The sequence below is a fragment of the Variovorax sp. OAS795 genome, from assembly GCF_040546685.1.
Taxonomy (GTDB): domain Bacteria; phylum Pseudomonadota; class Gammaproteobacteria; order Burkholderiales; family Burkholderiaceae_C; genus Variovorax.
This window is the reverse complement of sequence record NZ_JBEPOH010000001.1, coordinates 3401961-3514667: the sequence shown is the minus strand read 5'-3', so window position 1 is coordinate 3514667 and position 112707 is coordinate 3401961. Positions and strand designations below refer to the sequence as shown.

Sequence of the window (112707 nt, the reverse complement as noted above, 5' to 3'; positions counted from 1 at the left end):
GCCGTGATCACGCTGGGACGAAAGCGGGGCTCTTCGTAGTACTGGCGGTAGATCGATTCCATCACCGGGTGCGACACGTCGAGCGCCGTCAGGTCCAGCAGTTCGAACGGGCCGAGCCGAAAGCCGGCCTGCTCCTTGAGGATGCGGTCGACGGTGGCGAAGTCGGCCACGCCTTCGCCCACGATGCGCAGTGCCTCGGTGCCATAGCCGCGCCCGGCGTGGTTGACGATGAAGCCCGGCGTGTCCTGTGCCTGCACCGCGCTGTGGCCCATCTGCACCGCGTAGCCGGCCAGCTGCTTGCAGACATCGGCCGAGGTCTTGAAGCCGGCCACCACCTCGACCACCTTCATCAGCGGCACGGGGTTGAAGAAGTGAAAGCCCGCGACCCGCTCCGGCCGCTCGAGCACGGCGGCAATGGCCGTGACCGACAGCGACGAGGTGTTGGTGACGAGCGTGGCCGTGGGCGCGACCACTGCTTCGAGTTCGCGGAACAGCGAGCGCTTGACTTCGAGGTCTTCGACCACCGCTTCGATCACGAGGTCGCAGGGGGCGAGGTCGGCCACCGAACCGACCGCCTTGACGCGGGCGATCTGCGCATCGCGCGCCGCGGCGTCGATCTTCCCCTTCTCGTGGAGCTTGTTCCATTGGGCCGCCAGGGCTTCGCGCCCACGCTCGGCGGCGCCTGCAAAACTGTCGAGCAGCAGCACGTCGCTGCCCGCCTGGGCGGCGATCTGTGCGATGCCTCGGCCCATGGCGCCGGCGCCGACGACGCCGATCCGTTTGTAGTTCACTGTCATTGGAAAAAGATTCTCGCTGGTTGATGGATCCGGTCCCGCCGGCAGCCGCTGGCCCGGAGTTTGCGCAGCCTTCGATTTTGCAGCCATGCGCCGCCGGGGCGTGCCGGGTTTTACGCGGGTCCCTGCCGGTCAGGCCGCGCGGCGGCTGCGATCGATGGCCACGCTCAGGCCGATGGCCAGCAGCAGCAAGGCGAAACCGACCCAGTTCATCCATGCGACCGCGTCGTTGGCGAGCAGCCATCCGCCGAGCCCGGCACCGACGGCCTGGCCGATGTAGATGCCCGAGCTGTTCAAGGCCACGGAGCCCGGCGCGAGCGCCGGGGCGAGGCCCACCAGGCGCGCCTGCTGCGCCGAATTGGTCGCGAAGCAGCCCAGGCCCCAGGGCACGAGCACCGCCGCAAGCCATGGGAGCGTGGCGGCCCAAGGCCACAGGAAGAGGCTGAGCGCAATCAGCGAACTGGTCACGAGCACCATGCGGCCGCCGCCCACGCGGTCGATGAACCGGCTCACCAGCATGTTGCCCACGAGGCCGCAGGTGCCGAACAGGGCCCACATCAAGCTCAGCGTGGTGGGGTCGGCGCCGAAGTTGCGCTTCAGCAAGGGCCCGAAATAGCTGAACAGGACGAACTGGCCGGCACCCTGGAGCGCCGTGACGGACACGATGCCCATCAGCACCGGGCTGCGCAGCACGCGCGACCATGCGGCGGCCGTCAGCGCCGCAGGCCGGATATCGCGCGGCAGTGTCAGCCAGATGGAGGCTGCGCTTGCCACGCTGAGCAGTGCAACCGCGGTGAAGGCCATGCGCCATCCCAGGTGCCCGCCGATCAGTGCCCCGATCGGCAGGCCCAGCACCGAGGCCATCGACCAGCCGAGAAAGACGAAGGTCACCGCGCGACCACGTTGCTCCGGCGGCACCAGCATGCCGGCGCAGGCTGCCGCCTGGGGCGTGAAGATGGCCGGCGCCACCACCGTGAGCATGCGCACCGGCAGCAGCGCGCCGAAGCTCGGCATCAGGGCCGCAACCACATGCCCGAGGGCATACCAGACGAGCGTGAGGGCGAGCAACTGGCGGCGGTCCCAGCCCGCGACCACCGCCGCCAGCAGTGGGGCGCCGAGGCACATCACGACCGCGGCGACCGTGATCAGCTGGCCCGCGGTGGCGACGCTCACCGCGAGCGAGGTGCTGATTTCGTTCAAGGTGCCGGGCACCACCATCACGCCGGTGCCGATCACGAAATTGCCGGCCAGCAGCGCCCAGAGCGCGCCCCGGTGAGCGGCCCGGGTCACTGGAGGACCTTCGCCTTCGGTTGTGCGATCGGCCCTGGGGCGACCCGGCGGCTCATGCGATCACCGGCGAACCTGCAGGGCGCCGGGATTCACGATGTTGGTGGGATTGCCCTTGATGAAGCTCACGACGTTGTCGAAAGCCTGGCCGAAGTAGCTCTCGTAGCTGTCCTGTTCGACATAGCCGATGTGCGGCGTGCAGATGCAGTTCTCCAGGCGCAGCAGCGCATGGCCCTGAAGCGGCGGTTCGCTCTCGAACACGTCGACGGCAGCCAGCCCCGGACGGCCGCGATTGAGCGCGGCCAGCAGCGCGTCGGCCTCCACCAGCTCGGCGCGCGAGGTGTTGACGAAGAGTGCGGTCGGCTTCATGCGCGAAAGGTCTTCGAGCTTGACCAGGCCGGTGGTCTCCTCGTTGAGCCGCAGGTGAACGGACAGCACGTCGGCGGCGGCAAAGAATTCCTGGCGGTTCTGTGCCACCTGGAAGCCGTCCGACCGGGCCTTGGCACAACTGGCTTCGCGGCCCCAGATGACCACCTGCATGCCGAAGGCCTGCCCGTAGCGCGCCACCAGCTGGCCGATGCGCCCGTAGCCCCAGATGCACAGCGTCTTGCCCTTGAGCACCGAGCCGAGCCCAAAATTGGGCGGCATCGAGGCCGACTTGAGCCCCGACTGCTGCCACGCGCCGTGCTTGAGGTTGCTGATGTACTGCGGCAGGCGGCGCATGGCCGCCATGATCAGCGCCCATGTCAGCTCCGCGGGCGCCTGGGGAGAGCCGGTGCCCTCGGCCACTGCTACGCCGCGCTCGGTGCAGGCCGTGACGTCGATGTGGCCGCCCACGCGCCCGGTCTGCGAGATGAGCTTGAGCTTGGGGAGTTTTTCGATCAGCTGGCGCGAGATGTGGGTGCGTTCGCGGATCAGCACGATGACGTCGGCATCCTTCAGGCGAACCGAAAGCTGGCCGATGCCCTTGACCGTGTTGGTGTAGACCTTGGCCGCGTACGCGTCCAGCTTGGCGGCGCAGCGCAGCTTGCGCACGGCGTCCTGGTAATCGTCGAGGATCACAATGTTCATGGCGTGCCATTGTGCCTCGCAGCATTGGCATGGCGCGCGCGTGAACGTTTGGATACCCGCGCCCGGCCAGGGTCACCGGGGTGTGCGGGGGTCAGTGCAGGTGCGTGGGGCGGGGCGCGGTGCGCAGCGCCTCCATGGCTTCGAGCGCGGCGAGCCGGTCGAGTTCGGCGCAGACGTCTGCCATGCGGCCGGAGATCACCACGCGGTTGGTGCTGCGTTTTTCACCCTGGGGCCCGTCGACCACCCGGATGACGCGAAGCGGCCGGCTCGGCGCCGGCGCCGTCTTGGGAGCCGGCGCACCTTGGGGCCGGGCCGTGCAGGCCGGTCGTACCGCGGCATGGCGCAGGGCCGTGGATGCAGTGCCGCCATCGCGGTGACGCGGACGGCGCGCCGGCAGCAGGCGGTTTGCGAGCGATTGCAGAGGCATCCACAAATCGACGATGGTGAGGAGGGCGATTCCCATGTGAACTCCAAGAAAGTCTGAGGTTGAACACAGGCAGGATTTCTTTGAAGGGACGCAAACAGGGTGATGGCGACCTTGCGCCATACGCCCGCCACCTGTTGCGGCCGGATGGGGTGCTGCCTGTGCAGGCCCGAGGGGCCTACATCAGCATCGTGTTGCGGATGAGGCCGACCGCCAGGCCTTCGATCTCGAAAGGTTCACCGGGCTGGACCACGATGGTCGGGTAGTCGGGGTTCTCGGCATGCAGCTCGATGACCTGCTTGTTGCGCTTGAGGCGCTTGACCGTGACTTCGTCGCCGAGGCGGGCGACCACGATCTGTCCGTTGCGCGCTTCCTTGGTGGCCTGCACCGCGAGCAGGTCGCCGTCCATGATGCCGGCGTCGCGCATGGACATGCCGCGCACCTTCAGCAGATAGTCGGGCTGGCGCTGGAACAGCGTGTTCTCGACGTAGTAGGTCTGGTCGACGTGCTCCTGCGCCAGGATGGGCGAGCCCGCCGCAACGCGGCCGATGAGCGGCAGCGCCAGCTGCGCCATGCCGGGCAGCGAAAGGGAGAACTGGTTGTTGCGCGACTCGTTGAGCGAGCGCAGCGCATCGCCCTTGAGGCGGATGCCGCGCGAAGTGCCGCTCACGAGTTCGATCACACCCTTGCGGGCCAGCGCCTGCAGGTGTTCTTCGGCCGCGTTGGCGGACTTGAAGCCGAGTTCATTGGCGATCTCGGCCCGCGTGGGCGGCGCGCCGGTACGCGCAATGGCGCTTTGGATCAAGTCCAGGATTTGCTGCTGGCGGGCGGTAAGCTTCACGGCGAACTGCATAGATGGTTCCTTGCGGCACTGGCTGAATATCCAGTAGCTGTATTTTTAACCAGTTTTTAAAAGTTGGCAAGCATGGTCAATTCCAATTCACCGAACGTGCGCCGCGTCGTGGTGCTGGGCACGGGCGGCACCATCGCGGGCCGCGCTGCCAGTGAAGGCGACAACATCGGCTACACCGCGGGCGAGGTCGGCGTCGCGGACCTGCTCGGCGGCATCGACGCCCCCGAAGGCCTGTCGCTCGAAGCGGAGCAGGTGGCGCAGCTCGACAGCAAGGACATGGAATTCGATGTCCTGCTGCAACTTGCCCGTCGCTGCGCCGCGTGGCTCTCGGAGGCCGACGTGGTTGGCGTGGTGATCACGCACGGAACAGACACCATCGAAGAGACCGCTTTCTTTCTCCACTCGGTGCTCGCCGCCGGCAAGCCGGTGGTGCTGACCTGCGCCATGCGTCCCGCAAGCTCGCTGTCGCCCGACGGTCCCCAGAATGTGCGCGATGCCATTGCGGTGGCGGCCACGCCGGGTGCAGAGGGCGTGACGGTGGTTTGCGCCGGCACGGTCCACGGCGCACCGGACGTGCAGAAGGTGCACACCTACCGTCCCGATGCGTTCTCATCGGGCGATGCGGGCCCGGTGGGCTACGTGGAAGAGGGCGTGGTGCGGCGTCTTCGGGACTGGCCGCGATCGACGGGGAACGCCCACTCGAAAATGCTGGCAGCGAACGTAGGCGCGGCGCTGCGCTGGGCCAGGGTCGAGATCGTGACGAGCCATGCCGGTGCGAGCGGCGCGGTCATCGACATGCTGCTGCAGGAGCGCGCGGCGGGCGTGGCCGAGCCGATGCACGGACTCGTCATTGCGGCGACCGGCAACGGCACGGTGCACCACGCGCTGGAAGCCGCTGCGCTGCGTGCGCAGGACGCTGGCGTGGCGGTGCTCCGTGCCACACGCTGCACGAGCGGACGCATCCTGCCAAGGGCGGACGATCGCTTGCGCGATGCCGGCGCACTCACGCCGGTCAAGGCGCGCATCGCCCTGATGCTGGAACTGAGCGAGGAGCCGGCGGCCGCTTGATGCGGCTCGCGTTCAGCTGCCGAGGGCAGCCAGGGCGCGCTGGGTGATCTCGTCGACGGTACCCACGCCCTTGATGGCGCGGTACTTCGGCGCCGCGGCCGGGTCTTCCTTGGCCCAGGCCGAGTAATAGTCCACCAGCGGACGCGTCTGCTGGCTGTAGACCTCCAGGCGCTTGCGCACGGTTTCTTCCTCGTCGTCCTTGCGCTGGATCAGGTCCTCGCCCGTCACGTCGTCCTTGCCTTCGACCTTGGGCGGGTTGAACTTCACGTGGTAGGTGCGGCCCGATGCCGGATGCGAACGCCGGCCGCTCATGCGTTCGATGATGTCGCTGAAGGGCACATCGATTTCGAGCACGTAGTCGAGCTTGACGCCCGCCGCCTTCATGGCGTCGGCTTGCGGAATGGTGCGCGGGAATCCGTCGAACAGGAAGCCATCGGCGCAATCGGGCTGCGCGATGCGTTCCTTCACGAGGTTGATGATCAGGTCGTCGCTCACGAGGCCACCGGATTCCATGATGGCCTTGGCCTGTTGTCCGAGCGGCGTGCCGGCCTTGACGGCCGCGCGCAGCATGTCGCCGGTGGAAATTTGAGGAATGCCGTATTTCTGGCAGATGAAGGCCGCTTGCGTGCCTTTGCCCGCCCCGGGCGCGCCCAGCAAAATTAGTCTCATGGTGTCCTCGGACGGTTCTTAGATCTTGTGTCGCGCCCAGCGCCGGCCCCAGGGCCGTGCAAGGCGGAATTGCGTCGAGGATAGCATGCGTCAGCGTGAAGAATTCCCGGTTACGCCGCTGGAGCGGATGGGTTTCAGGGCGCCTGGCGGGCCGCGAAGACCGCCCGCACCCGGGCAAGGTCTTCGGGCGTGTCGATGCCCGGTCCGGGCGCGGTCTGGCTCACATGCACGGCGATGCGATGGCCGTGCCACAGCGCGCGCAACTGCTCGAGCGCTTCGGTGGACTCGATGGGCGCGGACGCCAGTGAAGGAAACATGCGCACGAAAGCGGCGCGGTAGCCGTAGATGCCGATATGGCGCAGCGGCGCAGGCGAGGGCAGCACGCGCGGCGGTGCGCCCCCGGTGGCGCCGTCGCGCCACCAGGGGATGGGCGCGCGGCTGAAGTAGAGCGCGTTGCCGCCGGCGTCGAGTACGGCCTTCACCACGTTCGGGTTCAGGAAGTCGTCCAGCGAATCGATCTCGTGCACCGCCGTGCTCATGGCGGCTTCCGGATGCGCCGCCAGCGTCGAGGCCACCGCGTCGATCAGCGCCGGGTCGATCAGCGGTTCGTCGCCCTGCACGTTGACGACGATGTCGTTGCCGTCCAGGCCCAGCTGTTCGCAGGCTTCGGCCAGCCGGTCGGTGCCGCTGGCGTGATCCTGGCGCGTCAGGATGGCTTCGACGCCGTGTGCCCTGCAGGCCGAGATGATCGACGGATCGTCGCCCGCCACGACCACGCGCGCGGCGCCCGAGTGGCTCGCGCGGCGGGCGACACGCACCACCATCGGTAGGCCGGCAATATCCGCCAGCGGCTTGTCGGGAAGCCGCGTCGAAGCGAGCCGTGCGGGCACCAGGACGGTGAAGCTCACAGCCCCAGCTCTTCGTCGGACAGCGTGCGCGCCTCGTTCTCGAGCAGCACGGGAATGCCATCGCGCACCGGATAGGCCAGGCGCGCGCTGCGCGAACAGAGCTCCTGTTTCTCCGGGTTCCAGGTCAGCGGGCCCTTGGTGACAGGGCAGACGAGCAGTTCAAGCAGCTTGGGATCCATCGAGCGATGATAGCTTTGCATCGAGCGCTGCGAAGAAACCAGGCTCGGGTGCGAAGCGCAGCGGCACGGCCAGCGCATCCGGCGCCTGTCGCCACAATTTGACGGCGTCTTTCTCGGTACAGACCAGAGGATATCCAGGCGCGGCAGGGCGTTGCCATCCGGCAAAGTCGAAGTGGTCGGGCAGCGCGATCGTCTGGGCCAGCACGAAGCCGCGGGCACGCAGCATGTCGAAGAAGGCTTGCGGCCGTGCGATGGCGGCGAGCGCGATCACCGGCTTCGCGGCCAGGACGTCCAGCGGCACGCGCTGGCCATCGCTTGCAACCGCGTCGTCCGCCAGGCCGCGGGTGGCGGTGTAGCCGCCCTCGAATGCGGGATGCGCGCCGCTGTGGAGCACCAGGTCGCATCGGCGCGGCCAGCGCTCGCGCAAGGGTCCCGCGGGCAGCCGCCAGCCGTTGCCGACGCCGCGGTCGTCGAACACGCAGACCTCGATGTCGCGCCCGAGCGCCAGGTGCTGCAGCCCGTCGTCGCTCACGATGACCTGCACGGCCGGGTGCCGGGCCAGCAGCGCGCGTGCGGCGTCGATGCGGCGCCTCGCCACGAACACCGGCGCGCCCGTGGCCCGGTGGATCAGCGCCGGCTCATCGCCCACGTCTTGCGGGTCGCTCTCGCCCAGCACTTCGCGGCAGTCGTCCGTGCGGCGGCCGTAGCCGCGCGACACCACGCCGGCGCGCAAGCCGCGGGCCTGCAGATGCCGAACCACGGCCATCACGACCGGCGTCTTGCCGGCGCCGCCGGCAATGACGTTGCCGATGACGATCACCGGCACCGGCACATGCCCGGTCTGGAGCCACCCCCGGCGATAAAGCCAACGCCGCAGCGCGAACAGCGCTGCATAGAGCATCGACAGCGGCCACAGCAGGCACGCCAGGGCACCGCGATGCAACCAGGCTCGCTGCAACGGCACTCAGTGCCCTGCTTGCGCCGTCGACTGGGCTGCGAACGTGATCTGCACCAGGCCGGCGCGGCGTGCGGCCTCCATCACCGTGATCACGGACTGGTGCGGGCTGCTGGCGTCGGCACTGATGATGACCACGCTGTCCTTGCCGCCCGTGGCGGCCGCACCCAGCGCCGCGGCCACGGTGGCCACGTTGCGGTCCGGCAGCGGCGTCTTGTTGATCGAATAGCGGCCGTCGGCGGACACCGCGACGATCACTTCCTTGGGGTAGTCGCGCTGCGAATCGACGTCGGCCGTCGGCAGGCGCAGCTGCATTTCGGTGAACTTGCTGTAGGTCGTCGAGAGCATCAGGAAGATGAGAACGACCAGCAGCACGTCGATGAACGGGATCAGGTTGATCTCGGGTTCGTCGCGCGCGCCGTGGCGAAACTGCATGCGGCCGCGGCTCATCGCGGGCCTCCGGCCGGCAGCGCAGCACGCGCGGTGGCAAGCGAAGGATCCATCATTTCCGCAGTGCGTTCAGGTGGCGCGCGAAGCGCTCGCCGGAGAGCTCGAGGTTCAGCAGGTATTCGTCCACCCGGCTGCGGAAATAGCGCCAGAAGATCAGCGTCGGAATGGCCACGATCAGGCCAAACGCCGTGTTGTACAAGGCAATCGAGATGCCGTGCGCCAACTGCGCCGGATTGCCCGAACCCACCGCGCCGCTACCGGGCGACTGCGAGCCGAAGATCTCGATCATGCCGATCACCGTGCCCAGCAGGCCCAGCAGCGGTGCCGCCGATGCGATGGTGGCCAGAGCGGGCAGGTAGCGCTCCAGCTTGTGCGCCACCGTGCGGCCCGAGGCTTCCATGGCCGCGCGCAGGTCGTCCTCGGTGCAGCGCGGATTGGCGTTGAGCGCGCGGAGACCGGCGGCCAGCACCTGCCCGAGCATCGAATTGTGTTCGAGCTTGGTGACCACGTCGGGCCCCGGCACGGACCCGTGCGAGACGGTGATGGCTTCGTCGAGCAGCTTGGGTGGCAGGACCTTCACGGTCTTGAGGCTGGTGAAACGCTCGATCACCAGCGCGAGCGCGATGATCGAACAGGCGAGCAATGGCCAGATGGGCCAGCCCGCGGCAACTATGATGGAAAACAAGAAAATCCTCCCGCCCGTAGACTGCAAATGCGCGGCGATTATCCACCGAGCCCACCATCGCCATGCGGCTTGTTTGCTTGTAAGCGAAGACGCACAGATTCTGTGGATAACTTTGTGATTAACCCGCTGTGCAACGTGCCGCGACCCGCATGGCTTGGGCGTTCCATTAGATCGACTGAATTTTGAGCAGCACTTTCGTCAATGAAATCAATAGCTTGCACGACAAACCGTGCACCTGTCCCGGCATGGGGTCCGCGTGCTGTGGCATGTCGTACGACTGTGGAAGAGTGGTCACCCGCTGTCCGGGCGCTTTGTGACAATCCGTGACTCCCACACAACGCCGGGCCCTCGCGTCTGGCCCGTCGGCGCCTTGTGCCGCGCGGTTGCCGGTGCGCTCGACGCCCGCTTCAACCCGGTCGCGGTGCGAGGTGAAATCTCCGGTTTTTCGCGCGCATCGAGCGGGCATTGTTACTTTGCGCTCAAGGATGATTCAGGCCAGCTACGCTGCGCAATGTTCCGGCGCGCGGCCGGCCTGCTCGATTTTTCACCGCGCGACGGCGACCAGGTCGAGGTGCGTGGCCGGCTGGCGGTCTACGAGCCGCGAGGCGACCTGCAGCTGGTGGTCGAAAGCCTGCAGCGCGCCGGCCAGGGCGCGCTGTTCGACCAGTTCCTGCAACGCAAGGCACGGCTCGAAGCCGAAGGGCTTTTCGATCCCGCGCGCAAGCGGCCATTGCCCGCCATGCCTCGCGCGGTGGGACTCGTGACCTCGCTGGGCGCCGCGGCGTTGCACGACGTGGTGACCGCATTGCGGCGCCGGGTGCCGCACATTCCCGTCATCCTGGCGCCGGCGGCGGTGCAGGGCGCCGGTGCACCGGCGGAGATCGTGCGCGCGCTCCAGTCCCTTTACGCCCTGGAACCTGCAGTGGACGTGATCCTGCTGGTACGGGGCGGCGGCTCCATCGAAGATCTCTGGGCGTTCAACGACGAAACGCTGGCCCGCACCATCGTCCAAAGCCCGGTGCCGCTGATCTGCGGCGTGGGGCATGAAACCGACTTCACCATCGCCGATTTTTGCGCCGACCTGCGCGCACCCACGCCAACGGCTGCCGCGGAACTCGTCAGCGCCCCGCAGGCGATGTGGCTCGGCGCGATCGATCTCCTGGCCGATCGGCTGGAAGGCGCGCTGGGCACGCGGCTCGACGCGCTGGGCCAGCGGCTGGACCAGGCGGCGGCCCGGCTCGGGCGGCCCTCGGCATTGGTGGCACGGCAGCAGCTTCGGCTTGCGCACCAAACGCAGCGCCTGCGCTATGCCGTGCTCTCGAGAACCCAGCACCTCGCGCATGTTCCACGATCCATCTCGGCCGACTTTCCCCGCAAGCTCGAACGCGCATTGACCGGTCGGCGCGAACGGCTCGAACGCGTGGCACTGCGGCTCAAGCTGCTCGATCCGGCGCTGGTGCTCCAGCGCGGCTATGCCTTGCTCACCGATGCCGACGGCCACGCGGTCGTCAGCGCGCAGAAATTGAATCCGGGCGACGCCGTGGTTGCACGCCTTGCCGATGGCTCGGTCGATCTGACCGTGATGCCCGGCAAATCGGGAACGCGTCCGACGCCGGGCCCGTGATTCCTTTCTAGAATCCTTCATTCCCCACAACCAACCCACGAGAAAAACCATGGAACATGTGCTCCCACCCCTGCCGTACGCGCTCGACGCGCTGGCACCCGAGTACTCGAAGGAAACCCTCGAGTACCACTACGGCAAGCACCACAACGCCTACGTGGTGAACCTCAACAACCTGCAAAAGGGCACCGAGTTCGAGTCGATGCCCCTGGAAGACATCGTCAGGAAGTCCAGCGGCGGCATCTACAACAACGCCGCCCAGATCTGGAACCACACCTTCTTCTGGAACTGCATGAAGCCCCAGGGCGGCGGCGCTCCCACGGGCGCGCTGGCCAAGGCCATCGAAGCCAAGTGGGGCAGCTACGACGCCTTCAAGGAAGCGTTCGTGAAGTCGGCCGTGGGCAACTTCGGCTCGGGCTGGACCTGGCTGGTGAAGAAGGCCGACGGTTCGGTGGACATCGTGAACATGGGCGCGGCCGGCACGCCTCTCACCACCGGCGACACGCCGGTGCTGACGGTGGACGTCTGGGAGCACGCCTACTACATCGACTACCGCAACCTGCGCCCCAAGTTCGTCGAGACCTTCCTGGCCAAGCTGGTCAACTGGGACTTCGCCGCCAAGAACTTCGGCTGAACCGGGGTTTTCCAATGAAAAAGCCGACCCGCGAGGGTCGGCTTTTTTCATGGGCGAAGGCGGGGCTGCGCGTGCTCAGCGCCTTGCCGCGGCAAACAGCTCGCCGCCGAGCTTGGCGCCCTTCTTGATGTTCTTCTTGGCGAACCAGCCCTGGTTCATCTCGAGCACGAAACGAACCGGCTCTTCGGAGCAGTGCGAGTTCTCGGTCATGGGCTGCATGTCGGCCAGGTTGACGATGCGCCCGTCGTCCGCCACGAAGGCGGCCGTGAGCGGCAGCAGCGTGTTGCGCATCCAGAAGCACTGGGTGGCCGGCTGGTCGAACACGAAGATCATGCCTTCGGCCTGCGGCATCTCCTTGCGGAACATGAGGCCGATTTCCCGTTGCAGGGGGGTCTGCGCGACCTGCGCGTCGATCTTGTACAAGCCGACGGAGAGCTTTGTGCGCTGCAGGTCGGTCTGGGGTTGCTGCTGGGCCTCTGCCGTGCCCATGAGGGACGCGGCAAGCAGGAGCAGGGCGGCAAAACGCTGAAACATCGGGAGCTTCTTTCAGGGCGGGTTCAAGGGCCCGAGGCCAATAAAAATGCCCGCTGATGCGGGCATTTGCCGGTGAGCGCGGGAGCTTACACCTTCTTGGCGACATGCGCCTTGGCGACGTGGTGGCGTGCCTTGTGCTTCTTGACCACGTGCTTCGTCGGGTGCACGGTCTTCTTCACCATCGCGGGGGCGGCGGGAGCGGCGGGTGCCGGCGCGGGGCTTTGAGCAAATGCACCGGCAGCGAAGAGACCGGCAACCAGGGCTGCGAGCAGCTTGTTCATGAAAGACATCCTTTGAGATTGTTGATATGGACCACCTCCCTGTGGAGGTGAACATTCAACGCGCAAGCCGCGCGCCCCGGTTGACAGCAATTGCGCGAGGCCAGGCGAAAAAAAAGCGCTCCGAAGAGCGCTTTCCTTTGCGGCGTGAGCCGACTTACTGGGGCGTGCCGCCTTGGGTCGACTTGCGCTTGACGCTGCCGTCCTTGTTGCGACGACGCTGGTCGCGCGTTTCGGCGCGCTTTTCGCCGGAGGCTGCAGCCTTGTCGGTACCGATGGCACCGCCTTCGGGGGTCTTGGCGATGTCGCCGGCGGGAGCAGCCACCTTGCCAGCGGGCTTGGCTTCCTTCTTGGCTTCAGCGCGCGCTTGGGGCTTGCTGTTGGTGGCGTTCCCTTGCTCTGGCGTGGTGCCGGTGGGGTTCTGGGCGTAAGCGCCAGCGGCGAACAGGCCAGCGATCATGACTGCGAGAATTTTGCTCATTGATTGATTCCTCTATCGAGAATTGGTTGGAAACGCCTCCCGGCGAGCAGAAGGTCAGCCACTAACGAGGTCCTAGCCTCGCAGGTTGACAAACGCCAGCTGATGGGTTGCGTCTAAAATGTACAGCGATTTGTTCGCGGGCTGTACAGCGATTCCCCATCGCTGTCTGAATTCGCAGACAGTCGTCCGAATTACGTCACTCCCGGAGTCATTTCCCCTCATGTCCAGCTACCAGCACATCAAAGTCCCGGCCGAAGGCCAGAAGATCACTGTCAACGCCGACAACTCGCTCAATGTGCCTGATCAGCCGATCATTCCCTTCATCGAAGGCGACGGCACGGGTCTGGACATCACCCCCGTGATGCTCAAGGTGGTGGACGCAGCGGTGGCCAAGGCCTACGGCGGCAAGAAGAAAATCCACTGGATGGAAGTCTATGCCGGCGAGAAGTCGACCAAGGTCTACGGCCCCGACGTCTGGCTGCCCGAAGAAACGCTGCACGCCGTGCGCGACTACGTGGTGTCCATCAAGGGCCCGCTGACCACGCCCGTGGGCGGCGGCATCCGCTCGCTGAACGTGGCGCTGCGCCAGGAACTCGACCTGTACGTCTGCCTGCGCCCGATCCAGTATTTCGAAGGCGTGCCCAGCCCGGTGCGCGAGCCGCACAAGACCAACATGGTCATCTTCCGCGAGAACTCGGAAGACATCTATGCCGGCATCGAGTTCGAAGCCGAGAGCGACAAGGCCAAGAAGCTCATCAAGTTCCTGCAGGATGAGCTGGGCGTCAAGAAGATCCGCTTCCCCAACACCTCCGGCATCGGCGTCAAGCCCGTGTCGAAGGAAGGCACCGAGCGCCTCGTGCGCAAGGCGCTGCAATACGCCGTCGACAACGACAAGCCCAGCGTCACCATCGTGCACAAGGGCAACATCATGAAGTTCACCGAAGGTGGCTTCCGCGACTGGGCCTATGCCCTGGCTGCGAAGGAATTCGGCGCCGAGCTGATCGACGGCGGCCCCTGGATGAAGTTCAAGAATCCCCGGACCGGCAAGGAAATCACCGTCAAGGACAGCATCGCCGATGCGTTCCTGCAACAGATTCTCCTGCGTCCCGCCGAATACAGCGTCATTGCCACGCTCAACCTCAACGGCGACTACGTGTCCGACGCGCTGGCGGCCCAGGTCGGCGGTATCGGCATTGCCCCGGGTGCGAATCTCAGCGACACCGTCGCCATGTTCGAAGCCACCCACGGCACGGCCCCCAAGTACGCCGGCAAGGACTACGTGAACCCCGGTTCCGAAATCCTCTCGGCTGAAATGATGCTGCGCCACATGGGCTGGACCGAAGCGGCGGACCTCATCATCAGCTCGATGGAGAAGTCGATCGCCAGCAAGAAGGTCACCTATGACTTCGCGCGCCTGATGGACGGTGCCACCCAGGTGAGCTGCTCGGGCTTCGGCCAGGTCATGATCGACCACATGTAATTGCGCAAGCAAGCGCGTCCTGGCGCTGCGGCGCCGAGAAGCCAATGCCCTCGAGATCGCACCGGTCTCGGGGGCTTTTTCTTGGTTGTGCCGGCGGCAATATTTGAAAAGCGGCCACCCGGCTGCTGAATTTTTTGGGCTTGCCTGCTGTCGCAAGCGGCGCAAGCCCCTTGATTTGTCGAATACGCGCCACCAAGTCTTCTTGCGCCGGCACGTTGCTTGCACGCTCTATAGAATCTTTTTTATGGCAACGAGAATTCCCAAGACTCCCAGCACTCCGCCGGCCCAGAAACCGGCAGGGGATGACGGAGATTCGGTCGTTCTGGAGCGGCGGCCGCAAAAAACGGCGCCTCCCCAGATGTACCAGGTCGTCATGCTGAACGACGACTACACGCCCATGGAGTTCGTGATCGTCGTGCTGCAGGAATATTTCAACAAGGATCGCGAAACCGCGACCCAGATCATGTTAAAGATTCATCTCGATGGGCGCGGCGTATGCGGGGTTTATTCCCGCGACCTCGCGGCCACCAAAGTCAATCAGGTGATGGAGGCGGCGCACCAGGCCGGGCATCCGCTGCAGTGCGTGAGCGAGCCTGTTGCGTGAACCAGTTGAATTGCGCAAGCTCCAACCCATCTGAGAAATTATTTACAGCAAGGCAAAAGGAAATCACATGATTGCCCAGGAACTGGAAGTCAGCTTGCACATGGCCTTCGTCGAGGCCAGGCAGCAGCGCCACGAGTTCATCACCGTGGAGCATCTGTTGCTCGCTTTGCTGGACAACCCGAGCGCCGCAGAGGTCCTGCGCGCCTGCTCGGCCAACGTCGACGACCTGCGGGCGTCGCTCACCAACTTCATCAAGGACAACACGCCCCAGGTGGCGGGTACCGACGATGTCGACACCCAGCCCACGCTGGGTTTCCAGCGCGTGATCCAGCGCGCCATCATGCATGTGCAGTCCACCGGCAACGGCAAGAAGGAAGTCACCGGCGCCAACGTGCTGGTCGCGATCTTCGGCGAGAAGGACTCGCACGCGGTGTACTACCTCCACCAGCAAGGCGTGACCCGCCTCGATGTCGTGAACTTCATTGCCCACGGCATCAAGAAGAGCGATCCGCCTGAAGCCGTCAAGGGCAGCAGCGAATCGTCATCGGGCGAGGGCGAAGAGGGTGGCGGCGAAAAGAACGAGAAGGCTTCGCCTCTCGAGCAGTTCACGCAGAACCTCAACCAGCTCGCCAAGGACGGCAAGATCGATCCGCTGATCGGCCGCGAATACGAGGTCGAGCGCGTCATCCAGATCCTGTGCCGCCGGCGCAAGAACAACCCGCTGCTGGTGGGCGAGGCCGGCGTGGGCAAGACCGCCATCGCCGAAGGCCTGGCATGGCGCATCACCCAGGCCGACGTGCCTGAGATCCTCGCCGAGGCGCAGGTCTACTCGCTCGACATGGGCGCACTTTTGGCCGGCACCAAGTACCGCGGTGATTTCGAGCAGCGCCTGAAGGGCGTGCTCAAGTCGCTCAAGGACAAGCCGAACGCCATCCTGTTCATCGACGAAATCCACACCCTGATCGGTGCGGGCGCGGCGTCTGGCGGCACGCTCGATGCGTCGAACCTGCTCAAGCCGGCGCTCTCCAGCGGCCAGCTCAAGTGCATCGGCGCCACGACGTTCAGCGAGTACCGCGGCATCTTCGAGAAGGATGCAGCCTTGTCGCGCCGCTTCCAGAAGGTCGACGTGGTCGAGCCGACGGTGCAGGAGACCGTGGACATCCTCAAGGGCCTGAAGTCGCGCTTCGAAGAGCACCATGGCGTCAAGTACGCGGTGGCGGCCCTGCAGGCCGCGGCCGAGCTGAGCGCCAAGTACATCAACGACCGCCACCTGCCCGACAAGGCCATCGACGTGATCGACGAGGCCGGTGCCGCGCAGCGCATCCTGCCCGCGAACAAGCGCAAGAAGACCATCAGCAAGACCGAGGTCGAGGACATCGTCGCGAAGATCGCGCGCATTCCCCCGGCCAACGTCAGCAACGACGACCGCGGCAAGCTGCAGACCATCGAACGCGACCTGAAGAGCGTGGTGTTCGGCCAGGACAAGGCACTCGAAGTGCTGGCGTCCGCGGTCAAGATGGCGCGCTCGGGCCTCGGCCGCGAGGACAAGCCGATCGGCTCGTTCCTGTTCAGCGGCCCCACCGGCGTCGGCAAGACCGAAGCGGCCAAGCAGCTGGCCTACATCATGGGCATCGAGCTGATTCGCTTCGACATGTCGGAGTACATGGAGCGCCACGCTGTGAGCAGGCTGATCGGCGCGCCTCCGGGCTACGTCGGTTTCGACCAGGGCGGGCTCTTGACCGAAGCCATCACGAAGAAGCCGCACGCGGTGCTGCTGCTCGACGAGATCGAGAAGGCGCACCCGGACATCTTCAACGTGCTGCTGCAGGTCATGGACCACGGCACCCTGACGGACAACAACGGACGCAAGGCCGACTTCCGCAACGTGATCATCGTGATGACCACCAATGCGGGGGCCGAGACCATGAACAAGGCGACCATCGGCTTCACCAACCCGCGCCAGGCGGGCGACGAAATGGCCGATATCAAGCGCTTGTTCACGCCGGAGTTCCGCAATCGACTGGACGCGACCGTGAGCTTCAAGGCGCTCGACGAGCAGATCATCCTGCGCGTGGTCGACAAGTTCCTGCTCCAGCTCGAAACCCAGCTGGCCGAGAAGAAGGTCGACGTCACGTTCAGCGACGGGCTGCGCAAGCACCTGGCGAAGAAGGGCTTCGACCCGCTGATGGGCGCCCGCCCGATGCAGCGCCTGATCCAGGACACGATCCGCCGTGCGCTGGCCGACGAGCTGCTGTTCGGACGCCTGATCGATGGCGGCCGCCTGTCGGTGGACATCGACGACAAGGGCGAGGTGCAGCTGGACATCCAGCCGCTGCCGAAGAAGGAAGGCAAGTCCAAGCCCGAAGCCGAAGAGGCTGCCGCCGGATAAAGCGGGCCGGCGCAGCCGGTGCCGCAGCATTCCTGGCATCACGAAAAAGGCCGGTAGCATTCGCTGCCGGCTTTTTTTTGGCCGGAACCTACCTGTACCTCACACTTTGATTCTTCCCGAGCTCAGCCAGGAATGGAAAACCGGCCTCTCCCTGGCCTGGAGCGGCTATATCGCCGTGCTATCGGTCTGGATCGTAATGCAGAAGCGCGCGCCGGTGTCCACCATGAGCTGGATCCTCTCGCTCGCGCTGCTGCCGTTCGCGGGTTTCGTCGTCTATTACTTTCTCGGGCCGCAGCGCTTGCGCAAGCAGAGGGTCAAGCGCCTGCGCAGCCGCGCCAAGGCGCACACCCAGGCCGACCTGGCTTTTTTGCGCGACGCGGCCCAGAACGCGCCGCCGGCGCTGCAGCAGATGGCACGGCTGGGCACCGCGTCCTGCGGGCTGCCGGTTTCCAGCGCCACCGGCGTGCAGCTGCTTTCGGGCGGCGCGCGCACCTTCGACGCCATTTTTGACGCGGTGCGCGCGGCGCGCGACCACATCCATCTCGAGTACTACATCTTCGAGCCCGACAAGATCGGCACCGCCTTGCGCGACCTGCTGGTGGAGCGCGCGGGGCAGGGCGTGGCCGTGCGGCTGCTGCTCGATGCACTGGGCTCCAAGCGCATCGGCCGCAAGTTCATGGCGCCTCTTCATGCCGCGGGCGTGAAGATCGCGCTTTTCCACGACACGCGCGTCGGCCGCCGCCTGCGGCCGGTGACCAACTATCGCACCCACCGGAAGATCGTGGTGTGCGACGGCCGGGTGGGCTTCACCGGCGGCGTCAACATCACCGACGAGGAAGACAAGCGCACGCGGCCCGATGCCTACCATGACGTGCACCTGCGCATCGAAGGCAGCGCGGTGCGCTGGCTGCAGACCACCTTTCTCGAGGACTGGGCCTACGCCACCGGCGAAGACCTGCGCGAGATGGACCACCTGATGGGCGCCATGCTGCCGCAGGTCGAGGCCGGCAATATTCCGGTGCAGATCGTGACCAGCGGCCCCGACAACATGCTGGAGCCGATCCACCGCATGCACGTGGAGGCCATACATTCGGCCAGCGAACGCGCCTGGCTCACCACGCCGTACTTCGTGCCCGGCGAGCCCGCCCTCATGGCGCTCACCAGCGCCGCCTTGCGCGGCGTGGATGTGCGCCTGCTGGTGCCGCGCCGCAGCGATTCCGCGATCGTGAGCGCGGCCGCCCGCTCCTACTTCGACGAGCTGATCGCAGCGGGCGTCAAGGTGTGGGAGTACAAGGCGCGCATGCTGCACTCCAAGACCTTGGTGGTCGACGACCATTGCGCGATGATCGGCACCGCGAATTTCGACAACCGCAGCTTCCGGCTCAATTTCGAGGTGAGCGCGGTGGTCTACGGCCCCGAGCTCGCGCGCCCGCTGGCCGCGCAGTTCGAGACCGATCTCCACAGCTCCGGCGCGGTGCGCGCCCACCGTCCGCAGAGTTTCTGGCGCCGCCTCGGCGACGCGCTTGCACGATTGTTTTCTCCCTTGCTCTGAATGAACCACACCTTTCTCTGGCACGACTACGAAACCTTCGGTGCCGTGCCGCGCCGCGACCGGCCATCGCAGTTTGCCGCGATCCGCACCGACGCAGGTCTGAACGAAATCGGCGAGCCGCTGATGATCTATTGCAAGCCGGCGCCCGACTACCTGCCCAGCCCCGAGGCCTGCCTGATCACCGGCATCACGCCGCAGGTCTGCCTCGAGCGCGGCATTCCCGAGCACGCTTTCGCTGCGCAGATCGAGAAGGCCTTCTCGCAGCCGGGCACCATCGGCGTGGGCTACAACACCATCCGCTTCGACGACGAGGTCACGCGCTTCCTGTTCTGGCGCAACCTCATCGATCCCTACGCGCGCGAGTGGCAGAACGATTGCGGCCGCTGGGACCTGCTCGACGTGGTGCGCCTCACTTATGCGCTGCGTCCCGACGGCATCGAGTGGCCGAAGAAGGAAGACGGCAAGCCCAGCTTCAGGCTCGAAGACCTCGCGCGCGCCAACGGACTGCTGCACGAATCTGCGCACGATGCGCTGTCCGACGTGCGCGCCACCATCGCGCTGGCGCGGCTGATCCGCGATCGCCAGCCCAAGCTGTTCGAGTTCGCGTTCGGCCTGCACAAGAAGGACCGCGTCGCGAGCGAGCTCGGGCTGCCGGCCATGCGCGAGACAGCCAGGCCTTTCCTCCACGTCTCTGGCATGTTCCCGGCCGAGCGTGGTTGCCTCGGTGTGATGTGGCCGCTCGCGAGCCATCCCACCAACAAGAACGAGCTGATCGCCTGGGACCTGGCCCACGACCCGAGCGAGCTGCGCGACATCGACGTCGAGACCCTGCGGCTGCGCCTGTTCACGCGCAGCGCCGACCTGCCCGAGGGCGTGGTCCGCCTGCCGGTCAAGGGCATTCACCTCAACAAGTCGCCGATGGTGGTCGGCAACCTGCGCACGCTCGCGCCGGCCATGGCCGAGCGATGGAATGTCGACCTCGAGGCCGCCATGCGCCATGCGGCCATTGCGCGCGACCTTCCCGACATGAGCGCCATCTGGTCGCAGGTGTATGCCCGTCCCCAGGAGGCCGCGCCCGATGTCGATGAAGACCTGTACGGCGGCTTTGTAGGCAATGGCGACCGGCGGCGGCTGAACCAGCTGCGCGCGCTGTCGCCTGAAGAGCTCGCCAGGGATCGCACCGGCTTCGATGACGGGCGCCTGGAGGAGCTGCTGTTTCGCTACCGCGCGCGCAACTGGCCCGAACTGCTCAGCCCTGAGGAATCAGAACGCTGGGAGGCGCTGCGCGCGGCACGGCTCTTCAAGGGCGAGGGCGGGGCGCGCACCATCGAGATGCTGTTCTCGGAGGTCGATGCCTTGTCCGAAACAGCCGACGAGCGCGGCGAGGAAATCCTCGGTGCGCTCTACGAGTACGCCGAGGCCATCGCGCCCGAGGCCTGAATTCGGCGTCGGCTAGGGCTTCGGGATCGTCCAGCTGGTGGCTTGCGCGCGGCCGGGCAGATGCAGTGCGGCCGTGGCAGGCGGCGTCTCCGCCAGCAATCGTCCCTTGCGGAACACCTTGAGCCGCGTGGCGCGCAGGCGGATCGCCTCGATCAGATCGCGCGCCTGCAGCAGCACGAAGCTCGCGTCGCAGCCCGCCTCGAGCCCGTAGCCTTCCAGGTGCATCACGCGGGCGGCATTCGTGGTCACGGCCTCGAAGCACTGGCGGATGCCGGCCTGGCTCGTCATCTGCGCCACGTGCAGGCCCATGTGGGCCACTTCGAGCATGTCGCCCGAGCCCATGCCGTACCAGGGGTCCATCACGCAATCGTGGCCGAAGGCAACGTTCACGCCGGCGGCCATCAGCTCGGGGACGCGGGTCATGCCGCGTCGCTTGGGATAGGTGTCGTGGCGGCCCTGCAGCGTGATGTTGATGAGCGGGTTCGACACCACGCCGACGCCGCTATCGGCAACGAGCGGCAGCAGCTTGCTCACGTAGTAGTTGTCCATCGAATGCATCGACGTGCAGTGCGAGCCTGTCACCCGGCCCTGCATGCCGAGGCGCTGCGCCTCGAAAGCCAGCGTCTCGATGTGCCGCGAGAGCGGGTCGTCGGACTCGTCGCAGTGCATGTCGACCAGCTTGCCGCGCTCGGCCGCAAGCGCCATCAGCAGTTTCACGCTGGCCGCGCCGTCGGCCATGGTGCGTTCGAAATGCGGGATGCCGCCCACCACGTCCACGCCCTTGTCGAGCGCGCGGGTCAGGTTGTCGACGCCGCCGGGCGAGCGCAGCACGCCGTCCTGCGGAAAGGCGACCAGCTGCAGCTCGAGGTAGGGCGCCACCTGCCGCTTGACTTCGAGCAGCGCATCGACCGCGAGCAGGCTCGGGTCGCTGGTGTCCACATGGGAACGAACGGCCAGCAGCCCCTTCGCCACGGCCCAATCGCAGTAGGCCAGCGCCCGCTCGATCAGCGCATCGGCCGTGAGCAGCGGCTTGAGTTCGCCCCATAGCGCAATGCCTTCGAGCAGCGTGCCGCTCTGGTTGACGCGCGGCAGGCCGTAGCTCAGCGTGGCGTCCATGTGGAAGTGCGGGTCGACGAAGTGCGGAGTCACGAGCAGGCCTTGTGCGTCGAGCGTCTCGTGGGCAGGGGCGACGAGGCCTTGGGTGACTTCGGCGATTCGGCCTTGCTCGACGGCAATCGACATCCCGGTGCGGCCGTCAGGGAGGGTGGCATTGGTGACGAGAAGATTCAGCATGGGATGACCTGCATGGCTGTGTTTGGAGCGGCCTTGAAGTAGCGCCTCATTTTCGTGTCAGAAAACTTTGCGCGGCAGAGACAAAGCGCAAGAAGCTGCTGCATATCCTCTCATGCTCCGATGTTCCAGGCTCCAGCTTTCATGTGGACAGTTGACCCGAATTCTCCGCGGCGCCATGTCGCTTGCCCTGTATCTCGCACGGGCATCTCGTCCCGGGGCACAAGATCATGAGGATCGATCATGACCCGGGGTCGGCCCAACGGCCGTGGAGCGGCGGACCGTGCGTCGTCTGGTTGACCGGCCTTTCCGGCGCCGGCAAATCGACGATCGCCAGGAGCCTGCGCCAGCGTGCGATGGCCGACGGTGTTCCGGCCGCCATCCTCGACGGGGACGATGTTCGCCGCGGGCTGAGCCAGGGCTTGGGCTTCGGCCATGCGGACCGCCGCGAAAACATCCGGAGAATGGCCGAAGTCGCCCGCTTGCTCAGTGACCAGGGTCTCATGGTCATTGTGGCTGCCGTATCCCCGATGCGTGAACTCCGCGCCGTGGCGCGACACATCATCGGCGCGGCGTTTCGCGAGGTCTATGTCAGTGCCCCGCTCGCGACCTGCGAACGGCGTGACGTCAAGGGCCTGTACGCGCGAGCGCGCCGGGGCGAGGTCACGAAATTCACCGGCATCTCGGATGCCTACGAGCCGCCGCTTCAGCCCGACCTGGTCATCGATACCTCGGCCTGCGAAGTGGCGCATGCAACGAGCGCCCTGATGACGGCTATTCGCGATTGGCGCATGCGGGGCAGCAAGAAATGACAAACCATCTACTCATCGCGGGCACGGGTCGTGCCGGCACGACCTTCCTGGTGCAATACCTTGCCGAGTGCGGCCTGGACACCCACCTTGCCCGCCATCCACATCCTGGCTACGACGAGGATGCGAACGCGGGACTCGAAGACCTGCTCCCGGGCAATCCCGACGCGCCCTACGTCGTCAAGTCGCCCTGGTTGTACGAGTACGTGGAGCGCCTGCTGGCCGACCCGGCGATCGTGGTGGATGCGGTCATCGTTCCGATGCGCAGCATCGTCGAAGCGGCCACCAGCCGTTCCATCAACGAGTTGCGCGCACGCTATGGCAGTGCGACCTTGCCCGACGATTGCAAGCAATGGGAGTCGTGGGGAACGACGCCGGGCGGCACCGTCTATTCACTCAATCCGATCGACCAGGCGCGTCTTCTTGCGCTGGGCTTCCATGAACTGCTGCATGCGCTGGTGAAGCGAAACATCCCGGTCGTGCTGCTCGATTTTCCACGCTTCGTCGACGATCCGAACTATCTGCACGAGGCGTTGCAACCCGTGCTCGGGAGCAAGGTCGATCGTGCATCGGCCCTGCGTGCGCATGAACGCATCGCGGTGCCTTCGAAGGTTCGCATCGGCAAGGAACTGGCTTCAGGCGACGTTGCGGAATACCCGCCGGATGGCGGCGCAAAGGCGCCGGGCATCGCATTCCCCAGCCATGCGGTGCTCGACCGAACCGCATTGAAGCGCCAGCTGGACAAGACGATCATCCATGCCGAGCAACTGATCCTGCAGAAGGCGGCGTCGGAACGCGAACTTGAAAAGACGCGGGTCCATGTCCAGCAGTTGACCGCGAGCAGCGCCGCAATGCAAAGGGAGCGGGACGAAGCAACAACCCGCACGGCGCAACTGACGCTGGAAAAAACCGAACTGAACCAGAGACTGAAGGAGTCGGCAATCTGCATGGCGCAGTTGGAGCGGCGCGTGGTCTCCTTGCAGGCATCGCACTCGTGGCGTGTCACGGCGCCGATGCGCGCAGTCTCTGGCCTGATGAAGAGTTTCTGGCACGTGGCGTTTTCTTCCCGTCCATGAAACGCAGGCGGCCTCGACCCGAGACCTCGCCTAGCGCGTGCGTTGCGCCCGATACCGGTACTGCCCCGGCGCGGGTCCGACTTCGATCATCACGCGGCGCAGCTTGCCGTCGTGGCCCGAATCGGCCTTGGCAGACACCACGATACCTCGGGGCGTGGCTCGGCAGGTCAGGTCGCTGAGCGCAATCTCGGCGTGGTCGTTGTCGAGCTCGGCAATGGCCACCGTGTGCTCGGCATGCAGGCCGCCATTGGCGTCCCGGCTCATCCACTGCACATACAGGAAAGACTGCGCGTCCTGTTCGGCATGGATCACACGGTAAGTGCCCTTGTGGTCCTTGCCCCAGGCCCCGCACAGCTGCACCCAGTCGACCGCGTCGGGCGTCTTGAAGCGCTCGTAGGGCTGGTCGATGCCCAGCGCGTGCGCGCCCGCGCCGCACAAGGCCACGAGCAGCGCGGCGCAGATCGAGGCCGGCTTGGGCATCAGCGTTCCCCCTTGCGATAGGGCTTCATCAGCGCCTGCGGATAGCTGGCCTTGCGTGCCACCAGCACCAGCGCGAGGATCGACAGCAGGTAGGGCAGCATCAGGTAGATCTGGTAGGGCAGCACCGCATCGCCCGATTGTTGCAGCCGCAGCTGCAGCGCATCGAAGAAAGCGAACAGCAGCGCGCCGAGCAGGGCCTTGCCGGGCCGCCACGAAGCGAACACCACCAGCGCCACGCAGATCCAGCCGCGGCCGTTCACCATGTTGAAGAAGAAGGCGTTGAAGGCGGAGAGCGTGAGGAACGAGCCCGCAACGCCCATCAGCGCCGAGCCCGCCACGATGGCGCCGGTGCGCGTGGCCGCCACCGAGACGCCCTGGCTCTCGGCCGCTTGCGGGTTCTCGCCCACCATGCGCAGCGCGAGTCCGAGCGGCGTGCGGTAGAGCACCCAGGCGATGGCCGGCACCAGCAGCAGCGCGAAGAGCGTGAGCGAGGTCTGTGCGTTCAGTATCGGCACCGGCAGCCACTCCATGGGCGCAAAGGGCACGATGGTCGGCGGCGTGTTCACCTTCGGAAAGCTCACGCGGTAGCCGAAATAGCTGAGCGCGGTGGCCAGCAATGTGATGCCCAGTCCCGAGACATGCTGCGACAGCGCAAGGCCCACGGTGAGGAAGGCATGCAGCAGGCCGAACATCATGCCCGTGAGCGCGGCCACGCCCACGCCTGCCCACAGCGGTGCGCCGGCGTACACCGCGAGCCAGCCGGTGAACGCACCCGCGACCATGATCCCTTCGATGCCCAGGTTCAGAACGCCCGTGCGCTCGCACAGCAGGACGCCCAGCGTGCCCAGGATGAGCGGCGTGGCGATGCGCAGCACCGCGACCCAGAAGGCGGGGTTGGCGAGGATGTCGAGCAGGTCGGTCATTTCATCCGCACCCGGTACTGCGTCAGCAAGGTCGCCACCAGCACCGCGATCAGCGATGCCGCCACGATCACGTCGGCGATGTAGGTCGGTACGCCCACGGCGCGGCTCATGGTGTCGGCGCCGACCAGCACGCCCGCCACGAACACGCCCGCCGCAATCACGCCCAGCGGATGCAGGCCCGCGAGCATTGCGATCACGATGCCGGTGTAGCCGTAGCCCGGCGACATGTCGAGCGTGACGTAGCTCGTGCGGCCCGCCACCTCGATGGCACCCGCGAGCCCGGCCAGTGCGCCCGACAACAGCGCCACCCACACGACAGTGCGCGTCACCGGCACGCCGGCGAAGGCCGCGGCGCGCGCATTGGCGCCGACCGCGCGGATGTCGAACCCCGGCACCGTGTACTTGAAGATCGCCCACACGATCACCGCCAGCGACACGGCCCAGACCAGCCCGGTGTGAACCCGTGTCTGCGCGATGAGCTTGCCGAGCTCCAGGCCGGGCTGCAGCGCCACGCTCTGCGGCCAGCCCATCGCCGCCGGGTCTTTCATCGGCCCGTCGAGCAGGGCCGAGACGCCGAGCAGCACGATGAAATTGATCAGGAGCGTGGTCACCACCTCGTCGACGCCGAGCCGGTTCTTCATCAGCGCCGGGCCCAGCAGCAGCAGGGCGCCCGCCACGGCGGCGGCCAGCATCATCAGCGGGAACAGCACCCAGGGCGCGAGCTCGAAGCCGGTGCCGCCGTGCATGCCGCCCACGGCCACGGCGGCCAGGGCACCGGCAAACAGCTGGCCTTCGGCCCCGATGTTGAAGAGCCGCGCCTTGAAGGCAACGGTCGCGGCCAGCCCGGTGAGGATCAGCGGGATCGCGCGCGTGAGCGTTTCGCTCCATGCGAACACCGAACCGAAGCCGCCCTGCAACAGCAGTGCGTAGGTTCGCCCGACCGGCGCGCCGGCCCAGAGTACGAGCAGCGCGCTCACCGCCATCGTGAATGCGACCGCGCCGACGGGCGCGAGCACCAGGGCGGCGCGCGAGCTTTGGTGTCGTCGTTCGAGCCGCATCATGGCGAAGCTCCTGCGCCCGGCTGCGTTGCGCCGGCCATCGCCAGCCCGATGGCTTCGCGCGTCCAGGCCGCGACCGGCCGTGCCTCGCCCAGGTGCCCGCCGTGCATCACCGCGACGCGATCGCCCAGCGCGAGCACCTCGTCGAGGTCGTCCGAGATCAACAGCACGGCCGCGCCCGCATCGCGCGCGGCAATGAGCTGCTGCTGCACATAGGCGACCGCGCCGATGTCCAGGCCCCAGGTCGGCTGGTGCGCGACGATCAGGCGGGGTGCGCGGGTCGGATACTTCCGGTTGTCGGCATCTTCGGCCTGCACGGGTGTCAGCAGGGCGCGGCCGAGAATCAGTTTCTGCATGTTGCCGCCGGAGAGCGAGCGAGCGGGTGCCATCAGCCCGGCACCGCGCACGTCGAACGCCTCTTCGATGCGGTGGGCGTGAAGCCGCGCGGCCGCGCGCCGCACGAACCACGACAGGCGCGAGAACACCGGGCTGCGCAGCCGTTCCGAGACCGCGTTCTCCCACACCGGCAGGTCGCCGATCACGCCCACCGCGTGGCGGTCCTCGGGGATGCGTGCCACGCCGCGCTGCACCAGGCGTGCAGGCGAGGGCGGCAGCGCGCGGCCCATCAGCTGGGCCGTGCCCGCGCTGGCGCGCCGCGTGCCGCAGAGCAGCTCGGCCAACGCCCCCTGGCCGTTGCCCGAGACGCCCGCGATGGCCGTGATCTCGCCGCCGCGCAGCGTCAGCGACACCTCGCGCAGCGCGCTTGAATGGTCCTGCCCGTCGTCCTTGGCCGGCGCGGTGCTCACATGGTCGAGCATGCAGACCGCATCGCCCACCGAGCGGGCCGGCCGGCGCCGCGGCGCCTCGACGGCATGGCCGACCATCCACAGCGCCAGCTGCGCCTCGGTGGTCTCTGCCGTGGGCGCTTCGGCCACCAGCTTGCCGCCGCGCAGCACGGCAATGCGGTGCGAGACGCGCAACACTTCGCTGAGCTTGTGGCTGATGAAGATCACCGACAGGCCCTCGGCCACCATCTGTGCCAGCGTGGCGAACAGCGCTTCGCTTTCCTGCGGCGTCAGCACCGCGGTGGGTTCGTCGAGGATCAGCACCCGCGCGCCGCGGTACAGCGCCTTCAGTATCTCGACGCGCTGCCGCTCGCCGACCGAGAGGCTGCCGATCCTTGCCTCCGGTTGCACCGGCAGGCCGAAGCGCCGCGCCACGTCGAGCAGCCGGGCACGCGCGGCCGCGCGGCGAGAGAACACGCGCCACATCGGTTCGGTGCCCATCATCACGTTGTCGAGCACGCTGAGGTTGTCGGCCAGCGTGAAGTGCTGGTGCACCATGCCCACGCCCGCGGCCAGCGCAGCCGCGGGGTTGCCGGGCGGCAGCGGGGCGCCGAACACCTCGATGCTTCCTTCGTCGGCAACATAGTGCCCGAACAGGATCGACATCAGGGTCGACTTGCCCGCACCGTTCTCGCCCAGCAGCGCGAGCACCTCTCCGGCCTGCAGTTCGAGCGAGATGGCTTCGTTGGCAACGAGCGAGCCGAAGCGCTTGGTGATGCCGCGGAGGCGCAGCACGGTCGACCTGTTCATGAAGGTCTTGCTCCTTCCCCTTCCGGGGGAAGGCTGGGATGGGGGCAAGCAGCGCCTGCAATGCCACGGTGTTCGATCGAAGGCCGCCTGCCCCTCCCCCAACCCTCCCCCGAGAGGGAAGGGAGCGAAAGCGGGGTCACTTCCATGCAGCCAGGAACGCCAGCATGACCTTGGCCGAGTTGTCGGCCGCGATGCCCATGAAGGTGCCCATCTCGTTCTCGCCGTCGCCGCCGCCCGCCAGGTCGCTGAGCGACCTGAAGGCGATGTAGGGCACGCCGTTGCTGTAGGCCACCATGCCCACGGCCGCGGTTTCCATGTCGAGCACATTGGCCTGGAAGGTCTTGAAGGTGTACTCGCGGTACGCCTTGTTGTCCATGAAGGCCTGGCCCGAGACGCCGTTGCCGCCGACCACCAGCTGGGGCTTGCGCGGGAGGCACTTGCCCCCGCTGCAGTTCGCGAGGTCGACGTTGCGGATGCTGCGCGCCACCTCCAGCATCTTCGGGTCGGCCTCGAACCAGAACTTGCGCTCGATGCCCGGTTTCGCAGCCGAACGGACCTCGACGGGCCGCGGATGCATCATGCCGAAGCTGGGCAGCGTGGCGTCCTTGATGAACGGCGGCGCGGTGAACTGGCCCGGTGCCGTTTCGCGCGCCATCAGCACTTCGAGGTACTGGCCCCATTGCGCCGGCACCGTGACGTCGCCGACATGCAGCGACGGGTTCACGCCGCCCGCGATGCCGCTGAACACGATGCCGGTGACGCGAAAGCGGTCGAGCACCCGCTGCGTGTTCATGGTCGCGTTGGTCATGCTGATGCCCGAGAGGAACAGCACCACCGGCTTGCCTTCGAGCGTGCCGGTGGTGAACTCGACGCCGTTCACATGGTGCTTCACCGGTTCCTGGAGGCGGTTCAGCAGCAGCGTGAGTTCGGGCTGGAACGCCGAGATCACCGCGATGCGCGGCGTGGCGTCCAGGCGGGCGCCATCACTTCCGGCCTGGTGGACGCCGGCACACCCCGAAAGGCCGAAAGCCAGCACGCCTGCGGCGACCAGGGAGCGCCAGCGCATCGTCGTCGCTTCCTTCACTTTGCCGTGGATTTGGGTTGGGAGTCGTCGACCTTCACGGTGAACTTGCCGGCCAGGATGTCGGCCTGCCTGGCCTTTACCTTGGCGACGATGTCGGCCGGCACCTTCTTTTCGAATGTACCGAGCGGCGCGAGCTCCGAGCCCTTGTGCTTCATGGTGGCGTAGACGCCGTAGTCCTCGGCCGTGAACTTGCCTTCCTTCACGAGCTTGATCGCGCGGTCGGCCGAAGGTTCGAAATTCCACAGCGCCGAGGCCACCACCGTGTCGGGGTACTGCGCCTGTGTGTCGATCACATTGCCGATCGCGAGCTTGCCTTTTTCCTTGGCCGCGTCGGAGACACCGAAGCGCTCGGCGTACATCACGTCGGCACCCTTGTCGATCATCGCGAAGGCTGCTTCCTTGGCCTTGGGCGGATCGAACCAGCTGTTGATGAAGCTCACGCTGAACTCGACCTTGGGGTTGGTCTCCTTCGCTCCCGCCATGAAGGCGTTCATGAGCCGGTTCACCTCGGGGATCGGGAAGCCGCCGACCATGCCGATGCGGTTGCTCCTGGTCATGCCGCCGGCCACCATGCCGGAGAGATAGGCCGGCTCCTGGATGTAGTTGTCGAACACGCTGAAGTTGGGCGCCTGCGGCTTGAGCGAAGAGCCCATGAGGAAGGCAACCTTCGGGAAGTCTTTTGCGACCTTGCGCGCTGCCGCTTCCACGCCGAACACCTCGCCGAGGATCAGCTGGTTGCCGCCGGTCGCGTACTCACGCATCACGCGCTCGTAGTCCGCATTGCTGACGTTCTCGGTCGCCTTGTATTCGATCTCGCCGCGCGCCTCGGCGGCCTTCAGTGCCTTGTGGATGCGGCCCACCCATTGCTGCTCGAAGGGCACGGTGTACACCGCCGCCACCCTGAGCTTGGCCTGCGCGAGCGCGAAGCCGGGCGCGCCCGCAGCAAGCGCGGCGGCGGCAATGGCGGCCGAACGGATGATCAACTGACGGCGTGCTGTCATGGGTGCTTCTCCTCGAGGTATGGAAATCTTCTTGGCGCTGCCGCGTCGAAAGCGGCCGCCGCCAGAGGCGTCGGCCTTACTTGGTGCCAAAGATGCGGTCGCCCGCGTCGCCCAACCCGGGCAGGATGTACCCGTGGCTGTTCAGCTCGCGGTCGATCGCGGCGGTATAGATCGGCACGTCCGGGTGCGCTTTCTGCAGCGTCGCGATGCCCTCGGGGCAGGTGAGCAGGCAGACGAACTTGATCGACTTGGGGTTGAGCTCCTTCAGGCGCTCGACCGCGGCCACGGCCGAGTTGCCGGTGGCCAGCATCGGGTCGACCACGATGACGTCGCGGTTCTCCATTTCGCCGGGCATCTTGAAGTAGTACTCGACCGCCGTGAGCGTCTTGGGATCGCGGTACAGGCCGATGTGGCCCACGCGGGCGCCCGGCACCACGGTCAGCATGCCGTCCAGGATGCCGGTACCCGCGCGCAGGATGGACACCAGCACGAGCTTCTTGCCGTCGATGACCTTGGCCTTCATGGTTTCGAGCGGGGTCTCGACCTCGATGTCCTGCATCGGCATGTCGCGCGTGACCTCGTAGGCCATGAGCATGCTGATTTCGTTCAGGAGCCTGCGGAAGCTGTTGGTGGAAGCGTCCTTGCGGCGCATCAGCGTGAGCTTGTGCTGGACGAGGGGGTGGTCGACGAGGTGGACGTTGCTCATTGGATTTTTCTGCCGTTGCTGGAGCGGGGAGTCTAAAAGACGGTGCCGTCGCTTTCGATCAGGAGCGGTGGCGCTCCGTCACGCAAGCGCTGTGCCAGCACCCGTCCGGCGGCCCAGGTGCCGCCCTCGAGCACGCAGGCCAGCGGCAGCTCGTCCTCGGTGCGGTCGAGCATCTTGCGCACGTGCGGCGCGAGCTCGTCGAGCAGCGCCACGGTGAGCGCACGCCATTCGACGATGAACTCGTCGCCGGCCTTCCAGGTGCGCGAAAGAAAGGCCGGATCCTTCGGCACGATGACGCCGGCATCGAGCAGGAGTCCGCCGTTGCGGTACTCGGGCAGGGCGGTGAGCGCGCCGAGCTGGCGCACCTTCACGCCCGCCCATTCGAAGGGTTCGAGCAGCGAATAGGTGAGCCACTGCGACAGCTTGTGGAACGGCATCCAGCCGTTGGTGAGCCCGGAGCCGCGCACCGCGCTGTGGCGCCAGCAGTCGCCCAGTGCCAGGGCCGGGTCGCTCCAGCCGATGCCGCCCGCCGCATCGCTGCCATCGGCGGCAATGCTGTCGATGGCATTGGCGGACGGCCAGATGCCCGACAGCGTCTCGAGCAGCAGCGACAGGATCTGGTGCGCGGTGATCTCGGCCGTGGGCGGCGCGGCGGCGCCGAAGGGGGCGACCAGCGCGTCGAACATGCCGGCGGGACGGCCGTCGTTGCCGAAGGTCTCTGGTTGTTCGCTCATCGCTTCGCCGAGCCGGCGCAGCAGCACGGTGCGGCCAGCCAGTCCCACCAGCGGGTTGACGTCGCTGACCTGGAATGCGTCCCCGAGCCGGTCGGTCACGAGGCCGCGCAAGCCGGCCGCGTCCACCTGCAGCGGATGGTCCGGGTCGGACGAGAACAGGCCGCTGGTGAAGGCGTGGAAGCTCGCGACCGCCAGCCCCTCGGAGCGCGTGAAGCGTTCGCCCGAAGCAGGCTCGGTGTAGTGCCAGCCGGGCCCCGCACCGGCATCGAGCAGCACGCTCACCAGCACCAGGTCGATGTGCGCGCGGGCGCGCTGCCGCGCGTCGACGCGTGGGCCGAGCAATTGGTCGAGTTGCTTCAGCCGATCGACGCCGCCGGCCTCGAAGTGGCGCCAGCGGCTGTGGTACGGAATGGTGTCCCAGGGATAGCGCTCGCGCGTGACCTCGGCGACGGTGCGCGCGGCATCGTCCAATGCATTGGCCTCGCCGATGCGGAACCACTGCGACTCGCCCCGGCGCGCGCGCGCCAGCAGCGCGGCCGCGCGCTCGCGGATCGCAGCCGTGGTGCGCAGCACGCTGGCAGCGCCCGCGGGATGGCTGGTGTCGGGAGCGAACTCGGTGGCGGGATCGATCTTGCCCGCGCTGCCCGGCGGCAGCTTGCCCGAGCCATCGGCCGGCCGCTGGCCGCTGCTGTTGTCCCTGGTGTCTGCGCTCATTCGCTCAATCCCCGGCCCTTGGCCTTCTTGAGTTCCTCTGCGTCCGGCACCGGGCCTGGCGTGAAGTAGCCGGCGGCCATCTTGGCATCCATCTCGACGCGGGCGTCGGCCGGGATCAATTCGTCCGGGATGTTCACGCGCTCGCCGATCTCGATGCCCGACCCGGTGATGGCGTCGAACTTCATGTTGCTCATCGACACGAGCCGATGAATCTTCTTGATGCCGAGCCAATGGAAGACGTCGGGCATCAGCTCCTGGAAGCGCATGTCCTGCACGCCGGCCACGCACTCGGTGCGTGCGAAATACTGGTCGGCCGTGTCGCCGCCCACCTGGCGCTTGCGCGCGTTGTAGACCAGGAACTTGGTCACTTCGCCGAGCGCGCGGCCCTCCTTGCGCGAGTAGGCGATGAGGCCGACGCCCCCGCGCTGCGCGCCCTGGATGCACTCCTCGATGGCGTGCGTGAGGTAGGGGCGGCAGGTGCAGATGTCGGAGCCGAACACGTCGGAGCCGTTGCACTCGTCGTGGATGCGCGCGGTGAGCTCCACGTCGGGGTTGGCCAGGTCGCGCGGGTTGCCGAAGATGTAGAGCGTCTGCCCGCCGATGGGCGGCAGGAACACCTCCAGGTCGGAGCGCGTGACCAGTTCGGGGTACATGCCGCCGGTCTCTTCGAAGAGCGTGCGGCGCAGGTCGGTCTCGGAGCAGCCGAAGCGCCGCGCCACCTCGGGCAGGTACCACACGGGTTCGATGGCGGCCTTGGTCACCATGGCGGCGCCGCCCGTGGTGAGAAAGTGGCCGTCGGCCTTGAGGCGGCCGCTCTGCAGCGCCTCGATCACCTCGGGCAGGATCACGTGCGCCTTGGTGATCGCGATGGTCGGGCGGATGTCGTAGCCCGCGGCCAGCTCGGTGGAGAAGACGTCGGCCACCAGCGCCCCCCAAGGGTCGAGCGAGACGATGCGTCCCGGCTCGCTCCATTGCGGGTACGGCCCGATCACGTCGGTGGGGGAGGTGTTGGTCAGGTCGGCCTTGTGCTCGCGCTTCAGCGCCCCGGCCGCCACGGCGAGCGCACGGTAGACGCTGTACGAACCGCTGTGCGTGCCGATCACGTTGCGATGCGCCCGCTTGGTGGTGGTGCCCACGACCGGACCGCGCTCGGTGGCGGTGGCGGCGCCCCAGCGGATCGGCAGCGCACCGAAGCCGCCCGCATGGGAGGTCAGCCGGATATGGCCGGTCGACGACGAAGGGTGAAGCGTGGGAAGGGGAGAGACGACAGGGATGGCGGAAATCGCGGGGTCAGCGGGAATCGCCGGGTTCGCCGAAGGAATCGCGGTGCTGTCTGCGGACATTGGAGGCCCTCAAAAAATGCAATGTACCGATCACTCGCGCGGCTGGCAAGCAGGGCGCGAAGGTGGTCGGTGCCGCAGGGGGCCGCCGCAATTTGCCGCGGCCGGCGAGCCGCTCAGGCGGGCGAGGAGCGCAGGCCGTAGGCCTTGCCGCCGACGAACAGGTATTCGGCGCGCAGCACCGGATCGCCTTTCTCGCCGGTGAAGGTGAAGCCCACGACGGAAACCTGGGTCCCGGGCTTGATCTCGTCCAGGCCCCAGGCCTGCAGCCGAGTGAGCGGCGCCAGCTCGATGGTCCATTTGCGGTCGGGCCGCGTGGGAAGCTGCGCCTTGGCCAGCAGGCCGGGACCATCGACCGTCGCGCTTTGCCGGGGCAGCGCACGCTGTTTCAGGTCAACCGGCAGCGTCGGTTTTTCGGGCAGCTCGAGTTCCAGCTCGCCATGCGGGTTGCGCCACATGACCTTGGTCGCGCGTCCTTCCAGATAGAGGGGCCGGTCCTGGTCGAAGCTGCTCCACCCATGGTGCGCCCAGGCCGGCAGCGCCAGGCCCAGCGAACCGGCAACGAACAAGCGTCGTCTCTGAATCATCTCGGTCTCCTTGGCTTTCAGATGTAGGCGATCCACCGCCCGCAGATGATGACAGCGAGCCAAAACCCCAACGACAAGAGGCATTGGACCTTGGCTGCCGCGCCGGTGGCAGTGGGGCCGCCGCGAAGGTGGAACCAGATGGCGTTGGCGCCCGCCAGCACGATCAGCAGCAGCTTGATGCGGAACGCGTTGTTGGCCAGCAATTCGCCCGGCTGGGTGGAAAACATCGTGAGGCCGGTCGCTGCGCACAGGCCGAAGCCGACCAGGGCCGGCACCAGGGTCAGGCGGGCCAGCTGCGGCGCCGAAAGCTCCCGGCCGAGGCCGAGCACGCGCAGCTCGAACACCAGCAGGCCGCCGAACAGCAGGGCAATGCCCACGATGTGCACCACCTCCAGTGCCGGGTAGGCCCACGGGTTCGAAGCCAATGAGGACAGCATCGGATTCAGCGCCGGGGCAGGGGGCGTCCGCGGGGCGGAAAGCATGGCGGGTCGGCTTGCATGGGGGCTCCTTCCGTGCGGTTCGGGCGAGCTTAGCCGAGCCCGGATGCCGGCGGCGCGGCGGGGCACGGCACAATCCGGCGGAATCTTTTTTCGAAAGGCTGTAACCAGCCGGTCCGATGGCACGAAACACAATGGACAGCAGGGAGCGGTTGAGCGCAGCCGAGGCGGCGCTGCGGAGCCTGTTCATGCGCGGCCTGGACGGCGACGCAGCGGCCTACCGCGAGTTCCTGCAAAAACTCAGTGCGCACCTGCGCGCTTTTCTGGGCAAGCGCCTGTTCGGCTGGCCCGATGAAGTGGAAGACCTTGTCCAGGAATGCCTGCTCGCCATGCACAACCAGCGCCATACCTACCAGAGCGACCAGCCGCTGACGGCCTGGGTGCATGCGATTGCGCGCTACAAGATGATCGACCTGCTGCGCGCCAAGTCCGCACGCGAAGCCCTGCATGACCCGCTCGACGACGACCTGGCCGTGTTCGCCGAATCGGCCACCGATGCGAGCGATGCGCGCCGCGACCTGGGCGGCCTGCTGCAGACCCTGCCCGAGCGCCAGCGCCTGCCGATCGTGCACGTGAAGCTCGAAGGCCTCTCGGTGGCGGAAACCGCGAGCCTGACCGGCATGTCCGAGTCGGCCGTCAAGGTCGGAATCCACCGCGGGCTCAAGGCGCTCGCAGCAAGGATGGGAGGCAAGGCACCATGAAGACCGACGATCTCGTCGCCATGCTGGCCACCGGACCCACGGCCGCGCCGCGCCGTGCCGCGGGACGCCGGCTGGGCTTCGCGCTGCTCGCGGGGCTGCCGTTGTCCTTCGCCATCCTGTTCGCCGACTACGGCGTGCGCCGCGACCTCGTGCAAGCCATGTTCTGGCCGATGTTCTGGGTCAAGGTGCTGTTTCCGCTGTGCATCGCGGCCGCCGCCTTCGTGGCGGTGCAGCGCCTCGCGCGGCCGGGCGTGCCGGTGCGGCGCGCCTGGATCGGCATGGCCGCGCCGGTGCTCGTGGTCTGGGTGCTGGCGGCGGTGGCCTGGTTCAATGCGCCGCCGCAGGACCGCATGCCGCTTCTCATGGGCGAGTCATGGCGCGTCTGCGCACTCAGCATCGGGCTGATGGCGCTGCCTGTCTTCGCAGCCGCGATGCTGGCGCTGAAAAGCCTCGCTCCCACGCGGCCGGCGCTGGCCGGTGCCGCGGCTGGCGGCCTTGCGGGGGGGGTGGGCGCCGCCGTCTACGCGCTGCACTGCATGGAGCTGACGGCGCCGTTCCTCGCGGTCTGGTACGTCAGCGGCATTGCCGTGCCGGTGGCGCTGGGCGCCTTGCTCGGGCCGCGCCTGCTGCGCTGGTAAGCCGGGCGAGGTCGGCCCGGTCCGCAGCGGAAAGGGTTCAGCGTTTTTTCGCGCCGAAGATCCCGCCCAGCACGCCGCGCAAGATCTCCTTGCCGACCGAGGTGCCCATGGTCCGCACCGCCGACTTGGCCATGGTCTGCACCAGGCCGTCGCGCTTGCCGCCGCGGGGGCCGGTGCTGCCGAAGAGCAGGTCGTTCAGCATGCTGCTGCCGCCGGACGATTCGTCCGCAGCCTTGGCACCCGGCTTGGCCGCTGGCGCGTCGGGCGCGCTTTCGGCCCGGCCCTTGAGCTTTTCGTAGGCCGATTCGCGGTCGACCGTCTTTTCGTACACGCCGGCGACCAGCGAACTGCCGATCACCGCCTGGCGCTGCGCGGGCGTGATGGGGCCGATCTGGCTGCCCGGCGGCACCACGAACACGCGCTCGGTCACGCTCGGGCGGCCCTTGGCATCGAGAAAGCTCACCAGCGCCTCGCCTACGGCAAGCTCGGTGATGGCGGTCTCGATGTCCAGGCCCGGCTTCTGCCGCATGGTGGTCGCGGTGGCCTTCACGGCCTTCTGGTCGCGCGGGGTGAAGGCGCGCAGCGCATGCTGGACGCGGTTGCCGAGCTGGGCCAGCACCGAATCCGGAATGTCCAGCGGGTTCTGCGTGACGAAATAAACACCCACGCCCTTGGATCGCACCAGCCGCACCACGAGTTCGATGCGCTCGACCAGCGCCTTGGGCGCTTCGTTGAAGAGCAGGTGGGCCTCGTCGAAGAAGAAGGCCAGCTTGGGCTGGTCCGGGTCGCCGATCTCGGGCAATTGCTCGAACAGTTCCGACAGCATCCAGAGCAGGAAGGTGGCGTACAGCCGCGGCGAGTTCATGAGCTTGTCGGCCGCCAGGATGTTGACCACGCCCTTGCCGCCCACCGTCTGCATGAAGTCGGCGATGTTGAGCATCGGCTCGCCGAAGAACTTGTCGCCGCCCTGGGTCTCGATCTGCAGCAGGCCGCGCTGGATGGCGCCCACGCTGGCGGCGCTGATGTTGCCGTACTCGGTGGTGAACTGGCTCGCGTTCTCGCCCACGTGCTGCAGCATGGCGCGCAGGTCCTTCAGGTCGAGCAGCAGCAGGCCGTTGTCGTCTGCAATCTTGAACACCAGGTTCAGCACGCCGGCCTGGGTTTCGTTCACGTCCAGCATGCGGCCCAGGAGCAGGGGGCCCATGTCGGAGACCGTGGCGCGCACCGGATGGCCCTGTTCGCCGAACACGTCCCACAGGGTGACGGGGCAGGCGGCTGGTTCGGGCGGGTCGATGCCGCGTTCCTTCAGCGTGGCCGCCATCTTTTCGCCGATTGCGCCCTTCTGGCTCATGCCCGTGAGGTCGCCCTTCACGTCGGCCATGAACACCGGAACGCCGATGCCCGAGAGCTTCTCGGCCATGGTCTGCAGGGTGACCGTCTTGCCGGTGCCGGTCGCGCCGGTGATCAGTCCGTGGCGGTTGGCCAGGCTGGGCAGCAGGGCGCACTCGATGGTGTCGTGGCGTGCTATCAGGAGGGGGTCGGCCATGAGGGGCTCCGGGTCGTATCGAAGCGGGCAGTCTAATCAAGCGGCCCTCCTATAATCCACGACCCGCGAGGTAGTAACCGAAAAAGTTTCAGGAGGTTTTCTTGTCATCGACTGCTCAGCCCCCCATTCCCGCCGTTGGCGATTCACCTGAACAGTCGCCCATTGAGAAAGAGCTGGCCGTCCTGCTGGTGAACGCGCTCAATCTCGAAGTCGCGCCCGAAGACATCGTGCCCACCGATCCGCTGTACGGCGAGGGCCTGGGCCTCGACTCGATCGACATCCTCGAAGTGGCGCTCGAAGTGTCCCGGCGTTACGGCTTCCAGCTGCGTTCGGACGACGAGCGCAACCAACAGATCTTCCAGTCGCTGCGCACGCTCGCGACCCACGTCGCCGAGCACCGCAGCGCTTCCTGATCCATGTCACGATGGCGACTGGCGCTCCTGCTGCTGGTGGGAGTGGCCTATGCCGGCCTTTCCCACTGGATGATGCTGTTCCACCCCACCGAGCCGTGGGCGGTGGTGGTGCTGCTCGGCCCGCTGTGGCTTGCCGCCATGGGCTTTGCAGCAAGCAAGTTCGGCCGCCTGGGTTTCATCGCGGCCATGCTGTTGGGCATCGCCGGCTTCGCGCTCGTGTTCCTGGGTGAGGCGGGCGACACGAACCGCCTCTATGTGTTCCAGCACGTGGCCATCAACGGCCTGCTGTGCGGCTGGTTCGGCGCCACGCTGCGCGGACCGGGGCTTCCGCTGATCACGCAGTTCGCACAGCGGGTGCATCCGCTCAAGGGCGACATGCTGGCCTACACCACGCAGCTCACCCGCATCTGGACCGTGTACTTCGCGCTCGTCGTGGTGTCGTCCATCGTGGTGTACCTGACCCTGCCTTTCTCCGCCTGGTCGCTGCTCGCCAACGTGCTGACCCCGCTCTCCGTCGCGGTTCTCTTCGTGGGCGAGCACCTGGTGCGCTACCGGCTGCACCCCGAATTCGAGCGCACGCGGCTCATCGATGCGGTGCGTGCCTTCCAGGGCACGTCGCGCATCGACCACGGCACTGGCGGCCGGTGAACCAGGTGGCTTTGCGTGACTGCCGATAACCGCCTGCTGCCGCTGATCGCCCACCGGGACCTCGATGCCCCGCTGGCCTGGCGCGCTGGCGTGCCGGTCAGCACGCGCCAGTTCCTGGCCGATGTCGCGCGCTTCGCGCCGGTGCTGCCGGACGAGGGCAAGGCCGTCAACCTGTGCGTCGACCGCTATGCCTTTGCCGTCAGCCTGGCGGCCGCGCTGGTGCGCGGCCATGCGAGCCTCCTGCCGCCCGACGCGCGGCCCGACACGCTCGCGCGGTTGCTCGAATCGGGTGGATCGGATCTTTTCGCGCTGACCGACGACGCCCAGCTCGCCACGCCCGGCATGCCGCGCGTGCTGATCGAGGACCGCTCCAGCTCCGAAGGTGGAGAGGGCCTTGACGTGCCGGCCATCGACGGCGCCATGCACGCCGTCAGCCTGCTGACTTCGGGCTCCACCGGCGTGCCCCAGCCGCACGCCAAGCGCTGGGACACGCTGGTCGGCGACGTGGCGGTGGCCGTGGAGCGGCTCTCCAGCCTGCTCGGGCGGCCTTCGCTCGAGGGACTGACGCTGGTGGCGACGGTGCCGGTGCAGCACAGCTACGGGCTGGAATCCTCGGCGCTGCTCGCGATGCTCGGCGGTGCCGCGTTCGAAAGCGGGCGGCCGTTCTTTCCGGCCGACGTCGCAAAGACCCTGGCATCGGTGCCGCGTCCACGGGCGCTGGTCACCACGCCTTTCCACCTGAAGACGCTGCTCTTGTCGGGCATCGACCTGCCGCCCGTCGACCTGATTCTTTCGGCCACCGCGCCGCTGTCGCCGCAGCTCGCGGCGCAGGCCGAGCAGGCGCTGGGCGGCGTGCTGATCGAGATCTACGGCAGCACCGAATCGGGCCAGGTCGCCACCCGCCGCACCACGCAGAGCGAGGTCTGGGAGAACTTCGGCAGCATCCGCGTGCATACGGAAGCCGGCGAGGGCGACGCTCCCGAGCGCTTCATCTTCAGCGGCGACTTCCTGCCCGAGGCCACGCCCATGGCCGACGTGCTCGAGCTGCTCGACGATCGCCGCTTTCGCCTGTTCGGCCGCGCCAACGACCTGATCCACGTGGCGGGGCGGCGCAGCTCGCTCGCCCACCTGAACTATCACCTCAACAGCATTCCGGGCGTCGAGGACGGCGCGTTCTGGCTCCCCGACGACGTGGCCGACGGGGTGGTCCGTCCCGTGGCCTTCGTGGTGGCGCCCACGCTCTCGGCCGCCCAGGTCATCGCGGCGCTGCGGCAGCGGCTGGAGCCCGTGTTCGTGCCGCGCCGGGTGGTGCAGGTGAAGGCGTTTCCGCGCGAAGGCACCGGCAAGCTCACCGCACGCGCGCTGCGTGAGTTCGCGCTCGCGCAACTGGCGGAGGACGACACCCCGGTGCAGCTGGCCCATGCGGTGCCTGCCGACCATCCATCGTTCGCGGGACACTTTCCGGGGCAGCCGCTGCTGCCGGGCGCACTGATATTGGCCGAGGTGATGGAAGCCGTTCAGCGCGTGCCCGCGCTGGTGGCGCGGCTGGGCGCCCATCCCACGCTGGCGGCGGCCAAGTTCCTGGCGCCGGTGCGCCCAGGCAGCATGCTCTCCATCGAGCTGCAGCCCGAGTCCGGCGCCGCGCGTGGCGTGCGCTTCGACGTGCGCTGCGACGGCGTGGTGGCTGTCACCGGCCGCTGGGTGGCCGGGCAAGGATCCGCGTGATGAAGCACACCGACGCCGAGACGCGCGCCGTGAACGATGCCGCGCAGGCGGGGCAGCGCGGCGACTGGGCGCACGCGCCCGAGCGCAGCAACATGCTGGCCCTGCGTTTCATCTGCGCGATGGCGCTGATCTGCGGACGCCGCGTCACCCGCCTGCTGCTGCCGCCCATCAGCCTGTACTTCCTGTTGTTCGCGCCTGCGCCGCGCCGCCACATCAAGCGCTACCTGTTCCGGGCTGTCGGGCCGCGCGCCGGCTGGATCGACGGCTACCGCCTGCTGCACACCTTCGCCTCGACGGTGCTCGACCGCGTGTATTTCCTGCGCGGGCGCATGGACCTGTTCGACGTGCAGGTGAAGGGCAATTCGGCGCTCGAAGCCGAAGCCTTGAACGGGCGCGGCGCCTTCCTGCTGGGCGCGCACGTGGGCAGCTTCGAGGCCATGGGTGCCTGCAAGCACAAGAGCCAGCACAAGCAGGAACTGCGGCTCGCGATGCTGATGTACCCCGACAACGCGCAACGCATCAACGCCATCCTCAATGCCATCAGCCTGCCCGAACTGCGGCCGCACGTGATCGCGCTCGGCCGGCCGCACTCGATGCTCGCGCTGCGCGACTGGCTGGACGGCGGCGGCCTCGGCGGCATGCTCGTCGACCGCACCCTGCCGGGCAGCGAAGACCAGCCCGCGCAGCAGCGCGGCAACACCATCGTGCTGCCGTTCCTCGGCCAGCCGGCAAGTTTCGACGACGGACCGTTCCGCCTTGCGGCACTGCTGCGGCGCAAGGTGTTCTTCATGGCCGGCCTCTATGGAGGCGGTGCGCGCTACGATGTCCAATTCGATCTCCTGGCCGACTTCACCGAACGGTCCACCGACCCCGCCGAGCGGGAACGCCGCATCCGCGCGGCGATCGAAGCCTACGTGGCGCGCCTGGATGCGCTGTGCCGCGCCTATCCGTACAACTGGTTCAACTTCCATGATTTCTGGCTCGAAGATTCGGTTTGACTGGCTTTGCAGAAGCCTGCTCCTGGCACTGGCCTGCTGCGCCGCGCCGGCCTGGGCTTTCGACCTGCCCGAGCTGATGGGATTGCTCGCCAGGCAGAAGAGCGGCGAGGCGCGCTTCACCGAGCAGCGCTTCGTGCATGGACTCGAAGGACCGCTCGACTCGCGCGGCACCCTGAGCTTCAATGCGCCCGACAAGCTGGTGCGGCGCACCTTGTCGCCGCGCGAGGAGACGATGGCCGTCGAAGGCAACACGCTCACGCTGTCGCGCGGCGGCCGCAGCCGCACGCTGACGCTCGACAGCATGCCCGAGCTGCTCGGCCTGGTCGAAGCCATGCGCGGCACATTGAGCGGCGACGGCGCCACGCTGCAGCGCTATTTCCGCAGCACGGTGGGCGGCTCGGCCGGCAACTGGACGCTCGACCTGCTGCCGGCCGACAGCCGGCTCGCGGCCCAGGTGCGCAGCATCCGCATCATCGGCCGCGCGAGCGAGGTGACCGGCCTCGAGATGGAATTCGTCGGCGGCGACCGCTCGGTGATGAGCATCACGCCCGAGCGCGCGGGCGCCGCATCCACCGCGCCATCGAGCGCCGCCGGACGCACCACGCCGTGAGCGCGCGCCAGAGCGGGGGAGGGCTGCCGAGCTGGCGGCGCCGGGCGGTGGTGTTGCTGGTCTGGGCCCTGGTCCTGCTCGGCGGCGGGCTGCAGATTGCGCGCACGCACTTCAGTGCCGATCTTTCCGCGTTTCTCCCCAAGAGCCCCGACGTGCGCCAGCAGGTGCTCATCGAGCAACTGCAAAGCGGCGTGGCATCGCGAACGCTGATGCTCGGCATCGAAGGCGGCGCCGACGTGGAGCAGCGCGCCGCGGTGTCCCGCGCCGTGGCCAAGTCCATGCGCGAAAGCAAGCTCTTCGACCTCATCCAGAACGGCGACACCGGCGATTGGAGCGAGGCCGGCACCTGGGTCTTCGCGCACCGCTATCAGCTCTCGCCGGGCGTGAAGCCCGATCATTTCACCGTCGACGGGCTGCGCGATGCGATCTACGAAACCCTCTCCATGCTGGGCACGCCGGCCGGCAATGCGATCAAGCCCTTGCTCGACCGCGATCCGACCGGGGAAACCCAGCGCATCGCCGTCGAACTGACGCCGGCCAGCGCACCGCGCAGCGAGAACGGCGTCTGGATGTCGCGCACCGCGCCGCGCGCACTCATGATCGCCACCACGCGCGCGGCGGGCAGCGATCTCGACGCGCAGGCCGTGGCCATCGCGCGGGTGCAGGCGGCCTTCGATGCCGCAACGCAGGGCATGGCCGAAGCCGCCAGGCCCAAGCTGCTGTTGAGCGGCCCGCCGGTCTTCTCGGTGCTGAGCCGCGACAAGATCAAGACGGAGGCCATGCACCTCGCGATCGTCGGCGGCTTCGTGATGGGCGGCCTGCTGCTGCTGGCTTTCGCCTCGCCGCGCGCGCTGGTCATCGCGTTCCTGCCCGTGGCCACCGGCGTGGTGGTGGGAACCGCCGCGGTGAGCGTGGTGTTCGGTTCGGTGCACGGCATGACGCTGGGCTTCGGCAGCACGCTGATCGGAGAAACGGTCGACTACGCCATCTACTACCTCATCCAGGCGCGCGGCGCCGCCGTGGCCGGCACCGGCTGGGCGCGCTGGCGCGACGTGCATTGGCCCACCGTGCGGCTCGGCCTGCTGACCTCGGTGTGCGGCTTTGCGGCGCTGCTGTTCTCGGGTTTTCCGGGCCTGGCGCAGCTGGGCGTGTTTTCCATCGCCGGCCTGGTGGCCGCGGCGCTGGCCACGCGCTACGCGCTGCCGGTGCTCGCACCCGATGGTGCCACCGGCATGGGCATGCGCAGGTACATGGCAAACGCGGCCGGCGTGCTCGTGCGCGGGCTGCCGCGCCTGCGCTGGGTGCTGGCCGGGCTCGGCGTCGCCGCGCTGGCACTGGTCATCTGGCAGGGCGGCCATCTCTGGCGCGCCGATCTCGGCGCAATGAGCCCGGTGCCCAAGTCGGCGCAGCAGCTCGACGAAATGCTGCGTGCCGACATCGGCACCGGCGATGGCAGCACGCTGGTGGTGGTCTACGGAGCCGACGAGGAAACGGCACTGCGCAATACCGAGGCGGCCACCGCGCGGCTCGAAGCATTGGTCGACAAGGGCGAGCTCGGCGGTTTCGAGGCCGTGACGCGCGTGCTGCCGAGCGTGGCGACGCAGGCGGCGCGCCTGGCCAGCCTGCCCGAGGCCGAGGCGCTGCGCATGCGGCTGGCGGAGGCCACGCAAGGCTCGCCGCTGCCGGCCACGCGGCTCGGACCTTTCCTGGCCGACGTCGAGGCCGCGCGCAAGCTGGCGCCCGTGCGGCGCGCCGACCTGACCGGCGGGCCGCTGGGCTCGGTGGTCAACACGCTCATGTACCAGCGGCCCGGCGGCGGGTGGTCGACGCTGGTGGTGCTGCACCCCGGCCCGAATTTCAATGCGGGCCGTCTCGAGCAAGCGCTCGCGGGCGTGCCCGAAGTGCAGGTGGTCGACGTCGGCCGCGAACTTGCCGGGCTCTACCAGCGCTATCTGCACGAGGCCTTCGTGCAGGTGATGCTCGGCGCATTGGCGGTGGTGGTTCTGCTGGGCATCTACCTGCGCTCGGGCAAGCGGCTGCTCGCCGTCTGCCAGCCCTTGGTCGTCGCGGTGGTGCTCACGCTCGGCGGCATGGCCGTGCTCCAGGTGCCACTGGGCATCCTGCACCTGGTGGGGCTGCTCTTGATCGTGGCGGTGGGCTCCAACTACGCGCTGTTCTTCGACCAGTTGCGTGTGTCCGGAAGGGCCGACGAGGACACGCTGGCATCGCTGATGCTGGCCAATCTCACCACCGTGGTGTCCTTCGGGCTGATCGCAATCTCGGACATTCCGGCGCTGTCGTCGATCGGCCGGGTGGTGGCACCGGGCGCCTTGCTGGCGCTGCTGCTGTCGGCTGCATTCGCACGCCGGGTCACGCCACCGCCTGCGCGCGGCTGATGGGACAATCCCGCGCCATGTCGTCCGCCTCTGCTGCGCCCCCTGAATCCTGGCCCTGGCCGCCGGCCATCCGCGCCAGTGCGGCCTGGCACGTGGCCGCCATCGGCGCGGGCGTGCTGGTGCCGGGCGCCATGCCCTGGGCCATCGGCGCGATCGTGCTGAACCATGCGCTGATCACCGGCGCGGGACTCACGCCGCGCAGCAGCCTGCTGGGCCCCAACGTCACGCGCTTGCCCGAAGCGGCTGGCGTCCGGCGCCAGGTGGCCATCACCATCGACGATGGGCCCGAGCCCGAGGTCACGCCCCGGGTGCTCGACCTGCTCGACGCCCACGGGCAGCGTGCCACATTTTTCTGCATTGCCGAGCGCGTGCTTGCGCATCCGGCACTGGCGCGCGAGATCGTGGCGCGGGGCCACAGCATCCAGAACCACACGGCGCGGCATCGGCACAACTTCTCGTTTCTGGGTCCGCGCGGTTTCGCGAGCGAGATTGCACGGGCGCAGGACATCCTGTTCGAGGCCACCGGCCAGCGCCCGACCTGTTTCCGCGCGCCGGCCGGGCTGCGCAATCCGTTTCTGGAACCGGTGCTGCACCGGCTCGGCCTGTCGCTCGTGAGCTGGACGCGGCGCGGCTTCGACACGCGCGAAGGCGATGCGGCCAAGGTCATGGCGCGACTTGGGCGCAACCTGCAGGCGCGCGACATCCTGCTTCTTCACGATGGCAACGCCGCGCGCACGCCGCAAGGAAATCCTGTACTGCTGGAGGTATTGCCCTTGCTGCTCGAACGCTTGCGTGCGGATGGATTGCACGCCGTCACCTTGCCGGAAGGCCTTGAACCATGAGCGCAACGCCGCCTTTTTCCACCGACGCCGCGTGGCGCGAGCTTCACGAAGCCGCCACCGTTCCCTACAAGAAGGGCGGCACGTTCGCCTGGCAGTTCGCACGCGGCAAGCTGGGGCGCGACCCGGTCTTTCGCGGGCTGCTCGAGCGCGGACTGATCGACGCGGCGCACCGGCGCGTGGTCGACATCGGCTGCGGCCAGGGGCTCTTCGCGAGCTTGCTGGCGTCGATGAGCCGCATGCAGGCGCACGGCCGCTGGCCGTCGTCCTGGAAGCCCACGCCAGCGGCGCCCGACTACACCGGCATCGAGCTGATGCCCAAGGACGTGGCACGCGCCGCGGCTTCGATCGGCCATCTGCAGCCCGCGCCGCGGCTGGTGTGCGCCGACATGTGTTCGGCGCCGCTGCCCGCGTGCGACCTGGTCGTGATTCTCGACGTGCTGCACTACGTGGACATCGAGGCGCAGGACGGCGTGCTGCAGCGCGTGCGCGATGCGCTGCGGCGCGGCAGCAATGCGAATGCGAGGCTGCTGCTGCGTATCGGCGACGCGTCGAGCAAGCGCGGCTTTGCCATCAGCCAGTGGGTCGATCGCACGGTGACGCGCATCCGCGGCCACAAGGTCTCGCCCACCTGGGGCCGCCCGCTGGCCGACTGGGTGGCGGTGCTCCAGCGGCTGGGCTTCAGTGTCCGGAGCATTCCGATGAGCGAAGGCACGCCGTTCGCCAACGTGCTGCTGGTGGCCGACCTGGAGCCCGCCGCGTGACCACGGCCCCCCAGACGCTCGACCGCGACGGCATTGCCGCGCGCATTCCGCACAGCGGCAGCATGTGCCTGCTCGAGCGGCTCGAGCGCTGGGACGCCGAGTCCATTCATTGCAGCACCCGCACCCACTTGCAGCCGGACAATCCGCTGCGCACGGCGGGCGGCCTGCTGGCGCCCAACGCCATCGAGTACGCGGCCCAGGCCATGGCGCTGCACGGCGGACTGCTGGCCGCCGAGGGAAGCGCGCCGTCGGCCGGATTCCTCGCGAGCGCGCGCAACGTGCGCTTCTCGGTCGCACGGCTCGACGAAGTCGCCGGACCGCTGCAGGTGCAGGCGCGGCGCCTCTCGGGCGACACGAACCAGATCCTCTATGAATTCGCGGTGCACGACAGCGCCGGCCATGTGCTGGCCGAAGGCCGCGCCGTGGTGGTATTGAACACACCGCTTGCAACCGGAGCGACTGCCCCATGAGCCTCGAAGGAAAACGCGCCCTCATCACCGGCGCCAGCGGCGCCCTGGGCACCGCGATGGCCGAGCGCCTGGCGCGCGACGGCGCCACGGTGCTGCTGCACGCCAACTCGCGCCCCGAGGCGGTGGAGCAACTCGCGGCCGCCATCGTGGCTGCGGGCGGCAAGGCCGAGTGCCATGTGTTCGACCTGCGCAGCGACGACGCCTGCCGGTCGGCCTGCGAACGCTTGCTCGAGGCCGGGCCGGTTCAGATCGTCGTCAACAACGCCGGCGTTCACGACGATGCGGTGCTGCCCGGCATGCGCGCCGAGCAGTGGCACAAGGTCATCGATGTGTCGCTCAACGGCTTCTTCCGCGTGACGCAGCCGCTGCTGTTGCCGATGATGCGCACGCGCTGGGGCCGTGTGCTCAACATTTCCTCGGTGTCGGCACTGACGGGCAACCGCGGGCAGGTCAACTATGCCGCGGCCAAGGGTGCGCTCAACAGCGCGACCAAGGCGCTCTCGCTCGAAGTGGCGTCGCGCGGCGTGACCGTCAACGCCATCGCGCCGGGCATCATCGCCTCGCCGATGGCGGACGCGACCTTCGACCCGGCCATGGTCAACCAGATGGTGCCGATGAAGCGCGCCGGCACGCCGCAGGAAGTCGCGGCGCTGGCGTCTTTCCTCGCGAGCGACGAGGCGGCCTACATCACCGGGCAGGTGATCTCGATCAACGGCGGGATGATCTAGCCCTGCGCTGGCGTCAGGGCTGAAAAGGCGGCAGCCGCCGCGCCTTGCGCCACAGCAGCGCGGGCAGGCGCAGGACGAACTCGACCATCAGCCGCGAGTGCATCCAGGTCAGGAGCACGTTGTCGCGCCCATAGCGAAAGTGCGACACCCCGCCTTCCTCGGCCGTCAGGTATTTGACGGGCGCGTCGATGTTCACGGGCTTGACACCGCGCCAGGCCAACCGCACCACGGCTTCGGTGTCGAAGTCGAAGCGTCGCATCCAGGGTTGCCGCGCCATCACGGCAATCAGGTCGGCCACCGGGTACACGCGAAATCCGTAGAGCGAATCGCCCACGCCGGCAAACACCGTTTCGAGCTGGGTCCAGCCGTTGGACACGCGCCGCCCCCGCACGCGCAGCAGCGGGGCGGAGGCATCGAACACGGGGCGGCCCAGCACCATGGTTTCAGGCCGGGCCTGTGAGGCGGCCATGAAAGCGGGAATCAGGTCGGCCGGGTGCTGGCCGTCCGAGTCCATGGTCAATGCGTGCGTGAAACCGGCATTGCGGGCTTCGCGAAGGCCATGCAGCACGGCCGCGCCCTTGCCCTGGTTCTGGGGCAGCAGCCATACGCGCAGGCCCGGATCGCCTTCGGCCATTTGCTGCAGGCGCTCGCCCGTGCCGTCGGTGCTGCCGTCCACCACCACCCAGACGGGGCTCCACTGCGCACGCGCCGCTTCGACTGTGGAGAACAGGCGTTCGCCCGTGTTGTAGCTGGGGATCAGGACAAGGTGTGTGCGCGAGGCGTCTGGCATGCGGGGGACGCGTCGGGGGCGCGCTGTTCCAGGTTTTGGCGAAAGTACTGTTCGAGTTCCGATTGCAGCACATGGCTGTCCTGCTTGGGCGCGAACCGCTGGCCCAGGCGGAGCGTGAAGACCACCGGCAGCGGCGGCACCCGCCACAGCGGCCAGCCCTTGCTGAGGTAGGGCGAGTCGGTTTCGATGAAGACGGTCTGGATCGGCGCCTGCGCGAGCTTGGCGATCAGTGTCACGCCGTTCCCGAACGGGTTGAGCGGCGGTGTCACGGTGCGCGTGCCTTCGGGAAAGATGACGAGCTGGCCGCCGTTGCGCAGGTCGGCCACGGCCAGGCGCACCATCATGCGGGCCGATTCGTTGCTGATGTAGCGCGCAAGCCGCGCACCCGCGCCAAGGAAGATGTTGCGCAGCAGGTCGGCCTTCATGATGCAGGCGCTGCGCGGCAGCCGCGCCACCAGCAGCAGGGCGTCCAGCATCGTCGGGTGGTTGGCGATGAAGATCACGCCCGGTTCGCTGCGCATCGGATCCAGGCAGCTGGCATCGATGCGCATCATCCCGGTGAAGGAGGCCACGCCCCAGAACATGCGGTAGGCCAGGGTGATGGTCAGCCGGCCCAGGGCGCGGGCCGGCGCCTCGGGCATCACCGGGTACAGCAGCATGGCCACCAGGTTCCAGGCGAGCGATATCAGCCCGAGGAAGAGCAGCAGCGCGTAGAGCATCAACGCGAGCGGAATGGCCGTGAGAATGCGCAGCACGCGGTTCATCGAATGGGTCGTCGGTCCGGTCGGTCGCAACAGGTCAGCCCAGCAGGCGACCCGGGGCGACGGCATGGGCTTCGATCTCGACCAGCAGGTCGCTGCGGCAGATGTCGGCCTCCAGGTAGACCGCGTGGCGGCTCATCGGCGCGTCGGCGCCGAGCGAATGCGCGATCACGCCGCGTACCTTGTCGGTGTCGGCCGGATGCCGCACATAGACCACGCAATCGAGCTTGGCGAGCGAGAACGCATCCCCCGGCCCGGCGAGCTGGTGGTTGGCCGCTGCGATGACGGCTTCGAGATTGCGCAGGGTTTCACGGGTTTGTTCGAGCACGTCGCCATGATGGATGGTTTCGTGCCCCACGATGCTCGCGGTGCCCGAAATGAAAAGCGCGATGTTGCCGTCGCCGATGTCGGAGAGTGCGGCGCGCGAGAAGGTGGGCGAGCGCGGGCCGTAGGTTTCCGGATAGCGGTAGGCCGAGACCTGCCGCGGATTCTCGACCGGCATGGGGGCAGTTCGGCCGGCCAGGAAGCGGATCGAGAGTGCGCCCTGGTGGATGCCCAGCGCGCACGCGGCCGGCGCTCCCTCGAATGCGGCGCGGCCCGCCTCCAGGAAAGCTTCCTGGCGGCCCAGGTTGAACTGCCGGTAGCGCTCGAGCCCGCCTCCGTCGGCGTTGATCTGCGGCAGGTAGTTCCAGATGCGCAACAGGTGCGGTGTTGCGGCCTGGTCGAGCGTCTTGAACAGGTCGCGGTAGGCGCGGTGCGCAATCTCGGCGAGGTTGCGTTGCTCGACCGACTCGTCGATGTCGATGGCGCCGAGGAGCCAGTGGCCGTCGCTGCGCCATCGGGCGATGCCGGTGGTGGCCGATTCGACGTGGGTGCCGGCCACGTGCCAGACGTCCGCCATGGCGCCCTGGGCCGAAAGCACGCGCGCGTTGACGGTCGGCATCCAGGCCAGCTCGTGCGGCGTGCCGTAGCCCAGCGCCGCAAAGGGGGCGCTGCCGTTCTCGGCCAGCGCGAGGCAGGCGGGCAGGGAAAGGCGCTCGACGCGCAGATGGGAGGTTTCGCCCTGGACTCGCACGGTCAGCCGGCCTTGGCGGTGGTTTCCGGTTTGCGGGCCATGTACTCGGAGAAGACACCCAGGCTCGCGCGGCGGCGCACGTCGGAAAAGCCCGCGGCGCGCAGCGCTTCCAGAACGCGTTCTGGCGGGATGCAGGCCTCGATGGTGTCCCAGTAGTAGCGCCACAGTTCCGACGTGTTGGTGCGGCGTCCGACCACGCGGGCGATGAGCGGCACCACGGCGCGCATGTAGCCCTTGAGCATGGCGGTCGCGACCCGGCCGTTCGGCTTGGTGATCTCGAGCACCACCAGGCGTCCGCCGGGACGCAGCACGCGATGGAACTCGCTGAAGGCTGCCGCCACGTCGCTGATGTGGCGCATGGCGTACCCCATGCTCACGAAGTCGCAGCTGGCGTCGGGCCGGGGCAGCGCTTCCGCCACGCCCGTGACCAGTTCGACACCGGGCAGGTCGATCTGCTCCATCATGCCTACGCTGGGATCGACGCCCACCAACTGGCCGCGCGGGCCGATGATCTTGAGCGCCTCGCGAGCGACCAGCCCCGTGCCGATGCCGACGTCGAGCACCTGCGCACCCTGGGCGAGGCCGGCCTGCGTCAGGGCGGCCCGCCGGTAAGACGGACCGGTGCCGAAGGCGAGCACGCTTTCGATGCGGTCGTAGTCCGCGGCGGTGCTGTCGAAGATGCGGCGCAGGAAAGCCTGGTGCTCCGTCTCGTTCTTGTAGTACAGCGGCAAGGGGGTGTGGGGCGGCAGGATGGTCGGTTTCCCGGGCCCTACGGAAGGCGATGGCGTCATCGGGGGATTATCACCAAAAGGGAGCGGTGCCCTGGCGGCCGTTGTGTGCGCCGGACAGTAAACTCGGAGCCTGTTTTTGAAAACACAGGATTGCGAGAACAAAGTCATGGCCGGACATAGCAAATGGGCAAACATTCAGCACCGGAAGGGCCGCCAGGACGAGAAGCGCGGAAAGCTCTGGACGCGCGCCATTCGCGAAATCACGGTGGCCGCGCGCGCCGGCGGCGGTGACCTCAGCGCCAACCCCCGTCTGCGGCTGGCGGTCGAGAAGGCCAAGGCGGTCAACCTGCCGATCGACACCGTCAAGCGCAATATCGACAAGGCCACGGGCAATCTCGAAGGCGTCAACTACGAAGAAATTCGTTACGAAGGGTACGGCATCGGCGGCGCGGCGATCATCGTCGACACCATGACCGACAACCGCGTGCGCACCGTGGCCGAAGTGCGCCACGCCTTCTCCAAGCATGGCGGCAACATGGGCACCGAGGGCTCGGTCGCCTTCCAGTTCAAGCACTGCGGACAGATCATCTTCGCGCCAGGCACGGATGAGGACAAGGTCATGGAGGCCGCGCTCGAAGCCGGCGCCGAGGACGTCGTCACGGACGACGACGGCGCCATCGAGGTGATCACCGCCGTGGCCGATTTCGAAACCATCAAGAACGCCCTGGAAGCAGGCGGCCTCAAGGCCGAGGTGGCCGAGGTCACCATGCGGGCCGAGAACACGATCGAGCTGACCGGCGAAGACGCCGCCAGGATGCAGAAGCTGCTCGATGTGCTGGAAGACTTGGACGACGTCCAGGCGGTCTATCACAACGCCGCGCTTTCCGAATGAACATTGATACACAGCGAATGAACAAGGCCCACGAATGAAGGTACTGGTAATTGGAGGAGGGGGCCGGGAACACGCCTTGGCGTGGCGGCTGGCGCAGGCCAGCCGGGTCAGCCGCGTGTACGTGGCGCCCGGCAACGGCGGCACCGTGAGCGACGAGCGCTACGACTGCATCGACATCACCGAGCCCGCCGCGCTGCGCGAGTGGGCCGCGAGGGAAAAGATCGCGCTCACCGTCGTCGGCCCCGAGGGGCCGCTGGCGGCCGGCGTGGTGGACGAATTCCGCGCCCACGGCCTGCGCATCTTCGGGCCCACGCGGGCGGCTGCGCAGCTCGAGAGTTCCAAGGCGTTCTCCAAGGCGTTCATGAAGCGCCACAAGATTCCCACCGCCGAGTACGAGGCCTTCACCGACGCGGCCGCGGCCCACGCCTACATCGACGCCAAGGGCGCCCCCATCGTGGTCAAGGCCGACGGCCTGGCCGCCGGCAAGGGCGTGGTGGTGGCCATGACGGCGCAGGAGGCGCACGAGGCGGTCGACTTCATGCTGGTCGACAACAAGTTCGGCGTGTCCCACAACGATGGCGGCGCACGCGTGGTGATCGAAGAATTCCTGCAGGGCGAGGAAGCCAGCTTCATCGTGCTGTGCGACGGCAAGAACGTGACCGCGCTGGCCACCAGCCAGGACCACAAGCGCCTGCTCGACAACGACGATGGTCCCAACACCGGCGGCATGGGCGCCTACTCGCCCGCGCCCGTGGTCACGGCCGAGGTGCACGCGCGCGCCATGCGAGAGATCATCCTGCCGACCATCCGCGGCATGGAAAAAGACGGCATCCCGTTCACCGGCTTTCTCTACGCAGGCTTGATGATCGACGCCACGGGACACCCGAAGACGCTCGAATTCAACTGCCGCATGGGCGATCCCGAAACCCAGCCCATCATGATGCGGCTCAAGTCCGACCTGTTCGAAGTCTTCTGGCATGCCACCGACGGCACGCTCGACCAGGTCGAACTGCAGTGGGACCGGCGCGTGGCGCTAGGCGTGGTGATGGCGGCGCACGGCTATCCGCTGTCGCCGCGCAAGGGCGACCGCATCACCGGCATTCCGCCCGAGGCACCCGATGCCGTGGTGTTCCATGCCGGCACCACGCAGCAGGACGGCGAACTCAAGACCAGCGGGGGCCGCGTGCTGTGCGTGACCGCGCTGGCCGACAGCGTGAAGCTTGCGCAGCAGCGTGCCTATGAAGTCGCGGCGCGCATCGCCTTCGACGGGGCGCAATACCGCAAGGATATCGGGCACCGCGCGGTCCACGCGCGCAACACCCCGCACGCCTGATGCAACAGACCCACCCGGCAGCGGTCGGCGACTACCTGCGCAAGCTGCAGCAGGAGATCGTCGCCGCCGTCGAGGCGGCCGATGGCGGCGCCTGCACGCGCGACGCCTGGCAAAAAGAACCCGGCGAGGCGCTGCAAGGCAGCGGACTCACCTGCATCCTCGAAGGCGGCGATCTGTTCGAGCGCGCGGGCTGCGGCTTCTCTCAGGTGCGCGGGCCCAGGCTGCCGCCATCGGCCACGCAGAACCGGCCGGAGCTCGCGGGTGCGCCTTTCGAGGCCATGGGCGTTTCGCTGGTGTTCCATCCGCGCAATCCCTACGTGCCGATCGTCCACATGAACGTGCGCATGCTGGCGGCGCTGCCCGAAGGCAAGGACCCGGTGTGCTGGTTCGGCGGTGGCATGGACCTGACACCCTGCTACGGCTTCGAGGAAGACGCGGTGCACTTCCACACCGTGTGCCAGGACGCGCTCGCTCCCTTCGGCGACGACAAGTACCCGCGCTTCAAGACCTGGTGCGACGAGTATTTCTTTCTCAAGCACCGCAAGGAGCAGCGCGGCATCGGCGGCATCTTCTTCGACGACTTTGCCGAGGGCGGATTCGAGAACGCCTTTGCGATGCTGCGTTCCGTAGGCGATGCCTTCCTGCCGGCCTACCTGCCCGTCGTGGAGCGCCGTCGCGGCATGCCATGGGGAGAGCGCGAACGGGCGTTCCAGCTCTACCGGCGCGGACGCTACGTGGAATTCAACCTCGTGTGGGACCGCGGCACGCACTTCGGACTGCAGTCGGGCGGGCGCACCGAATCGATCCTGCTGTCGATGCCGCCGCTCGCAAGCTGGGCCTACCGCCAGCAGCCCGAGCCGGGCAGTCCCGAAGCCGCGCTGTACAGCGACTTCATCGTGCGGCGCGACTGGGTGTGAGCGCCTCCGGCCCCGCCCCGCGCATCGGCATTTTCGGCGGTGCCTTCGACCCGCCGCACAACGCGCACGTGGCACTGGCCGAGGCGGCACTCTCCCAGCTCGGCCTGGCCGAACTGCATGTCATCCCCACGGGGCAGGCCTGGCACAAGAGCCGGGCCTTGACGCCTGCGAAAGACCGCCTCGCGATGGCGCGGCTGGCTTTTTCAGGGCTGAACGGCACCGTGGTGGTCGACAGCCGCGAAGTGCTGCGCGACGGTCCCACCTACACGCTCGACACCCTGCATGAATTGCAGCGCGAGCAACCCGGAGCCCAACTGGTGCTGATCATGGGTGCCGACCAGGCCAGTGCGTTGCCGACATGGCACGGCTGGCAGGCTATACTCGGCATTGCTATTGTTTCTGTAGCGTATCGCGCATTATCGGCGGGCGGCACTGCCCGTTTTGATCCGAAGATGCTGCCCGGCCTTCCAGCCGGCGCACGTTTCGAAGCGCTCGATCTGCCGGCCATGGACACCAGCGCCACCGACATACGGCGGCGGGCGGCGCTCGGCGAGGACATTTCCTCGCTGGTTCCGCCAGCCGTTGCACGCTATATTGACCGACACCACCTTTACCGCCCTGCCTGATGACCACTGAAGCCGCCGCCAAGAAAGACACCCAGAAACTCCAGCGAGCCATCATCGATGGACTCGAAGACGTCAAGGCGCAGGACATCCAGGTTTTCGACACAGAGCATCTGTCACCGCTGTTCGAACGTGTGATCGTTGCCTCGGGCACCTCCAACCGCCAGACCAAGGCGCTGGCCGCCAGCGTTCGCGATGCGGTGCGCGAGGCCGGCTTCGGCAAGCCGCGCATCGAGGGCGAGGACAACGGCGAGTGGATCATCGTGGACTGCGGCGCGGCCGTCGCGCACATCATGCAGCCCGCCATCCGCCAGTACTACCACCTCGAAGAGATCTGGGGCGACAAGCCCGTGCGCGCCAAGCTCGGCGGCACCAAGCCGGCGCTTGCAACGGCCTCCAAGGTCACCGAAGAGAAGAAGCCGGTGGCGGCCAAGACTCCCAGCCTGCGCCGCACCAGCGCGGCCAAGACCGCCATTCGCGCGGCCGAGCAGGAAGCCAAGGCCGAGAAGGCCAGCCGCAGTCCGGCCAAGAAAACCGCCGCCAGGAAGGCACCGGCCCGGAAGACCACAACCGCGCGCGTGCCGGTCAAGGTGGTCGGCAAGCCGGCCGCCAAGAAGCCCGCGGCCAAGAAGGCGCCTGCGAAAAAGGCGCCAGCCCGCCGCGCATGAAACTCCTGGTGGTCGCCGTCGGGCAGCGCATGCCCGACTGGGCGCAGACTGCCTGGGACGACTACGCCAAGCGCTTCCCGCCCGAGCTCAAGCTCGAACTGCGGGCAGTGAAGACCGAGCCGCGCGGTTCCAAGTCGCTCGAGACCCTCTACGCCGCCGAACGCGAGCGCATCGAAGGCGCCATTGCCAGGGGCATGCGCATCGTGGCGCTCGATGAGCGCGGCACCGCGCTCACCACCAAGGCGCTGGCCGCGCGCCTGCAGGCCTGGCAAGGCGAGGGCGACGACGTGGCCCTGGTCATCGGCGGGCCCGACGGGCTCGACCCGGCCTTCAAGGCCGCGGCCCACGAACGCATCCGCCTCTCCGACCTGACCCTGCCGCATGCGATGGCGCGCGTGCTGCTCGTGGAGCAGCTGTACCGGGCCTGGTCGGTCAACGCGGGACATCCGTACCACCGGGAATGACAGCACCAGACTTCATCTATCTCGCGTCGCAAAGCCCGCGCCGCGCCCAGCTGCTCGGCCAATTCGGCGTTCGCCACGAGTTGTTGCTGGCCGGCCCTGACGAAGATGCCGAATCGCTCGAAGCCGTGCTGCCGGGCGAATCGCCCACCGCCTACGTGCAGCGCGTCACCGCGCTCAAGCTCGATGCGGCCGTTGCGCGGCGCAAGCGCAACGGGCTGGCCGATGCGCCGGTGCTCTGCGCCGACACCACGGTGGCCATCGGCCGCAGCATCCTGGGCAAACCCGAAGACGCGCGCGATGCCGAGCGCATGCTCGCGCTCCTGTCTGGCACCACGCACCGCGTGCTGACCGCCGTGGCGCTGCAGCATGGCCGCCGCCGCCATGCCGCGCTCAGTGTTTCGCGCGTGCGTTTCGCAGCCATGACCGCAAAGCAGATCGCGCGCTATGCCCAGAGCGGCGAGCCGCTCGGCAAGGCCGGCGCCTATGCGATCCAGGGCGCGGCGGCAGCGTTCATCGAGCACATCAGCGGGTCCTATTCGGGCATCATGGGACTCCCGATGTTCGAGACCGCGCAGATCCTTCGCCGCGCCGGTTTCAATACCTGAGAATTCCAATTTCCATGCAAGACATCCTGATCAACTGGTCTCCGCAGGAGACCCGTGTGGCGCTGGTCGAGCACGGCGCGGTGCAAGAGCTGCACGTCGAACGCACGTTGGAGCGCGGGCTGGTCGGCAACATCTACCTGGGCAAGGTCTCGCGCGTGCTGCCTGGCATGCAGTCGGCCTTCATCGACGTCGGCCTGGAGCGCACGGCCTTCCTGCATGTGGCCGACATCGTGGCGCCGTTCACGCCGGGGTCGCGCCCCAGTGCGCCGGCGCCCGAGCGCGAGCACCGCAACGGCGGGCCGATCGTGCCCATCGAGAAGCAGGTGTTCGAGGGCCAGTCATTGCTGGTGCAGGTGATCAAGGACCCGATCGGCACCAAGGGCGCGCGGCTGTCGACGCAGATCAGCATTGCCGGCCGGCTGCTGGTGTTCCTGCCGCAGGACAACCACATCGGCGTGTCGCAGAAGATTCCGTCGGACCAGCGCGACTCGCTGCGCGCGCGCATGCTCGCGCTGATCGAAGCGGCCGCGGCCGCCGACAGCGGCGGCGTGGTGCCCGCCAACACGGGCGGCTTCATCCTGCGCACCAATGGCGAGGACTCGAGCGATGCCGAGCTGGCCGAAGACATCGCCTACCTGCGCAAGACCTGGTCGCGCATCCGCGAAGCGTCGGGCAAGATGCCGGCGATGTCGCTGCTGCACCAGGACCTGAGCCTGCTGCAGCGGGTGCTGCGCGACATGACCAGCGAAGACACGCAGACCATCCGCATCGACTCGCGCGAGCAGTTCGAGGTGCTGCTCAAGTTCGGCCTCGAATACATGCCCCAGGCCGCCGGCAAGCTGCAGCACTACAAGGGCGAGCGGCCGATCTTCGACCTGTATTCGGTCGACGAGGAAATCGCCAAGGCACTGGGCCGGCGCGTCGAGCTCAAGTCGGGGGGCTACCTCGTGGTGGACCAGACCGAGGCCCTCACCACGGTGGACGTGAACACCGGCGGATTCGTCGGTGCGCGCAATTTCGACGACACCATCTTCAAGACGAACCTCGAAGCGGCGCAGGCCATTGCCCGGCAATTGCGGCTGCGCAACCTGGGCGGGATCATCATCGTCGACTTCATCGACATGGGCCGCGACGACCACCGCGAGCAGGTGCTGGCCGAGTTCCGAAAGCAGCTCGCGCGCGACCGGGTCAAGACCACCGCGGGTGGCTTTTCGCAGCTCGGGCTCGTCGAGATGACGCGCAAACGCACGCGCGAATCGCTGGCCCACATGCTGTGCGAGCCTTGCGCCGCATGCGGCGGGCAGGGCATCGTGAAGACAGCGCGCAGCGTGGCCTACGACGCCATGCGCGAGATACTGCGCGAAGCGCGGCAGTTCACGCCGCGCGAGTTCCGCATCGTGTCGTCGCCGCAGGTGATCGAGCTGTTTCTCGACGAAGAAAGCCAGCACCTCGCGGGGCTGAGCGACTTCATCGGCAAGCCGATTTCATTGCAGGCCGAGCCGGCGATCGGGCAAGGCCAGTACGACATCGTCCTGCTCTGATCGCCGGGATCAGAGCGTCGGGTCCTGCCCCGGCGTGGCGCTGCGCACGGCCAGCGTCTGCAGGCGCGCATAGAGCCCGTCCAGCGCCATCAGCTGGGCATGGCTGCCTTGTTCGGCCACGCGGCCTTGTTCCATCACGATGATGCGGTCGGCATGCTGGATGGTCGACAGCCGGTGCGCGACGATCAGCGTGGTGCGGTTCTGCATCAGGCGGTGCAGGGCGTCCTGCACCAGCCGCTCCGATTCGGTGTCCAGGGCCGATGTGGCCTCGTCGAGCAGCAGGATCGGCGCGTTCTTGTAGAGCGCGCGCGCAATGGCGAGGCGCTGGCGCTGCCCGCCCGAGAGCTGCGTCGCATTGTGGCCGAGCACCGTGTCGACGCCGTCGGGCAGGCTCTCGACATGGCTGGAGAGATTCGCGGCTTCGATGCATTGCTGCACCCGGGCGCGATCGATTTCGGAGCCCAGCGCGACGTTGGCTGCCAGCGTGTCGTTGAGCATGACCACGTCCTGGCTCACCATCGCGAACTGCGCGCGCAGGCTCTTGAGCTCCCATTCGCCGGTGTCGTGCCCGTCGAGCAGCACCTGTCCGCCGCTGGGCAGCACAAAGCGCGGCAGCAGGTTGACCAGTGTGGTCTTGCCCGAGCCTGAGGGGCCGACGAAAGCCACCACCTGGCCCGGCTCGATCGTCAGGCTGACACCATCGAGCGCAAGGGCTTCGTCTTCGCCGCGGTAGCTGACTTTCACGTTGCGAAGCTCGATGCGGCCCTGCGCATGCGCGAGGCTGAACGTGCCTTGCGGCTCGGGCGCCACGTCGTCGATGAGCACCAGCCCACGCTCGAGCGCCGCGAGGCCGCGGGTGATCGGCGCGGCCATGTCCGCCAGCCTGCGGATCGGCGCGATCAGCATCAGCATGGCCGTGATGTAGGCAACGAAGCCGCCCACCGTCAGGCCCTGTTCGCCGCTCTGCCAGAGCGCGATCATCACCACGACCGACAGCGCGAGCGACGCCATCATCTGCGTGAGCGGCGTGGTGGCCGCTTGCGCGATGGTCGATTTCACGGCCAGCCGGTTCAGGCGCTGGCTCAGCTGCTCGAAGCGTTCGCCTTGCGCCGCCTCGGCCCCGTGCAGCCGCACCATGCGGTGCGCGAGCACGTTTTCCTCGACCACGTAGGCGAGCTCGTCGGTGGCCTGCTGGCCCTGCTGCGTGAGGCGATACAGGCGCTTGGAGAACACCTTCATGATCCACGAGATGCTCGGCACCAGGAACGCCACGATGAGCGTGAGCTTCCAGTTCAGATAGACCAGGTAGGCGAGCAGGGCGACCAGCGTGAAGCCGTCGCGCGAGAGGCCCAGCATGGCCTGTACCAGCAGCATGGAGCCGGTCTGCACTTCGTAGACGACCGTGTTGGAGAGTGCGCTGGCCGACTGGCGCGAGAACAGCGCCAATTCCGCGCCGAGCAGGCGCTGGAACAGCACGCGGCGCAGCCGCTGCATGCCTTCGTTGGCGATGCGCGAGAGCGCGTATTGGGAGATGAACTGCGCGATGCCGCGCACCGCAAACAGCAGCAGCACCGCCGCGGGCACGATCCACAGCGCCAATTGCCCGCGGTTGAAGCCGCGGTCGAGCAGCGGCTTGAGCAAGGCGGCCATGAGCGGTTCGGTGATGGCAGCCAGCAGCGCGCCGATGAGCCCGACGGCCCACCAGCGGCGCGAGCCGCCGAACCACGTCATGAGTCGCGCCAGCCGGCGCATCAGGGGAGGGCGCGCGGTCTCGCTGCCGGGGGATGCTTGCATGGCGGCGGATTCTACGGGGGCCTCGAAAGGCCGCCGCGGGCCCGCGCCTTGTAGGACGGCACCGGCCAATACACGTTTTGTGACGGCGTACCCAAAGCAGTGTGTAACATCACCCCCGTCGCACGTGGGGAGAACTTTTTACCCCGAAACATCTCCGAACCGCATGATCAAGCCGTTGCCAGTTTCCATTCCAACTCCTTCTTCATCGTTTTTTGCACGCCGCACCTTGATTGCAGCTCTTGCTGCAACTCCCATGCTGCCCGCGCTCGCCCAGTTCCGGGTCGAGGTGTCGGGCGTCGGACTCACGCAGCGGCCCATCGCGCTGGTTCCGTTCAAGGGGCAGGATGCATCGCCGCAGAAGATCTCCGACATCGTGCAGGCCGACCTGGAACGCAGCGGCCAGTTCCGCGGCGTCGATGCGTCGGGCCAGGCACTCGACGAAGCCTCTCGCCCCGACCTCGCACTCTGGCGCCAGCGCACTGCGGATTCGCTCGTGGTCGGCAGCGTCACGCGCCTGGCCGACGGGCGCTTCGATGTGCGCTTTCGCCTATGGGACGTGGTGCGCGGACAAGACCTCGGCGGCCAGAGCTATACGGTTCCGCAAGGCGACCTGCGGCTCGCGTCGCACCGCATCGCCGACTACGTCTACGAGAAGCTCACCGGCGACAAGGGCATCTTCTCGACCCGCATCGCCTATGTCACCAAGGGCGGCAGCCGCTATTCGCTCTGGGTGGCAGACGCCGACGGCGAAAACGCGCAGGCCGCACTCGCGAGCCCGGAACCCATCATCTCGCCTGTGTGGTCTTCCAATGGCCAGCAGCTCGCGTACGTGTCGTTCGAATCGCGCAAGCCCGTGGTCTACGTGCACAACGTCGCCAGCGGACAGCGCCGCCTGCTCGCGAACTTCCGCGGCTCCAACAGCGCACCGGCGTGGGCGCCCGACGGCGGCTCGCTGGCCGTCACGCTGAGCCGCGATGGCGGCTCGCAGCTCTACACCATTCCGGCATCCGGGGGGGAACCGCGGCGCCTCACGCAGAGCGCGAGCATCGACACCGAACCGGTGTACTCGGCCGACGGCAGCACGATCTATTTCGTCAGCGACCGCGGCGGTGCGCCGCAGATCTACAAGATGGGCGCCAGTGGCGGCGCGCCGACGCGCGTGACCTTCAGTGGCACCTACAACATTTCTCCTTCTGTCAGCGGCGACGGCCGGTGGTTGGCCTACATTTCCCGCGTGGGCGGGGCGTTCAAACTCCATGTGATGGAGTTGGCCTCCGGCAATGTCTCGGCCATCACCGACACCACGGCAGACGAGAGTCCGAGTTTCGCCCCCAACAGCAAGTTGATCGTCTACGCAACGCAGCTCCAAGGCCGCGAAGCGCTCATGACGACCACCCTGGACGGAAAAATAAAAGCACGGCTGGCCGGGCAGGCGGGAGACATAAGAGAACCGGACTGGGGTCCGTTTCAAAAGCAATGACCAAGGTTTATTTGAGGAGTACCCAATGTTGAAACGTACGATTTATTCGCTGGCCATCGTGGCCCTGATTGCCGGTTGCTCGTCGGGCACCAAGCTCAACGACGCCCCGGTGACCGACCGCTCCGGCGCCGCCGGCGGCCAGCAGGGCAGCTCGACCGCCGTCGCGCCCGTCACCATCGACCCCAATGCCTCCACCGCCCAAGGTCCTGTCGGCATCGAGCGGATCGTCTATTTCGACTACGACAGCTACACGGTCAAGCCCGAGTTCCAGGCCCTGATCGACGGCCATGCCCGTTTCCTCAAGGGCAACCAGCAACGCCGCATCTCCATCGAAGGCCACACCGACGATCGCGGCGGCCGCGAGTACAACCTGGCACTCGGCCAGAAGCGTTCCGAAGCCGTGCGCCGCGCTCTGACGCTGCTGGGCGTGAACGACGCCCAGATCGAAGCTGTCAGCTTCGGCAAGGAAAAGCCCGCGGTCCAGGGTTCGGGCGAAGAAGCCTGGGCGCAGAACCGCCGCGCTGAAATCCGATACACCCGGTGATGCAACGCGCCTTGTTGCGAGGCGCGGCCCTGGCTGCCGCCTTGCTTTGCGTTTCGATCGGCTCGCAAGCTGCATTGTTCGAGGATGATGAAGCGCGCCGCGCCATCCTCGACCTGCGGCAGCGGGTCGAGGCGATGCGCCAGCAGACCGACCAGCGGTTGACCGACGAGAACGGCCAATTGCGGCGCAGCCTGCTCGACCTGCAGACGCAGATCGAGCAGATGCGCGGCGACCTTGCACGCATGACCGGCCAGAACGAGCAACTGCAGCGCACGCTGAGCGAAATGCAGTCGCGCCAGACCACCATCGACGACAGGCTCAAGCAGAATGAGCCCGCCAAGGTGTCGGTCGACGGCCGCGAGTTCACTGCCGATCCCAAGGAAAAGGCCGACTTCGATGCTGCGCTCGGCATCTTCCGCGCAGGCCAGTTCGCGCAAGCGCAGACTGCGTTCGCCGAATTCGTCAAGCGCTATCCGCAAAGCGGCTACAACGCTTCGGCGTTGTTCTGGCTCGGCAATGCGCAGTACGCCACGCGCAACTACAACGAGGCCATCGCGAACTTCCGCTCCATGCTGTCGCTTGCACCCGACCACGCCAAGGCTCCCGAGGCCGTGCTGTCGATTGCCAACTGCCAGATCGAACTGAAGGACACGCGGGCCGCGCGCCGCACGCTGGAAGACCTGACCAAGGCCTATCCGCAATCCGAAGCCGCGCAGGCGGGCCGCGAGCGACTCTCGCGGCTGCGCTGAGCCGGCGGAGCCCTCCGTTTGAGCGCAGCAAACCTCGCGCAAGCACCGAACGCCGCCGTGGATGTCGTTGAAGACATCGCGGCGGCGCCCGATTTTGCGCGCCGCTTCGGCGGCCTCCAACGCCTGTACGGCGTGGCCGGCGCCGCGCGCATCCGCAACGCCCATGTGCTGGTGGCAGGCATCGGCGGCGTGGGCTCGTGGGCCGTCGAGGCGCTCGCCCGCAGCGGCGTGGGGACGCTGACGCTGGTTGATCTCGACCACGTGTCGGAGTCGAACATCAACCGGCAGATCCATGCGCTCGACGCGACCGTCGGGCAAGCCAAGGTCGAAGCCATGCGCGAGCGCATTGCGCAGATCAACCCCGAATGCAGGGTGCTCGCGATCGACGAGTTCGTCGAGCCCGGCAACTGGACCACGCTGCTCGAAACGGCGCAGCACGCCAACGGGCGCGTAACCGCGGTCATCGATGCCTGCGACCAGGTGAAGGCCAAGCTCACGATGGCCGTGTGGGCGCGTGCTTCAGAGGCCGCGTTCATCACCGCGGGAGCGGCCGGCGGCAAGCGGCAGGCGCACAAGGTCGACATCGACGACCTCGCGCTCGTCACGCACGACCCCTTGCTGGCCCAATTGCGCCAGCGCCTTCGCAAGGAGCATGGCGCACCACGCGAGGGCCGAAAGCTCGGCGTCGCCTGCGTCTTCAGCCGCGAGAGCGTCGCGCCGCCCGATGCGTCCTGCGCCATCGAAGGCGACGGCTCGCTCAACTGCCACGGCTATGGCTCGGTGGTGAGCGTGACCGCCACGTTCGGGCAATGTGCGGCAGGTTGGGTTCTCGACAAGATTGCGAGCAACGCCGCGCTATAATCTTTGGCTTTGCCGGATTCGACGCCGGCAGAGACAAATAGAAAAATTGGTTCCGGGACGTTAGCTCAGTTGGTAGAGCAGCGGACTTTTAATCCGTTGGTCACTGGTTCGAATCCAGTACGTCCTACCAACCTCAAGCCGCATGGCTACCAGAAGGCCGCTATTCAATCGATAGCGGCTTTTCTTTTTTGGCGCTTCGAGGGGCGATGTAGCTCCGCGCTTGAAGCCTGAGCCCATCAGCCCCGTGCAACGCCTGCGACCACCACCGGCTTCTCGCCGCTGGCTTGGATCGGGCCGGTTGCAGGGGCGGGTTGACCCTGCGCGTTCCTCGAGGGCCGCCGACCGGCGAGCAGTTGCCGCAATCCGAGCGCCGGCTTTTCAATCAGTCTCCATGACAAATACGCAAGCGGTACGGTGATTGCCGTTGCGTAGACTGCATTCCGAAGCCCTCCCTGGCCTGGGTACCACACGAGTTGCTGGATGGGCCATGCGTAGATATAGAGGCCGTATGAAATGTCGCCGAACCGATCGACGTTGACGTGCGGCAACCTGTAGGCCGCGTAGAAGATGACGTACGAGAAGCAGGTCACGTAAACCGGCTCGTAGAAATCCGTCGTGGCGAGAAGGAACGGCATGATCAACGCAACCAGGGCGAGCGGTCCGTTGAGCGGAATGTGCTGCCGGTTGATCCATGCGAGGCTCCCCATGATGAAGAAGAGCAGCGGATCAGCCACCCGATACGTCTCGTTAAAGAATGGAAGCACGTCAAAGTTCCACACCACCGCAAAGAGCAGCAAAAGCAGCGCGAAGTTCGCCGTTCGGTTTTCCTTCAACGTGCCCGCCAGCCCCAGGAAGAGGATGCCGATATAACACCGCAGTTCGACAGGAAGTGTCCAGGTCGAACTGTTGGTCGATCCCTTGAAGGGATTGTCAACAAACACGTAGGGAAGGTTGTATTGCCAGCTCCACAGCAGCGAGTTCCACATGTTGTTCCATGGCTCTGCCTTCCAGTAGGTCGAGAAATCGACACTCTTGGCCATCGGTCCCAACACGAAAATCATCAGCAACGAATAGACGATGACGCAGGGATAAAGCCGGAGCGCGCGTGATGCGACGAAATTCACCGGCCCGCGCTGAATGAAAGATGCGGTAACCAGAAAGCCGCTGATCACAAAGAATCCGCTCACCGCAATACTGCCGAGCCACGCGTAGGGCACCAGGTATGCAGACACCGGGTCGTAGACGCTTGGGTTGGCGATCAAGTATGAGTGTCCGAAAAGAACAAGCCATGCGAAGAGCAAACGCAGCGCTGTGAAATTGTTTGCGCGGACTCCGTCGAAGTCGGACAGATATTTCATCGTGTTTCCAAGTTGCCGCGGGAGTCTACAGGCTGCCGGAGTGCGCCCGGATGGGGGGCACCCCACAAGAAGTTTTCGTGCTCAGCGAAGTCGGCGTTGGATGCGAGAGGCTTTTGCCCCTGGACCAACGGGCCTCAAACTCGCCGCCAAAAAAAAGCCCGCACAAGGGCGGGCTGGAAGATGGCCTGCTGGAGGAGGGAGGATCAGAGGGAGTGCAGGCCACAGGAGAGCCTTCACTATGTCCGCTGAACCTGCACGCAACCTGACCTCGAGCGCTCAGTCTTCGTCTTCCCATTTGCCGATCACGGTGCCGAGCACGGTGAACGCGGTGCGGATCGGCTCGTGCTTCGGATTCAACGGCAGCAGCCAGCGTCGACCGTCCTCTTCCTTGAAGACCTTGAAGGTGGCCTCCTGGGTCGGGTCGAGCCTCGCGATGATGCGGTCACCGTTCACGGGCGCTGTTCGCAGCGTGTCGACGAAGATGATCGACTCGGCGGGATAGCTCTTCATGTACCCGCTCGGTGCGGTCATGCTGTCGCCGCGCACGCGCAGCGCATAGGTGCGGCCGGGACTGTGATGCGCGACGCAGGGAATCCATCGCTCGGCGTCGATGGCGCCTTGCGTGGCGCCATCCCATGACGCGGCCTGGGTCCATTCGATCAGGGGAACGGTGTCCGGGGTTCCGGGTTGGAAGGACGGGCTGGCCGGCGGCGTGCGGGTGACCTTGTAGGCGCCCGCGGGTTCATTGGCGTTGTCGGGCGCCATGCGCATGTGCGCGAGATCCCATGGCGCCGGGCCGTCGCCGGTGTCGAGCCAGTTGGGATCGACCCGATAGGCCCGCGCCAGCGCAAGCAGGGCCATCGAGCGGCCGGTGTCGCCGCGCTCAATCTTCGAAATGTTGGATTGCTTGACGCCTGAAGCCGCTTCGGCTTGCTTCTGAGTCATCTTGGCGTATTTGCGCGCTGCCAATGCGCGCGCTGCAATAGTCTCCATGGGCGCCGATTTAAGCGCAGGCGAATATTCGACTTGGACTTTAAAATAGTTGAAAGGGAGTATTCGCAATGAAACCACGCATCGACCGCGCGCTGTGCGCACTGTTGGCGCTGCTGTCCGCGGCAGCGTTTTTCTACGGGCTTCGCTGGCATGACGACGGACTCGCCGGCTTCGCTGTGGCTGGCCTCGTGGCCGCGGCATGCGTCGGAGGCGCGCTGTTCGACGACTGCGGGTTCAGGCGGGCGCGTGCGGTCCGGGAGGCGGTAGAGAAAGCGTCGTGCTCACACGGACGCAATCCTTGATGTGCTGCTCGCCCAGCGCGCGCAAGGCCGCATAGCCGAGTGCGGCGGAAACGATCTGCCCGGCAATGGGCACGTACTTGGCAGCCTGCTTGGCCGTGAGCTTCACGCCGGCATGCCGCGCGAGCCTGATCAGCAGGTCCCGCGTGACGAGCCGGCCGACAAGCAACGCACCCACGGTGCTGGCGGCCTTCTGGATGCGTTCGCGCTGATGCGGCGCGAGCTTTTCGACCTGGGTGACCGAAAGGCCGAACTCGGCGCTGATCTGCGGCACCAGGCGCGTGAGCAGCGCCGCGTCGGCGGCCCAGTCGATGCCCGGCAGCGGAACGGCGCTCGCCGCCGCGGCCATCAGGGCCTTGCGGCCGATCAGGCGCCGGCTGCGGTGGATGGCTGCAATTAGTTTTTCGTCGCCCTGGGCCAGTTCGATGGCTGATGGCATGCGATGGGCCTCCTTTGCAGGGTTCAGGCGGCCAGCGCCTCGAGCTGGTCCGACAGGGCCAGCCAGCGCTCCTCGAGTCGGCCGATTTCGTCGTTGAGGGCCTTGAGCCGCTTGCCGGTTTCGGCAATCTCGGCGGGCGGCAAGGGCTGCGCCAGGCGCGCCTCGAGCGCGGTGCGTTCGGTGCCGGCGGCGGCCAGACGCTCATCGACCTGGGCGATCTCGCGCTTGAGTGGCTTCGCCTGGTCGCTGCGCTGCTGGCGTCCCTGGGCGTCCTGCTTGCGCTGCTGCGGATTCCTGTTCGCGGCGGCGGGTTCGCCGGCCGCGGGCGCAGCGGCGGAAACGGCCACGGGCGCTGCAGCAGTCGCGACCGCGGCGGCCGCGTCGCGCACGGCGACCTTGGCTTCTTCCCGCAGCCGCTTGGCCTCGTCGAGCAGGTAGCGCTGGTAGTCGTCCAGGTCGCCATCGAAGTCGGCGACCACGCCGCGTCCCACGAGCCAGAATTCGTCGCACACCGAACGCAGCAGCGCACGGTCGTGGCTCACCAGCATCAGCGTGCCTTCGAACTCGTTCAGCGCCACGGCCAGGGCCTCGCGCGTGGCCAGGTCCAGGTGGTTGGTGGGCTCGTCCAGCAGCAGCAGGTTGGGGCGCTGCCACACCATCATCGCGAGCACCAGGCGCGCCTTTTCGCCGCCGCTCATGGTGCCGACGGGCTGCTTCACCATGTCGCCGCTGAAGTTGAAGCTGCCGAGGAAGCCGCGCAGCGCCTGCTCGCCGGTGCTTTCCTTCACGGCGCTGCCCAGCTCGCGGGCCATGCGCACCATGTGCTCGAGCGGGTTGTCCTGCGGGCGCAGCACGTCGAGTTCCTGCTGCGCAAAGTAGCCGATGTTGAGGCCCTTGCCTTCGGTGACCTGTCCGGCCAGCGCGCCCATTTCGCGCGCGATGGTCTTCACCAGCGTCGACTTGCCCTGGCCGTTGGCGCCCAGGATGCCGATGCGCTGGCCCGCCAGCACCGAGCGGCTCACGCCGCGCAGGATGGTCTTGGGCTCGTCGCCTTCGCCACCTTCCGGGGCCTTGTAGCCGAAGCTCGCATTGCTGATCGACAGCATCGGGTTGGGAATGTTGCCCGGCTCCTTGAATTCGAAGGTGAAGTCGGCTTCTGCGAGCAGCGGCGCGACCCTTTCCATGCGTTCCAGCGCCTTGACCCGGCTCTGCGCCTGCTTGGCCTTGCTGGCCTTGGCCTTGAAGCGGTCGATGAACTTCTGCAGGTGGGCGATCTTGTCCTGCTGCTTGGAAAACGCGACCTGCTGCTGCTCCATCTGCAGCGCGCGCATGTCCTCGAACTTGCTGTAGTTGCCGCCATAGCGCGTGAGCTGCGCATTGGCGATGTGCAAGGTCACGTCGGTCACGGCATCGAGAAACTCGCGGTCGTGGCTGATGACGATCATGGTGCCGGCGTACTTCTGCAGCCACGCTTCCAGCCAGACCAGGGCGTCCAGGTCCAGGTGGTTGGTGGGTTCGTCGAGCAGCAGCAGGTCGCTCGGGCACATCAGCGCGCGGGCCAGCTGCAGGCGCATGCGCCAGCCGCCGGAGAAGCTGTTGACGGGCCCGTCGAGCTCGTGCGACTTGAAGCCCAGCCCGAGGATCAGGGCCTGCGCGCGTGGCACGGCGTCGTGCTCGCCGGCGTCGGCCAGGTCGGTGTAGGCGTGGGCCAGTTCCATGCCGATGTCGGCGTCGTCGGGGTTGGCTTCGTAGGCGGCCTCGATGGCCGCCAGCGTCGCACGCAGCTCGGCCAGGCGGGTGTCGCCGCCCACCACGAAGTCGGTGGCCGACTCCTCGGTTTCGGGCATGTCCTGCGCCACCTGCGCCATGCGCCACTGCTTGGGCACGTAGAAGTCGCCGCCGTCTTCGTGCAGCGAGCCATTGAAGAGCGCGAACAGGGTCGACTTGCCGGCGCCGTTGCGACCCACGAGGCCGACCTTTTCACCGGGGTTGATGGTGACGGTGGCGCCGTCGAGCAGAACCTTGGCGCTGCGGCGAAGAATGACGTTTTTGAGAGTAATCATGAAATAGGAACCGTAGGAGCGATTATCCCGCCCGGCGCGAGGCGGCTTGGCGCAAAGGGACAAATGGGGACACCGCCCGGTGAAGGAAGGGCCTGCAGCCGTGGCTGCGCAAGGGCGGAAGAGGGAAGTGGCGGGCTGGCGCAGCTAACGCGCGCCGGCGCCGGCCAGCAGCGCGGCCCGGGTGACAAGCAGGACCTGGTCCTCGCCTGCGGAGGTTTCGAGCCACACGACCTCCAGCTTCGGAAACGCTGCTTCGAAGTAGTCGCGCTCGTTGCCGATCTCCAGCACCAGCACCGCTTCCTCGCTCATGCGCGAGGGCGCATCGGCAAACAGCCGGCGCACGAAGTCCATGCCGTCGGTTCCGCCCGCCAGCGCCAGCTCGGGCTCGGCGCGGTATTCGGCGGGCAGGGCGGCCATGCTCGCGCTGTTCACGTAGGGCGGGTTGCACAGCACCAGGTCGTAGGGGCCGGGCAGGTTGGCCAGGCCGTCCGATTCGACCAGCCGGATGCGGCTGTCGAGCTGGTGGCGCGTGACGTTGATGGCGGCCACCTCGAGCGCTTCGACCGACAGGTCGGCGGCATCTACGGTGATCTCCGGATAGGTCATGGCCGCGAGCACGGCCAGGCTGCCATTGCCCGTGCACAGGTCGAGCACGCGCTGCGTGTGTTCGCCGAGCCAGTAGTCGATGCTGCCGTCGGCCATCAGCTCTGCAATGAAGCTGCGCGGCACGATGGCACGCTCGTCCACGTAGAAGGGCACGCCTTGTAGCCACGCCTCCTTGGTCAGGTAGGCGGCCGGCTTGCGCGTGGCAATACGTTCGTCGAGCAGCGCGGCGACCTTGCCCGCATCGGCCGGCGAGACGGGCGTGTCCGCCACGGCATCGATGCCGTCGAGCGGCAGCTTGAGGCGCCACAGCACCAGCCAGGCGGCTTCGTCGAAGGCATTGGCGGTGCCATGGCCGAACGCAACGCCGGCGTCTTCCAACCGCTTGGCGCCAGCCTCGATCAGCTCGATGACGGTGCTCATTGCGCGAGTGCCGCTTCGAGCCGTTCCAAGGTGCGCCTGTAGATGTTCTTCAGCGTCTCGATCTCGGCCACGTCGATGTGCTCGTCGATCTTGTGGATGCTCGCGTTGACCGGGCCCAGCTCGACCACCTGCTTGCAGATCTTGGCGATGAAGCGCGCGTCGCTGGTGCCGCCGCTGGTCGAGAGCTCGGTCGCGATGCCGGTTTCATCGGCAATGGCTGCCTGCACCGACGAAACCAGTTCGCCCGGCGTGGTGAGAAAGGGCAGGCCGCCGATCGTCCAGGCCAGCGTGCAGTCGACGCCATGTGCGTCGAGCACCGCATGCACGCGCTTTTGCAACGATTCGGGTGTCGATTCGGTCGAGAAGCGGAAGTTGAAGTCGATCACCGCGCTGCCCGGGATCACGTTGCTCGCGCCGGTGCCCGAGTGAAAGTTGCTGATCTGCCAGCTGGTCGGCTGGAAGTAGGCATTGCCGGCGTCCCATCCGGCGGCCGCATTGATGGCCACCAGTTCGGCCAGCGCGGGCGCCACGGCGTGCACCGGATTCTTCGCAAGGTGCGGGTAGGCGATGTGGCCCTGCACGCCCTTGACCGTGAGCTTGCCGCTCATGGTGCCGCGGCGGCCGTTCTTGATCATGTCGCCGCAGCGCTCGACGGCCGTGGGCTCGCCCACGATGCAGTAGTCGAGCACCTCGCCGCGCGCGGCCAGGGCATTGCAGACGACGACGGTGCCATCGACGGCCGGGCCTTCCTCGTCGCTGGTGAGCAGCAGCGCGAGCGTGAGCCTGGGGTCGGGCGTGGCCTCGAGAAATTCTTCGATCGACACGACGAAGGCCGCAACCGAGGTCTTCATGTCGCACGCGCCGCGGCCATAGAGCTTGCCGTCCCGATGGGTGGGCGTGAACGGGTGGCTGGTCCACTGCTCCACCGGTCCGGTGGGCACCACGTCGGTGTGGCCTGCGAACACCAGCGTCTTGCTGCCCGATGCATGGGCGGGGCGGCGCACGGCCCAGAGGTTGGTCACGCGGAAATCGGCAGGACCGCTCTCGATGGTCTCGAGCGTGAAGCCCAGTGGCGCAAGCCGCTCGCCGAGGATCTGTTGGCAACCCGCATCCTCGGGAGTGACCGAGGGGCGCGAGATGAGTTGTTCGGCGAGCTGGAGCGTACGGGACATCGGAAAAAAGGCCGGAGAGGCCGGGTCAGAACTTCACGTCGAGCGTGATGTCGGTGAACGTGGGTTCGTCGACCTGGTCCGTCAGGCTGCGGTCTTCGGTCTTCTGCTTGGGTGCGGCGCGGTTCTGCAGCCGCCACATCAGGTTGGTGGGCGAGTCGGCCTGGGCCAGGCCCTCTTCGCGCGTTACGCGCTCTTCGGTGATGAGGCGGGCAATGTCTTCCTCGAAGGTCTGCGAACCTTCGGCCATCGACTGCTCCATGGCTTCCTTGACCGCGGAAAAATCGCCTTTCTCGATCAGCTCGGCCACCAGGGCCGTGTTCAGCATCACCTCGAGGGCCGGCACACGGCCGCCCGAGGGCGTGCGCAGCAGCCGCTGCGACACAATGGCGCGCAGCGCCGAGCCCAGGTCGCCCAGCAGCGTGGGACGCACCTCGACCGGGAAGAAGCTCAGGATGCGGTTCAGCGCGCGGTAGCTGTTGTTGGCGTGCAGCGTGGCCACGCACAGGTGGCCCGACTGCGCATAGGCAATGGCCGCGGTCATGGTCTCGCGGTCGCGGATCTCGCCGATCTGGATCACATCGGGCGCCTGGCGCAAGGCATTCTTGAGCGCCACCTGCAGTGATTCGGTGTCGCTGCCCACGTCGCGCTGGTTCACCAGCGATTTCTTGTTGGTGTAGGTGAACTCGATCGGTTCTTCCACCGTGAGGATGTGTCCCGTGGCGTGCTCGTTGCGGTAGTCCAGCATCGAGGCCAGGGTGGTGGTCTTGCCCGCGCCGGTGGCACCGACCATCAGGATCAGGCCGCGCTTCTCCATGATCAGCGTCTTGAGGATGTCGGGCAGGTTCAGGTCGGCAAAGCTCGGAATGGTGGAGGCAATGTGCCGCACCACCACCGCGTAGCTGCCGCGCTGGCGCATGGCGCTGATGCGGTAGTTGCCCGCCCCCTCGAGCATCACGGCCATGTTGAGCTCGCCCTTGTTCTCCAGCTCCTGAATGCGGGCTTCGGGCACCACTTCGGCCAGCAGCGCGATCGGGGCGGTGGCCGGCAGCACCTGTGCGTTGATCGGCACGCAGGTGCCGTTGATGCGCATCAGCACCGGGGAGTGCGCAGAGAGATAGATGTCGGAGGCCTTGCGCTCGGCCATCAGACGAAGGATTCGCTCCATCATGTTCATCGCTCTCTCTCCTCGGTGCTGTTGTTTTTTAACGGTGCAAGGGCAGGGCCTGCCGATCAGTCGCGCAGCAGGTCGTTCAGGCTGGTCTTGGAACGCGTTTGCGCATCGACGGTCTTGACGATGATGGCCGCGTAGGTGCTGTAGTCCTGGCCCGACTTGGTCTTCTTGGGCAGGTTGCCGCTGATCACCACGCTGCCCGACGGCACGCGGCCGAACAAAGTCTCGCCGGTGTCGCGGTTGAAGATGGGCGTGCTCTGGCCGATGTACACGCCCATGCCGAGCACCGAGTTTTCTTCGATGACCACGCCCTCGACCACTTCGGAGCGGGCGCCGATGAAGCAGTTGTCCTCGATGATGGTCGGGCCTGCCTGCAGCGGCTCGAGCACGCCGCCGATGCCGACGCCGCCCGACAGGTGCACGTTGGCGCCGATCTGCGCGCACGATCCCACGGTGGCCCAGGTGTCGACCATGGTGCCTTCACCCACGTAGGCGCCGATGTTCACGTACGAGGGCATCAGGATCGCACCCTTGGCGATGTAGCTGCCGCGGCGCGCCACGGCCGGCGGCACGATGCGCACGCCCGATTCCTTCAGCTCGCCGGCCGACAGGTGCGAGAACTTGGTCGGCACCTTGTCGTAGAAGCCCAGCGAGCCGGCCTGGATCTGCTCGTTGTCCTTCAGGCGGAACGACAGCAGCACGGCCTTCTTGATCCACTGGTGCACGGTCCACTTGCCCACGCTTTCGCGCGTGGCGACGCGCAGCTTGCCGTTGTTGAGTTCGGAAATCACGTGCTCGACGGCCTCGCGCACTTCGGCCGGGGCGACGCTGGGCGAGATGTTGGCGCGGTCTTCCCACGCGGCGTCGATGGTTTGTTGCAGTTGCTGGGTCATGGAGAAGTCTCGTGTGAAAAATGGAGCCGGGAATGCAGCGGTTCAGCCCTGGCCAGGCCGGCCGGATCGCACGAAGCGGACGATGCGTTCGGCGGCTTCCACGCATTCGGCCGTTTCGGCCACCAGGGCCATGCGGATGCGGCCACGGCCGGGGTTGGCGCTGTGTGCCGTGTCGCGCGCCAGATAGCTCCCCGGCAGAACCGTCACATTGTATTGAGCGTGGAGCGCGCGGGCGAAGGATTCGTCGTCGCCAGCCCACACTTCGGGCACCCCGGCCCAGAGGTAGAAGCTGGCGTCGGGCAGGCGCACGTCGAGCACCGGTTCGAGCAGCGGCGTCACGGCCGCGAACTTGGCGCGGTACTTGGCGCGGTTCTCGGCCACATGGGCCTCGTCGCCCCAGGCCGCGATGCTGGCCGCGGCCACGGTGCCGCTCATGGCGCTGCCGTGGTAGGTGCGGTAAAGCAGAAAGCTCTTGATGACGGCCGCGTCGCCCGCCACGAAACCGCTTCGCAGGCCCGGCACGTTGCTGCGCTTGGACAGCGAGGTGAGCGCAATCAGGTTCCTGAAATCGCTGCGGCCGAGCTGGGCTGCGGCTTCGAGTCCGCCGAGCGGCGGCTCGTCGCGAAAGTAGATTTCGCTGTAGCACTCGTCGGCCGCGATCACGAAGCCGTAGCGGTCCGACAGGGCGAAGAGCTTCTTCCATTCGTCCAGCGACATCACGGCGCCCGTGGGATTGCCGGGCGAGCAGACGAACACCAGCTGGGTGCGCTCCCAGACGGCTTCGGGCACGCTGTCCCAATCGACTGCGAAGTTGCGCGACGGAACGCTCGGTACGTAGTAGGGCTCGGCGCCCGAGAGCAGGGCCGCGCCTTCGTAGATCTGATAGAACGGATTGGGCGACACCACCACTGGCGCAGGGCTCTTGCTGTCGTCCACCACCGTTTGCGCGAGCGAGAACAGCGCCTCGCGCGAGCCGTTGACCGGCAGCACCTGCGTGGCAGGGTCCAGCTGCAGCGCGTAGCGGCGCTGCAGCCAGTCGGTGAAGGCGGTACGCAGCGCCAGGGTGCCCGCCGTGGCCGGGTAGGCCGCCAGCGTGGCCATGCTCGCGGCCAGCGCATCCTTGATGAAGGCCGGCGTGGCGTGCTTGGGTTCGCCGATGCCGAGGCTGATGGGCGAGAAATCCGGGTGGGGCGTGATGCCCTCGAAAAGGCGCCGCAGCCGCTCGAACGGATAGGGCTGGAGCTTGGAAAGCAGGGGGTTCATGGAGAGCGATTATCGGCGACGGTCGCCGGCCGCTCGGGCCCCGGCGTCAGGTGCCGCTGCGCCGGTAGAACGCCAGCGAGCCGGCCAGCGCCAGCAGCATCGCGCCGCAGGTGCGGTCGATCCAGCGGCCGGCCGCGGCCGTCAGCAGCCGCATGGCCCGCGCACCCACGAAGGCGTAGACCAGCATCACCGATGCGTCCAGCGAGGCGAACAGCACCGAGATGATGGCGTACTGCATGCCCTGCGCGGCCGCCGGGTCGATGAACTGCGGCATCAGCGCCGAGCAGAACAGGTAGCCCTTGGGGTTGGTGACCGCCACCAGGAACGACTTGAGAAAGACCTTGCGGCCGTCCCCATTCGTGCCGGTGCCCGGCTCCCCTGCTGCGGCGCGCGGCGCGTCGAAGCTGCCGCCCCTGGAGCGGAGCATCCGGATGCCCAGCCATGCCAGGTACACGGCACCCACCCACTTGAGCATGGAGAACCAGAACTCAGAGGCCGCCAGCAGCGCGCCCAGGCCCAGCGCCACCGCGCCGACCAGGACAAAGTCGGACAGCACCGCGCCCAGGATGCCAGGCAGCGCGCCGCGCACGCCGCGCCGCGATCCGTTGCTCAGCGCCAGCAGCACCGTGGGGCCCGGCGTTGCGATGGCGGCCAGCGCGACGATGGAGAACAGCAGGGCGGTGGCGAGCGTCATGGCAGCGGGCTTCCCTTTACAAGTTCAGGGTTTCAGATTTTCTTGACCAGCACCTGGCTCTTGCGGTCCCAGTTGTACTTGCGCTTGCGGGCCTCGGGCAGCCAGTCCGGGTTGACCTGCTGGAAGCCGCGCTTGAGGAACCAGTGCATGGTGCGGGTGGTGAGCACGAAGATGCTTTCCAGGCCCATGGCCTTGGCGCGGTGCTCGATGCGCTTGAGGATGCGTTCGCCGTCGCCCTGCGATTGCGACTGCGGCGAGACGGTCAGCGCGGCCATCTCGGCGGTCTTGGCCTCGGGGTAGGGGTAGAGCGCCGCGCAGCCGAAGATCACGCCGTCGTGCTCGATGACCGTGTAGTGGCCCACGTCGCGCTCGATCTCGGTGCGGTCGCGCTTGACCAGCGTGCCGTCGCGCTCGAAGGGCTCGATCAGCTGCAGGATGCCGCCGATGTCGTCCACCGTGGCTTCGCGCAGGCTTTCGAGCTTTTCGTCGATCACCATGGTGCCGACGCCGTCGTGCACGTACACCTCCAGCAGCAGCGCGCCGTCCAGCGCAAACGGCAGGATGTGGTTGCGCTCCACGCCGCCCTTGCAGGCCTTGACGCAGTGCTGCAGGTAGAAGGCGGTGTCGGTGGGCTTCTGCGGCGGCGGCAGCGAGGCCAGCAGCTTCTCGGCCGCGGCGAGCGGCAGCTCGGTGTCGATGGGGTTGTCTTCGCTCTCGGGCAATTCGCTGTCGATGCGGATGCCGGGAATCTCGGTCAGGAAGATCAGCTTGTCGGCCTGGATCGAGATGGCGACGCTGGTGGCAACCTCTTCCATCGTCAGGTTGAAGGCCTCGCCGGTGGGCGAGAAGCCGAAGGGCGACATCAGCACCATGGCGCCGAAATCGAGCGTGCGGCGGATGCCCACGGCGTCCACCTTGCGCACCAGGCCCGAATGCTTGAAGTCGACCCCGTCGACCACGCCCACGGGCCGGGCGGTGATGAAGTTGCCCGAGATCATGCGCACCGTCGAGCCCGCCATCGGCGTGTTCGGCAGGCCCTGGCTGAAGGCGGCCTCGATCTCGTAGCGCAGCTGGCCGGCCGCTTCCTGGGCCGAATCGAGCGCCACCTCGTCGGTGATGCGGATGCCGTGCGAGTAGCGCGCCTCGTGCCCCTTGGCCGCGAGCTGCTCGTTGACCTGGGGTCGGAAGCCGTGCACCAGCACGATCTTGACGCCCATGCTCTGGATGAGCGCCAGGTCTTGCGCAATGTTCTGCAGCTTGCCCGCCGCGATCGCCTCGCCCGCCAGGGCGACCACGAAAGTCTTGCCGCGGTGCGTGTGGATGTAGGGCGCGACCGAGCGGAACCAGGGCACGAAGGTGAAGTTGAAAACGGTGGACATGGAACGCGATTGTGCATTCTTGAAGGGCGGTTCGCGCGGGGCGGGCGATCGGGCGATGGGCCGGGCCGCTCCCAGAGCGGCGTGCAACCGTGGCGGCGCGCACCGATAATCGACGGTTTGCCCGCCGCGCCTTCGCGAATCAGCTTTTCCCTTGACGACCACGACACCTTCCGCACCCTTGCGCATCGACTTCCCCGAGTCGCTCCCGGTCTCCGCCCGGCGCGACGAGATCATGGCCGCCATCGAGGCGCACCAGGTGGTGATCGTCTGCGGCGAAACCGGCTCGGGCAAGACCACGCAGCTGCCGAAGATCGCGTTGGCGCTCGGCCGCGGCAAGCTCAATGCGCCGCCGGGCAAGGGCCGGCTCATCGGCCACACCCAGCCGCGCCGCATCGCCGCCAGCTCGGTGGCCAAGCGCATCGCCGAAGAACTGAAGACGCCGCTGGGCGACGTGGTCGGCTTCAAGGTGCGCTTCCAGGACCGGCTGAGCCGCGACGCCTCGGTCAAGCTCATGACGGACGGCATCCTGCTCGCAGAGACGCAGACCGATCCGCTGCTCAAGGCCTACGACACGCTGATCATCGACGAGGCGCACGAGCGTTCGCTGAACATCGACTTCCTGCTGGGCTACCTGCGCGAGATTCTTCCACGCCGGCCCGACCTGAAGGTGATCGTCACCTCGGCCACCATCGACGCCGACCGCTTCGCGCAGCACTTTGCGTCAAGAGGGGGTCCAGCGCCGATCATCTATGTGTCGGGCCGCACCTTTCCGGTCGAGCAGCGCTATCGCCCCTTCGAGGAATCGCGCGAGCACGACCTGAACGACGCCATTGCCGATGGCGTCGACGAACTCTGGCGCGATCCGCACAACGCGGGCGACATCCTGGTGTTCCTCCCCGGCGAGCGCGAGATCCGCGAGGCGGCCGACCACCTGCGCCGCCACCTGAGCCACCAGCCGCTGCTGCGCAATGCCGAGGTGCTGCCGCTGTTCGCGCGGCTGTCGGGCCCCGAGCAGGACCGCATCTTCGACGGCCACACCGGGCGGCGCATCGTGCTGGCGACCAACGTGGCGGAAACTTCGCTCACCGTGCCGGGCATCCGCTACGTGATCGACACCGGCACCGCGCGCGTCAAGCGCTACAGCTTCCGCAGCAAGGTCGAGCAGCTGCTGGTCGAGCCGATCAGCCAGGCCGCGGCCAACCAGCGTGCCGGCCGCTGCGGCCGCGTGGCCAACGGCATCTGCATCCGGCTCTACGACGAGAAAGACTTCGAAGGCCGCCCGCGCTTCACCGACCCTGAGATCCTGCGTTCCTCGCTGGCGGGCGTCATCCTGCGGATGAAGTCGCTGCGCCTGGGCGACGTGGCACGTTTTCCGTTCCTGGAAGCACCGTCGCCGCGCGCCATTGCCGACGGCTACCAGCTGCTCAACGAACTCGGCGCGGTCGATGATGCGAACGAGCTCACGGCCACCGGCGCCGAACTCGCCAAGCTGCCGCTCGATCCGCGCGTGGGCCGGATGATCCTGGAGGCGCGCACGCGCGGCGCGCTCGAGGAAGTGCTGGTCATCGCGTCGGCCCTCAGCGTGCAGGACGTGCGCGACAGGCCGATGGACGCGCAGCAGCAGGCCGACCAGGCGCATTCGAAATTCGACGACGAGAAGAGCGAGTTCAGTGGCTACCTGCGGCTGTGGAAATGGATTGCCGATGCGCGCGGCGGCCATGGGGATACGCACAAGCTCAGCAACCGGCAGTACGAGCAGCTGCTGCGCCAGAACTTCATCAACATCCGCCGCGTGCGCGAATGGCGCGACATCCATTCGCAGCTGCTCACGGTGGTGACCGAGCACAAGTGGCGCATCAACGCGGAGCCGGCGGGGTACGAGCCGCTGCACTTGTCGATGCTCGCGGGCCTGCTCGGCAACGTTGGCTGGAAGCTCGAGGACGACGAGGCCTACCTCGGTGCGCGCGGCATCAAGTTCTACAAGCACCCCGGTGCGCACCTGAAGAAGAAGCCTGGCCGCTGGATCGTCGCGGCCGAGCTGGTCGAAACCACGCGCCTTTTCGGCCGCGGCATCGCCAACATCGAGCCGCAGTGGCTCGAGCAGGTGGCGGGCCACCTGCTGAAGAAACAGCTGCTCGATCCGCATTGGGAGAAGAAGGGCGCGCAGGTTTCCGCACTGGAGCGCGCGACGCTCTACGGACTCGTGGTCTACAGCGGCCGCCGCGTCGATTTCACCAAGGTCGATCCGGTAGCGGCGCGCGAGATTTTCATCCGCGAAGCGCTGGTCGCGGGGCAATGGGAGAGCAAGTTCCCGTTCCTCGTGGCCAACCGCAAGCTGGTGCGCGAGGTCGAAGGGCTGGAGCACAAGTCGCGCCGGCAGGACGTGCTGGTCGACGACGAACTGATCTTCGCCTTCTACGACGCGCAGCTGCCTGCCGACGTGGCGAGCGGCATCACCTTCGAGAACTGGTACCGCCATGCGTCCAGGGAGCAGCCGCGCCTGCTCTTCCTGACGCGCGAGGAGCTGATGCGCCACCAGGCGGCAGGCATCACCACGCAGTCCTTTCCGTCGACGCTCCGGCTCGGCGGTGTCGATTGCGCGGCCACCTACCTGCACGAACCCGGCGATGCGAAGGACGGCCTCACGGTCAGCGTGCCGCTCTTCGTGCTCAACCAGGTGAGCGAAGAGCGCTGCGAATGGCTGGTGACGGGCATGCTCAAGGACAAGATCCAGGCGCTGCTCAAGAGCCTGCCGCAGCGCCCGCGCTCGCGGCTGGTGCCGCTGCCCGATTCGGCGGCAAAGCTGGCGGAAGAACTCTCGGCGCCCGAAGTGTTCGGCCACGGCTCGCTGACCGACGTGCTGCTCAAGCGTGTGCGCGATGCCACGAGCATCGACGTGAAGCGCGCCGACTTCAAGCTCGACATGCTGCCGCCGCACCTCTTCATGAACCTGCGCATCGTGGACGAGCATGGCCGCCAGTTGGGCATGGGGCGCAACCTGGGCGCGCTGAAAGCCGAACTAGGCGCGCAGGCGCGAGGCGCTTTCCAGGCGCTGGCCGGGCTCAACGTCAAGGCGTCGCCCGACCGCAAGCCCGCGCAAGCCGCCGAAGGCCAGGCGCCGGCCAAGGGCCATGCCGCCGCGGCGGCTCCGGCAACGCCGAGCCTGCCCGCAGGCCAGCGCTACACCAGCTGGAGCTTCGGCGAGCTGCCCGAGCTGATGGAAGTGCGGCGCGGCGCGCAGTCGCTCATCGGATTTCCCGCGCTGCGGGACGAAGGCGACGCGGTCACCATCGAGGTGTTCGATGAGCCCGCCGTGGCGGCCTCGAAGCATCGCGCGGGTCTGCGCCGCCTGTTCGCGCTGCAGCTCAAGGATGCGCTCAAGTACCTCGAGAAGAACATCCCCGATCTGCAGAAGATGGCGGTGGCCTACATGCCGCTGGGCACCTCCGAGGAGCTGCGCACGCAGATCATCGACGTGGCCATCGACAGGGCCTTCCTTCAGGAGCCGCTGCCTGCCGACGAATTCGCCTTCAAGCGCCGCCTCGAGGAAGGCCGGGGCCGGCTCACGCTGATCGCGAACGAGGTGGCACGGCTCGCCTCGTCGATCCTCGTCGAGTACGCCGCCGCCGCGCGCAAGATCAAGGACACGAAGATCCAGCCCGAAGCCGTACAGGACGCCGCGCAGCAATTGCAGCGCCTGGTAGGCAAGCGCTTCATCGCGGACACGCCGTGGACGCAGCTGCAGCATTTCGCGCGCTATCTCAAGGCGATCGTGCTGCGGCTGGACAAGTTGCGCGCCGATCCCGCGCGCGACGCCGCCAAGCTGGCCGAGCTGCGGCCGCAGGAGCAGCGCTACTGGCGGCTGGTGGCGGAGCGCAAGGGCGCGGTGGACGAGCGCATGCTCGAGTTCCGCTGGCTGCTCGAGGAACTCCGCGTGAGCTTCTTCGCGCAGGAGCTGCGCACGCCGCAGCCGGTCAGCATCAAGCGGCTGGACAAGGCCTGGGCCCAGCTGCAGGCCTGACCCCGCGAACGCTGCGCAAGGACGAAAAAAAGCCCGCTTGTCGGCGGGCTTCTTTCAGGTGCGCGAAGTGTCCGGAAGCTCTATATGCGTCCCATGAGCACCAGGATGATGACGATCAGCAAGACCAGGCCCAGGCCGCCGCTGGGCCAATAGCCCCAGCTCCGGCTGTAGCCCCAGCTCGGCAGCGCGCCTATCAACAGCAAGATCAAAACGATCAGCAGAATGAACGAGAGGGACATGCTTATCTCCTGGACTTTTGTTGTTACGAGGCTGCATGCTCGCTGTCCAGGGGCGCAATACACGCCGGAAAGCCGCTCCTTCGGCGGTCAGGACTATCCTACCGGCGGCGTCGGCTTTATAGCCGTGCGAGGCGGTCCAGCGCGCTGAGCAACGTCTCGTCCTTCTTGGCAAAGCAGAAGCGCACCACGCGCTGGTCGAAACCGTTGCCATAGAAAGCCGACAGCGGAATGGCCGCGACGCCGATCTCCCGGGTCAGCCACAGGCAGAAGTCGGCTTCCGAAAGCTCGCTCACCGCCGAGATGTCCACGCACTGGAAGTAGCTGCCCTCGCTGCGCAGCAGCTTGAAGCGGGTCTTTTCGGCCAGGCCGGCGGCAAACAGGTCGCGCTTTCGCTGGTAGAAGGCCGGCAGCTCCAGGTAGGGCACGGCATCGCCCATGTACTGCGCGAGCGCATGCTGCATCGGCGTGTTGACGGTGAACACGTTGAACTGGTGCACCTTGCGGAACTCGGCCATCAGCGGTGCCGGCGCGGCCACGAAGCCGACCTTCCAGCCGGTGACGTGGTAGGTCTTGCCGAAGCTGCTCACGATGAAGCTGCGCGCGGCCAGGCCCGGAAAGCGCGCCACGCTTTCGTGCTGCGCGCCGTCGTAGACCATGTGTTCGTACACCTCGTCGGCAATCACGAACACGTCGGTGGGGGCGAGCAGCTCCTCGAGCTTGCGCATCTCGGCCGCTGTCCACACCGTGGCGCTCGGGTTGTGCGGCGTGTTGACGATGATGGCGCGCGTGCGCGGCGACAGCGCCGCGGCAATCTTGTCGAAGTCGGGCCGGAAGGTGCCGGGCACGAGCGGCACGCGCACCACGCTGCCGCCCGCCAGTTCGATGTTGGGCACGTAGCTGTCGTAGCAGGGCTCCAGCACGATCACCTCGTCGCCCGCGCGCACCACGGCGAGGATGGCCGTGATGATCGCCTGCGTGGCACCCGCGGTCACCGTGATCTCGTCGGCGGCGCTGTAGTTGTGGCCGTAGAGCGCAGAGATCTTGCCGGCAATCGCCTGGCGAAGGGCCGGGATTCCGGGCATCGGCGGGTACTGGTTGTGGCCCGCTGCCATGGCCGCCGTCACGTCTTCGAGCAGCTTCGGGTCGCAGTTGAAGTCGGGAAAGCCCTGGCCCAGGTTCACCGCGTTCTTTTCGGCCGCCAGGGCCGACATCACGGTGAAGATGGTGGTGCCGACGGCAGGCAGCTTGGTGCCGATGGCTGGCGTGCGTGGGGAAGAAGGAACGGTGCTCATGGTCGTGGTCTTCAGAGTTCGTAGTCTTGCTGATGGCCGCTCAGGGCCTTGGCGATCAGGTTGCGGTCGAGCCGGTCGGACAGCAGCTCGGCGAACTTGAATACGAAGTTTCGCAGGTAGGCGCTGCGCTTGAACGCCACGCGCGCGATGTTCTGTCCGAACACATGGCCCATGGGCCGCACCACGAGATCGGCGTTCGACTCGTCGCGCACCGCCATCTCGGCCACGATGCCCACGCCCAGGCCGAGCCGCACATAGGTCTTGATCACGTCGGAGTCGATGGCTTCGAGCGCGATGCGCGGCGTGAGCTTCTTCTGCGCAAAGGCATGGTCGATGCGCGTGCGGCCGGTGAACGACGGGTGGTAGGTGATGATGGGTTCGAGCGCCAGGTCCTCGAGCGAGATGCGGTCCTTGCCGGCCAGCGGATGGTCCTTGGGGAGCACCAGCACGTGCTGCCACTCATAGCAGGGCAGCGTCACCAGCTCGGTGTAGTCGGCCAGCGATTCGGTCGCAATGCCCACCTCGGCGATCTCGTCGATCACCATGCGCGCCACCTGGTCGGGCGAGCCCTGGTGCAGGCTCACGTTGACCTTGGGGTAGGCCTCGCGCAACCTGGCCACCGGCACCGGTAGCACGTAGCGCGCCTGGGTGTGCGTGGTGGCGATCGAAAGGGTGCCGCTGTCTTGCGCGCTGAACTGCTCGCCGATGCGCTTCAGGTTGCCGACTTCGCGCATGATCAGCTCGATGCTGGCAATGACATGCTGGCCCGGCTCGGTCACCCGCTTGAGGCGCTTGCCGTGGCGGGCGAAGATCTCGACGCCGAGTTCTTCCTCGAGCTCGATGATGGCCTTGGACACCCCCGGCTGCGAGGTGTGGAGCGCCTTGGCGGCTTCCGTGAGGTTCAGGTTGCGCCGCACGGCTTCCTGGACAAACTTGAACTGGTGCAGATTCATATCAAATTCCGTCTTATTGCGGAATTCATTATGCCTTCGGAGTCTATGGAAATAGCTGCGAATTCAAGATTTGGTGGCAATTCTGGCAAGCAATTCGACCAGCTCGGGTTCCTCGCCGACGATGTTGGCCAACTGGATCTCGACGTCTGGCCAGTTGCCCCTCAACGCGTCGACCTGCAAGGGCAGATCCTCGCGCGCGTGCTTTCCCATGCCAAGGAACAGCGGAACGATCCGCAGCGCCCGTGCGCCGCTGGCGATCAACGCCGCCGCGGCGGTGCGCAGGTCGGGTGCGGCCAGTTCCATGTAGGCGCAAACCACGCGGGCCTGGGGGTCGAGCGCAGTGACGCGCGCGGCCACGGCCTCGATCGGCGCACGCCAGCGCTCGTCGCGCGAACCATGGGCCAGCAGGATGATGCCCCTCGCTTTGTCGGCTGCCATCTTCTTCTCGTCTATCTTCGAAGAACCAGCCAGCTGAACGCGGCAAGCGACATGACCGAATAGATGAGGCCCGGTGCCGCGGCCGTGAGCCATGGCGACCAGTTGCTGAGGTTGCCGAGGTAGCCGAACACGTTGTTCAGCAGGAAGAAGCTGATGCCGATCATCACGCCGCCGAACACATAGGTGGTGATGCCGGCCTGGCGGAAGTGCAGGTAGGCGAAGGGCAGCGCGAGCACCACCATCACGAGGCAGGACAGCGGGTAGAAGACCTTGCGCCAGAACTGGATCTCGTAGCGCTGCGCAGTCTGGCCGTTGGCATCGAGATGGCGGATGTAGTCGAACAGGTCGATCGTGCCCATGCGGTCCGGCCGGAGCAGTGCCACCGACACCATCTCGGCGGTGAGCGTGGTCGGCCAATCGAGTTGCGGCACCTTGGTGGTGACGATGCGGGCCTTGTCGGCGGCGGCGCGCGTGTCGTAGTCCTGCAGTTCGACGTCCGAGAGCTCCCAATGGTCGTCGAAGATGCGCGCCGAACCCGCGACCAGCTGCTTGCGCACATAGCCGTTGGCATCGAACTCGAAGATGCGCGCGTTCTTCAGCGAGCCATCGCGTGCGATGGACAGCACGTTCACGGCATAGGACACGTTCTCGCGCTTCTCCTTGAGCCACGCGCCGGTATTGCCCACGAGCGAATACGAGCCCTGGTAGCGCGACTTGAGCAGCTGGCCGGTGCGTTCGGACACCGGCGCGATGTAGTCCCCGATGGCAAAGGTCAGCACGACGAAGCCGAGCCCGAGCAGAAGCAGGGTGCGCAGCGCCCGCCAGGGACCGAGGCCGCTGGTGCGGAGAATGGTGTATTCGGAGCTTTGCGCAAGGCGCGCCATCACGAAGATGCAGCCGATCAGCACGGTGATGGGGAGCAGCTCGTACAGGTGGCTCGGAATCAGCAGGGCCACGTAGATCAGCGCCTGCGCGGGACCGTAGGCCAGGCTTTCGGGCTTGCCGATGGACTGCAGTTCGTCGACGAAGTCGAAGAAGAAGAACAGGCTCAGGAAGCCGAGGGTCACGAAAGCCACGGCTTTCAGTGCCTCGACGTAGATCAGGCGTCGGATTGTTTTCACGAGGGATCGATTTTTGCGGGCTGGGACGGCAGGCCGCCGGCGATCACGCGATCGTTGTTGCGCCGCCGGCCCCAGTTGTTGTTGCGCAGGAACAGCCACGCCACGCCGATCAGCAGCACGCCGCCGTGCAGCAGCAGCATGAAGGAGCCCATGCCGAAGCGGCCGGAACTGATCCAGCTCTGGCCGAGGTTGAGCATGTTGTAGTAGACGACGAAGGCGAACAGCGCGAACAGCAGGTTGCCGCTTCGCCCCACCCGCGGGTTGACGCTGGAGACGGTCAGTGCGAGCAGCACGAAATTGATGGCCGCCAGCAGCATGCCGACCCGCCAGGCCAGTTCGCCCCGGCTTGCGTCTCCGGGCTCGCGCAGGAGCTGGAGCGTGGGCTTGGCGCGCGCAGGGGTGGCATCGCCGTCCAGGGCCGCATTGCCGCCGGCGCGCGTGCCGTAGGTCTCGAACTCACTGATCTTGAGGCCCGAGGTGGGCAGCAGCGGACGCTCCAGGCGCTGGCCGTTGCTCAGCATCAGGAAGCGGTTCTCGCCGAGGTTCTCGATGCGGCCGCTGCGCGCGGAGGTGGTGATCTGCAGCCCGCGCTCGATCGCCCAGATGAACACGTTGGTCGCGGTGGCGCCGTCCGGCGTGTCCTTGTCGATGAAGAAGACGCGCATTCGCCCCGAGGATTCGCGGAACTCGCCCGGCGTGACGCGTTCGATGTCGCTGCGCCTTTCGTACTGCGCGCGCATGCCGATGGTCTGCGAGTTGGCCCATGGCCAGCCCAGCAGCGCCATGACGGCGATCAGCGCGAGCACCGGCCAGGCAAAGCGAAACAGCGGCTGCACGAAGTCGGCGAGCCCGCGCCCGCTGGAGAACCAGATCACCATCTCGCTGTCGCGGTACATGCGCGACAGCGTGCCCACAATGGCGATGAACAGGCTCAGGCTCAGGATGGTCGGCATGTAGCCGAGCACCGTGTAGGCCATCACCAGGAACACTTCGGACGGGTTCACGCTGCCCTTGGAGGCGAGCCCGAGGGTGCGGATGAGCATCATGGTCATCACGATGGTGACCAGGACAACGAGGGTCGCTCCGAAGCTGCGCGACAGCTCCTTGCGTAGGGAAGAATGGAATAACATCGTTCGAGGAAAAAAAGGATTATGGACTTTCAGCTCAAGACCCTCACCGTGGCCCGCGCAGCGGCCGAAAAATCCGACCTGCTGATCGTGCTCGTCGGCAGCGCTCCCCTCACCGCCAAGGACCCGCTTTCCGCCCTGATTGCCAGCGCCCGCAAGGCCGGCGACCTGCCCGACAAGGCGGGCAAGCTGCTCTCCCTCTACCAGCCCGACGAAGTGGTGGCCCCTCGCGTCGTGCTTGCCGCCATCGGCGACGGCAAGCCCGCGTCGGTGCGCAGCGGCGTCATTGCGGCGGTCAACGCGGCCAAGGCCAACGGGCCCAAGCGCGTCACCATGGTTTTCGCGCAGGACGCCGATGGCGCCGCAGTGGCCGGTGCCGTTGCCGCGGCGGCCGACGCGAGCTATGTCTATACCACCACCAAGCCCTCGAACGGCGAGAACGGACGCACCATCCGCAACCTCACGCTCGGCCTGCCCAACGCCGCGGCGCTGGGCAAGGCCTTCGACGAGGCCCGTGCCACGGTCGCCGGCATCGAGTTCGCCAAGGAATGGGGCAACCGCCCCGGCAACTATTGCACGCCCACCTTGCTGGCCGATGCGGCCAAGGGCCTCGGCAAGCTGCCTCGCATCAAATGCGAGGTGCTCGGCCCCAAGGAGGTGCAGAAGCTCGGCATGGGTTCGTTCGCGGCCGTGGCGCAAGGCTCGGCCGAGCCGCTGCGTTTCATCGTGCTGCGCTACCAGGGCGGTCCCAGGGACCAGGCGCCCGTGGTGCTGGTCGGCAAGGGCATCACCTTCGATACCGGCGGCGTCTCGCTCAAGCCGGCCGCCGAAATGGACGAGATGAAGTTCGACATGTGCGGCGCGGCCAGCGTGCTGGGCACCTTCCGCGCGCTGGGAGAAATCCAGCCGGCCATCAACGTGGTGGGCCTCGTGCCCACCTGCGAGAACATGAACGACGGCCGCGCCATCAAGCCCGGCGACGTGGTCACCAGCATGAGCGGCCAGACCATCGAGGTGCTCAATACCGATGCCGAAGGGCGCCTCATCCTGTGCGACGCACTGACGTACGCCAAGCGCTTCGAGCCGGCCGCCGTGATCGACATCGCGACGCTCACCGGCGCGTGCGTGGTGGCACTGGGCGGCGTGCGCAGCGGTCTTTTCACCGCCGACGAAACACTGGCCGCGGCGCTGCAGGCCGCAGGCGAGGAATCGCAGGACCGCTGCTGGCGCCTGCCGCTGGACGACGAATATGCCGAAGGCCTGAAGAGCAACTTCGCCGACGTGGCCAACGTGGCGGGCCGGGCCGGCGGAGCGATCACCGCGGCCAAGTTCCTGCAGCGCTTTGCCGGCGATTTCGCCTGGGCGCACCTGGACATCGCCGGTACGGCCTGGAAGAGCGGGGCGGCCAAGGGCTCCACGGGCCGCCCGGTCGGGCTGCTGGTGTCCTATCTCATGGCGCGCGCCCGCGGCGATGCGGCAGCGGCAGCCGCGGCGCCAAAGGCCGCACGCAAGAGCACCGGTTCGGCCAGCCGAAAGGCTCGGTCTGCACAGTGACCGAAATCGGCTTTCATTTCAATGCGCCGGACAAGCTGAACTACGCCTGCCGGCTGGTTCGCAAGGCCGTGAACGCGCGCGGCCTCCAGGTGGTCGTGGTGGGCGAGGCGCAGATGCTCCAGGCAATGGATGCCGCGCTCTGGCAGCTGTCGCCTTCGGACTTCATCGCCCATTGCCACGCCGATGCGCCAGCCCACGTGGTCGCGCGCTCGCCGGTGGTTCTTGCAGCCGGCAGCGGCGACGCGGCATCGCTGCCGCACCGCGAAATGCTCGTGAACCTGGGGGCCGAGGTCCCCGCGGGATTCGAGCGCTTCGAGCGCCTGATCGACATCGTGAGCGACGACCCGGAAGACCGGCAGATCGGCCGCTCGCGGTGGCGGCACTATGCGGACCGGGGCTACACCATCCAGCCGCACGACTTTGCAAGGAGCGCTTCCTGATGGCCAGCACGCTGCGTACACCGCCCCGGTTCGTTCCCACATTGACCACGGTGCTCGACCTGCCCGCAGAGGCTGCCCAGGCCGGCGCGGCCGAGCCGGCGAGCCCTCCGGCCGCCGCGCCGCCGCCGCCGGTCGACCTGGCCGAAGCCGTTGCGCTGCCCCCGGCCGAGCAGCGCTCCGATGCCGAGATCGTCCGCCTCGAAGAGCAGCTTCTGCACCGCGTGCTGCAGCGTGTCGACCTCTCGCTGGAAGAGCGCTTGAGCGACACGGTCTCCGCGGCCGTGCAGCAGCAACTCGATGCGATGGTGCCCCGGTTGCGCCAGGAAATCGAGGCCGTATTGCATGCCTTGGTGATCGAGGCAATGGCCGCCGAGCTCTCCGAAAACACAGGGTCTGTGCCAACTTCCGGCGCATAGAGCTTCAGCTAAACTGCGCGCCAGGTCGGTAGGCGGGAGGGTGCCGCTGGTCTGCGGCGCGGAACTTGCGAGGTCTGCGCGCCCGGATCGAACGACCGGTTTTTGCTTTATTCATCAATGTTCTGGAGGTTCTCATGCAATTGAAATGGACTGCGGTCGCACTGGCTGCTCTCACGCTTGTGGCTTGCGGCAAGAAGGAAGAAGCTGCTGCTCCGGCCGCCCCGGCGCCCACGGCAGCGGCCCCCGCACCTGCAGCGCCTCCGGCTGACGCCCTGATCGTGAAGATCGGCCACGTCGGTCCCACCAGCGGCGCCATTGCCCACCTTGGCAAGGACAACGAGTTCGGCGCCAAGATGGCCATCGAAGACCTGAACGCCAAGGGCCTCAAGATCGGCGACAAGGTTGCCAAGTTCGAACTGCTCGCAGAAGACGACGCCGGCGATCCGAAGCAAGGCACGGCCGTGGCCCAGAAGCTGGTCGACAGCAAGGTCAACGGCATCGTGGGCCACCTGAATTCGGGCACCACCATTCCCGCTTCCAAGCTCTACAGCGACGCTGGCATTCCGCAGATCTCGCCGTCGGCAACCAACCCCAAGTACACGCGCCAGGGTTTCAAGACCACGTTCCGCGTGGTGGCTGACGACACGCAGCTCGGCGGCACGCTCGGCAAGTACGCGGTCGAAACCCTCAAGGGCAAGAACATCGCCGTGATCGACGACCGCACGGCCTATGGCCAGGGCGTTGCCGAAGAATTTGAAAAGGCGGCCAAGGCTGCTGGCGCGACCATCGTCGGCCACGAGTTCACCACCGACAAGTCGACCGACTTCAACGCCATCCTGACCAAGCTCAAGGCCACCAAGCCCGACGTGCTGTTCTTCGGCGGCATGGACGCCGTGGGCGGCCCGATGCTCAAGCAGGTCAAGCAACTCGGCCTGAACGTCAAGTTCATGGGCGGCGACGGCCTGTGCACCAGCGAACTGCCCAAGCTCGCTGGCGATGCCATCGGCGAAGAGATGGTGGTTTGCGCCGAAGCCGGCGGTGTGGACGGCGACTTCAAGCAGCCGCTGGAAGACTTCAAGGCCAAGTTCAAGGCCAAGAACGGCGTCGAAGTGCAGATCTATGCACCGTACGTCTACGACGCCGTGAACGTGCTGGCCGAAGCCATGGTCAAGGCCGGTTCGTCCGACCCTGAAAAGTACCTGCCGGAAGTCGGCAAGGTGCAATACAAGGGCGTGACCGGCCCGATCGCCTTCGACGAAAAGGGCGACATCAAGAACGGCGCACTGACGCTCTTCACCTACAAGGGTGGCGTGCGTACGCAGATCGCCGTGGTTCGCTGATCGGTTTCCCCGACGCGACTGCGCGCCTCCGGGCGCTAGAAACAAAAAGGGCCTTCGGGCCCTTTTTTATTGCCTGCCGGCGATGGCCTCAGTTCAGCCCGGCAAAGCCCGAAGGCCGGTCGGTGTTGCAATATTCGATGAAGGCGTCGAGGTCGCGCGACTTGTCGAACACTGCGTCGGCGCCCAGGGCCTCGCAGCGCGCGCGGATGTCGGCTGTCACGTAGTTGCTCAGCACCACCACGCGCTGGCCCGGGCCGCGCGACTTGCAGCCCGAGAGCACGCCAAGGCCGGAGCCTTCCTTCAGGAAAAGATCGACGATCAGCAGTTGCCAGTCGCGGGGATGGGCGGCGAGCCAGGCGAGCGCATCGGACTCGGTTTCGGCAAAGCCGACGACCTGGCCGTTGACCAGGTCTTCGAGCGCCGGTACCAGGTTGTCCCTGATGGTCTTGTTGTCCTCGACGAGGAACGTGATGAGGGCCATGCCGTGGTTTCGCTTTGAGAACCAATAGCGTAGCGTGCCGGATGAGTCAGCAGCGTAGGAGAAGGGATACGGAGCGAACCGTTCGCTGTCAATGCCCGCGCGCGACGTTCAATCCGTCGCGCCAGAGCGGATTCTTGCCTTGAGTTCCTCGGCCTGCGCCTGGCTCTCGTCGCGCTGGGCCGTGATCTCGAGCCGCTTCTCGATCTCCTCGCTCAAGGCGGCATTCACCTCGGCCAGTGTTTCGGCCGACTTGGCCAGCTTCTCTTCGAGCTGGTTGGTGTGCTCGATGGCCTGGGCCACTTCGCCAACCTGGATTTCTTCGGGCAGCTCCTGTTCGAGCACCGTGTTCACGACCGCCAGGTTGTCCGAAGCCCGCTGCACATCGGCCGCGACCGCTTCGGTCTTTTCCAATGTCTGTTCGAGCGACGTGCCGCCGCGCGGCGAGGGTTGTGGTTGTCCGGCCATCCGGGCTCCTTTAGCAGGCGTGAAAAGTAAGACTTTGGATCGTACCGCCAGTTGAGGCCGGCGGGGCAGCCCGGCGCGCGTTGCCAGTGCGCAACGAGGCAGCAAAAAGCCCAGGATGCTGGAAGGCAAACTGGGCTTTTCTTCTGACTCTCATGTTCGCGAACGGTTGCGAACATTCAATTCTCTGGCGGAGCAGGCGGGATTCGAACCCGCGGAGGGCTATTAACCCTCACACGCTTTCCAGGCGTGCGACTTAAACCGCTCATCCACCGCTCCTGAGCCCTCGATTGTAGCAGTCGCTCAGGCCGGATTCGAGGGCTTGCCCGCCTGAACCATGCGCATGGCCGAGGCGATGAGCGCGGCGGTTTCGCTCATGTTGCTGGGCACGATCAGCGTGGTCTTGGAATCGGCCGCGACCTTGCCGTAGGCATCGACCGCACGCTCGGCCACCTTGAGCTGCACAGCCTGTTCGCCGCCGGGCTGGCGGATGGCTGCTGCCACGCGCTCGATGGCGTCGGCCGTGGCGGTGGCCACGGCCGTGATGGCGGCCGCCTCGCCCTGGGCATTGTTGATCTGGGCCTGCTTCTCGCCTTCGGAGCGGGCAATGAAAGCTTCGCGCTCGCCGGTGGCGATGTTGATCTGTTCCTGGCGCCGGCCTTCCGACGCTGCAATGAGCGCGCGCTTGCCGCGTTCGGCCGTGATCTGGGCTTGCATGGCCAGCAGGATTTCCTTCGGCGGCGTCAGGTCCTTGATTTCGTAGCGCAGCACCTTCACGCCCCAGTTGAGCGCCGCCTCGTCGATGGCCGCAACCACCTGCGCATTGATGACGTCGCGCTCCTCGAAGGTCTTGTCGAGTTCGAGCTTGCCGATCACGCTGCGCAGCGAGGTTTGCGCCAGCTGGGTCACGGCCACGATGTAGTTCGACGAGCCATAGCTCGCACGCATCGGATCGGTCACCTGGAAGTACAGGATGCCATCGACCTGCAGCTGGGTGTTGTCCCGCGTGATGCAGATCTGGCTCGGCACGTCGAGCGGGATTTCCTTCAGGCTGTGCTTGTAGGCAACCTTGTCGATGAACGGGATCAGGAAATTGGGCCCGGGCGTCATCGTGCTGTGGTACTTGCCGAGGCGCTCGCGCACCCAGGCGTTCTGCTGGGGAACAAACTTGACCGACTGGCTGATGACGATCACCGCAATGACCAGGATGATGATGGGAACTGAATATTCCATGATGTTTTCCTCTTGAATTCCGATTAGGTTTTTTCGACCACCAGGCGGCTGCCGACGACCTCGACCACGCGGTGCTCGCCGGCGGCGGGGGCGTGGCCGGCGCGCGGCACCACGGTCCACTGGGCACCCCGGTAGCGCACGGTGGCCGTGCCGTCGGGGTTCCAGGCCTCGATGTGGATGATCTCGCCGATGTCCAGGTTCAGGTCGCGATTCGAGCCGGTGGGCGGCTGGGGCGGACGCCGCCCGTGCACCACATACCAGGCCAGCACCGCACCCACGCCCACCACGGCCGCCACCACCAGTTGCACGACCGTGCCCGCACCCAGGTGCGCCGCCACGGCAGCGGCCGCGAAGCCAATGGCCAGCAGCAGCAGGTAAACCGTACCCGAGAGCAGTTCGAGCACGATGGCCGCCCCCGCTATCAGCCACCAGATGGTGGAATTCGCCATGTCTTCTCCTCTTTGATGGACGCCCGACATTCTGAGTCAAAAGCTCACGCAATCCTTCATCCGGATTCCGTACACTTCGCGCCTTATTGCCTGTCCGGAGCCCTGCTCATGAAATTTCGCTTCCCCATCGTCATCATCGACGAGGACTTCCGCTCCGAAAACACCTCGGGCCTCGGCATTCGCGCGCTTGCGCAGGCCTTCGAAAGCGAGGGCTTCGAGGTGCTGGGCGTCACGAGCTATGGGGACCTGAGCCAGTTCGCGCAGCAGCAAAGCCGCGCCAGCGCGTTCATCCTGTCGATCGACGACGAGGAGTTCACGGTCGGCCCCGACCTGGACCCCGCCGTGCTGAGCCTGCGCAGCTTCATCGGTGAAGTGCGCCGCAAGAACGCCGACGTGCCGATCTACATCTACGGCGAAACCAAGACCTCGCGCCACATCCCGAACGACATCCTGCGGGAGCTCCACGGCTTCATCCACATGTTCGAGGACACGCCCGAGTTCGTGGCGCGCCACATCATCCGCGAAGCCAAGAGCTACCTGGAGGGCGTGCAGCCGCCGTTCTTCAAGGCGCTGATCGACTACGCCGAAGACGGTTCGTATTCGTGGCACTGTCCGGGCCACTCGGGCGGGGTCGCGTTCCTCAAGAGCCCGGTGGGCCAGATGTTCCACCAGTTCTTCGGCGAGAACATGCTGCGCGCCGACGTCTGCAACGCCGTGGAAGAACTCGGCCAGCTGCTGGACCACACCGGCCCCGTGGCAGCCAGCGAGCGCAATGCGGCGCGCATCTTCAACGCCGACCATTGCTTCTTCGTGACCAACGGCACCAGCACCAGCAACAAGATGGTGTGGCACCACACCGTGGCGCCCGACGATGTGGTGGTGGTCGACCGCAACTGCCACAAGTCGATCCTGCACGCGATCATCATGACCGGCGCGATCCCGGTGTTCATGAAGCCCACGCGCAACCACTTCGGCATCATCGGCCCGATTCCCAAGAGCGAGTTCGAGCAGAGCGCCATCAAGGCCAAGATCAAGGCCAACCCGCTGCTGGCCGACGTGGACCACGACAAGGTCAAGCCGCGCGTGATGACGCTCACGCAGTCGACCTACGACGGCGTGATCTACAACACCGAGACCATCAAGAACATGCTCGACGGCTACGTCGACACGCTGCACTTCGACGAAGCGTGGCTGCCGCACGCGGCCTTCCATCCGTTCTACGGCGCCTATCACGCCATGGGCAAGCGGCGCGTGCGGCCCAAGGAGTCGCTGGTGTTCGCGACCCAGTCGACCCACAAGCTCCTGGCCGGCATCAGCCAGGCCAGCCACGTGCTGGTGCAGGACTCGCAGAATCGCGCGCTCGACCGCGACCTGTTCAACGAGGCCTACCTGATGCACTCGTCAACGAGCCCGCAGTACGCGATCATCGCGAGCTGCGACGTGGCGGCCGCCATGATGGAGCCGCCCGGCGGCACGGCGCTGGTGGAGGAGAGCATTCTCGAAGCGCTGGACTTCCGCCGCGCCATGCGCAAGGTCGAGGACGAGTTCGGCAAGGACGAGTGGTGGTTCAAGGTCTGGGGCCCCGAGAAGCTCGTCGACGAAGGCATCGGCCGGGCCGAAGACTGGATCATGACGGGCGAGAAGAACGGCAAGCGCAGGAGCAAGAAGTCGCCGCGCAACTGGCACGGCTTCGGCGAGCTGGCCGACGGCTTCAACATGCTCGACCCGATCAAGTCGACGATCGTCACGCCCGGCCTCGACCTGGAAGGCAACTTCGCCGAAACCGGCATTCCCGCCAGCGTGGTGACCAAGTTCCTCGCCGAGCACGGCGTGATCGTGGAGAAGACCGGCCTGTACAGCTTCTTCATCATGTTCACCATCGGCATCACCAAGGGCCGCTGGAACACGCTGCTCACGGCGCTGCAGCAGTTCAAGGACGACTACGCGCGCAACCAGCCGATGTGGCGCATCCTGCCCGAGTTCTGCCAGCAGCACCCCGGCTACGAGCGCCTCGGCCTGCGCGACCTGTGCCAGCACATCCACCAGCTGTATGCGCGCTACGACGTGGCGCGGCTCACCACCGAGATGTACCTGAGCGATCTCACGCCGGCCATGAAGCCGAGCGATGCCTTCGCGCACATTGCCCACCGCAAGACCGAGCGCGTGGAGATCGACGAGCTCGAGGGCCGCATCACCACCAGCCTGATCACGCCTTACCCGCCGGGCATCCCGCTGCTCATCCCGGGCGAAGTGTTCAACAAGAAGATCGTCGACTACCTGCGGTTCTCGCGCGAGTTCAACCTGCAGTGCCCGGGGTTCGAGACCGACATCCACGGCCTCGTGGCGCGCATCGACGAAACCGGCAAGAAGCGCTACTACGCGGATTGCGTGGCCGCGCCGAAGAAGTAGCGGACACGGCAGCGCGCCAGCGCGCCGTGCCCTTCAGGAGGAGGGCAGGTCGAGGCGCACCCGCACGAAGCGCGCGAACCTCGGCAGGCCGCCGGGGTGGGTGCCGTCGAAGCGGTAGGTCACCCAGCTTCCGAGGGCGGGCGGATCCTCGCGCTCGGCGTCGGTCAGGCCGGTGCCCAGCTTGAAGCGCTTGCCCTCGGGCGTTTCGACCAGCAGCGCACCCAGGCGGCCGCCATGCCGGCCCTTGCCCGGAACATGCCCGACGACCCGGGCCTCGGCGTCTTCGTGGAGCTTGACCTTGAGCAGGTCGCTGGTGCGCTCGGCGCGATAGAGCGAGCCGCCCCGGTGCAGCATCAGGCCTTCGCCGCCCATCTTCACCGTCTTGTCGAGCAGTGCCTGCAACTCGGCGGGCGTGGTGGCGCGCTCCTGGGGCACGGCAACCACCCACGGCGCGTCGGTGATCGGCAGCAGCTTGCGCAGCGCCGCGAGCCGCGCTGTGAATTCGCCGCCGTGGCCCGGCAGGTCGAACACCATGAAGCGCATGCTGTGCCAGGCGGTGTCGTTCGGCGTCTGGCTGCGCACCGTGGCCACCGCGAGCGCAAACTGGCCCCGTCCGGCCCACAGCTCGCCGTCGAGCGGCTGCTTCGGCAGCCTGGCCGTGAACCACGCGGGGGCCATCACCGGCTCGCCGCCGCGCGTCCAGAGCCGCGTACCGTCCCAGTAGCCGCGCACCCCGTCGTATTTTTCGCTGACCCAATAGTCGGCCAGGGCCATGCCCGGGCGGTAGGCCTCGGCCAGCATCAGGGCCGGCGGGGCCTCGCGCGCCGTCGCCGCGCGGGCAGCAAGCACACCGACGCCTGCAAGCAGCAGGAGCCGCCGGGTCAGCCGGACGCCGCCGCGCATCGGCAAGGCGGCAATGTTCCGCGGAAACTGCAGGGTCGGCCCCTTACTCGGCCATTCCCGCGACAACGTTGCTGAAGCCGCCGTCCACGTAGGTGATCTCGGCCGTCACGCCACTGGCCAGGTCGCTCAGCAGGAAGGCGGCCACGTTGCCCACTTCCTCGATGGTGACGTTGCGGCGCATCGGCGACGCGTCGGCCACGGCGGACAGCATCTTGCCGAAGCCCTTGATGCCGCTGGCGGCCAGCGTCTTGATCGGGCCGGCGCTGATGCCGTTGACGCGCATGCCCTTGGGGCCGAGCGACGCCGCGGTGTAGCGCACCGACGCCTCGAGCGACGCCTTTGCCAGGCCCATGGTGTTGTAGTTGGGCAGCGCGCGCTCGGCGCCCAGGTAGGTCAGCGTCAGCAGCGCCGACTTGTCGTTCAGGTAGGGCAGGGCGGCCTTTGCCATGGCCGGGAAGCTGTAGGCGCTGATGTCGTGCGCGATCTTGAAGCCCTCGCGCGACAGGCCCTCGAGAAAGTCGCCCGAGATCGCCTCGCGCGGCGCAAAGCCGATGCTGTGCACGAAGCCGTCGAACTTGGGCCAGACCTGCGCCAGATCGGCAAAGAGCTTGTCGATCTGCGCGTCGTCGCCCACGTCGCAGTCAAAAATAAGCTTGGAGCCGAAGTCCGCGGCGAATTCGGTGATACGGTCCTTGAATCGCTCGCCGACGTAGCTGAAAGCAAGCTCGGCGCCTTGTTCGTGACACGCCTTGGCAATGCCATAGGCAATGGAGCGATTGCTCAACACGCCGGTGATCAACAGTTTTTTGCCGGAAAGAAAGCCCATGAAGTTGCCTCGTGAAAATCTTGGGCAGAATTCTCGCATGCGGGCTTGGCTGCTTTTTCTCCTGATGCTCTGGGCGGCTCCTTCATGGGCCGCCCATGCCTATGCGCAATTCGGCGATGTCAAGTATCCGCCGGGCTTCACGCATTTCAGCTACGTGAACCCGAATGCGCCCAAGGGCGGCGAGATCCGAATGGTGCCGCCGACGCGGCCCACCAACTTCGACAAGTTCAACCCATTCACCTTGAAGGGCACGGCGCCCTACGGGCAGGGCGTGCTGGTGTTCGAAACCCTGCTCGCAGGCAATTCGGAGGAACCGACCACAGCCTATGGCCTGCTGGCGGAAGACGTCGAGGTGCCCGCCGACAAGCTTTCCGCCACATTCCGGCTCAACCCCAAGGCGCGCTTCAACGACGGCTCGCCGGTGCTGGCTGCGGACGTGGTGTATTCCTTCGAAACGCTCAACAGCAAGCTCGCAGCGCCCCAGTTCCGAACGATCTTTGCGGAGGTGAAGGGCGTGCGCGCACTCGACGAACGCACGGTGCGCTTCGAGTTTGCAAGGCCCAATCCGGAGCTGCCCTTGGTGGTGGGCGGCATGGCGGTGTTCAGCCGCGCCTGGGGCGGCGGCAAGCCCTTCGACCAGATCATCAGCGAGGTGCCGATTGCCTCCGGCCCCTACAAGCCCGCGAGCGCACGGCTGGGCCGCGACATCACCTATGTGCGAGACCCGCGCTATTGGGGCGCCGAGCTGCCGGTGCGCCGGGGACAGTTCAATTTCGACCGGATCTCGTTCAAGAACTACCTGGACGACACCTCCCGCTTCGAGGGGCTCAAGGCCGGTGAGTTCGACTTCATGCGCGAATTCACATCACGCAACTGGGCGCGCCAATACAAGGGCAAGCAGTTCGAAAGCGGCGAACTCGTGAAGCGCGCCTTCGAAAACCGCAACCCCGGTGATTTCCAGGGCTACGTATTCAACCTTCGCAAGGACAAATTCAAGGATGTCAGGGTTCGCCAGGCCATCGGGCTGGCAATGGATTTCGAATGGCTCAACCGCCAGCTGTTCTACGGGCTCTACACGCGCGTGCAGGGTTACTTCCCCAACAGCGAGTTCCACGCCGAAGGCTTGCCAAAACCCGACGAGCTGGCGCTGCTCGAACCGCTGCGCGACAAGCTGCGCCCCGCAGTCTTCGGACCGGCCGTGATCTCGCCCAGCACCGCGCCGCCAGGAAGCCTGCGCGAGAATCTGCGCCGTGCAAGGGCGCTCCTGGCCGAGGCGGGCTGGACCTACCGCGATGGCGCGCTGCGCAACGCCAGGAACGAGCCGTTCACCATCGAGTTCCTGAACGACCAGCCCTCGCTCATCCGGGTTGCCACGCCGTTCCAGGGCGCGCTGCAGAAGCTCGGCATCGAGATGCGCTTTCGCACCGTCGATTTCTCGCTGTCGCAGCAGCGCATGGACAATTTCGACTTCGAGATGACGAGCGTGCGCCTGTCGGGCAGTACCGCGCCTGGAGGCGAGTTGCTCGACTTCTTCGGGTCCAAGGCGGCCGAGACCCATGGCTCTTCCAACATCTGGGGCATTGCCGATCCGGCCGTCGATGCGCTGGTGCAGAAGGTGCTCGGTGCCACAACCAGGCCCGAACTGCGCACGGCGGTGCGCGCGCTCGATCGCGTGCTGTCGCACGGCTACTACTCGATCCCGCAGTACTACGGGAGCGCCTTCCTGGTCGGCTACCGGCCGCGGCCTGTCGTACTGCCCGATGTCGTTCCCCCGTATTACCAGGCCGACGCCTGGGCGATGACCACCTGGTGGGCGGCGCCCTCGAACAAATAGAAAATCGCGCACGCCATGGCCAGCTACATCCTCAAACGCCTGCTCCTGATGGTGCCGACGCTGCTCGGCGTACTGCTGCTGACCTTCGTGGTCATCCAGTTCGTGCCCGGCGGGCCCGTTGAGCAGATGGTGTCGCAACTGCAGGGCCGCGATTCCGGTGGCGAGCGCGCAGCGAGCAGCGGCGCCGGCTACCGCGGGCGGCAGGGGCTGCCGCCGGAGCGCATCGAGGAGATCAAGGCGCTCTATGGTTTCGACAAGCCGGCGCACGAGCGCTTCTGGCAAATGCTCAAGTCGTTCGCGAAGCTCGACCTGGGCCAGAGCTTCTACCAGCGCAAGGCGGTGTGGGACCTGGTCAAGGAAAAGCTGCCGGTGTCGATCAGCCTGGGCCTGTGGACCTTCTTCATCAGCTACTTGATCGCGGTGCCGCTCGGCGTGGCGAAGGCCGTGCGCGCGGGTTCGCGTTTCGATTTCGTGACCACGCTCATCGTGCTGGTCGGCTATGCGATACCTGGCTTCGTGCTGGGCGTGGCGCTGCTGGTGATCTTCGGCGGGCAGCTGCAGTGGTTTCCGTTGCGCGGGCTGACTTCGCCCAGCTGGGAAACGCTCGGCTGGGGCGCGAAGATCGTCGACTATCTCTGGCACATTGCGTTGCCCGTCACCGCGATGGTGCTCGGCAGCTTTGCCGTGACGGCCATGCTCACGAAGAACTCCTTCCTGGAGGAAATCCGCAAGCAATACGTGCTGACGGCGCGCGCCAAGGGGCTGGCCGAGCGGCAAGTGCTCTGGAAACACGTCTTCCGCAATGCACTGATCCCGATCATCACGGGGTTTCCGGCGGCCTTCATCGGCGCCTTCTTCACAGGGTCGCTGCTGATCGAGACGTTGTTCTCGCTCGACGGGCTGGGCCTCCTGAGCTACGAAAGCGTGATCCGGCGCGACTATCCCGTGGTGCTGGGCACGCTCTACCTGTTCACGCTGATCGGCCTATTGACCAAGCTCATTTCCGATCTCTGCTACGTCTGGGTCGACCCGAGGGTGAAATTTGACTGACGCGCTGCCCGTTTCGCTGAGTCCTGCGCGCCGCGCCTGGCGCCGTTTTCGCCGGAATCCGCTCGGGTTCTGGAGCCTCGTCGTCTTCACGGTGCTGGTCGTCCTGAGCCTTTTCGCGGAGGTGTTGTCCACGGACAAGCCGCTCGTCGTGCACTACGAAGGACAAACCTACTTTCCAGTGCTGCGCGACTATCCCGAGAAAACTTTCGGCGGCGACTTCGAGACGCCTGCCGACTACCTCGACCCGTTCATCCGCGAGCGGATCACGGCGGGTAAGAACTGGGCCATCTATGCGCCCAACTCTTATGGCCCGCAAACGCTCAACTACTTTGCGAAACTGCCGAACCCGTCGGCGCCGTCGCGCGACAACTTCCTGGGCACCGACGACCGCGGTCGCGACCTGCTGGCGCAGCTGATCTATGGCTTTCGCGTGAGCGTGCTGTTCGCACTGGCGCTCACCGTCATCGGCGTGGTGCTGGGCATCGTCACAGGCGCCGTGCAGGGCTTCTTCGGCGGCAAGACCGACCTGGCATTCCAGCGCTTCATCGAGATCTGGGGCTCCATGCCCGAGCTCTACCTGCTGATCATCTTCAGCGCGATCTTCTCGCCCAGCGTGGCGCTGCTGCTGATCCTGCTGAGCCTCTTCGGATGGATGGGCCTGTCGGACTATGTGCGCGCCGAATTCCTTCGCAACCGCCAGATGGACTACGTGCGCGCCGCGCGCGCCCTGGGCGTCGGCAACCTGCAGATCATGTGGCGCCACATCCTGCCCAACAGCATGGTCCCGGTCGTCACCTTCCTGCCGTTCCGCATGAGTGCGGCCATCCTGGCGCTGACCTCGCTCGACTTCCTGGGCCTGGGCGTGCCGCCCGGCACGCCATCGCTTGGCGAACTGCTCAGCCAGGGCAAGGCCAACATCGATGCCTGGTGGATCTCGTTGTCCACCTTCGGCGTGCTGGTCGTGACGCTGATGCTGCTGACTTTCATGGGCGACGCACTGCGCGATGCGCTCGATCCTCGTAAGGCCGACAAGTGAGCGCAATGGCAAACCCTCCTCAGCCGCTGCTGGACGTCAAGGGCCTGCGCGTCGCGTTCGGCGGCAAGGAAGTGGTGCATGGCATCGACTTGCGCATTGCCGCCGGCGAGAAGCTCGCGCTGGTCGGCGAGTCGGGCTCGGGCAAGACGGTCACCGCCTTGTCGCTGCTGCGGCTGGTGCAGAACGCCGAGCTCGCGGGCGTCGCGAACTTTCACGGCCCCGAAGCTTCGCAAGGCGCGCGCGACCTGCTGTCGATCCCCGAGCGGCAGCTGCGCGGCATCCGCGGCAAGGAGATCGCGATGATCTTCCAGGAGCCGATGACCGCGCTCAATGCGCTCTACACCGTGGGCGACCAGATCGCCGAAGTGCTCGAACTGCACGAAGGGCTCTCGGCGCGCGATGCGCAGGCGGCCGCAGTCCAATTGCTGGCCGATACCGGCATTCCCGAACCCGAGCGGCGGGCGAGGGCGTTCCCGCACCAGCTCTCGGGCGGCCAGCGCCAGCGCGCCATGATCGCCATGGCACTGGCCTGCAAGCCGCGCCTGCTGCTGGCCGACGAGCCGACCACCGCGCTCGACGTGACGGTGCGCGCGCAGATCCTCGAGCTTCTGGCCGACCTGCAGCGCAGGCACGGAATGGCCGTGCTCCTGATCACCCACGACCTGAACCTGGTGCGCCGCTTCGCCGACCGGGTCGCGGTGATGGAAGACGGCCATGTCGTCGAGCAGGGCGACGTGGCCAAGGTGTTCGAAGCGCCGCAGCATGTTTACACGCGCAAGCTGATCGACAGCCACCCCGAGCGCAACGTCACTGCCGTGCCCTCGGGCGCCGACGCACGGCCGGTGCTCGAGGCGAAGGGCCTGCGCGTGAGCTATCCGGTCTCCAGGCCCGGGGTTGCGGGCTGGTTCCGCAAAGGCGAATTCGTCGCGGTGCAGAACGCCGACTTCCGCATCGCACCGGGCGAGACGCTGGGCGTGGTCGGGGAATCGGGGTCGGGAAAGTCCACGCTGGCACTGGCCGCGCTGGGGCTCTTGAAGTACCGCGGTGCGCTCCAGGTGGATGGCAAGGGCTGGGCGGTCGACCGCGCGTCGGACCTGGGCTTGCGCCGCGTGATGCAGGTGGTGTTCCAGGATCCGTTTTCATCGCTCTCGCCGCGCATGACCGTCGAGCAGATCGTGGGCGAGGGGCTGCGGGTGCATTCGCCGGAGCTCGGCACCGATCAGCGGCGCACGCGCGCGCTGGCGGCGCTGGCCGACGTGGGGTTGGGCGAGGCGCAGTTTCCGTCGCTGCTCGACCGCTACCCGCACGAGTTCTCGGGCGGGCAGCGCCAGCGGCTGGCGATTGCGCGCGCGCTCATCGTCGACCCAAAGCTGCTGGTGCTCGACGAGCCCACCAGTGCGCTCGATGTCACGATCCAGAAGCAGGTTCTCGGCCTGCTCCAGCGCCTGCAGCGTGAACGGGGGCTGAGCTACCTGCTCATCACGCACGACGTCGAAGTGATCCGTGCCATGGCGCACCAGGTCATCGTGATGAAGGACGGCGCCATTCTCGAGGCAGGCCCTGTCGAGCGCGTGCTCGATGCGCCCGGGCACCCCTATACGAAAAAACTGGTGGCCGCTGCGCTGCTGGAATAGACAACGGGATCCAGCACTATGTCGGGAATCGGACAAGGCCGGCGCGAGGCCTGGCGCGCTGCGCTGGCCTGCATGGTCACCTTGGCGGTGGCCATGGGTCTGGGGCGTTTCGCCTTCACCCCCATGCTTCCCATCATGCTGCACGAGGGAAAGCTGCAGCTGGAGGCGGGAGGCGTGCTGGCGTCACTCAACTACCTGGGCTACTTCCTCGGTGCGGTCAGTTGCGCGGCCATCGGCATCAAGGCCAAGACCATGGTGCGCGGGGGCCTGGCCGCAACGGCGGTCCTGCTGGTCGGCATGGGTGTGCTCCACAGCTTCACGAGCTGGGGCATCCTGCGCGCCGCGGCAGGCGTGATGAGTGCCTGGGTTTTCGTCTTTGCATCGGGCTGGGGCCTGCGCCGGCTGGCCGAAACCAATTCTCCGGCCCTGGCCGGCGTGATCTATACGGGGCCGGGCATCGGCATTGCCATGACCGGCCTGCTCGGCGGGGCCCTGGGCCGCTGGGGTTCCGAAGCGGGGTGGATCGGGTTGGGCCTGCTGGCGGTGGTGCTGGTGGCGGCGATCTGGCGGGTGTTCGACGACGGGGAGCTGACGGCCGCGTCCGGCGCTGCGGCCGCGCCGGTCGCCGCGGCCGGTTCGCCCGCTTCGGCTTCCGCGCGCAGCGACGCCGTGTGGCTGGTCGCCCTCTACGGGCTGGCCGGCTTCGGCTACATCATCACCGCGACCTTCCTGCCCGTGATCGCCCGGCAGGCGCTGCCGGGCTCGCCGTGGCCCGACTTCTTCTGGCCGCTGTTCGGACTCGCGATCATTCCCGGCGCGCTGATCGGCGCCCGCGCGCCCGCGCACTGGGACAACCGGCTGCTGCTGTCAGCCGCCTATGCATTGCAGGCGCTCGGCGTGCTGCTGTCGGTGGCATGGCCCACGATCGGCGGCTTTGCGCTGGGCAGCCTGCTGCTCGGCATGCCCTTCACGGCCATCACCCTTTTTGCGATGCGGGATGCCCGCCGGCTCAGGGGCAACGCGGCCGCCGGCCTGATCGGCTACGCCACGGCCTCGTACGGCGTCGGCCAGATCATCGGGCCGCTTTTCGCCGCGCCGCTGGCACAGCGGACCGGCTCTTTCCAGTTGCCGCTGCTGGTGGCGGCCGCAGCGCTGGCGCTCGGGGCCGCGCTGTTTGCGCTGGTGTGGTCTCAATCTCGCCGCAATACAGCCGTCTGAGTGCGCTGGCCCCTTCATTTCTCACACGAATAGCATATAATTCGAGGCTCACGACCAAACGGGCGGGTACCAACCGCCCGTTTTTTTTGGTCTATGCATTCTCGATGCGTGGCACCCGTGGCACCCGTGGCGGGCGGGGTGGATCGCGATTTGGGCGCATAAGCATTTTTACAGGGCATCTTCAGACACGTGGCATTGCAGCAGACAGTGGAACAAACCGTGGCCGGACTCGGCTACGACCTGGTCGAGATCGAAAGATCGGCCGGGGGATTGCTGCGCGTGACGATTGATTTGCCCTGGACGGCCCCCACTTCGGAAGCAGTGGCTGCAGGAATTCCCGAGCCCTTCGTGACGGTCGAGGATTGCGAAAAGGTCACGCGGCAGCTGCAGTTTGCGCTCGAGGTCGATGGTGCCGATTACAAGCGGCTCGAGGTTTCCTCGCCGGGTATCGACCGTCCGCTGCGCAATGAGCAGGATTTCGAGCGTTTCGTCGGCGAGGTGATCGACATCACGCTGAAGGCGCCCATGGGCGCCGCGGCGGCGGGGCAGGTGTCTGCCAACCGCAAGAAATTTCGCGGCACGCTGGAGCGTGCCGAAAAGACGGAGGGGGCCGAAGCGGCCCCGGGCTGGCAAATCGTCTGGAGCGATGCGCCCGAGCCCAAGCCTGGACAAAAAGTGAGCAAGAAGCGCGCGCCTGCCAAGTTGCAAGCGCTGGGCTTCGTGCTGGACGAGCTTCGCGATGCGCGGCTCGCGCCCATTGTGGATTTCAAGGGCCGCAGGGCCAAAACCCAACCGGGTTTTTCGGATATTGACGACGGAACGAATGTTCCGGACTGAACAGAGGAGTGGTGGCATGAATCGCGAAATGTTGATGTTGGTGGATGCGATCTCGCGAGAGAAGAACGTCGAGCGCGACGTGGTCTTCGGCGCGGTCGAATCCGCTCTGGCGCAAGCCACCAAGAAGCTCTATGCGGGCGACGTGGACATCCGCGTGGCCGTGGACCGCGACAGCGGCGACTATGAAACCTTCCGCCGCTGGCACGTCGTTCCGGACGAAGCCGGCCTGCAGCTGCCCGACCAGGAAATCCTCCTGTTCGAAGCCAAGGAAGAAATGCCCGACATCGAGGTCGACGAGTACATCGAGGAATCGGTGGACTCGGTGCCGATCGGCCGCATCGGCGCCATGGCCGCCAAGCAGGTGATCCTGCAGAAGATCCGCGACGCCGAGCGCGAAATGCTGCTGAACGACTTCATGTCGCGCGGCGACAAGATCTTCGTGGGCACCGTCAAGCGCCTGGACAAGGGCGACATCATCGTGGAGGCCGGCCGCGTCGAAGGGCGCCTGCGCCGCAGCGAGATGATCGCCAAGGAGAACCTCCGCAATGGCGACCGCGTGCGCGCCATGATCATGGAAGTCGACCTGACGCTGCGCGGCGCGCCGATCATCCTCTCGCGCTCGGCGCCCGAGTTCATGATCGAGCTGTTCCGCCAGGAAGTACCTGAAATCGAACAGGGCCTGCTCGAGATCAAGAGCTGCGCCCGCGACCCCGGTTCGCGCGCCAAGATCGCCGTGCTCTCGCATGACAAGCGTGTCGACCCGATCGGCACCTGCGTCGGCGTGCGCGGCACCCGTGTCAATGCCGTGACCAACGAGCTCGCCGGCGAGCGCGTGGACATCGTGCTGTGGAGCGAAGACCCGGCCCAGTTCGTGATCGGCGCGCTCGCCCCGGCCAATGTCTCGTCGATCGTGGTCGACGAAGAAAAGCACGCCATGGACGTGGTGGTCGACGAGGAAAACCTCGCCATCGCCATCGGCCGCGGCGGCCAGAACGTGCGCCTGGCTTCCGACCTCACTGGCTGGAAGATCAACATCATGGACGCCAACGAATCCGCGCAGAAGCAGGCCGTCGAAACCGACGCCAGCCGCAAGCTGTTCATGGAAAAGCTCGACGTCGACGAGGAAATCGCCGACATCCTGATCTCCGAAGGCTTCAACAGCCTCGAAGAAGTGGCCTATGTGCCGATCTCCGAAATGCTGGAGATCGAAGCTTTCGATGAAGACACCATCAACGAGCTGCGCACGCGCGCCAAGGATGCGCTGCTGACCATGGAAATCGCCAAGGAAGAGGGCGTCGAGACCGTCTCGCAGAACCTGCGCGACCTCGAAGGCCTCGACCCCGAGCTGATTCCCAAGCTGGCCGAGGCGGGTGTGCACACCCGCGACGACCTCGCCGACCTCGCGGTCGATGAACTCACCGAGATCACCGGCCACAGCGCCGATGACGCCAAAGCCCTCATCTTGAAAGCCCGCGAACATTGGTTCGCCGGCCAAGAGTGATGGTCATGGAGGCACGAAACCAATATGTCCAGTACCACTGTCGCCGAGTTCGCGAACGAGCTCAAGAAGACTCCCGAAACCTTGCTTGACCAGCTCAAGAGCGCAGGCGTGCCCAAAGCGGCACCCACCGATGCACTCACCGAGGCTGACAAGCAGCGCCTGCTCGGCTTTCTCAAAGCCAGCCATGGCACCGCCGAGCCCGAGCGCAAGAAGATCACGCTGACGAAAAAGTCGACCAGCGAGATCAAGCAGGCCGACGCCACCGGCCGCGCCCGCACCATCCAGGTCGAGGTGCGCAAGAAGCGCACCTTCATCCAGCGCGATGACGGCCACCCGGCCGTCCCAGAATCGCAGCAGGTGGCCGAAGCCCCCGCTGCGCCGCCCGCCGCACCGCACATCGACGAAGCCGAACTGGCCCGCCGCGAGGAAGAGGCGCGCCGCCAGGCCGAGCTGATCCGCCGCCAGGAAGAAGAACTGGTCGAGAAGCGCCGCCTGCGCGAAGAAGCCGAAGCGCGCGAACGCGAGCAGGCCGAAAAGGCCGAGCGCGCCGAGCAGGCCGAGCAGGAAGCCTCCCGCATCGCGGCCGAGAAGAAGGCCGCCGCGGCCGCTGCCGCAACGCCTGCGAAGGAAGCGGCCAAGCCTGTTGCCGCGCCTGTCGCTGCAGCGGCCGCCGCCGCAGCCGCTGCCGAACAGCAGGCCGCCGATACCAAGCTGGCTGCGCAGACGGCCGCCACGCAAGCCAAGGAAGACGCCAAGGCCAAGGCCGCCGCCGAATCGAAGGCCCGTGCCGACGAAGAAGCCGCACGCGCCAAGGACCTGGACGAGCGCCGCCGCAAGGCCCTGGCCGAAGCCGAAGCCATTCGCGCCATGATGAACGCACCGGCCCGCGTGCTGGTGCCGCACAAGGCGCCCGAGAAGCCGCAGCCCGAAAAGGCCGCGGTCAAGGGCACGCTTCACAAGCCCGCTGCCCCGGCAGCGCGCCCCGGCGCGGCCGCCGCACCGGGTGCGCCCGCAGCGCCCGGCGCCGCCGGTGCCGGCAAGGAAGTCAAGTCCGCCAAGCTCTCGTCGAGCTGGGCCGGCGATCCTGCCAAGAAGAAGGAAATCAAGACCCGCGGCGATGCCAGCGGCGGTGTCGGCCGCGGCAACTGGCGCGGAGGCCCGCGCGGGCGCCGTGGCAGCAACGACCGTGGAGGCCATGAAGAGCATGTGCAGGCCGCACCGGTCGAGGCGCGTATTCTCGAAGTGCACGTGCCCGAAACCATCACGGTGGCCGAGCTCGCGCACAAGATGGCCGTCAAGGCGCAGGAAGTCATCAAGCAGCTCATGAAGCTGGGCCAGATGGCGACCATCAACCAGTCGCTGGACCAGGACACCGCCATGATCCTGGTGGAGGAAATGGGCCACAACGCGGTCGTTGCCGCGCTGGACGACCCGGAAGCCTTCACCGACGAGGACGTCGGCGCGCAAACCGCCGAAGCCCTGCCGCGCGCACCGGTCGTGACCGTCATGGGCCACGTCGACCACGGCAAGACCTCGCTGCTGGACTACATTCGCCGCGCCAAGGTGGCCGCGGGCGAGGCCGGCGGCATCACGCAGCACATCGGTGCCTACCATGTGCAGACCGAACGCGGCATGGTGTCGTTCCTCGACACCCCTGGCCACGAGGCCTTCACGGCCATGCGTGCCCGCGGTGCGCAGGCCACCGACATCGTCATCCTGGTGGTGGCGGCCGACGACGGCGTCATGCCGCAGACCAAGGAAGCCATCAAGCACGCGAAAGCTGCCGGTGTGCCGATCGTGGTCGCGATCAACAAGATCGACAAGCCCGACGCCAGCCCGGACCGCGTGAAGCAGGAACTGGTGACTGAAGAAGTCGTGCCCGAAGAGTACGGCGGCGACGTGCCGTTCGTGCCCGTGTCCGCCAAGACGGGCCAGGGCATCGACGAACTGCTCGAGCAGGTGCTGCTGCAGGCCGAAGTGCTGGAACTCAAGGCGCCGGTGGATGCCGCCGCCAAGGGCCTGGTCATCGAAGCGCAGCTCGACAAGGGCCGCGGTCCGGTCGCGACCGTGCTGGTTCAGTCCGGCACGCTCAAGACCGGCGACGTGGTGCTGGCGGGTTCGACCTATGGCCGCGTGCGCGCCATGCTCGACGAAGACGGCAAGTCCATCAAGTCGGCCGGTCCCTCGATCCCGGTCGAGATCCAGGGCCTGACCGAAGTCCCGCAGGCGGGCGACGAGTTCATGGTGATGAGCGACGAGCGCCGTGCGCGCGAAATCGCCACCTACCGTGCCGGCAAGTTCCGCAACACCAAGCTGGCGAAGGCCCAGGCCGCGAACCTGCAGAACATGTTCACCGACCTGTCGGCCGGCGAAGTGCAGACGCTGCGGATCATCATCAAGGCCGACGTGCAGGGCTCGCAGGAAGCACTGGCCCAGTCGCTGCTCAAGCTGGCGACCGAGGAAGTCAAGGTGCAGATCGTGTACGCCGGCGTCGGCGGCATCAGCGAAAGCGACATCAACCTGGCCATCGCCTCGAAGGCGATCGTGATCGGCTTCAACGTGCGTGCCGATTCCGGTGCGCGCAAGCTGGCCGAAGGCAATGGCGTGCAGCTGAACTACTACAGCATCATCTACGACGCCGTGGACGAGATCAAGGTCGCGATGTCGGGCATGCTGGCACCGGAGCGCCGCGAGGAAATCATCGGCTCGGCCGAGATCCGCACGGTGTTCGTGGCTTCCAAGATCGGTACTGTTGCAGGTTCGTACATCACTTCGGGCTCGGTCAACCGCACGGCGCATTTCCGCCTGCTGCGCGACAACGTGGTGATCTACACCGGCGAAGTCGACTCGATCAAGCGCATGAAGGACGACGTCCGCGAAGTGCGCGAAGGCTTCGAGTGCGGTATCAAGCTCAAGAACTACAACGACATCAAAGAAGGTGATCAGTTGGAATTCTTCGAGATCAAGGAAATCGCCCGGACGCTGTAAGCGTTCGATGCGAGAGAGTCCATGCCGAAAAGAAAAGCCGCCGCCCCCAACCGCGCGTTCAAGGTTGCCGACCAGATCCAGCGGGACCTGACGGAACTGATCGCGCGCGAGTTGAAGGACCCGCGCGTGGGCATGGTCACGATCCAGGCGGTCGAGGTCACGCCCGACTATGCGCATGCGAAGGTCTACTTCAGCATGCTCACGGGCGACGTGGCCGAGACCACCGAAGCGCTGAACCAGGCCGCGGGGTTCCTCCGCAACGGCCTGTTCAAGCGCCTGCACATCCACACCGTGCCGACGCTGCACTTCCTGTTCGACCGCACCACCGAGCGTGCGGCCGACATGAATGCGCTCATCGCACAGGCCGTCGCCTCGCGTTCGAAAGACGACTGACCATGAATGCGCCACGCACCAGGGTGCAGCGGCGCCCTGTGCATGGGGTGTTGTTGCTCGACAAACCGCTGGGACTCTCCAGCAACCAGGCCTTGCAAAAGGCCAAGTGGTTGCTGCGCGCCGAAAAAGCGGGCCACACCGGCACGCTCGATCCGCTGGCCACCGGCGTGCTGCCGCTGTGCTTTGGCGCGGCCACCAAGTTCAGCCAGCTGCACCTCGACGCCGACAAGACCTACGAGGCCACCGCCCGCCTGGGCATCAAGACCGCCACCGGCGATGCCGAGGGCGAGGTGATCGCCGAGCGCCCCGTGCAGGTCACGCCTGAAGACCTGGCGCGCGTCGAGGCGCAGTTCACCGGCCCGATCCGCCAGGTGCCGCCGATGCACAGCGCGCTCAAGAAGGACGGCAAGGCGCTGTACGAGTACGCCCGCGAAGGCATCGAGATCGAGCGCGCGCCGCGTGACGTCGTGATCCACGCGCTGTCGGTGCGCCGCACCGACGACGTCTCGCTGCGCATCGTCGCGACCGTGAGCAAGGGCACCTACATCCGGACCCTCGGCGAGGACATCGGCGAGGCGCTGGGCTGCGGCGCGCACCTGACCTCCCTGCGCCGCACGGCCACCGGCGATTTCGGCGAGGCGCAGTGCGTCACGCTCGAGGCGCTCGAAGCCATGGACGAAGACGAGCGCCTGGCACGGCTCCTGCCTGCCGAGTCGCTGGTGGAAGGCCACAGCCGCGTCACGCTGGGCACCGAAGATGCGGCACGCTTCCTGTCGGGCCTGCGCCGCCGGGGCGATTGGGCCGATGCTGCCCAGGTGGCGGTGTTCGGCGCCGAGCCGGCGGCATTTCTCGGCACGGCCCATGTCACGGCCAACGAACTGATCCCGGGGCGCTTGCTGAACCCCATCGAAATCCAGCAAATTCTTTTGAACGCACAACAGAGCGAAGTGACACCATGAGTACCAAGCAAATCCGCAATATCGCCATCATTGCCCACGTGGACCATGGCAAGACCACGATGGTCGACCAGCTGCTGCGGCAGTCGGGCACCTTTGCCGAGCACGAGAAAGTGGTCGACACGGTGATGGACAACAACGCCATCGAAAAGGAACGTGGCATCACGATCCTGGCCAAGAACTGCGCCGTGACCTGGGAAGGCACGCACATCAACATCGTCGACACCCCGGGCCACGCGGACTTCGGCGGTGAAGTGGAACGCGCGCTGTCGATGGTCGACGGCGTGGTGCTGCTGATCGACGCGCAGGAAGGCCCGATGCCGCAGACGCGCTTCGTGACCAAGAAGGCGCTGGCCCTCGGCCTCAAGCCCATCCTGGTCGTGAACAAGGTCGACAAGCCGGGCGCAAATCCCGACAAGGTGGTGAACGCCGCCTTCGACCTGTTCGACAAGCTCGGCGCCACCGACGAACAGCTCGACTTCCCCGTGGTGTACGCCTCGGGCATCAACGGCTGGTCGTCGCTCGAAGAAGGCGCGGCGGGCGAGCAGTGGGGCCCCGACATGTCGGCCCTGTTCAACACCATCCTGAAGCACGTGCCGGCCCAGAAGGGCGATCCCGAAGCGCCGCTGCAGCTGCAGATCTCCGCGCTCGACTTCTCGACCTTCGTCGGCCGCATCGGCGTGGGCCGCATCAGCCAGGGCACCATCAGGCCCATGACCGACGTGCTGGTGATGGAAGGTCCGGACGGCAAGGCAGTGAAGGGCCGCGTCAACCAGGTGCTGACCTTCCAGGGCCTGGACCGCGTGCAGGCCACCGAAGCCGGCCCGGGCGAAATCGTGCTGATCAACGGCATTGCCGACATCGGCATCGGCGTGACCGTGACCGATCCCGCCAGCCCGGCACCGCTGCCGATGCTCAAGGTCGACGAGCCGACCCTGACCATGAATTTCTGCGTCAACACCAGCCCGCTGGCCGGCCGCGAAGGCAAGTTCGTGACCAGCCGCCAGATCTGGGACCGCCTGCAGAAGGAACTGCAGCACAACGTTGCGCTGCGCGTGAACGAAACCGACGAAGAAGGCATCTTCGAAGTGATGGGCCGCGGCGAACTGCACCTCACCATCCTCTTGGAAAACATGCGCCGCGAAGGCTATGAAATGGCCGTGTCGAAGCCGCGCGTGGTGTTCCGCACCGTCGACGGCGAGAAGCACGAACCCATCGAGCTGGTCACGGCCGACATCGAAGAGCAGCACCAGGGCGGCGTGATGCAGGCGCTGGGCGAGCGCAAGGGCGAGCTGATCAACATGGAACCGGACGGCCGTGGCCGTGTGCGCCTGGAGTACCGCATCCCGGCGCGTGGCCTGATCGGCTTCACGAATGAATTCCTGAACCTGACGCGCGGCTCGGGCCTCATCAGCAACATCTTCGACAGCTACGAGGCGCACAAGGGCGACATCGGCGGGCGCAAGAATGGCGTGCTCATTTCCATGGACGACGGCGAAATCTTCACCTACGCATTGGGCAAGCTGGACGACCGCGGCCGCATGTTCGTGAAGGCGAACGATCCGGTGTACGAAGGCATGATCGTCGGCATCCACAGCCGCGACAACGACCTGGTGGTGAACGCGACGCGCACCAAGCAGCTGACCAACTTCCGTGTCTCGGGCAAGGAAGACGCGATCAAGGTCACGCCGCCGATCGAACTCACTCTCGAATACGGCGTGGAATTCATCGAGGACGACGAACTGGTCGAGATCACGCCCAAGAGCGTGCGCCTGCGCAAGCGTTTCCTGAAGGAAAACGAGCGCAAGCGCGCCAGCCGCGACATGGCGAGCTGATCGCCTTCACCGCAGTCGACCGATGCTGCTGCGCCTGACGCACGGCGGGGCCGTGTGGCTGATGGTCGCCGTGACCCTGATGTGGGCCACGGCGGGCGTCGTCACGCGGCACCTCGAGCAGGCGAACAGTTTCGAGATCACCTTCTGGCGCAGCCTCTTCACGATGGTGGCGCTGCTGGTGATCCTGCCGCTCTGGCGCGGCCGCGCGGTGTTCTCGCAGATACGCAGCGGCGGGCGCGAGCTCTGGATCTCGGGCGTCTGCTGGACCGTGATGTTCACGGCCTTCATGGTGGCGCTCACGCTGGCATCGACGGCCAGCGTGCTGGTCACGATGTCTCTCGGGCCCCTGCTCACCGCGCTGGCCGCGCGCCTTTTCATCGGGCACCGCCTGCCGGCCCGGACCTGGCTCGCCATCGTGGTGGCCGGCCTGGGCATCGCGTGGATGTACGGCACGCAACTGATGCAGGGCGGACCGGCGGGTGGCTCGCTGATCGGAACGCTGGTGGCGCTTTGCGTGCCGCTCGCGGGTGCCACCAACTGGACCGTGGTCCAGCATGCGCAGGCCAAGGGGCGCAACATCGACCTGGTGCCCGCGGTGCTCATCGGCGCCGCGCTCAGCACGCTCGCCACCCTGCCGTTTGCGCTTCCGTTCAAGGCGACCCCGCACGACCTCGGCCTGCTGGCTTTCCTTGGCGTGTTCCAGCTCGCGATTCCCTGCGTGCTCTCGGTGCTTTGTGCGCGGGTGCTGAAGGCGCCCGAAGTGGCTTTGCTCGCGCTGCTCGAAGTGATCTTCGGCATTGCGCTGGCATGGCTCGGTGCGGGCGAGGAACCCGCTGCGAGCGTGCTGACCGGCGGTGTGCTGGTCATCGGCGCGCTGGTGTTCAACGAACTGCTGGCCATGCGCGGACGCCGCGCGGCGGTGAGCGACGGCGTGCTTCCCGGCGCGCACTAGAAACGCTGCGTATCTCCGGCTATTGCGGCAGGGCGACTTCGCCCCGGCGGCTGTCCATCAGGGCGCGATCGAATCGCGTGGCAAAGTCGTTGCCCATGCGCCAGCTGCCGTTTTCAGGGACGAAAGTGAATTCGCTCCGCAGCACAAGCGACGTGCCGCCGGTGAGGCTCAGCAGCCGGTCGTTGTACTCGATGACCAGTGGGCAGATATGGCTCGTTCCGTCCTCATGGGCGCGGCAAGCACCTGTGAGCTCGAAGTCGGCGATCTTGCGCTTGCGGTCCGGGTCGGTGGCTGCGAGCCCTGTGTGCCGGCCCTGCCGGGCGCGTTCGGCCATTCGCTCGATCAGGCTTTCGGCCGCTTGGCGGGACAGCGAGCGCGGCAAGTTTTCGACGCCTTCTCGCAAGGCCTTCTCAAGTGCTGCGCGGCCGAGCGGTTCGGCAGTGTAGAGCGGCCTGCCGTTCGCATCGAGATTTCCGAAGCGGGCCTGGACGATGGCTTCCTTGGCGCCGCGCACCATCATTTTGTCCGCTTCATCGGGGGAATCCGGTCCGATGGTGAAGGCGATGGACGTGGTGGCGGCGCCCCGCGTCATTGTTGCCATGCAACCGCGCATGCGTTCGTCCTTGCGATAGCCGACCTGTCGAATGCCGCTCACCGTGTATAGGCCGATCTGGGACTTTTCGCGTACATCAAGCGTTTCCCTGCGCACTTGGATCGACACCCGCAGCATGAGGCCCCGCAGCGTGGCGCGCGTGGAATCGGCATCGCAGGCCGGAGCATCGGCAGGGGTGAACATGCCCCAGCCGATCCAGGCAACGAGCGCAAGCGCAGCCAGCCCGATCGTCCACGCGCCATTGCGGCGCTTGCGCCGTGCCTTTGCATGCGCCAAGCTTCTTGTGTGTTCGTCGGCGGCGATCACCACGCGTGCTTCGGCGACGATGCGCGCGCGCTCGGCCGCCGTGGCAAAGACTGCCTCGGCCTCGACCTCGGCGAGCATGCGCTTGAACTGTTCCTGTTCGAGCAGGCCGTCGATCACCAGCCATGCCAGCGTATCTGCCGGCGCGGCAGGCGCGGTGCCGACGAGGGGTGTTTCCTCGAGCGCCATGTCGCGCGTTTCGATGTCGATCAGGCCGACGTTATAGAGCGCGGTAACGGCTTCGTGCGTGATGCCGCGGTCGCCGAGCTCCAGCATTTCCTCTGCCTCCCAGGCGATGTCTTCTGCAATGCTGAAGCGGTCGCGGTCAGGCGCAGCCTTTTCGAGATCTTCGACGGTGGCTTTCAGATCACTTCTGGTGATCAGTCCCTTCACGCACATCCAGGCCAGCGCGTGCGCGGGGCCGGGAAGCGGCGGGAGCGCGGCGTTCTCCGGATGGGCAATCACTGCCTCATGCTGGGCGCTGGAGATCAGGCCGCAGTCAAGAAGGGCGAGGAAGGCGTCCGGATCGGCATCGACTGAAGTCATGCG

Annotated in this window: 108 protein-coding genes and 2 tRNA genes (1 of these 110 cut by a window edge); 53 read left to right on the top strand and 57 right to left on the bottom strand. The window is 66.8% G+C overall.

Annotated features, from left to right (window positions below; all coding sequences use genetic code 11):
- The 5 genes from ABID97_RS17005 to lexA form a co-directional block, all read right to left on the bottom strand.
- Window positions 1-797, bottom strand: the 5' portion of a protein-coding gene (locus ABID97_RS17005) for a 3-hydroxyacyl-CoA dehydrogenase (protein WP_354399602.1). Its footprint begins 724 nt before the window's first position; the window shows 797 of its 1521 coding nt (coding positions 1-797); its start codon is at window positions 795-797; its stop codon lies beyond the left edge, outside the window.
- Between the two features lie 129 nt (window positions 798-926).
- Complete coding sequence (locus ABID97_RS17000; RefSeq protein ID WP_354399601.1) at window positions 927-2084, bottom strand: MFS transporter; 1158 nt, start codon at window positions 2082-2084, stop codon at window positions 927-929.
- A gap of 60 nt (window positions 2085-2144) precedes the next feature.
- Window positions 2145-3152 carry a D-2-hydroxyacid dehydrogenase family protein gene (locus tag ABID97_RS16995; protein WP_354399600.1) on the bottom strand — a complete coding sequence of 336 codons (1008 nt, stop codon included), beginning with the start codon at window positions 3150-3152 and terminating at the stop codon, window positions 2145-2147.
- 91 nt (window positions 3153-3243) lie between these two features.
- Window positions 3244-3615, bottom strand: coding sequence for a hypothetical protein (locus ABID97_RS16990; RefSeq protein WP_354399599.1), 372 nt, complete (start codon window positions 3613-3615; stop codon window positions 3244-3246).
- Window positions 3616-3754: 139 nt separating this feature from the next.
- Window positions 3755-4429, bottom strand: a complete 675-nt coding sequence (gene lexA / locus ABID97_RS16985; RefSeq protein WP_093023612.1) for a transcriptional repressor LexA — start codon at window positions 4427-4429, stop codon at window positions 3755-3757.
- A gap of 72 nt (window positions 4430-4501) precedes the next feature.
- Here lexA and ABID97_RS16980 point away from each other — a divergent pair, with 72 nt between their 5' ends.
- The gene (locus tag ABID97_RS16980) at window positions 4502-5497 is read left to right on the top strand and encodes an asparaginase (protein WP_354399598.1); all 996 of its coding nucleotides are present in this window, start codon (window positions 4502-4504) and stop codon (window positions 5495-5497) included.
- 12 nt (window positions 5498-5509) lie between these two features.
- On the opposite strand, the gene adk is transcribed toward ABID97_RS16980, so the two are convergent.
- The 6 genes from adk to ABID97_RS16950 form a co-directional block, all read right to left on the bottom strand.
- Complete coding sequence (adk, locus tag ABID97_RS16975) at window positions 5510-6166, bottom strand: adenylate kinase (protein WP_354399597.1); 657 nt, start codon at window positions 6164-6166, stop codon at window positions 5510-5512.
- A 134-nt stretch (window positions 6167-6300) separates the two neighbouring features.
- Window positions 6301-7074: a 3-deoxy-manno-octulosonate cytidylyltransferase gene (kdsB, locus tag ABID97_RS16970; RefSeq protein ID WP_354399596.1), complete on the bottom strand. Its 774-nt coding sequence runs from the start codon at window positions 7072-7074 to the stop codon at window positions 6301-6303.
- On the bottom strand, window positions 7071-7253 hold the full coding sequence (locus ABID97_RS16965) for a Trm112 family protein (protein WP_028260080.1): 183 nt from the start codon (window positions 7251-7253) through the stop codon (window positions 7071-7073). The genes kdsB and ABID97_RS16965 overlap by 4 nt, the downstream gene beginning before the upstream one ends.
- Entirely contained in the window at window positions 7234-8217 is a 984-nt protein-coding gene (gene lpxK / locus ABID97_RS16960) for a tetraacyldisaccharide 4'-kinase (RefSeq protein WP_354399595.1), read from the bottom strand. Before lpxK ends, ABID97_RS16965 begins: the two co-directional genes overlap by 20 nt.
- Window positions 8218-8643 carry an ExbD/TolR family protein gene (locus ABID97_RS16955; RefSeq protein ID WP_434792608.1) on the bottom strand — a complete coding sequence of 142 codons (426 nt, stop codon included), beginning with the start codon at window positions 8641-8643 and terminating at the stop codon, window positions 8218-8220.
- A gap of 67 nt (window positions 8644-8710) precedes the next feature.
- On the bottom strand, window positions 8711-9343 hold the full coding sequence (locus tag ABID97_RS16950) for a MotA/TolQ/ExbB proton channel family protein (RefSeq protein WP_354399593.1): 633 nt from the start codon (window positions 9341-9343) through the stop codon (window positions 8711-8713).
- 313 nt (window positions 9344-9656) lie between these two features.
- Here ABID97_RS16950 and xseA point away from each other — a divergent pair, with 313 nt between their 5' ends.
- Both xseA and ABID97_RS16940 read left to right on the top strand, forming a co-directional pair.
- Entirely contained in the window at window positions 9657-10967 is a 1311-nt protein-coding gene (xseA, locus tag ABID97_RS16945; RefSeq protein WP_354399592.1) for an exodeoxyribonuclease VII large subunit, read from the top strand.
- Window positions 10968-11016: 49 nt separating this feature from the next.
- Window positions 11017-11598 (top strand): superoxide dismutase, encoded by a 582-nt coding sequence (locus tag ABID97_RS16940; protein ID WP_354399591.1) that lies wholly within the window; start codon window positions 11017-11019, stop codon window positions 11596-11598.
- A 75-nt stretch (window positions 11599-11673) separates the two neighbouring features.
- On the opposite strand, the gene ABID97_RS16935 is transcribed toward ABID97_RS16940, so the two are convergent.
- The 3 genes from ABID97_RS16935 to ABID97_RS16925 all read right to left on the bottom strand — a co-directional run bounded on the left by ABID97_RS16935 (window position 11674) and on the right by ABID97_RS16925 (window position 12891).
- On the bottom strand, window positions 11674-12132 hold the full coding sequence (locus ABID97_RS16935) for a DUF192 domain-containing protein (RefSeq protein ID WP_354399590.1): 459 nt from the start codon (window positions 12130-12132) through the stop codon (window positions 11674-11676).
- An 86-nt stretch (window positions 12133-12218) separates the two neighbouring features.
- Window positions 12219-12413: a hypothetical protein gene (locus ABID97_RS16930; RefSeq protein ID WP_354399589.1), complete on the bottom strand. Its 195-nt coding sequence runs from the start codon at window positions 12411-12413 to the stop codon at window positions 12219-12221.
- A gap of 154 nt (window positions 12414-12567) precedes the next feature.
- Window positions 12568-12891, bottom strand: a complete 324-nt coding sequence (locus tag ABID97_RS16925; protein ID WP_093022873.1) for a cell envelope biogenesis protein TolA — start codon at window positions 12889-12891, stop codon at window positions 12568-12570.
- 220 nt (window positions 12892-13111) lie between these two features.
- On the opposite strand from ABID97_RS16925, the gene icd reads away from it, so the two are divergent.
- The 5 genes from icd to sbcB all read left to right on the top strand — a co-directional run bounded on the left by icd (window position 13112) and on the right by sbcB (window position 20356).
- Window positions 13112-14371, top strand: coding sequence for an NADP-dependent isocitrate dehydrogenase (gene icd / locus ABID97_RS16920; RefSeq protein ID WP_018904993.1), 1260 nt, complete (start codon window positions 13112-13114; stop codon window positions 14369-14371).
- 244 nt (window positions 14372-14615) lie between these two features.
- Window positions 14616-14975 (top strand): ATP-dependent Clp protease adapter ClpS, encoded by a 360-nt coding sequence (clpS, locus tag ABID97_RS16915; protein WP_021007487.1) that lies wholly within the window; start codon window positions 14616-14618, stop codon window positions 14973-14975.
- A gap of 67 nt (window positions 14976-15042) precedes the next feature.
- A complete protein-coding gene (clpA, locus tag ABID97_RS16910) occupies window positions 15043-17364 on the top strand; it encodes an ATP-dependent Clp protease ATP-binding subunit ClpA (protein WP_354399588.1) in 2322 nt (773 codons plus the stop codon).
- Window positions 17365-17470: 106 nt separating this feature from the next.
- A complete protein-coding gene (gene cls / locus ABID97_RS16905; RefSeq protein ID WP_354399587.1) occupies window positions 17471-18916 on the top strand; it encodes a cardiolipin synthase in 1446 nt (481 codons plus the stop codon).
- Window positions 18917-20356, top strand: coding sequence for an exodeoxyribonuclease I (gene sbcB, locus ABID97_RS16900; RefSeq protein ID WP_354399586.1), 1440 nt, complete (start codon window positions 18917-18919; stop codon window positions 20354-20356).
- Window positions 20357-20368: 12 nt separating this feature from the next.
- On the opposite strand, the gene ABID97_RS16895 is transcribed toward sbcB, so the two are convergent.
- Window positions 20369-21649: an amidohydrolase family protein gene (locus ABID97_RS16895; protein ID WP_354399585.1), complete on the bottom strand. Its 1281-nt coding sequence runs from the start codon at window positions 21647-21649 to the stop codon at window positions 20369-20371.
- Between the two features lie 227 nt (window positions 21650-21876).
- Between ABID97_RS16895 and cysC the strand changes: the two genes are divergently transcribed.
- Both cysC and ABID97_RS16885 read left to right on the top strand, forming a co-directional pair.
- Window positions 21877-22458 (top strand): adenylyl-sulfate kinase, encoded by a 582-nt coding sequence (gene cysC / locus ABID97_RS16890; protein WP_354399584.1) that lies wholly within the window; start codon window positions 21877-21879, stop codon window positions 22456-22458.
- Window positions 22431-23531 (top strand): hypothetical protein, encoded by a 1101-nt coding sequence (locus ABID97_RS16885; protein WP_354399583.1) that lies wholly within the window; start codon window positions 22431-22433, stop codon window positions 23529-23531. Before cysC ends, ABID97_RS16885 begins: the two co-directional genes overlap by 28 nt.
- A 30-nt stretch (window positions 23532-23561) precedes the next feature.
- On the opposite strand, the gene ABID97_RS16880 is transcribed toward ABID97_RS16885, so the two are convergent.
- The 11 genes from ABID97_RS16880 to ABID97_RS16830 all read right to left on the bottom strand — a co-directional run bounded on the left by ABID97_RS16880 (window position 23562) and on the right by ABID97_RS16830 (window position 34190).
- Window positions 23562-24011, bottom strand: a complete 450-nt coding sequence (locus ABID97_RS16880; protein ID WP_354399582.1) for a hypothetical protein — start codon at window positions 24009-24011, stop codon at window positions 23562-23564.
- Window positions 24011-24934 carry an ABC transporter permease gene (locus ABID97_RS16875; RefSeq protein WP_354399581.1) on the bottom strand — a complete coding sequence of 308 codons (924 nt, stop codon included), beginning with the start codon at window positions 24932-24934 and terminating at the stop codon, window positions 24011-24013. Before ABID97_RS16875 ends, ABID97_RS16880 begins: the two co-directional genes overlap by 1 nt.
- Window positions 24931-25992 carry an ABC transporter permease gene (locus ABID97_RS16870; protein WP_354401795.1) on the bottom strand — a complete coding sequence of 354 codons (1062 nt, stop codon included), beginning with the start codon at window positions 25990-25992 and terminating at the stop codon, window positions 24931-24933. The genes ABID97_RS16875 and ABID97_RS16870 overlap by 4 nt, the downstream gene beginning before the upstream one ends.
- Window positions 25992-27587, bottom strand: coding sequence for an ABC transporter ATP-binding protein (locus tag ABID97_RS16865; protein WP_354399580.1), 1596 nt, complete (start codon window positions 27585-27587; stop codon window positions 25992-25994). The genes ABID97_RS16870 and ABID97_RS16865 overlap by 1 nt, the downstream gene beginning before the upstream one ends.
- Window positions 27588-27723: 136 nt before the next feature.
- Entirely contained in the window at window positions 27724-28653 is a 930-nt protein-coding gene (locus ABID97_RS16860) for a 5'-methylthioadenosine/S-adenosylhomocysteine nucleosidase (protein WP_354399579.1), read from the bottom strand.
- Window positions 28654-28667: 14 nt separating this feature from the next.
- Window positions 28668-29672 carry a BMP family protein gene (locus ABID97_RS16855; protein WP_354399578.1) on the bottom strand — a complete coding sequence of 335 codons (1005 nt, stop codon included), beginning with the start codon at window positions 29670-29672 and terminating at the stop codon, window positions 28668-28670.
- Window positions 29673-29748: 76 nt separating this feature from the next.
- Window positions 29749-30378 carry a uracil phosphoribosyltransferase gene (gene upp, locus ABID97_RS16850; protein ID WP_354399577.1) on the bottom strand — a complete coding sequence of 210 codons (630 nt, stop codon included), beginning with the start codon at window positions 30376-30378 and terminating at the stop codon, window positions 29749-29751.
- 32 nt (window positions 30379-30410) lie between these two features.
- On the bottom strand, window positions 30411-31826 hold the full coding sequence (locus ABID97_RS16845) for a URC4/urg3 family protein (protein ID WP_354399576.1): 1416 nt from the start codon (window positions 31824-31826) through the stop codon (window positions 30411-30413).
- A complete protein-coding gene (locus ABID97_RS16840; RefSeq protein ID WP_354399575.1) occupies window positions 31823-33169 on the bottom strand; it encodes a GTP cyclohydrolase II in 1347 nt (448 codons plus the stop codon). The genes ABID97_RS16845 and ABID97_RS16840 overlap by 4 nt, the downstream gene beginning before the upstream one ends.
- A gap of 113 nt (window positions 33170-33282) precedes the next feature.
- A complete protein-coding gene (locus ABID97_RS16835; protein ID WP_503012821.1) occupies window positions 33283-33750 on the bottom strand; it encodes a DUF6152 family protein in 468 nt (155 codons plus the stop codon).
- Window positions 33751-33770: 20 nt separating this feature from the next.
- Window positions 33771-34190, bottom strand: coding sequence for a hypothetical protein (locus ABID97_RS16830; RefSeq protein ID WP_354401794.1), 420 nt, complete (start codon window positions 34188-34190; stop codon window positions 33771-33773).
- Between the two features lie 179 nt (window positions 34191-34369).
- Here ABID97_RS16830 and ABID97_RS16825 point away from each other — a divergent pair, with 179 nt between their 5' ends.
- Window positions 34370-34951 (top strand): sigma-70 family RNA polymerase sigma factor, encoded by a 582-nt coding sequence (locus ABID97_RS16825; protein WP_354399573.1) that lies wholly within the window; start codon window positions 34370-34372, stop codon window positions 34949-34951.
- Window positions 34948-35589, top strand: a complete 642-nt coding sequence (locus ABID97_RS16820; RefSeq protein WP_354399572.1) for an NrsF family protein — start codon at window positions 34948-34950, stop codon at window positions 35587-35589. The genes ABID97_RS16825 and ABID97_RS16820 overlap by 4 nt, the downstream gene beginning before the upstream one ends.
- A 37-nt stretch (window positions 35590-35626) precedes the next feature.
- Here the strand turns inward: ABID97_RS16820 and ABID97_RS16815 are convergent, their stop codons facing one another.
- The gene (locus ABID97_RS16815) at window positions 35627-37135 is read right to left on the bottom strand and encodes a helicase HerA-like domain-containing protein (protein ID WP_354399571.1); all 1509 of its coding nucleotides are present in this window, start codon (window positions 37133-37135) and stop codon (window positions 35627-35629) included.
- A 101-nt stretch (window positions 37136-37236) separates the two neighbouring features.
- Between ABID97_RS16815 and ABID97_RS16810 the strand changes: the two genes are divergently transcribed.
- The 10 genes from ABID97_RS16810 to fabG are packed head-to-tail and all read left to right on the top strand — an operon-like array spanning window position 37237 to window position 46726.
- Complete coding sequence (locus ABID97_RS16810) at window positions 37237-37548, top strand: phosphopantetheine-binding protein (RefSeq protein WP_354399570.1); 312 nt, start codon at window positions 37237-37239, stop codon at window positions 37546-37548.
- 3 nt (window positions 37549-37551) lie between these two features.
- Window positions 37552-38196 (top strand): COG4648 family protein, encoded by a 645-nt coding sequence (locus tag ABID97_RS16805; RefSeq protein ID WP_354399569.1) that lies wholly within the window; start codon window positions 37552-37554, stop codon window positions 38194-38196.
- 15 nt (window positions 38197-38211) lie between these two features.
- Window positions 38212-39921, top strand: a complete 1710-nt coding sequence (locus ABID97_RS16800) for an ApeI family dehydratase (protein WP_354399568.1) — start codon at window positions 38212-38214, stop codon at window positions 39919-39921.
- A complete protein-coding gene (locus tag ABID97_RS16795; RefSeq protein ID WP_354399567.1) occupies window positions 39921-40919 on the top strand; it encodes a lysophospholipid acyltransferase family protein in 999 nt (332 codons plus the stop codon). The genes ABID97_RS16800 and ABID97_RS16795 overlap by 1 nt, the downstream gene beginning before the upstream one ends.
- On the top strand, window positions 40891-41529 hold the full coding sequence (locus ABID97_RS16790) for a LolA-related protein (RefSeq protein ID WP_354399566.1): 639 nt from the start codon (window positions 40891-40893) through the stop codon (window positions 41527-41529). Before ABID97_RS16795 ends, ABID97_RS16790 begins: the two co-directional genes overlap by 29 nt.
- Window positions 41526-43925 carry an MMPL family transporter gene (locus ABID97_RS16785; RefSeq protein ID WP_354399565.1) on the top strand — a complete coding sequence of 800 codons (2400 nt, stop codon included), beginning with the start codon at window positions 41526-41528 and terminating at the stop codon, window positions 43923-43925. The genes ABID97_RS16790 and ABID97_RS16785 overlap by 4 nt, the downstream gene beginning before the upstream one ends.
- On the top strand, window positions 43925-44767 hold the full coding sequence (locus tag ABID97_RS16780) for a polysaccharide deacetylase family protein (RefSeq protein WP_354399564.1): 843 nt from the start codon (window positions 43925-43927) through the stop codon (window positions 44765-44767). The genes ABID97_RS16785 and ABID97_RS16780 overlap by 1 nt, the downstream gene beginning before the upstream one ends.
- A complete protein-coding gene (locus ABID97_RS16775; RefSeq protein ID WP_354399563.1) occupies window positions 44764-45528 on the top strand; it encodes a class I SAM-dependent methyltransferase in 765 nt (254 codons plus the stop codon). The genes ABID97_RS16780 and ABID97_RS16775 overlap by 4 nt, the downstream gene beginning before the upstream one ends.
- Window positions 45525-45998, top strand: a complete 474-nt coding sequence (locus ABID97_RS16770; RefSeq protein WP_354399562.1) for a hotdog family protein — start codon at window positions 45525-45527, stop codon at window positions 45996-45998. The genes ABID97_RS16775 and ABID97_RS16770 overlap by 4 nt, the downstream gene beginning before the upstream one ends.
- Window positions 45995-46726, top strand: coding sequence for a 3-oxoacyl-ACP reductase FabG (fabG, locus tag ABID97_RS16765; protein WP_354399561.1), 732 nt, complete (start codon window positions 45995-45997; stop codon window positions 46724-46726). Before ABID97_RS16770 ends, fabG begins: the two co-directional genes overlap by 4 nt.
- Before the next feature lie 13 nt (window positions 46727-46739).
- On the opposite strand, the gene ABID97_RS16760 is transcribed toward fabG, so the two are convergent.
- From ABID97_RS16760 to ABID97_RS16745, 4 genes are read right to left on the bottom strand one after another with little or no spacing between them, the layout of a single operon-like run.
- A complete protein-coding gene (locus tag ABID97_RS16760) occupies window positions 46740-47516 on the bottom strand; it encodes a glycosyltransferase family 2 protein (protein WP_354399560.1) in 777 nt (258 codons plus the stop codon).
- Entirely contained in the window at window positions 47483-48280 is a 798-nt protein-coding gene (locus tag ABID97_RS16755; protein WP_354399559.1) for a lysophospholipid acyltransferase family protein, read from the bottom strand. The genes ABID97_RS16760 and ABID97_RS16755 overlap by 34 nt, the downstream gene beginning before the upstream one ends.
- A 34-nt stretch (window positions 48281-48314) precedes the next feature.
- Window positions 48315-49352 (bottom strand): chorismate transformation FkbO/Hyg5 family protein, encoded by a 1038-nt coding sequence (locus ABID97_RS16750; RefSeq protein WP_354399558.1) that lies wholly within the window; start codon window positions 49350-49352, stop codon window positions 48315-48317.
- 2 nt (window positions 49353-49354) lie between these two features.
- Window positions 49355-50143, bottom strand: a complete 789-nt coding sequence (locus ABID97_RS16745) for a class I SAM-dependent methyltransferase (RefSeq protein ID WP_354399557.1) — start codon at window positions 50141-50143, stop codon at window positions 49355-49357.
- A gap of 106 nt (window positions 50144-50249) precedes the next feature.
- Between ABID97_RS16745 and ABID97_RS16740 the strand changes: the two genes are divergently transcribed.
- From ABID97_RS16740 to rng, 8 genes are read left to right on the top strand one after another with little or no spacing between them, the layout of a single operon-like run.
- A complete protein-coding gene (locus ABID97_RS16740) occupies window positions 50250-50975 on the top strand; it encodes a YebC/PmpR family DNA-binding transcriptional regulator (protein WP_354399556.1) in 726 nt (241 codons plus the stop codon).
- Window positions 50976-51009: 34 nt separating this feature from the next.
- Entirely contained in the window at window positions 51010-52308 is a 1299-nt protein-coding gene (gene purD / locus ABID97_RS16735; RefSeq protein ID WP_354399555.1) for a phosphoribosylamine--glycine ligase, read from the top strand.
- Window positions 52308-53225 carry an oxygen-dependent coproporphyrinogen oxidase gene (hemF, locus tag ABID97_RS16730; protein ID WP_354399554.1) on the top strand — a complete coding sequence of 306 codons (918 nt, stop codon included), beginning with the start codon at window positions 52308-52310 and terminating at the stop codon, window positions 53223-53225. Before purD ends, hemF begins: the two co-directional genes overlap by 1 nt.
- Window positions 53222-53851, top strand: coding sequence for a nicotinate (nicotinamide) nucleotide adenylyltransferase (nadD, locus tag ABID97_RS16725; RefSeq protein WP_354399553.1), 630 nt, complete (start codon window positions 53222-53224; stop codon window positions 53849-53851). The genes hemF and nadD overlap by 4 nt, the downstream gene beginning before the upstream one ends.
- Complete coding sequence (rsfS, locus tag ABID97_RS16720) at window positions 53851-54516, top strand: ribosome silencing factor (protein ID WP_354399552.1); 666 nt, start codon at window positions 53851-53853, stop codon at window positions 54514-54516. Before nadD ends, rsfS begins: the two co-directional genes overlap by 1 nt.
- Entirely contained in the window at window positions 54513-54980 is a 468-nt protein-coding gene (gene rlmH / locus ABID97_RS16715) for a 23S rRNA (pseudouridine(1915)-N(3))-methyltransferase RlmH (RefSeq protein ID WP_042579728.1), read from the top strand. The genes rsfS and rlmH overlap by 4 nt, the downstream gene beginning before the upstream one ends.
- Complete coding sequence (locus ABID97_RS16710; protein ID WP_354399551.1) at window positions 54977-55585, top strand: Maf family protein; 609 nt, start codon at window positions 54977-54979, stop codon at window positions 55583-55585. Before rlmH ends, ABID97_RS16710 begins: the two co-directional genes overlap by 4 nt.
- 14 nt (window positions 55586-55599) lie before the next feature.
- Window positions 55600-57126, top strand: coding sequence for a ribonuclease G (gene rng, locus ABID97_RS16705; protein ID WP_354399550.1), 1527 nt, complete (start codon window positions 55600-55602; stop codon window positions 57124-57126).
- A gap of 9 nt (window positions 57127-57135) precedes the next feature.
- On the opposite strand, the gene msbA is transcribed toward rng, so the two are convergent.
- Window positions 57136-58920: a lipid A export permease/ATP-binding protein MsbA gene (gene msbA, locus ABID97_RS16700; RefSeq protein WP_354399549.1), complete on the bottom strand. Its 1785-nt coding sequence runs from the start codon at window positions 58918-58920 to the stop codon at window positions 57136-57138.
- A 163-nt stretch (window positions 58921-59083) separates the two neighbouring features.
- On the opposite strand from msbA, the gene tolB reads away from it, so the two are divergent.
- The 5 genes from tolB (at window position 59084) to ABID97_RS16675 (ending at window position 62684) form a co-directional block, all read left to right on the top strand.
- Window positions 59084-60400 (top strand): Tol-Pal system beta propeller repeat protein TolB, encoded by a 1317-nt coding sequence (gene tolB / locus ABID97_RS16695; RefSeq protein WP_503012778.1) that lies wholly within the window; start codon window positions 59084-59086, stop codon window positions 60398-60400.
- A 25-nt stretch (window positions 60401-60425) separates the two neighbouring features.
- A complete protein-coding gene (pal, locus tag ABID97_RS16690) occupies window positions 60426-60944 on the top strand; it encodes a peptidoglycan-associated lipoprotein Pal (RefSeq protein ID WP_354399547.1) in 519 nt (172 codons plus the stop codon).
- Window positions 60944-61693: a tol-pal system protein YbgF gene (gene ybgF, locus ABID97_RS16685; protein ID WP_354399546.1), complete on the top strand. Its 750-nt coding sequence runs from the start codon at window positions 60944-60946 to the stop codon at window positions 61691-61693. Before pal ends, ybgF begins: the two co-directional genes overlap by 1 nt.
- 57 nt (window positions 61694-61750) lie before the next feature.
- A complete protein-coding gene (locus ABID97_RS16680) occupies window positions 61751-62554 on the top strand; it encodes a tRNA threonylcarbamoyladenosine dehydratase (protein ID WP_354401793.1) in 804 nt (267 codons plus the stop codon).
- Window positions 62555-62608: 54 nt separating this feature from the next.
- Window positions 62609-62684: transfer RNA gene (locus ABID97_RS16675), tRNA-Lys, on the top strand.
- Between the two features lie 106 nt (window positions 62685-62790).
- Here ABID97_RS16675 and ABID97_RS16670 read toward each other — a convergent pair.
- From ABID97_RS16670 to argA, 11 genes are all read right to left on the bottom strand, one after another.
- Window positions 62791-63912 (bottom strand): acyltransferase family protein, encoded by a 1122-nt coding sequence (locus ABID97_RS16670; RefSeq protein WP_354399545.1) that lies wholly within the window; start codon window positions 63910-63912, stop codon window positions 62791-62793.
- Window positions 63913-64188: 276 nt separating this feature from the next.
- The gene (locus tag ABID97_RS16665) at window positions 64189-64905 is read right to left on the bottom strand and encodes a helix-turn-helix domain-containing protein (RefSeq protein WP_354399544.1); all 717 of its coding nucleotides are present in this window, start codon (window positions 64903-64905) and stop codon (window positions 64189-64191) included.
- 234 nt (window positions 64906-65139) lie between these two features.
- On the bottom strand, window positions 65140-65643 hold the full coding sequence (locus ABID97_RS16660; RefSeq protein ID WP_354399543.1) for a hypothetical protein: 504 nt from the start codon (window positions 65641-65643) through the stop codon (window positions 65140-65142).
- Window positions 65644-65666: 23 nt separating this feature from the next.
- Window positions 65667-67706, bottom strand: a complete 2040-nt coding sequence (locus tag ABID97_RS16655; RefSeq protein ID WP_354399542.1) for an ABC-F family ATP-binding cassette domain-containing protein — start codon at window positions 67704-67706, stop codon at window positions 65667-65669.
- Window positions 67707-67850: 144 nt separating this feature from the next.
- Window positions 67851-68732 carry a 50S ribosomal protein L3 N(5)-glutamine methyltransferase gene (gene prmB, locus ABID97_RS16650; RefSeq protein ID WP_354399541.1) on the bottom strand — a complete coding sequence of 294 codons (882 nt, stop codon included), beginning with the start codon at window positions 68730-68732 and terminating at the stop codon, window positions 67851-67853.
- A complete protein-coding gene (gene dapE / locus ABID97_RS16645; RefSeq protein WP_354399540.1) occupies window positions 68729-69904 on the bottom strand; it encodes a succinyl-diaminopimelate desuccinylase in 1176 nt (391 codons plus the stop codon). The genes prmB and dapE overlap by 4 nt, the downstream gene beginning before the upstream one ends.
- Window positions 69905-69929: 25 nt before the next feature.
- Window positions 69930-71078, bottom strand: a complete 1149-nt coding sequence (locus tag ABID97_RS16640; RefSeq protein ID WP_354399539.1) for a PilT/PilU family type 4a pilus ATPase — start codon at window positions 71076-71078, stop codon at window positions 69930-69932.
- Window positions 71079-71134: 56 nt separating this feature from the next.
- Complete coding sequence (gene dapD, locus ABID97_RS16635) at window positions 71135-71968, bottom strand: 2,3,4,5-tetrahydropyridine-2,6-dicarboxylate N-succinyltransferase (RefSeq protein ID WP_354399538.1); 834 nt, start codon at window positions 71966-71968, stop codon at window positions 71135-71137.
- Between the two features lie 42 nt (window positions 71969-72010).
- Entirely contained in the window at window positions 72011-73231 is a 1221-nt protein-coding gene (gene dapC, locus ABID97_RS16630) for a succinyldiaminopimelate transaminase (protein ID WP_354399537.1), read from the bottom strand.
- A 46-nt stretch (window positions 73232-73277) separates the two neighbouring features.
- A complete protein-coding gene (locus tag ABID97_RS16625) occupies window positions 73278-73925 on the bottom strand; it encodes a LysE family translocator (protein WP_354399536.1) in 648 nt (215 codons plus the stop codon).
- Between the two features lie 32 nt (window positions 73926-73957).
- A complete protein-coding gene (gene argA, locus ABID97_RS16620; protein ID WP_028258750.1) occupies window positions 73958-75304 on the bottom strand; it encodes an amino-acid N-acetyltransferase in 1347 nt (448 codons plus the stop codon).
- Window positions 75305-75536: 232 nt separating this feature from the next.
- On the opposite strand from argA, the gene hrpA reads away from it, so the two are divergent.
- Window positions 75537-79325 (top strand): ATP-dependent RNA helicase HrpA, encoded by a 3789-nt coding sequence (hrpA, locus tag ABID97_RS16615; RefSeq protein WP_503012820.1) that lies wholly within the window; start codon window positions 75537-75539, stop codon window positions 79323-79325.
- Between the two features lie 80 nt (window positions 79326-79405).
- Here the strand turns inward: hrpA and ABID97_RS16610 are convergent, their stop codons facing one another.
- The 6 genes from ABID97_RS16610 to lptF all read right to left on the bottom strand — a co-directional run bounded on the left by ABID97_RS16610 (window position 79406) and on the right by lptF (window position 84498).
- Entirely contained in the window at window positions 79406-79564 is a 159-nt protein-coding gene (locus ABID97_RS16610; RefSeq protein ID WP_082517427.1) for a DUF3309 family protein, read from the bottom strand.
- A gap of 116 nt (window positions 79565-79680) precedes the next feature.
- Window positions 79681-80856 carry a pyridoxal phosphate-dependent aminotransferase gene (locus tag ABID97_RS16605; protein ID WP_354399534.1) on the bottom strand — a complete coding sequence of 392 codons (1176 nt, stop codon included), beginning with the start codon at window positions 80854-80856 and terminating at the stop codon, window positions 79681-79683.
- A gap of 11 nt (window positions 80857-80867) precedes the next feature.
- Window positions 80868-81809, bottom strand: coding sequence for a CysB family HTH-type transcriptional regulator (locus ABID97_RS16600; protein ID WP_354399533.1), 942 nt, complete (start codon window positions 81807-81809; stop codon window positions 80868-80870).
- Window positions 81810-81872: 63 nt separating this feature from the next.
- A complete protein-coding gene (locus ABID97_RS16595; RefSeq protein WP_354399532.1) occupies window positions 81873-82247 on the bottom strand; it encodes a sirohydrochlorin chelatase in 375 nt (124 codons plus the stop codon).
- Window positions 82248-82258: 11 nt separating this feature from the next.
- Window positions 82259-83368, bottom strand: coding sequence for an LPS export ABC transporter permease LptG (lptG, locus tag ABID97_RS16590; protein ID WP_354399531.1), 1110 nt, complete (start codon window positions 83366-83368; stop codon window positions 82259-82261).
- Window positions 83365-84498: an LPS export ABC transporter permease LptF gene (gene lptF / locus ABID97_RS16585; protein ID WP_354399530.1), complete on the bottom strand. Its 1134-nt coding sequence runs from the start codon at window positions 84496-84498 to the stop codon at window positions 83365-83367. Before lptF ends, lptG begins: the two co-directional genes overlap by 4 nt.
- A gap of 21 nt (window positions 84499-84519) precedes the next feature.
- On the opposite strand from lptF, the gene ABID97_RS16580 reads away from it, so the two are divergent.
- The 4 genes from ABID97_RS16580 (at window position 84520) to ABID97_RS16565 (ending at window position 88245) form a co-directional block, all read left to right on the top strand.
- Window positions 84520-86049, top strand: coding sequence for a leucyl aminopeptidase (locus ABID97_RS16580; RefSeq protein ID WP_354399529.1), 1530 nt, complete (start codon window positions 84520-84522; stop codon window positions 86047-86049).
- On the top strand, window positions 86046-86489 hold the full coding sequence (locus tag ABID97_RS16575; RefSeq protein ID WP_354399528.1) for a DNA polymerase III subunit chi: 444 nt from the start codon (window positions 86046-86048) through the stop codon (window positions 86487-86489). The genes ABID97_RS16580 and ABID97_RS16575 overlap by 4 nt, the downstream gene beginning before the upstream one ends.
- Entirely contained in the window at window positions 86489-86905 is a 417-nt protein-coding gene (locus ABID97_RS16570; protein ID WP_354399527.1) for a hypothetical protein, read from the top strand. The genes ABID97_RS16575 and ABID97_RS16570 overlap by 1 nt, the downstream gene beginning before the upstream one ends.
- 134 nt (window positions 86906-87039) lie before the next feature.
- Entirely contained in the window at window positions 87040-88245 is a 1206-nt protein-coding gene (locus tag ABID97_RS16565) for a branched-chain amino acid ABC transporter substrate-binding protein (RefSeq protein ID WP_354399526.1), read from the top strand.
- 88 nt (window positions 88246-88333) lie between these two features.
- On the opposite strand, the gene ABID97_RS16560 is transcribed toward ABID97_RS16565, so the two are convergent.
- The 5 genes from ABID97_RS16560 to ABID97_RS16540 all read right to left on the bottom strand — a co-directional run bounded on the left by ABID97_RS16560 (window position 88334) and on the right by ABID97_RS16540 (window position 90870).
- Window positions 88334-88726, bottom strand: a complete 393-nt coding sequence (locus ABID97_RS16560) for a response regulator (RefSeq protein ID WP_354399525.1) — start codon at window positions 88724-88726, stop codon at window positions 88334-88336.
- 108 nt (window positions 88727-88834) lie between these two features.
- A complete protein-coding gene (locus tag ABID97_RS16555) occupies window positions 88835-89191 on the bottom strand; it encodes a hypothetical protein (protein WP_354399524.1) in 357 nt (118 codons plus the stop codon).
- Window positions 89192-89376: 185 nt separating this feature from the next.
- Window positions 89377-89467, bottom strand: a tRNA-Ser gene (locus tag ABID97_RS16550).
- 24 nt (window positions 89468-89491) lie between these two features.
- The gene (locus ABID97_RS16545; RefSeq protein WP_354399523.1) at window positions 89492-90421 is read right to left on the bottom strand and encodes an SPFH domain-containing protein; all 930 of its coding nucleotides are present in this window, start codon (window positions 90419-90421) and stop codon (window positions 89492-89494) included.
- 23 nt (window positions 90422-90444) lie between these two features.
- Window positions 90445-90870 carry an NfeD family protein gene (locus ABID97_RS16540; RefSeq protein ID WP_354399522.1) on the bottom strand — a complete coding sequence of 142 codons (426 nt, stop codon included), beginning with the start codon at window positions 90868-90870 and terminating at the stop codon, window positions 90445-90447.
- A 108-nt stretch (window positions 90871-90978) separates the two neighbouring features.
- Here ABID97_RS16540 and ABID97_RS16535 point away from each other — a divergent pair, with 108 nt between their 5' ends.
- Window positions 90979-93279, top strand: coding sequence for an Orn/Lys/Arg family decarboxylase (locus ABID97_RS16535; RefSeq protein WP_354399521.1), 2301 nt, complete (start codon window positions 90979-90981; stop codon window positions 93277-93279).
- 33 nt (window positions 93280-93312) lie between these two features.
- Here the strand turns inward: ABID97_RS16535 and ABID97_RS16530 are convergent, their stop codons facing one another.
- Together ABID97_RS16530 and fabI are read right to left on the bottom strand one after the other, a co-directional pair.
- The gene (locus ABID97_RS16530) at window positions 93313-94182 is read right to left on the bottom strand and encodes a DNA ligase (RefSeq protein ID WP_354401791.1); all 870 of its coding nucleotides are present in this window, start codon (window positions 94180-94182) and stop codon (window positions 93313-93315) included.
- 43 nt (window positions 94183-94225) lie between these two features.
- Complete coding sequence (fabI, locus tag ABID97_RS16525) at window positions 94226-95008, bottom strand: enoyl-ACP reductase FabI (protein ID WP_354399520.1); 783 nt, start codon at window positions 95006-95008, stop codon at window positions 94226-94228.
- A gap of 37 nt (window positions 95009-95045) precedes the next feature.
- Here fabI and ABID97_RS16520 point away from each other — a divergent pair, with 37 nt between their 5' ends.
- From ABID97_RS16520 to ABID97_RS16465, 12 genes are all read left to right on the top strand, one after another.
- Window positions 95046-96842: an extracellular solute-binding protein gene (locus ABID97_RS16520; protein ID WP_354399519.1), complete on the top strand. Its 1797-nt coding sequence runs from the start codon at window positions 95046-95048 to the stop codon at window positions 96840-96842.
- 15 nt (window positions 96843-96857) lie between these two features.
- Window positions 96858-97892, top strand: a complete 1035-nt coding sequence (locus ABID97_RS16515) for a microcin C ABC transporter permease YejB (protein WP_354399518.1) — start codon at window positions 96858-96860, stop codon at window positions 97890-97892.
- Window positions 97885-98928, top strand: a complete 1044-nt coding sequence (locus tag ABID97_RS16510) for an ABC transporter permease (RefSeq protein ID WP_354399517.1) — start codon at window positions 97885-97887, stop codon at window positions 98926-98928. Before ABID97_RS16515 ends, ABID97_RS16510 begins: the two co-directional genes overlap by 8 nt.
- 5 nt (window positions 98929-98933) lie before the next feature.
- Window positions 98934-100562, top strand: coding sequence for an ABC transporter ATP-binding protein (locus ABID97_RS16505; RefSeq protein WP_354399516.1), 1629 nt, complete (start codon window positions 98934-98936; stop codon window positions 100560-100562).
- Between the two features lie 18 nt (window positions 100563-100580).
- Window positions 100581-101780, top strand: coding sequence for a YbfB/YjiJ family MFS transporter (locus ABID97_RS16500; protein WP_354399515.1), 1200 nt, complete (start codon window positions 100581-100583; stop codon window positions 101778-101780).
- 189 nt (window positions 101781-101969) lie between these two features.
- Window positions 101970-102617, top strand: coding sequence for a ribosome maturation factor RimP (rimP, locus tag ABID97_RS16495; RefSeq protein WP_354399514.1), 648 nt, complete (start codon window positions 101970-101972; stop codon window positions 102615-102617).
- Window positions 102618-102633: 16 nt separating this feature from the next.
- A complete protein-coding gene (gene nusA, locus ABID97_RS16490; RefSeq protein ID WP_354399513.1) occupies window positions 102634-104118 on the top strand; it encodes a transcription termination factor NusA in 1485 nt (494 codons plus the stop codon).
- Between the two features lie 24 nt (window positions 104119-104142).
- Window positions 104143-107106: a translation initiation factor IF-2 gene (gene infB / locus ABID97_RS16485; RefSeq protein WP_354399512.1), complete on the top strand. Its 2964-nt coding sequence runs from the start codon at window positions 104143-104145 to the stop codon at window positions 107104-107106.
- 21 nt (window positions 107107-107127) lie between these two features.
- On the top strand, window positions 107128-107499 hold the full coding sequence (gene rbfA, locus ABID97_RS16480; protein ID WP_028258724.1) for a 30S ribosome-binding factor RbfA: 372 nt from the start codon (window positions 107128-107130) through the stop codon (window positions 107497-107499).
- A gap of 2 nt (window positions 107500-107501) precedes the next feature.
- Window positions 107502-108458 (top strand): tRNA pseudouridine(55) synthase TruB, encoded by a 957-nt coding sequence (gene truB, locus ABID97_RS16475; RefSeq protein WP_354399511.1) that lies wholly within the window; start codon window positions 107502-107504, stop codon window positions 108456-108458.
- Window positions 108455-110290: a translational GTPase TypA gene (typA, locus tag ABID97_RS16470; protein ID WP_354399510.1), complete on the top strand. Its 1836-nt coding sequence runs from the start codon at window positions 108455-108457 to the stop codon at window positions 110288-110290. The genes truB and typA overlap by 4 nt, the downstream gene beginning before the upstream one ends.
- A gap of 22 nt (window positions 110291-110312) precedes the next feature.
- Complete coding sequence (locus ABID97_RS16465; RefSeq protein ID WP_354399509.1) at window positions 110313-111242, top strand: DMT family transporter; 930 nt, start codon at window positions 110313-110315, stop codon at window positions 111240-111242.
- A 19-nt stretch (window positions 111243-111261) separates the two neighbouring features.
- Here the strand turns inward: ABID97_RS16465 and ABID97_RS16460 are convergent, their stop codons facing one another.
- Window positions 111262-112704, bottom strand: coding sequence for a hypothetical protein (locus ABID97_RS16460; RefSeq protein ID WP_354399508.1), 1443 nt, complete (start codon window positions 112702-112704; stop codon window positions 111262-111264).
- Window positions 112705-112707: the final 3 nt, after the last annotated feature.

Excerpts from the sequence above, each read along its gene's own strand:
- ABID97_RS16995 (WP_354399600.1), bottom strand. The coding sequence starts at position 3,152 with ATGAACATTGTGATCCTCGACGATTACCAGGACGCCGTGCGCAAGCTG.
- ABID97_RS16990 (WP_354399599.1), bottom strand. The coding sequence starts at position 3,615 with ATGGGAATCGCCCTCCTCACCATCGTCGATTTGTGGATGCCTCTGCAA.
- lexA (WP_093023612.1), bottom strand. The coding sequence starts at position 4,429 with ATGCAGTTCGCCGTGAAGCTTACCGCCCGCCAGCAGCAAATCCTGGAC.
- ABID97_RS16980 (WP_354399598.1), top strand. The coding sequence starts at position 4,502 with ATGGTCAATTCCAATTCACCGAACGTGCGCCGCGTCGTGGTGCTGGGC.
- adk (WP_354399597.1), bottom strand. The coding sequence starts at position 6,166 with ATGAGACTAATTTTGCTGGGCGCGCCCGGGGCGGGCAAAGGCACGCAA.
- ABID97_RS16965 (WP_028260080.1), bottom strand. The coding sequence starts at position 7,253 with ATGGATCCCAAGCTGCTTGAACTGCTCGTCTGCCCTGTCACCAAGGGC.
- ABID97_RS16955 (WP_434792608.1), bottom strand. The coding sequence starts at position 8,643 with ATGCAGTTTCGCCACGGCGCGCGCGACGAACCCGAGATCAACCTGATC.
- ABID97_RS16940 (WP_354399591.1), top strand. The coding sequence starts at position 11,017 with ATGGAACATGTGCTCCCACCCCTGCCGTACGCGCTCGACGCGCTGGCA.
- ABID97_RS16935 (WP_354399590.1), bottom strand. The coding sequence starts at position 12,132 with ATGTTTCAGCGTTTTGCCGCCCTGCTCCTGCTTGCCGCGTCCCTCATG.
- ABID97_RS16930 (WP_354399589.1), bottom strand. The coding sequence starts at position 12,413 with ATGAACAAGCTGCTCGCAGCCCTGGTTGCCGGTCTCTTCGCTGCCGGT.
- ABID97_RS16925 (WP_093022873.1), bottom strand. The coding sequence starts at position 12,891 with ATGAGCAAAATTCTCGCAGTCATGATCGCTGGCCTGTTCGCCGCTGGC.
- icd (WP_018904993.1), top strand. The coding sequence starts at position 13,112 with ATGTCCAGCTACCAGCACATCAAAGTCCCGGCCGAAGGCCAGAAGATC.
- clpS (WP_021007487.1), top strand. The coding sequence starts at position 14,616 with ATGGCAACGAGAATTCCCAAGACTCCCAGCACTCCGCCGGCCCAGAAA.
- clpA (WP_354399588.1), top strand. The coding sequence starts at position 15,043 with ATGATTGCCCAGGAACTGGAAGTCAGCTTGCACATGGCCTTCGTCGAG.
- sbcB (WP_354399586.1), top strand. The coding sequence starts at position 18,917 with ATGAACCACACCTTTCTCTGGCACGACTACGAAACCTTCGGTGCCGTG.
- ABID97_RS16895 (WP_354399585.1), bottom strand. The coding sequence starts at position 21,649 with ATGCTGAATCTTCTCGTCACCAATGCCACCCTCCCTGACGGCCGCACC.
- cysC (WP_354399584.1), top strand. The coding sequence starts at position 21,877 with ATGAGGATCGATCATGACCCGGGGTCGGCCCAACGGCCGTGGAGCGGC.
- ABID97_RS16880 (WP_354399582.1), bottom strand. The coding sequence starts at position 24,011 with ATGCCCAAGCCGGCCTCGATCTGCGCCGCGCTGCTCGTGGCCTTGTGC.
- ABID97_RS16875 (WP_354399581.1), bottom strand. The coding sequence starts at position 24,934 with ATGACCGACCTGCTCGACATCCTCGCCAACCCCGCCTTCTGGGTCGCG.
- ABID97_RS16870 (WP_354401795.1), bottom strand. The coding sequence starts at position 25,992 with ATGCGGCTCGAACGACGACACCAAAGCTCGCGCGCCGCCCTGGTGCTC.
- ABID97_RS16865 (WP_354399580.1), bottom strand. The coding sequence starts at position 27,587 with ATGAACAGGTCGACCGTGCTGCGCCTCCGCGGCATCACCAAGCGCTTC.
- ABID97_RS16860 (WP_354399579.1), bottom strand. The coding sequence starts at position 28,653 with ATGCGCTGGCGCTCCCTGGTCGCCGCAGGCGTGCTGGCTTTCGGCCTT.
- ABID97_RS16855 (WP_354399578.1), bottom strand. The coding sequence starts at position 29,672 with ATGACAGCACGCCGTCAGTTGATCATCCGTTCGGCCGCCATTGCCGCC.
- upp (WP_354399577.1), bottom strand. The coding sequence starts at position 30,378 with ATGAGCAACGTCCACCTCGTCGACCACCCCCTCGTCCAGCACAAGCTC.
- ABID97_RS16845 (WP_354399576.1), bottom strand. The coding sequence starts at position 31,826 with ATGAGCGCAGACACCAGGGACAACAGCAGCGGCCAGCGGCCGGCCGAT.
- ABID97_RS16840 (WP_354399575.1), bottom strand. The coding sequence starts at position 33,169 with ATGTCCGCAGACAGCACCGCGATTCCTTCGGCGAACCCGGCGATTCCC.
- ABID97_RS16830 (WP_354401794.1), bottom strand. The coding sequence starts at position 34,190 with ATGCTGTCCTCATTGGCTTCGAACCCGTGGGCCTACCCGGCACTGGAG.
- ABID97_RS16825 (WP_354399573.1), top strand. The coding sequence starts at position 34,370 with ATGGCACGAAACACAATGGACAGCAGGGAGCGGTTGAGCGCAGCCGAG.
- ABID97_RS16820 (WP_354399572.1), top strand. The coding sequence starts at position 34,948 with ATGAAGACCGACGATCTCGTCGCCATGCTGGCCACCGGACCCACGGCC.
- ABID97_RS16815 (WP_354399571.1), bottom strand. The coding sequence starts at position 37,135 with ATGGCCGACCCCCTCCTGATAGCACGCCACGACACCATCGAGTGCGCC.
- ABID97_RS16805 (WP_354399569.1), top strand. The coding sequence starts at position 37,552 with ATGTCACGATGGCGACTGGCGCTCCTGCTGCTGGTGGGAGTGGCCTAT.
- ABID97_RS16795 (WP_354399567.1), top strand. The coding sequence starts at position 39,921 with ATGAAGCACACCGACGCCGAGACGCGCGCCGTGAACGATGCCGCGCAG.
- ABID97_RS16790 (WP_354399566.1), top strand. The coding sequence starts at position 40,891 with ATGATTTCTGGCTCGAAGATTCGGTTTGACTGGCTTTGCAGAAGCCTG.
- ABID97_RS16780 (WP_354399564.1), top strand. The coding sequence starts at position 43,925 with ATGGGACAATCCCGCGCCATGTCGTCCGCCTCTGCTGCGCCCCCTGAA.
- ABID97_RS16775 (WP_354399563.1), top strand. The coding sequence starts at position 44,764 with ATGAGCGCAACGCCGCCTTTTTCCACCGACGCCGCGTGGCGCGAGCTT.
- fabG (WP_354399561.1), top strand. The coding sequence starts at position 45,995 with ATGAGCCTCGAAGGAAAACGCGCCCTCATCACCGGCGCCAGCGGCGCC.
- ABID97_RS16760 (WP_354399560.1), bottom strand. The coding sequence starts at position 47,516 with ATGCCAGACGCCTCGCGCACACACCTTGTCCTGATCCCCAGCTACAAC.
- ABID97_RS16755 (WP_354399559.1), bottom strand. The coding sequence starts at position 48,280 with ATGAACCGCGTGCTGCGCATTCTCACGGCCATTCCGCTCGCGTTGATG.
- ABID97_RS16745 (WP_354399557.1), bottom strand. The coding sequence starts at position 50,143 with ATGACGCCATCGCCTTCCGTAGGGCCCGGGAAACCGACCATCCTGCCG.
- ABID97_RS16740 (WP_354399556.1), top strand. The coding sequence starts at position 50,250 with ATGGCCGGACATAGCAAATGGGCAAACATTCAGCACCGGAAGGGCCGC.
- purD (WP_354399555.1), top strand. The coding sequence starts at position 51,010 with ATGAAGGTACTGGTAATTGGAGGAGGGGGCCGGGAACACGCCTTGGCG.
- hemF (WP_354399554.1), top strand. The coding sequence starts at position 52,308 with ATGCAACAGACCCACCCGGCAGCGGTCGGCGACTACCTGCGCAAGCTG.
- rsfS (WP_354399552.1), top strand. The coding sequence starts at position 53,851 with ATGACCACTGAAGCCGCCGCCAAGAAAGACACCCAGAAACTCCAGCGA.
- rlmH (WP_042579728.1), top strand. The coding sequence starts at position 54,513 with ATGAAACTCCTGGTGGTCGCCGTCGGGCAGCGCATGCCCGACTGGGCG.
- ABID97_RS16710 (WP_354399551.1), top strand. The coding sequence starts at position 54,977 with ATGACAGCACCAGACTTCATCTATCTCGCGTCGCAAAGCCCGCGCCGC.
- rng (WP_354399550.1), top strand. The coding sequence starts at position 55,600 with ATGCAAGACATCCTGATCAACTGGTCTCCGCAGGAGACCCGTGTGGCG.
- msbA (WP_354399549.1), bottom strand. The coding sequence starts at position 58,920 with ATGCAAGCATCCCCCGGCAGCGAGACCGCGCGCCCTCCCCTGATGCGC.
- tolB (WP_503012778.1), top strand. The coding sequence starts at position 59,084 with ATGATCAAGCCGTTGCCAGTTTCCATTCCAACTCCTTCTTCATCGTTT.
- pal (WP_354399547.1), top strand. The coding sequence starts at position 60,426 with ATGTTGAAACGTACGATTTATTCGCTGGCCATCGTGGCCCTGATTGCC.
- ybgF (WP_354399546.1), top strand. The coding sequence starts at position 60,944 with ATGCAACGCGCCTTGTTGCGAGGCGCGGCCCTGGCTGCCGCCTTGCTT.
- ABID97_RS16670 (WP_354399545.1), bottom strand. The coding sequence starts at position 63,912 with ATGAAATATCTGTCCGACTTCGACGGAGTCCGCGCAAACAATTTCACA.
- ABID97_RS16665 (WP_354399544.1), bottom strand. The coding sequence starts at position 64,905 with ATGGAGACTATTGCAGCGCGCGCATTGGCAGCGCGCAAATACGCCAAG.
- ABID97_RS16660 (WP_354399543.1), bottom strand. The coding sequence starts at position 65,643 with ATGCCATCAGCCATCGAACTGGCCCAGGGCGACGAAAAACTAATTGCA.
- ABID97_RS16655 (WP_354399542.1), bottom strand. The coding sequence starts at position 67,706 with ATGATTACTCTCAAAAACGTCATTCTTCGCCGCAGCGCCAAGGTTCTG.
- prmB (WP_354399541.1), bottom strand. The coding sequence starts at position 68,732 with ATGAGCACCGTCATCGAGCTGATCGAGGCTGGCGCCAAGCGGTTGGAA.
- dapE (WP_354399540.1), bottom strand. The coding sequence starts at position 69,904 with ATGTCCCGTACGCTCCAGCTCGCCGAACAACTCATCTCGCGCCCCTCG.
- ABID97_RS16640 (WP_354399539.1), bottom strand. The coding sequence starts at position 71,078 with ATGAACATGATGGAGCGAATCCTTCGTCTGATGGCCGAGCGCAAGGCC.
- dapD (WP_354399538.1), bottom strand. The coding sequence starts at position 71,968 with ATGACCCAGCAACTGCAACAAACCATCGACGCCGCGTGGGAAGACCGC.
- dapC (WP_354399537.1), bottom strand. The coding sequence starts at position 73,231 with ATGAACCCCCTGCTTTCCAAGCTCCAGCCCTATCCGTTCGAGCGGCTG.
- ABID97_RS16625 (WP_354399536.1), bottom strand. The coding sequence starts at position 73,925 with ATGACGCTCGCCACCGCCCTGCTGTTCTCCATCGTCGCGCTGGCCGCC.
- argA (WP_028258750.1), bottom strand. The coding sequence starts at position 75,304 with ATGTCCACCGTTTTCAACTTCACCTTCGTGCCCTGGTTCCGCTCGGTC.
- hrpA (WP_503012820.1), top strand. The coding sequence starts at position 75,537 with ATGGCCGCCATCGAGGCGCACCAGGTGGTGATCGTCTGCGGCGAAACC.
- ABID97_RS16610 (WP_082517427.1), bottom strand. The coding sequence starts at position 79,564 with ATGTCCCTCTCGTTCATTCTGCTGATCGTTTTGATCTTGCTGTTGATA.
- ABID97_RS16605 (WP_354399534.1), bottom strand. The coding sequence starts at position 80,856 with ATGAGCACCGTTCCTTCTTCCCCACGCACGCCAGCCATCGGCACCAAG.
- ABID97_RS16600 (WP_354399533.1), bottom strand. The coding sequence starts at position 81,809 with ATGAATCTGCACCAGTTCAAGTTTGTCCAGGAAGCCGTGCGGCGCAAC.
- ABID97_RS16595 (WP_354399532.1), bottom strand. The coding sequence starts at position 82,247 with ATGGCAGCCGACAAAGCGAGGGGCATCATCCTGCTGGCCCATGGTTCG.
- lptF (WP_354399530.1), bottom strand. The coding sequence starts at position 84,498 with ATGTTATTCCATTCTTCCCTACGCAAGGAGCTGTCGCGCAGCTTCGGA.
- ABID97_RS16580 (WP_354399529.1), top strand. The coding sequence starts at position 84,520 with ATGGACTTTCAGCTCAAGACCCTCACCGTGGCCCGCGCAGCGGCCGAA.
- ABID97_RS16570 (WP_354399527.1), top strand. The coding sequence starts at position 86,489 with ATGGCCAGCACGCTGCGTACACCGCCCCGGTTCGTTCCCACATTGACC.
- ABID97_RS16565 (WP_354399526.1), top strand. The coding sequence starts at position 87,040 with ATGCAATTGAAATGGACTGCGGTCGCACTGGCTGCTCTCACGCTTGTG.
- ABID97_RS16560 (WP_354399525.1), bottom strand. The coding sequence starts at position 88,726 with ATGGCCCTCATCACGTTCCTCGTCGAGGACAACAAGACCATCAGGGAC.
- ABID97_RS16555 (WP_354399524.1), bottom strand. The coding sequence starts at position 89,191 with ATGGCCGGACAACCACAACCCTCGCCGCGCGGCGGCACGTCGCTCGAA.
- ABID97_RS16545 (WP_354399523.1), bottom strand. The coding sequence starts at position 90,421 with ATGGAATATTCAGTTCCCATCATCATCCTGGTCATTGCGGTGATCGTC.
- ABID97_RS16540 (WP_354399522.1), bottom strand. The coding sequence starts at position 90,870 with ATGGCGAATTCCACCATCTGGTGGCTGATAGCGGGGGCGGCCATCGTG.
- ABID97_RS16535 (WP_354399521.1), top strand. The coding sequence starts at position 90,979 with ATGAAATTTCGCTTCCCCATCGTCATCATCGACGAGGACTTCCGCTCC.
- ABID97_RS16530 (WP_354401791.1), bottom strand. The coding sequence starts at position 94,182 with ATGCGCGGCGGCGTCCGGCTGACCCGGCGGCTCCTGCTGCTTGCAGGC.
- fabI (WP_354399520.1), bottom strand. The coding sequence starts at position 95,008 with ATGGGCTTTCTTTCCGGCAAAAAACTGTTGATCACCGGCGTGTTGAGC.
- ABID97_RS16520 (WP_354399519.1), top strand. The coding sequence starts at position 95,046 with ATGCGGGCTTGGCTGCTTTTTCTCCTGATGCTCTGGGCGGCTCCTTCA.
- ABID97_RS16515 (WP_354399518.1), top strand. The coding sequence starts at position 96,858 with ATGGCCAGCTACATCCTCAAACGCCTGCTCCTGATGGTGCCGACGCTG.
- ABID97_RS16505 (WP_354399516.1), top strand. The coding sequence starts at position 98,934 with ATGGCAAACCCTCCTCAGCCGCTGCTGGACGTCAAGGGCCTGCGCGTC.
- ABID97_RS16500 (WP_354399515.1), top strand. The coding sequence starts at position 100,581 with ATGTCGGGAATCGGACAAGGCCGGCGCGAGGCCTGGCGCGCTGCGCTG.
- nusA (WP_354399513.1), top strand. The coding sequence starts at position 102,634 with ATGAATCGCGAAATGTTGATGTTGGTGGATGCGATCTCGCGAGAGAAG.
- infB (WP_354399512.1), top strand. The coding sequence starts at position 104,143 with ATGTCCAGTACCACTGTCGCCGAGTTCGCGAACGAGCTCAAGAAGACT.
- rbfA (WP_028258724.1), top strand. The coding sequence starts at position 107,128 with ATGCCGAAAAGAAAAGCCGCCGCCCCCAACCGCGCGTTCAAGGTTGCC.
- truB (WP_354399511.1), top strand. The coding sequence starts at position 107,502 with ATGAATGCGCCACGCACCAGGGTGCAGCGGCGCCCTGTGCATGGGGTG.
- typA (WP_354399510.1), top strand. The coding sequence starts at position 108,455 with ATGAGTACCAAGCAAATCCGCAATATCGCCATCATTGCCCACGTGGAC.
- ABID97_RS16465 (WP_354399509.1), top strand. The coding sequence starts at position 110,313 with ATGCTGCTGCGCCTGACGCACGGCGGGGCCGTGTGGCTGATGGTCGCC.
- ABID97_RS16460 (WP_354399508.1), bottom strand. The coding sequence starts at position 112,704 with ATGACTTCAGTCGATGCCGATCCGGACGCCTTCCTCGCCCTTCTTGAC.